Origin of the sequence: Pseudomonas sp. CF161, from assembly GCF_000416215.1 — a bacterium.
Classification (GTDB): Bacteria; Pseudomonadota; Gammaproteobacteria; order Pseudomonadales; family Pseudomonadaceae; genus Aquipseudomonas.
On the sequence record NZ_ATLP01000126.1, the window covers coordinates 1 to 112504 of the forward strand.

107 protein-coding genes and 2 tRNA genes (1 of these 109 cut by a window edge) are annotated in these 112504 nt (G+C 62.6%); 56 read left to right on the forward strand and 53 right to left on the reverse strand.

What is annotated here, in order from left to right; translation table 11 throughout:
- The 4 genes from CF161_RS32635 to CF161_RS30225 form a co-directional block, all read right to left on the reverse strand.
- A partial coding sequence (locus CF161_RS32635) for an FAD-dependent oxidoreductase (RefSeq protein WP_020300436.1) occupies positions 1-161 on the reverse strand: 161 nt, incomplete at its 3' end.
- Positions 158-391 (reverse strand): (2Fe-2S)-binding protein, encoded by a 234-nt coding sequence (locus CF161_RS30215; RefSeq protein WP_020300437.1) that lies wholly within the window; start codon positions 389-391, stop codon positions 158-160. The genes CF161_RS30215 and CF161_RS32635, both read right to left, overlap by 4 nt.
- Positions 388-1509: an FAD-binding oxidoreductase gene (locus tag CF161_RS30220; RefSeq protein ID WP_020300438.1), complete on the reverse strand. Its 1122-nt coding sequence runs from the start codon at positions 1507-1509 to the stop codon at positions 388-390. The genes CF161_RS30215 and CF161_RS30220 overlap by 4 nt, the downstream gene beginning before the upstream one ends.
- On the reverse strand, positions 1506-2438 hold the full coding sequence (locus CF161_RS30225) for a 4-hydroxyproline epimerase (protein ID WP_020300439.1): 933 nt from the start codon (positions 2436-2438) through the stop codon (positions 1506-1508). Before CF161_RS30225 ends, CF161_RS30220 begins: the two co-directional genes overlap by 4 nt.
- Before the next feature lie 299 nt (positions 2439-2737).
- On the opposite strand from CF161_RS30225, the gene CF161_RS30230 reads away from it, so the two are divergent.
- Entirely contained in the window at positions 2738-3751 is a 1014-nt protein-coding gene (locus CF161_RS30230) for an Ldh family oxidoreductase (RefSeq protein WP_020300440.1), read from the forward strand.
- A gap of 156 nt (positions 3752-3907) precedes the next feature.
- Here CF161_RS30230 and CF161_RS30235 read toward each other — a convergent pair whose 3' ends face one another.
- Complete coding sequence (locus CF161_RS30235; protein ID WP_020300441.1) at positions 3908-6076, reverse strand: TonB-dependent siderophore receptor; 2169 nt, start codon at positions 6074-6076, stop codon at positions 3908-3910.
- A 172-nt stretch (positions 6077-6248) separates the two neighbouring features.
- A complete protein-coding gene (locus CF161_RS30240; RefSeq protein WP_020300442.1) occupies positions 6249-6629 on the reverse strand; it encodes a flagellar biosynthesis repressor FlbT in 381 nt (126 codons plus the stop codon).
- 457 nt (positions 6630-7086) lie between these two features.
- On the opposite strand from CF161_RS30240, the gene CF161_RS30245 reads away from it, so the two are divergent.
- Positions 7087-7428, forward strand: a complete 342-nt coding sequence (locus CF161_RS30245; protein ID WP_020300443.1) for a YXWGXW repeat-containing protein — start codon at positions 7087-7089, stop codon at positions 7426-7428.
- 78 nt (positions 7429-7506) lie between these two features.
- Here CF161_RS30245 and CF161_RS30250 read toward each other — a convergent pair whose 3' ends face one another.
- On the reverse strand, positions 7507-8703 hold the full coding sequence (locus CF161_RS30250) for a DUF1501 domain-containing protein (protein WP_020300444.1): 1197 nt from the start codon (positions 8701-8703) through the stop codon (positions 7507-7509).
- A 33-nt stretch (positions 8704-8736) separates the two neighbouring features.
- A complete protein-coding gene (locus CF161_RS30255; protein ID WP_020300445.1) occupies positions 8737-10275 on the reverse strand; it encodes a DUF1800 domain-containing protein in 1539 nt (512 codons plus the stop codon).
- A gap of 491 nt (positions 10276-10766) precedes the next feature.
- On the opposite strand from CF161_RS30255, the gene CF161_RS30260 reads away from it, so the two are divergent.
- Complete coding sequence (locus tag CF161_RS30260) at positions 10767-12545, forward strand: sensor domain-containing phosphodiesterase (protein ID WP_020300446.1); 1779 nt, start codon at positions 10767-10769, stop codon at positions 12543-12545.
- A 17-nt stretch (positions 12546-12562) separates the two neighbouring features.
- Here the strand turns inward: CF161_RS30260 and CF161_RS30265 are convergent, their stop codons facing one another.
- From CF161_RS30265 to CF161_RS30305, 9 genes are all read right to left on the reverse strand, one after another.
- Positions 12563-13480 carry an SGNH/GDSL hydrolase family protein gene (locus tag CF161_RS30265; protein WP_020300447.1) on the reverse strand — a complete coding sequence of 306 codons (918 nt, stop codon included), beginning with the start codon at positions 13478-13480 and terminating at the stop codon, positions 12563-12565.
- A gap of 148 nt (positions 13481-13628) precedes the next feature.
- Positions 13629-14036 (reverse strand): type II toxin-antitoxin system HicB family antitoxin, encoded by a 408-nt coding sequence (locus CF161_RS30270; protein ID WP_020300448.1) that lies wholly within the window; start codon positions 14034-14036, stop codon positions 13629-13631.
- Between the two features lie 34 nt (positions 14037-14070).
- Positions 14071-14253: a type II toxin-antitoxin system HicA family toxin gene (locus tag CF161_RS30275; protein WP_020300449.1), complete on the reverse strand. Its 183-nt coding sequence runs from the start codon at positions 14251-14253 to the stop codon at positions 14071-14073.
- A 314-nt stretch (positions 14254-14567) separates the two neighbouring features.
- Positions 14568-15110, reverse strand: a complete 543-nt coding sequence (locus tag CF161_RS30280) for a hypothetical protein (protein WP_020300450.1) — start codon at positions 15108-15110, stop codon at positions 14568-14570.
- 495 nt (positions 15111-15605) lie between these two features.
- A tRNA-Gly gene (locus tag CF161_RS30285) sits at positions 15606-15679 on the reverse strand.
- 165 nt (positions 15680-15844) lie between these two features.
- Complete coding sequence (locus tag CF161_RS30290; RefSeq protein WP_020300451.1) at positions 15845-16729, reverse strand: alpha/beta fold hydrolase; 885 nt, start codon at positions 16727-16729, stop codon at positions 15845-15847.
- A 329-nt stretch (positions 16730-17058) separates the two neighbouring features.
- Positions 17059-17751 carry a pseudouridine synthase gene (locus CF161_RS30295; RefSeq protein WP_020300452.1) on the reverse strand — a complete coding sequence of 231 codons (693 nt, stop codon included), beginning with the start codon at positions 17749-17751 and terminating at the stop codon, positions 17059-17061.
- A gap of 32 nt (positions 17752-17783) precedes the next feature.
- Positions 17784-18002 carry a cysteine-rich CWC family protein gene (locus CF161_RS30300; protein WP_020300453.1) on the reverse strand — a complete coding sequence of 73 codons (219 nt, stop codon included), beginning with the start codon at positions 18000-18002 and terminating at the stop codon, positions 17784-17786.
- Positions 17995-19482 (reverse strand): sensor domain-containing diguanylate cyclase, encoded by a 1488-nt coding sequence (locus CF161_RS30305; RefSeq protein ID WP_020300454.1) that lies wholly within the window; start codon positions 19480-19482, stop codon positions 17995-17997. Before CF161_RS30305 ends, CF161_RS30300 begins: the two co-directional genes overlap by 8 nt.
- 236 nt (positions 19483-19718) lie before the next feature.
- Between CF161_RS30305 and CF161_RS30310 the strand changes: the two genes are divergently transcribed.
- Complete coding sequence (locus CF161_RS30310; protein ID WP_020300455.1) at positions 19719-19952, forward strand: hypothetical protein; 234 nt, start codon at positions 19719-19721, stop codon at positions 19950-19952.
- 259 nt (positions 19953-20211) lie between these two features.
- The gene (locus CF161_RS30315; RefSeq protein WP_043230951.1) at positions 20212-20634 is read left to right on the forward strand and encodes a hypothetical protein; all 423 of its coding nucleotides are present in this window, start codon (positions 20212-20214) and stop codon (positions 20632-20634) included.
- A 62-nt stretch (positions 20635-20696) separates the two neighbouring features.
- Here CF161_RS30315 and CF161_RS30320 read toward each other — a convergent pair whose 3' ends face one another.
- Entirely contained in the window at positions 20697-21809 is a 1113-nt protein-coding gene (locus CF161_RS30320; RefSeq protein ID WP_020300457.1) for an enoyl-CoA hydratase/isomerase family protein, read from the reverse strand.
- 133 nt (positions 21810-21942) lie between these two features.
- Between CF161_RS30320 and ung the strand changes: the two genes are divergently transcribed.
- Positions 21943-22635, forward strand: a complete 693-nt coding sequence (gene ung, locus CF161_RS30325) for a uracil-DNA glycosylase (RefSeq protein ID WP_020300458.1) — start codon at positions 21943-21945, stop codon at positions 22633-22635.
- A gap of 14 nt (positions 22636-22649) precedes the next feature.
- On the opposite strand, the gene CF161_RS30330 is transcribed toward ung, so the two are convergent.
- The 5 genes from CF161_RS30330 to CF161_RS30350 form a co-directional block, all read right to left on the reverse strand.
- Positions 22650-23687 (reverse strand): AbrB family transcriptional regulator, encoded by a 1038-nt coding sequence (locus CF161_RS30330; protein ID WP_020300459.1) that lies wholly within the window; start codon positions 23685-23687, stop codon positions 22650-22652.
- A complete protein-coding gene (locus CF161_RS30335; RefSeq protein WP_020300460.1) occupies positions 23680-25194 on the reverse strand; it encodes a tripartite tricarboxylate transporter permease in 1515 nt (504 codons plus the stop codon). Before CF161_RS30335 ends, CF161_RS30330 begins: the two co-directional genes overlap by 8 nt.
- A gap of 1 nt (position 25195) precedes the next feature.
- Entirely contained in the window at positions 25196-25654 is a 459-nt protein-coding gene (locus CF161_RS30340; RefSeq protein ID WP_020300461.1) for a tripartite tricarboxylate transporter TctB family protein, read from the reverse strand.
- Between the two features lie 58 nt (positions 25655-25712).
- Complete coding sequence (locus CF161_RS30345; RefSeq protein WP_020300462.1) at positions 25713-26699, reverse strand: tripartite tricarboxylate transporter substrate binding protein; 987 nt, start codon at positions 26697-26699, stop codon at positions 25713-25715.
- A gap of 75 nt (positions 26700-26774) precedes the next feature.
- A complete protein-coding gene (locus tag CF161_RS30350) occupies positions 26775-28067 on the reverse strand; it encodes an OprD family porin (protein ID WP_020300463.1) in 1293 nt (430 codons plus the stop codon).
- A 233-nt stretch (positions 28068-28300) separates the two neighbouring features.
- On the opposite strand from CF161_RS30350, the gene CF161_RS30355 reads away from it, so the two are divergent.
- Positions 28301-28972 carry a response regulator gene (locus tag CF161_RS30355; RefSeq protein ID WP_020300464.1) on the forward strand — a complete coding sequence of 224 codons (672 nt, stop codon included), beginning with the start codon at positions 28301-28303 and terminating at the stop codon, positions 28970-28972.
- Positions 28965-30350: a sensor histidine kinase gene (locus CF161_RS30360; RefSeq protein WP_020300465.1), complete on the forward strand. Its 1386-nt coding sequence runs from the start codon at positions 28965-28967 to the stop codon at positions 30348-30350. The genes CF161_RS30355 and CF161_RS30360 overlap by 8 nt, the downstream gene beginning before the upstream one ends.
- 36 nt (positions 30351-30386) lie before the next feature.
- Here the strand turns inward: CF161_RS30360 and CF161_RS30365 are convergent, their stop codons facing one another.
- Both CF161_RS30365 and CF161_RS30370 read right to left on the reverse strand, forming a co-directional pair.
- Entirely contained in the window at positions 30387-31208 is an 822-nt protein-coding gene (locus CF161_RS30365; protein WP_020300466.1) for an HDOD domain-containing protein, read from the reverse strand.
- Between the two features lie 37 nt (positions 31209-31245).
- The gene (locus tag CF161_RS30370; protein WP_020300467.1) at positions 31246-32187 is read right to left on the reverse strand and encodes a folate-binding protein YgfZ; all 942 of its coding nucleotides are present in this window, start codon (positions 32185-32187) and stop codon (positions 31246-31248) included.
- A gap of 150 nt (positions 32188-32337) precedes the next feature.
- Between CF161_RS30370 and CF161_RS30375 the strand changes: the two genes are divergently transcribed.
- The gene (locus CF161_RS30375) at positions 32338-32592 is read left to right on the forward strand and encodes a succinate dehydrogenase assembly factor 2 (protein WP_020300468.1); all 255 of its coding nucleotides are present in this window, start codon (positions 32338-32340) and stop codon (positions 32590-32592) included.
- Positions 32576-33028 (forward strand): protein YgfX, encoded by a 453-nt coding sequence (locus CF161_RS30380; RefSeq protein ID WP_043230954.1) that lies wholly within the window; start codon positions 32576-32578, stop codon positions 33026-33028. Before CF161_RS30375 ends, CF161_RS30380 begins: the two co-directional genes overlap by 17 nt.
- Here CF161_RS30380 and nadB read toward each other — a convergent pair.
- A complete protein-coding gene (gene nadB / locus CF161_RS30385; RefSeq protein WP_020300470.1) occupies positions 32997-34613 on the reverse strand; it encodes an L-aspartate oxidase in 1617 nt (538 codons plus the stop codon). The two genes, CF161_RS30380 and nadB, sit on opposite strands and share 32 nt — an antisense overlap.
- A 570-nt stretch (positions 34614-35183) precedes the next feature.
- Here nadB and rpoE point away from each other — a divergent pair.
- The 4 genes from rpoE (at position 35184) to CF161_RS30405 (ending at position 39027) form a co-directional block, all read left to right on the forward strand.
- A complete protein-coding gene (rpoE, locus tag CF161_RS30390) occupies positions 35184-35765 on the forward strand; it encodes an RNA polymerase sigma factor RpoE (protein ID WP_019692537.1) in 582 nt (193 codons plus the stop codon).
- A 31-nt stretch (positions 35766-35796) separates the two neighbouring features.
- Positions 35797-36384: an anti sigma-E factor RseA C-terminal domain-containing protein gene (locus tag CF161_RS30395; RefSeq protein WP_020300471.1), complete on the forward strand. Its 588-nt coding sequence runs from the start codon at positions 35797-35799 to the stop codon at positions 36382-36384.
- 8 nt (positions 36385-36392) lie between these two features.
- Positions 36393-37352 (forward strand): MucB/RseB C-terminal domain-containing protein, encoded by a 960-nt coding sequence (locus CF161_RS30400; RefSeq protein WP_043230957.1) that lies wholly within the window; start codon positions 36393-36395, stop codon positions 37350-37352.
- A 247-nt stretch (positions 37353-37599) separates the two neighbouring features.
- The gene (locus CF161_RS30405; RefSeq protein ID WP_043230965.1) at positions 37600-39027 is read left to right on the forward strand and encodes a DegQ family serine endoprotease; all 1428 of its coding nucleotides are present in this window, start codon (positions 37600-37602) and stop codon (positions 39025-39027) included.
- 76 nt (positions 39028-39103) lie between these two features.
- On the opposite strand, the gene CF161_RS30410 is transcribed toward CF161_RS30405, so the two are convergent.
- Positions 39104-40537 (reverse strand): M48 family metalloprotease, encoded by a 1434-nt coding sequence (locus CF161_RS30410; RefSeq protein ID WP_020300475.1) that lies wholly within the window; start codon positions 40535-40537, stop codon positions 39104-39106.
- A 97-nt stretch (positions 40538-40634) separates the two neighbouring features.
- On the opposite strand from CF161_RS30410, the gene CF161_RS30415 reads away from it, so the two are divergent.
- Both CF161_RS30415 and CF161_RS30420 read left to right on the forward strand, forming a co-directional pair.
- On the forward strand, positions 40635-40874 hold the full coding sequence (locus CF161_RS30415; RefSeq protein ID WP_020300476.1) for a sulfurtransferase TusA family protein: 240 nt from the start codon (positions 40635-40637) through the stop codon (positions 40872-40874).
- 41 nt (positions 40875-40915) lie between these two features.
- Entirely contained in the window at positions 40916-41986 is a 1071-nt protein-coding gene (locus CF161_RS30420) for an AI-2E family transporter (RefSeq protein WP_020300477.1), read from the forward strand.
- Positions 41987-42040: 54 nt separating this feature from the next.
- Here the strand turns inward: CF161_RS30420 and CF161_RS30425 are convergent, their stop codons facing one another.
- Positions 42041-42514: a peroxiredoxin gene (locus CF161_RS30425; RefSeq protein ID WP_020300478.1), complete on the reverse strand. Its 474-nt coding sequence runs from the start codon at positions 42512-42514 to the stop codon at positions 42041-42043.
- 10 nt (positions 42515-42524) lie between these two features.
- Entirely contained in the window at positions 42525-43085 is a 561-nt protein-coding gene (locus CF161_RS30430) for a glycine cleavage system protein R (RefSeq protein ID WP_020300479.1), read from the reverse strand.
- 327 nt (positions 43086-43412) lie between these two features.
- Between CF161_RS30430 and dapA the strand changes: the two genes are divergently transcribed.
- The 6 genes from dapA to CF161_RS30460 all read left to right on the forward strand — a co-directional run bounded on the left by dapA (position 43413) and on the right by CF161_RS30460 (position 48143).
- Entirely contained in the window at positions 43413-44291 is an 879-nt protein-coding gene (gene dapA / locus CF161_RS30435) for a 4-hydroxy-tetrahydrodipicolinate synthase (protein WP_020300480.1), read from the forward strand.
- Positions 44292-44308: 17 nt separating this feature from the next.
- Positions 44309-45424, forward strand: a complete 1116-nt coding sequence (gene bamC / locus CF161_RS30440) for an outer membrane protein assembly factor BamC (RefSeq protein ID WP_020300481.1) — start codon at positions 44309-44311, stop codon at positions 45422-45424.
- Positions 45425-45428: 4 nt separating this feature from the next.
- Complete coding sequence (locus CF161_RS30445) at positions 45429-46187, forward strand: MBL fold metallo-hydrolase (RefSeq protein ID WP_020300482.1); 759 nt, start codon at positions 45429-45431, stop codon at positions 46185-46187.
- A gap of 28 nt (positions 46188-46215) precedes the next feature.
- The gene (purC, locus tag CF161_RS30450) at positions 46216-46929 is read left to right on the forward strand and encodes a phosphoribosylaminoimidazolesuccinocarboxamide synthase (RefSeq protein ID WP_020300483.1); all 714 of its coding nucleotides are present in this window, start codon (positions 46216-46218) and stop codon (positions 46927-46929) included.
- A gap of 83 nt (positions 46930-47012) precedes the next feature.
- Positions 47013-47102, forward strand: a tRNA-Ser gene (locus CF161_RS30455).
- 144 nt (positions 47103-47246) lie between these two features.
- Complete coding sequence (locus CF161_RS30460; protein ID WP_043231030.1) at positions 47247-48143, forward strand: LysR family transcriptional regulator; 897 nt, start codon at positions 47247-47249, stop codon at positions 48141-48143.
- Here the strand turns inward: CF161_RS30460 and CF161_RS30465 are convergent.
- The gene (locus CF161_RS30465; RefSeq protein ID WP_020300485.1) at positions 48140-49555 is read right to left on the reverse strand and encodes an amino acid permease; all 1416 of its coding nucleotides are present in this window, start codon (positions 49553-49555) and stop codon (positions 48140-48142) included. The two genes, CF161_RS30460 and CF161_RS30465, sit on opposite strands and share 4 nt — an antisense overlap.
- Positions 49556-49802: 247 nt before the next feature.
- On the opposite strand from CF161_RS30465, the gene CF161_RS30470 reads away from it, so the two are divergent.
- A complete protein-coding gene (locus CF161_RS30470; RefSeq protein WP_020300486.1) occupies positions 49803-50606 on the forward strand; it encodes a phytanoyl-CoA dioxygenase family protein in 804 nt (267 codons plus the stop codon).
- Positions 50607-50651: 45 nt separating this feature from the next.
- Here CF161_RS30470 and CF161_RS30475 read toward each other — a convergent pair whose 3' ends face one another.
- The 3 genes from CF161_RS30475 to CF161_RS30485 form a co-directional block, all read right to left on the reverse strand.
- A complete protein-coding gene (locus CF161_RS30475; protein ID WP_020300487.1) occupies positions 50652-53126 on the reverse strand; it encodes a TonB-dependent receptor in 2475 nt (824 codons plus the stop codon).
- A gap of 133 nt (positions 53127-53259) precedes the next feature.
- The gene (locus CF161_RS30480) at positions 53260-54228 is read right to left on the reverse strand and encodes a FecR domain-containing protein (RefSeq protein WP_256206969.1); all 969 of its coding nucleotides are present in this window, start codon (positions 54226-54228) and stop codon (positions 53260-53262) included.
- A complete protein-coding gene (locus CF161_RS30485) occupies positions 54204-54716 on the reverse strand; it encodes a sigma-70 family RNA polymerase sigma factor (protein WP_020300489.1) in 513 nt (170 codons plus the stop codon). Before CF161_RS30485 ends, CF161_RS30480 begins: the two co-directional genes overlap by 25 nt.
- Positions 54717-55003: 287 nt before the next feature.
- Between CF161_RS30485 and CF161_RS30490 the strand changes: the two genes are divergently transcribed.
- The 8 genes from CF161_RS30490 to CF161_RS30520 all read left to right on the forward strand — a co-directional run bounded on the left by CF161_RS30490 (position 55004) and on the right by CF161_RS30520 (position 69827).
- Positions 55004-56650, forward strand: a complete 1647-nt coding sequence (locus CF161_RS30490; protein WP_043230970.1) for an ankyrin repeat domain-containing protein — start codon at positions 55004-55006, stop codon at positions 56648-56650.
- An 81-nt stretch (positions 56651-56731) separates the two neighbouring features.
- A complete protein-coding gene (locus tag CF161_RS30495; RefSeq protein ID WP_020300491.1) occupies positions 56732-57652 on the forward strand; it encodes a LysR substrate-binding domain-containing protein in 921 nt (306 codons plus the stop codon).
- Between the two features lie 82 nt (positions 57653-57734).
- Positions 57735-58925: a low temperature requirement protein A gene (locus CF161_RS30500; protein ID WP_020300492.1), complete on the forward strand. Its 1191-nt coding sequence runs from the start codon at positions 57735-57737 to the stop codon at positions 58923-58925.
- Positions 58926-59570: 645 nt separating this feature from the next.
- On the forward strand, positions 59571-60479 hold the full coding sequence (locus CF161_RS30505; RefSeq protein ID WP_256206970.1) for a hypothetical protein: 909 nt from the start codon (positions 59571-59573) through the stop codon (positions 60477-60479).
- Between the two features lie 727 nt (positions 60480-61206).
- Positions 61207-61431, forward strand: a complete 225-nt coding sequence (locus tag CF161_RS32990; RefSeq protein WP_156882758.1) for a hypothetical protein — start codon at positions 61207-61209, stop codon at positions 61429-61431.
- Between the two features lie 405 nt (positions 61432-61836).
- The gene (locus CF161_RS30510) at positions 61837-63480 is read left to right on the forward strand and encodes a ShlB/FhaC/HecB family hemolysin secretion/activation protein (RefSeq protein WP_020300494.1); all 1644 of its coding nucleotides are present in this window, start codon (positions 61837-61839) and stop codon (positions 63478-63480) included.
- 75 nt (positions 63481-63555) lie between these two features.
- Positions 63556-66597 (forward strand): GLUG motif-containing protein, encoded by a 3042-nt coding sequence (locus CF161_RS30515; protein ID WP_020300495.1) that lies wholly within the window; start codon positions 63556-63558, stop codon positions 66595-66597.
- 353 nt (positions 66598-66950) lie between these two features.
- Complete coding sequence (locus CF161_RS30520; protein ID WP_020300496.1) at positions 66951-69827, forward strand: GLUG motif-containing protein; 2877 nt, start codon at positions 66951-66953, stop codon at positions 69825-69827.
- 110 nt (positions 69828-69937) lie between these two features.
- Here the strand turns inward: CF161_RS30520 and CF161_RS30525 are convergent, their stop codons facing one another.
- The 4 genes from CF161_RS30525 to CF161_RS30540 form a co-directional block, all read right to left on the reverse strand.
- Positions 69938-70876, reverse strand: coding sequence for a LysR family transcriptional regulator (locus CF161_RS30525; protein WP_020300497.1), 939 nt, complete (start codon positions 70874-70876; stop codon positions 69938-69940).
- Positions 70877-71042: 166 nt separating this feature from the next.
- Entirely contained in the window at positions 71043-71954 is a 912-nt protein-coding gene (locus CF161_RS30530; protein ID WP_020300498.1) for a DMT family transporter, read from the reverse strand.
- 16 nt (positions 71955-71970) lie between these two features.
- Entirely contained in the window at positions 71971-73155 is a 1185-nt protein-coding gene (locus tag CF161_RS30535) for a cyanate transporter (RefSeq protein ID WP_020300499.1), read from the reverse strand.
- A 172-nt stretch (positions 73156-73327) separates the two neighbouring features.
- Entirely contained in the window at positions 73328-74104 is a 777-nt protein-coding gene (locus tag CF161_RS30540; protein WP_020300500.1) for a transporter substrate-binding domain-containing protein, read from the reverse strand.
- Between the two features lie 490 nt (positions 74105-74594).
- On the opposite strand from CF161_RS30540, the gene CF161_RS30545 reads away from it, so the two are divergent.
- From CF161_RS30545 to CF161_RS30565, 5 genes are all read left to right on the forward strand, one after another.
- A complete protein-coding gene (locus tag CF161_RS30545; protein WP_020300501.1) occupies positions 74595-75974 on the forward strand; it encodes a glutamine synthetase family protein in 1380 nt (459 codons plus the stop codon).
- 82 nt (positions 75975-76056) lie between these two features.
- Positions 76057-76737: a class I SAM-dependent methyltransferase gene (locus CF161_RS30550; RefSeq protein WP_020300502.1), complete on the forward strand. Its 681-nt coding sequence runs from the start codon at positions 76057-76059 to the stop codon at positions 76735-76737.
- Positions 76738-76859: 122 nt separating this feature from the next.
- A complete protein-coding gene (rnd, locus tag CF161_RS30555; RefSeq protein WP_020300503.1) occupies positions 76860-77993 on the forward strand; it encodes a ribonuclease D in 1134 nt (377 codons plus the stop codon).
- A complete protein-coding gene (locus CF161_RS30560) occupies positions 77990-78283 on the forward strand; it encodes a YcgL domain-containing protein (protein ID WP_020300504.1) in 294 nt (97 codons plus the stop codon). Before rnd ends, CF161_RS30560 begins: the two co-directional genes overlap by 4 nt.
- A gap of 126 nt (positions 78284-78409) precedes the next feature.
- Complete coding sequence (locus CF161_RS30565) at positions 78410-79342, forward strand: D-2-hydroxyacid dehydrogenase (protein WP_020300505.1); 933 nt, start codon at positions 78410-78412, stop codon at positions 79340-79342.
- 160 nt (positions 79343-79502) lie between these two features.
- Here CF161_RS30565 and CF161_RS30570 read toward each other — a convergent pair whose 3' ends face one another.
- The gene (locus CF161_RS30570; protein WP_020300506.1) at positions 79503-80096 is read right to left on the reverse strand and encodes a nitroreductase family protein; all 594 of its coding nucleotides are present in this window, start codon (positions 80094-80096) and stop codon (positions 79503-79505) included.
- Positions 80097-80373: 277 nt separating this feature from the next.
- Here CF161_RS30570 and CF161_RS30575 point away from each other — a divergent pair, with 277 nt between their 5' ends.
- On the forward strand, positions 80374-80823 hold the full coding sequence (locus CF161_RS30575; RefSeq protein WP_020300507.1) for a YcgN family cysteine cluster protein: 450 nt from the start codon (positions 80374-80376) through the stop codon (positions 80821-80823).
- Positions 80824-80877: 54 nt separating this feature from the next.
- Positions 80878-82116, forward strand: a complete 1239-nt coding sequence (locus CF161_RS30580; protein WP_020300508.1) for a hypothetical protein — start codon at positions 80878-80880, stop codon at positions 82114-82116.
- A 64-nt stretch (positions 82117-82180) separates the two neighbouring features.
- Here CF161_RS30580 and CF161_RS30585 read toward each other — a convergent pair whose 3' ends face one another.
- From CF161_RS30585 to CF161_RS30600, 4 genes are all read right to left on the reverse strand, one after another.
- The gene (locus tag CF161_RS30585; protein ID WP_020300509.1) at positions 82181-82558 is read right to left on the reverse strand and encodes a DUF2892 domain-containing protein; all 378 of its coding nucleotides are present in this window, start codon (positions 82556-82558) and stop codon (positions 82181-82183) included.
- An 82-nt stretch (positions 82559-82640) separates the two neighbouring features.
- The gene (locus tag CF161_RS30590) at positions 82641-83108 is read right to left on the reverse strand and encodes an RNA methyltransferase (protein ID WP_020300510.1); all 468 of its coding nucleotides are present in this window, start codon (positions 83106-83108) and stop codon (positions 82641-82643) included.
- Positions 83109-83352: 244 nt separating this feature from the next.
- The gene (locus CF161_RS30595; RefSeq protein ID WP_020300511.1) at positions 83353-83715 is read right to left on the reverse strand and encodes a YajD family HNH nuclease; all 363 of its coding nucleotides are present in this window, start codon (positions 83713-83715) and stop codon (positions 83353-83355) included.
- A 49-nt stretch (positions 83716-83764) separates the two neighbouring features.
- Positions 83765-84451, reverse strand: coding sequence for a spermidine synthase (locus CF161_RS30600; protein WP_020300512.1), 687 nt, complete (start codon positions 84449-84451; stop codon positions 83765-83767).
- Positions 84452-84527: 76 nt separating this feature from the next.
- Between CF161_RS30600 and CF161_RS30605 the strand changes: the two genes are divergently transcribed.
- Positions 84528-84833, forward strand: a complete 306-nt coding sequence (locus CF161_RS30605) for a hypothetical protein (protein ID WP_020300513.1) — start codon at positions 84528-84530, stop codon at positions 84831-84833.
- On the opposite strand, the gene CF161_RS30610 is transcribed toward CF161_RS30605, so the two are convergent.
- Both CF161_RS30610 and CF161_RS30615 read right to left on the reverse strand, forming a co-directional pair.
- Positions 84830-85303, reverse strand: coding sequence for a cyclic nucleotide-binding domain-containing protein (locus tag CF161_RS30610; RefSeq protein WP_020300514.1), 474 nt, complete (start codon positions 85301-85303; stop codon positions 84830-84832). The genes CF161_RS30605 and CF161_RS30610 overlap by 4 nt on opposite strands.
- Positions 85304-85405: 102 nt before the next feature.
- Positions 85406-87460, reverse strand: coding sequence for a S9 family peptidase (locus tag CF161_RS30615; RefSeq protein WP_020300515.1), 2055 nt, complete (start codon positions 87458-87460; stop codon positions 85406-85408).
- Between the two features lie 100 nt (positions 87461-87560).
- Between CF161_RS30615 and CF161_RS30620 the strand changes: the two genes are divergently transcribed.
- The 3 genes from CF161_RS30620 to CF161_RS30630 are packed head-to-tail and all read left to right on the forward strand — an operon-like array spanning position 87561 to position 89421.
- On the forward strand, positions 87561-88058 hold the full coding sequence (locus CF161_RS30620; protein WP_020300516.1) for a hypothetical protein: 498 nt from the start codon (positions 87561-87563) through the stop codon (positions 88056-88058).
- Positions 88059-88090: 32 nt separating this feature from the next.
- Complete coding sequence (locus tag CF161_RS30625; protein WP_020300517.1) at positions 88091-88867, forward strand: class II glutamine amidotransferase; 777 nt, start codon at positions 88091-88093, stop codon at positions 88865-88867.
- An 11-nt stretch (positions 88868-88878) separates the two neighbouring features.
- Positions 88879-89421, forward strand: coding sequence for a DUF2937 family protein (locus tag CF161_RS30630; protein WP_020300518.1), 543 nt, complete (start codon positions 88879-88881; stop codon positions 89419-89421).
- A 36-nt stretch (positions 89422-89457) separates the two neighbouring features.
- On the opposite strand, the gene CF161_RS30635 is transcribed toward CF161_RS30630, so the two are convergent.
- Positions 89458-90372: a LysR family transcriptional regulator gene (locus CF161_RS30635; RefSeq protein ID WP_020300519.1), complete on the reverse strand. Its 915-nt coding sequence runs from the start codon at positions 90370-90372 to the stop codon at positions 89458-89460.
- Positions 90369-90515 carry a hypothetical protein gene (locus CF161_RS30640; protein ID WP_156882760.1) on the reverse strand — a complete coding sequence of 49 codons (147 nt, stop codon included), beginning with the start codon at positions 90513-90515 and terminating at the stop codon, positions 90369-90371. The genes CF161_RS30635 and CF161_RS30640 overlap by 4 nt, the downstream gene beginning before the upstream one ends.
- Positions 90516-90658: 143 nt before the next feature.
- Here CF161_RS30640 and CF161_RS30645 point away from each other — a divergent pair, with 143 nt between their 5' ends.
- From CF161_RS30645 to CF161_RS30655, 3 genes are read left to right on the forward strand one after another with little or no spacing between them, the layout of a single operon-like run.
- Positions 90659-91411: a 5-oxoprolinase subunit PxpA gene (locus tag CF161_RS30645; protein ID WP_020300520.1), complete on the forward strand. Its 753-nt coding sequence runs from the start codon at positions 90659-90661 to the stop codon at positions 91409-91411.
- Entirely contained in the window at positions 91408-92112 is a 705-nt protein-coding gene (locus CF161_RS30650) for an allophanate hydrolase subunit 1 (protein WP_020300521.1), read from the forward strand. Before CF161_RS30645 ends, CF161_RS30650 begins: the two co-directional genes overlap by 4 nt.
- Positions 92109-93032 (forward strand): biotin-dependent carboxyltransferase family protein, encoded by a 924-nt coding sequence (locus CF161_RS30655; RefSeq protein ID WP_020300522.1) that lies wholly within the window; start codon positions 92109-92111, stop codon positions 93030-93032. The genes CF161_RS30650 and CF161_RS30655 overlap by 4 nt, the downstream gene beginning before the upstream one ends.
- 60 nt (positions 93033-93092) lie before the next feature.
- On the opposite strand, the gene CF161_RS30660 is transcribed toward CF161_RS30655, so the two are convergent.
- From CF161_RS30660 to CF161_RS30670, 3 genes are all read right to left on the reverse strand, one after another.
- Positions 93093-94271 carry a VWA domain-containing protein gene (locus tag CF161_RS30660; protein ID WP_020300523.1) on the reverse strand — a complete coding sequence of 393 codons (1179 nt, stop codon included), beginning with the start codon at positions 94269-94271 and terminating at the stop codon, positions 93093-93095.
- A 12-nt stretch (positions 94272-94283) separates the two neighbouring features.
- Positions 94284-95129: a MoxR family ATPase gene (locus tag CF161_RS30665; protein ID WP_020300524.1), complete on the reverse strand. Its 846-nt coding sequence runs from the start codon at positions 95127-95129 to the stop codon at positions 94284-94286.
- Between the two features lie 156 nt (positions 95130-95285).
- On the reverse strand, positions 95286-96362 hold the full coding sequence (locus CF161_RS30670) for a DUF748 domain-containing protein (protein WP_020300525.1): 1077 nt from the start codon (positions 96360-96362) through the stop codon (positions 95286-95288).
- A 147-nt stretch (positions 96363-96509) separates the two neighbouring features.
- Here CF161_RS30670 and CF161_RS30675 point away from each other — a divergent pair, with 147 nt between their 5' ends.
- The gene (locus CF161_RS30675; RefSeq protein WP_020300526.1) at positions 96510-97430 is read left to right on the forward strand and encodes a LysR family transcriptional regulator; all 921 of its coding nucleotides are present in this window, start codon (positions 96510-96512) and stop codon (positions 97428-97430) included.
- Here the strand turns inward: CF161_RS30675 and CF161_RS30680 are convergent, their stop codons facing one another.
- The 3 genes from CF161_RS30680 to CF161_RS30690 are packed head-to-tail and all read right to left on the reverse strand — an operon-like array spanning position 97431 to position 100624.
- Positions 97431-97739, reverse strand: a complete 309-nt coding sequence (locus tag CF161_RS30680; RefSeq protein ID WP_020300527.1) for a DUF485 domain-containing protein — start codon at positions 97737-97739, stop codon at positions 97431-97433.
- A gap of 27 nt (positions 97740-97766) precedes the next feature.
- Entirely contained in the window at positions 97767-99416 is a 1650-nt protein-coding gene (locus CF161_RS30685) for a cation/acetate symporter ActP (RefSeq protein ID WP_020300528.1), read from the reverse strand.
- Positions 99417-99466: 50 nt separating this feature from the next.
- A complete protein-coding gene (locus CF161_RS30690) occupies positions 99467-100624 on the reverse strand; it encodes a M20 aminoacylase family protein (protein ID WP_020300529.1) in 1158 nt (385 codons plus the stop codon).
- A gap of 222 nt (positions 100625-100846) precedes the next feature.
- Between CF161_RS30690 and cysK the strand changes: the two genes are divergently transcribed.
- The 4 genes from cysK (at position 100847) to CF161_RS30710 (ending at position 104777) form a co-directional block, all read left to right on the forward strand.
- The gene (gene cysK / locus CF161_RS30695; RefSeq protein ID WP_020300530.1) at positions 100847-101821 is read left to right on the forward strand and encodes a cysteine synthase A; all 975 of its coding nucleotides are present in this window, start codon (positions 100847-100849) and stop codon (positions 101819-101821) included.
- A 235-nt stretch (positions 101822-102056) separates the two neighbouring features.
- On the forward strand, positions 102057-102995 hold the full coding sequence (locus tag CF161_RS30700; protein WP_020300531.1) for an aspartyl/asparaginyl beta-hydroxylase domain-containing protein: 939 nt from the start codon (positions 102057-102059) through the stop codon (positions 102993-102995).
- A 346-nt stretch (positions 102996-103341) separates the two neighbouring features.
- Positions 103342-104205: a DMT family transporter gene (locus tag CF161_RS30705; RefSeq protein ID WP_020300532.1), complete on the forward strand. Its 864-nt coding sequence runs from the start codon at positions 103342-103344 to the stop codon at positions 104203-104205.
- 176 nt (positions 104206-104381) lie between these two features.
- The gene (locus CF161_RS30710) at positions 104382-104777 is read left to right on the forward strand and encodes a hypothetical protein (RefSeq protein ID WP_043230984.1); all 396 of its coding nucleotides are present in this window, start codon (positions 104382-104384) and stop codon (positions 104775-104777) included.
- A gap of 37 nt (positions 104778-104814) precedes the next feature.
- Here CF161_RS30710 and CF161_RS30715 read toward each other — a convergent pair whose 3' ends face one another.
- Positions 104815-105759, reverse strand: a complete 945-nt coding sequence (locus CF161_RS30715; protein ID WP_020300534.1) for a LysR family transcriptional regulator — start codon at positions 105757-105759, stop codon at positions 104815-104817.
- 364 nt (positions 105760-106123) lie between these two features.
- On the opposite strand from CF161_RS30715, the gene CF161_RS30720 reads away from it, so the two are divergent.
- The 6 genes from CF161_RS30720 to CF161_RS30745 form a co-directional block, all read left to right on the forward strand.
- Positions 106124-107128 (forward strand): 4-hydroxythreonine-4-phosphate dehydrogenase PdxA, encoded by a 1005-nt coding sequence (locus tag CF161_RS30720; protein WP_020300535.1) that lies wholly within the window; start codon positions 106124-106126, stop codon positions 107126-107128.
- 66 nt (positions 107129-107194) lie between these two features.
- A complete protein-coding gene (locus CF161_RS30725) occupies positions 107195-108478 on the forward strand; it encodes an MFS transporter (RefSeq protein ID WP_020300536.1) in 1284 nt (427 codons plus the stop codon).
- Between the two features lie 37 nt (positions 108479-108515).
- Positions 108516-109442, forward strand: a complete 927-nt coding sequence (locus CF161_RS30730) for a YncE family protein (protein ID WP_020300537.1) — start codon at positions 108516-108518, stop codon at positions 109440-109442.
- A 17-nt stretch (positions 109443-109459) separates the two neighbouring features.
- Positions 109460-110425: an amidohydrolase gene (locus CF161_RS30735; protein ID WP_020300538.1), complete on the forward strand. Its 966-nt coding sequence runs from the start codon at positions 109460-109462 to the stop codon at positions 110423-110425.
- 34 nt (positions 110426-110459) lie between these two features.
- On the forward strand, positions 110460-111977 hold the full coding sequence (locus tag CF161_RS30740) for a sugar ABC transporter ATP-binding protein (protein ID WP_020300539.1): 1518 nt from the start codon (positions 110460-110462) through the stop codon (positions 111975-111977).
- Positions 111978-112042: 65 nt separating this feature from the next.
- Positions 112043-112504 carry the 5' end (the start) of an ABC transporter permease gene (locus CF161_RS30745; protein ID WP_052027236.1) on the forward strand. The gene runs 558 nt beyond the window's last position, so the window shows 462 of its 1020 coding nt (coding positions 1-462); the start codon lies at positions 112043-112045; its stop codon lies off the right edge, out of view.

Genomic DNA, 112504 nt, shown 5'->3' on the forward strand with positions numbered 1-112504 from the left:
CGGGTGTCCGGGCCGTTGCGCCAGATCTGCCCGCCAGGGCGCGGGTTGTCATCGATCACCACCAGCGAGGCGCCACTGCGGCTGGCGGCCTGGGCGGCGGCGAGACCGGCCGGGCCGCTGCCGACGATCAGGATGTCGCAGTCCAGTCGTTGCTCGGTCATAGGCTGCGCTCCACGTGCATGCCTTCGCGGCACAGGGTCTGGCAGGCGAGCTGGCGCCGGCCGTCGATGGTCATGCGGCATTCCTGGCAAATGCCCATGCCGCAGAACGGCGCGCGCGGGGCACCGCTGCATGAGCGGCGAGTGCGCTCATCGCCGCTGAAGGCCAGGGCCGCGGCGACGGTCAGGCCATCGGGCACGGTAAGGGCCTGATGCTCGAGGTAGATGATCATCGCGGGTCTCCGGTCAGGGCGGCGAAGCGTTCGGGCAAATAGGGGCGAGGGTCGATGGGCGATGCCTCGCCAAGCATCAGCGCTGCCAGCACCCGCGCGCTGCCGGGGGCGGTGGTCACGCCCAGGCCTTCATGCCCGAGGGCCAGCCACAGGCCCGCTTGCCGGGGGTGCTGGCCCAGCAGTGGCAAGCCATCCGGGCTGGCGGCGCGAAAGCCGGTCCAGGCGCGAATGCCATTGAGCTCGGCCAGCGCCGGCAGGTAATCCACCGCCCGTTGCAGCATGGGCGCGAGTACGGCCGGTTCGACGGCCGGGTCCAGGGTGTCGAACTGACGCGACGAACCGATCAGCAATTGCCCGGTGGGGCGCGGCTGCACATTGAACGCCACCGAGGTGCCGTCGCTGGCGTGGGCGCTGGCGGCGTAGCCCAGTTCCACCAATTGGTGCGTGACCTGGCTGGGGTAGCGGTCGGTGATCAGCAGGTGGCCCTTTTTCGGTCGCAGTGGCAATTCGGGCAGCAGTTGCCGGGCGGCAAAGCCGTTGGCCAGCACCACGTACTCCGCGTGCAGCACGCGGCCATCGTCGAGCTCGACCCGATTGGCCGCGACCGCTGTCACCGTGGCGACCTGGCGACTGATGCCAGGGTGGTTGTGCAGCAACCAGCTGGCGGTGGCCGGTGCGTAGAGGATGCCGTCGCCGGGAATCTTCAGGGCGCCGCCCAGGCCCTTGCGCAGCATGGGTTCGAGCTCGGCCAACTGGTCGGCATCGAGCAGTTCGCCGGCCACGCCATGTTCGGCCAGGGTCCGTTGCTTGCTGCGCGCGAGGTCCATTTCCCCGGCATCGGCCGCCAGCCACAGGGTGCCGCAATTGCGGTAGGCGCAGGCGGCCGGCAGGTGCTCGCGCAGTTGGTTCCAGAGGCCGATGGAGTAATGACTGAGGGCCAGCTCGGCGGCGTTGTCGTCCATCGCCACCAGATGCCCCATGCCGGCGCCGGTGGCGCCACCGCTGGCGTTGTCCAGCACCTGCACCCGCAGGCCGCGCCGGGCGAACTCGTGGGCACAGGCGGCGCCGATGATCCCGGCGCCGATCACGATCACATCGGCCTGGGCCGCTTGGGTCACGGCAGGATGCCCCAGCCGAAGGGGTCGTCGGCCTGGATCAGCAGGGTGGCTTCGGCACTGATATGGGCGGTGCCGCGAATGGTCGGGATGATCTGTTCGCCGGCCTGCTCATAGTGGGCGCTGAACTGGCTGCCGATCACGCTGGCCTGGCGCCAGGTGGCACCGGGGGCAAGTTTGCCGTCGGCCGCCAGGCACGCCAGCTTGGCGCTGGTGCCGGTGCCGCAGGGCGAGCGGTCATAGGCCTTGCCGGGGCACAGCACAAAGTTGCGGCTGTCGGCCTCGGGGTCGTCGGCGAACAGTTCGATATGGTCGATCAGCCCGTCGTGGGCGCCACGAATTGCGGCGGCCTCCAGGGCCTCGCGCACGGCCCAGGTGTATTGGGTCAAGGCTTCGACGTTATCCAGGGCAATGCGCTGGCCGTGGTCGCTGATCAGGAAGAACCAATTGCCGCCCCAGGCAATATCGCCATGGATCCGCCCGTGGCCGGGCACGTCCAGCGCCACGGCCTGGCGATAGCGGTAGGCGGGGACGTTGCGCACGCTGACCGAGAGGTCGTCGTGCAGGGTGGCTTCGACGGTGCCCACCGGGGTTTCGATGCGGTGCACGCCGGGTTCGATGCGCCCCAGGTGATGCAGCGAGCGCATCAGGCCGATGGTGCCGTGGCCACACATGCCCAGGTAACCGCTGTTATTGAAAAAGATCACCCCGGCACAGGCGTCGGCCGCCTGCGGCTCGCACAACAGCGCGCCTACCAGCACGTCGCTGCCCCGAGGCTCCAGGGCGCAGGCGGTGCGCCAGTGGTCGTGCTCGCGTTGCAACAGCGCCAGGCGTTCGGCCATCGAGCCATTGCCCAGCTCGGGAAAGCCGTCGATAACCAGGCGAGTGGGTTCGCCCCCTGTGTGTGAATCGATGACGGTAATTCGTTTCATGGCATCACCTGGCAAGAAAGGCCTACAGAGTGAGCTGCGAGCGGGGGCGGTCGCTTGTGGGTTTTCCTCACGGGCGATGACGAAATCGGCATAGTTTCAGGCGCGGACCGAGACCCCGCCTTTGAGTCATGGGTTGTGCTGATTTCGTCACTGATAGGGGCGAAAAGGCTCAAGCCCGCTCTGGGGGAAACGGCGACCCTGTGTCTTTTGCTGCATTCGCCGGCTCAAGCGAGCCCCGCTCATCACGGCGCCCTGGCCCCTTGGCCAGGAGCACCGTTCCCAGGTCATGAGGCCCTGCCATGTCTGAACACGTCACCTTGTCACTGGATCAAGTCCACGCCCTGTCGCTGCAGGTGCTGACCCGCCACGGGCTGTCGGAGGCCCACGCGCAGGCGATTGCCGAGGTGGTGACCCAGGGCCAGCGCGATGAGTGCCACTCCCATGGCGTCTACCGCTTGCTCGGTTGCGTGCGTTCGGTGCGCGAAGGCAAGGTCGACCCCCGGGCCGAACCCAGCGTGCGCCACATCAGCGCCGGGGTGCTGGAGGTGGATGCGCATTACGGCTATTCGCTGCTGAGTTTCAAGACCGGCCTGCCGTTGCTCGCCGAAAAGGCCCGCAGCCAGGGCATCGCGGCTATGGTGATCAAGCGCTGTTTTCACTTTTCGGCCTTGTGGCCAGAAGTCGAGGCTGTTGCCGCCACCGGGCTGGTGGGCCTGGCGATGAACCCCAGCCACAGTTGGGTGGCCCCGGCGGGCGGCAAGCAGCCGGTGTTTGGCACCAACCCCCTGGCCTTCGCCTGGCCGCGACCGGGCGGCCATCCGTTTGTGTTCGACTTTGCCACCAGCGCCATCGCCCGCGGTGATATCGAACTCCACGCCCGCCAGGGCAAGCCCATCCCCGAGCACTGGGCCATAGACGCCCAGGGCCAGCCCACCACCGATGCCAAGGCGGCGCTGCAGGGCGCCATGCAGACGTTCGGCGGGCACAAGGGTTCGGCCCTGGCGGCGATGATCGAGTTGCTGGCCGGGGCGCTGATCGGCGACCTCACCAGCGCCGAGTCCATGGCGTTCGACGAAGGCGTCGGCGCCGCGCCTTGCCATGGCGAACTGATCCTGGCGTTCGATCCCAAGGTGTTTTTGGGGGCGGATTACGAGCAGGGCCTGGCCCGTGCCGAAGGGTTGTTCCAGGCGATCACCGGGCAAGGCGCGCGCCTGCCTTCGCAACGGCGCTTCCAGGCGCGGGAACGAAGCGAGCGGCACGGGGTGCAGATTCCGCAGGCGTTGTATCGGGATATTCAGGCGTTGCTGGGGTAGCGCTGAGATAGCCCCGCCGCTGCCGAGCAGCGCGAGGCTGCGCTGGCCCTAACAGACGCCGATAATCCGGAGGATTTATAGCGTTTATCAGGGCCAGCGTCCGAACGCGGCCCGAACCTGCGGCAGCCGCTACAGGTTGCGAGGCAACAGTGGGTTTCAGAAGCGCAGGTTAGCGGTCATTTCCGCCGAGCGACCGGGCGCCACGGTGGCGAAGATACCGACGTGGGAGGCGTCGTAGATGGTTTCGTTGGTCAGGTTCAACGCGTTGAGTTGCAGATCGAGGTTCTTGTTCACCCGGTACGCGACCATGGCGTCGTAGCGCCAGTAGGCATCCAGGCTCCTGAGGTTGGCGTCGTCTACATAACGCTTGTCCATGTAGGTGGCGCCGCCGCCGACCTTCCAGCGATCGGTGAGCATGTAGGTGTTCCACAGGCTGGCGCTGTTGGGGGCGATGAACTTGGAGCGTTTGCCGTCGAAGTTCGCCGTGGAGTCAGCGTATCGGGTGGTTTTCGCGTCGAGGTAGGTGTAGCCGGCCATCACTTCCCAGCGTTCGCTCAGGTGCCCGGTAGCGCCGACTTCAAAGCCTTGCACCTCGTTATTACCGGTCAGAGCCACTTCACCGCTGATTGGGTCGTAGGCGCGGGCGTTGGTTTTCTCGGTCTTGAACACGGCGGCGGTCAGCGACAGTTTTTCATCGAGCAAGTCCCACTTGGTTCCCAGTTCCAGGCTGCGGCTTTTTTCCGGGTCCAGGTTCAGGTTTCTCAATCCGCCCCCGGCAGGGCCGTCGGCGCCGCCGGATTGCCCGGCGGTTTCCCCGGACGGGTTGAACGAAGTGCCGTAGCTCAGGTAGATGCTGCCGTAGTGCACCGGCTTGAACACCAGGCCGGCCTGATAACTCCACAGGTTGTCGCGGTTACTCAGCTTGGCATCGCGGGCGTGATAGTTGTCGTAGCGCGCCCCCAGGCTCAGGTCCCACTGTTCATGCAGGGCCAGGGTGTCCATGGCGTAAAGGGCGCGGTTGTTGTGCTTGACCACGGCGTGGCTGCCATTGCCAGCCGGGATCGGGGTGAAGCGGGCGTGGGTGTCGGGGTCTGCCAGGTTGCCCTGGTCCGGGTTGCGCACCGAGCCGTAGCGCGCCTTGTTGTCGATGCGCTCGCGGGAAAACTCGACGCCGGTGCTGTAACTGTGGCCGATGGGGCCGGTGTTGAACTTGCCGAAGATATCGGTCTGGTTGATCAACGAGGTGTTGACCACGTTGCGCGCGCGGGAGGCGAGCATCACCTTGTTGCCTTGCTCCTGGGCGGCAGTGTCGACAAAGGGCCGAGTCATGATGTAGTCCTGCATGCCGCGCCCGCCGCGGGTGGTGTTGCGCAGGGTCAGGTGTTCATTGAAGTCGTGCTCCAGTTGCAGGCTGGCCTGGTCGCTGGAGGTCTTGCGGAAGTCGCGGCCGGTAAAACCGTAGAAGTTGTCGCGGTCGACCTTGACCGGCTTGTTGCGGGTTGGCGAAAACGGGTGGCCCAGGTCGGGTATGTCGTCGCTTTGCATGTGGTAGTAGCTGAGGGTGCCGCGGGTGTCGGTGTTCAAGCCAAAGGAGAAGGTGGGGGCGATGCCCCAGCGGCTGACTTCGACATGGTCGCGGCCCGGGATATCGGCTTCGTGCTTCATCGCGTTCAGGCGCAGCGCCATGTTCTGTTCGGGCAGGTATTGGTTGATGTCGATTGTGCTGCGGCGCAGTTGGTCGGTGCCGAGCTTGAGGCTGCCGGCGATGAAGTTTTCCTGCTGGGCGGTCTTGCTTACCAGGTTGATGCTGCCGCCGGTCGAGCCGCGCCCGGAGTAGGCCGAACCCGGGCCCTTGAGGATTTCGACCTGCTCGATATTGAAGACTTCATGGGTCATGCGGCCGACGTCGCGAATGCCGTCGATCATGATGTCGGTGCTGGCCTCATAACCGCGAATGAAGGGGCGGTCCCCCAGCGGCGTACCGCCTTCGCCGGCGCCGAAGGTAATGCCTGGCGTGGTGCGCAGGGCATCGGCCAGGGAGGTCACGGCGCGATCCTGCATCAGGGTTTCGGTAATGATGGTGATCGACTTGGGGGTTTCACGCAGTGGCGCGGTGAATTTCGGCGAGCTGGCGCTGTCGCGCTTGTAGCCCTCGCGGTGCTCGCCGACCACATCGGTCGCCTCCAGAGTGAGTGCCGGCGAGGAGCGTTTCTTGCCGGAGATCGATTCGTTGGCTTCGGCTGCGACACCGACCTGGCTGGCGGCCATCAGCCCCAACGACGTGGACCACAGGCGCCAGGTTTGCGAGCGGGTTTGCTTGGACATTCAGAGTGCCTCCATTTAATTGGAAGCGATTCTCATCTGCATTTACGGGTCAAACAATCAGACTAATCTGATCAGTGCCGGCCATAAATCTGTAAATTCTGCGCATTCTTGGCCCACCAGTGGCGCGCGGCCGGCGCTCGATGCAGGTCCATCAACGTGCCTGTGGCGGGGATCAAGGCACCAGGTAATGGCCCATGCGCCACAGCGCCAGCCAGGTCAGGCCGGCGATCACGGCCAGCAGTTGAAAGCTGGTGATCAGGTACTTGAGCCCCAGGGGAAAGCGTTTGTAGTCCTTGACGTTGAGGCCGCCGTTACGCAGGAAGGTGTGGGGCAGGGCGAACAGGCTGCCAATGCAGGTCAGCATGAAGTAACGGCTGAGGGGGTCGTTGCCCAGCAGCGGCTTGCGCACCAGCACCGCGCGGCAGCGGCTGAGGTGGGCAAGCATTTCGTCGAGCTTGAAGCAGGCCAGGTAAAACTGAATGGCCAGGGACAGCGACCCCGCCAGAAACACCAGGATCCATCCAGCGCTATAGATGTGTGCGGTACTGCTCATATTGATCGGATCACCTCATCAGTTCTCCTGCCTGGGAGGGCCCACCCGGCTTGTACCCCTGCGCCCTCGAAGTTGCTTCGAGCGGTTGGCAGGGGAGGGGCACTCGATCAGGCAGCGGTATCAGGTGGGCATCAAGCTGGCCGCACCTGGAAGGGCGTTCTCTCGGGCGAGAACGCCGGGGCTGAATTGCGATGGCGGACCATAGCAAAAATTATGCCAATTTTAAATGGCTGGAGTCGGCGAGTTCGTTACCAAGTGTCTGCGCGGGATTGTTTGGCCGCTGATCGGATGCACCTGCCTGTCGTCCCCACTTTCAGCGACCGAGGTGTCTGTCGGTATCAGGTTCAGCAATCAGACAGTTCGCAGCTGTTACAAGATTTATACCCGGCAGGAGCAGGGTGGAAACAAGGGGGCGTTGTTACACAGAAGTCTTGGCCATTGGCGCCGAGGAGGCAGCATGGTGTTACGTTACGCGGCTTTGCTGGCGGTGGTCGTGATGGCCTCCGGGTGTGTCCAGGAACGGGTGGTGCATGAGCGGCGGGTGGTCGAGCGTCCGCCGCCGACCCAGTACGTCGAGGTGGTGGCGCCACAGCCGCCGCCGGAGCGCATCGTCGAGGTCGAGCCCATGGGCCGCCCGGGTTACGTCTGGTCGCGTGGCTACTGGCATTGGGACGGTCGGCGTTACGTCGCGGTGCATGGTCACTGGGAACCGGTACGCGCCGGCTATCGCTATGTGCACCCGCATTGGGAGCAACGCAACGATGGCTGGCATCTGCGGATCGGGGCCTGGGTCAACTGAGCCCAGGTTGGGCGTGAGCAAAAAAGGCGATCCCGGGATCGCTTTTTTTGTGCCTGCGCGCGGGGCGACAGGCTCGCCTCAAACCAGTTGCAGGGCGTTGGCTCGGGCTCCCGGGAACACCGTTTGCACCTGGGCCGCAGACAGCCCCCAAGTCCCCGCCAGCACGCCGCCGAGCAGGTCGCGGTAGTTGTTGAGTACTGGGTAATCGCGGTTTTGCAGCAGGTTTTGCGGGTTGACCGCGACTTGCTCGCCGGCGATCCGCCCACCACGCACATGCCCGCCGAGCACCCAGTACACCGTGCCGTGCCCGTGATCGGTGCCCTTGGCGCCGTTTTCGCGAAAGGTGCGTCCGAACTCGGAAACCACCACCACCGTGGTCTGCTGCCAGAGCGGCCCGAGGGCGTCGGCAAAGGCCGCCAGGCCCTGGCCGAGGTTGGCCAGGTTGCTGGCCAGCGGCCCCCGGGTACTGCCCTGGTTGACGTGGGTGTCCCAGCCGCCGACATCGACGAAACCCAATCGGTACTGATCACGCATCAGGCTGGCCATGCGCCGGGTCTGGGTGGCGAAATCCTGGGCATTGGCCGCGCCGCGATTGGCCGCGAGCATCTCGGCCTGCAACTCCCGGGAGACTTTCTGCCGCAACTCCAGGCCATCGGCGGCGGAAGCGGCATAAGGCGTGTCTTTGTACATGGCTGAGAGAATCGCCGCCTGGCGATCGTCAAAGGCCGGCTTCGACACGCCGCGTAGCGACAGGTTGGGAATGTCCCTGGCGCCCTGGAAACTCAGGGGCATTGCATCGGTGAAGGCGATGGGCGCGCTGTCCGGCATCAGTCGCGCCAGGCGACCGAGAAAACCCGAGTCGTAGCCCCGGCGTTGCCGGGTCGGTTCGCCGGACTCGATGTTGTCCTGGGTTTCGAAATGGCTGCGGGACAGATCGTCGGTGCCGGCAAAGGGCACGAAGGCCAATTGCTTGCGCTGCCACAGCGGGTAGAGCGAGTCGCGCAGCACCGGGTTCAGGCCCCAGTGGCCGTCCAGGGCGATGGCGCTGTCGGGGTTGGCCGGGTCCGGGCGGGCAATCGCCAGGCTGGGGCGCGACTCGTAATAAAAGTCGCTGGTGTAAGGCACCAGCAGGTTGTTGCAGTCGTAGCCACCCCGGAGAAACACCACCAGCAGGCGCGGCGTGCTGGCGGGAGCGGCCAATAATCGGGCGGAAAACGACAGGCTTGGCAGGGTGGCGCTGGCGATAGCGGCCAGCAGCAGTTCTCGGCGGTTCATGGCGGCTCCTGATCAGGTCCGATTAGTTGGCAGTCAACGATTGTTGAAGTCGGGCGAGGACAGCAGGAAGGTGTTCCATTCCTGGGGCGAGACGGCCTTGTCCAGGGCATCCCGGGTGGCCCGGGAAAGGCGCGGCGCCATGGCCTCGTAGAACAGCGGGGTGGTGATCAGCGGGAAGCCGGGCCCGGCGACCGTACTGCCTTCGGCGGTGAACAACGTGTTGTCGCCTCGGCCGATGGCGCGGGCGATCTCGAAGCGCTTGGACATCTGCCCGGAACTCGACCAGGCGCTGGCCACCAGCGGCCAGCCATCGGGCGTGACCCGGCCGAACAGCGGTTGGCCCAACTGGTTGAGCCAGTTGATCAAAGGCCGGGCATTGGCCAGGGGCTTGCCGTCGTAGGCCAGGCGCACGGCGGAGATCACGAATTGCTGCGGATCCTTGAACTTGCCACCGGCGCTGTGCAGCAGTTCGGGGGCCTGAAACAGGGTGCGCATCACCTGGGCGATATCGCCGTCGCTGTCTTCGAAGGTCTTGGCCATGCGTGCCACCAGCGCGGGCGGTGGGTTGTCGGCGACGAAATATTCGGCCAGGCGCTGGGAGATAAAACGCGCACAGGCAGGCTGGCGTGTGATCAGGTCCACGGCCTGGGTGATCTCGTCGAAACCGCGGCCCTTGACCGGCTGTCCCAGCAGCAGTTTGTCGCTGAAGTCATGGCGGCGCGGGTTGAATTGAAACAGGCCTTGTTGCACCAGCAGGGCTTGCAGCCGTGGCGCGAAGTTCTGCGCCCGCCCGTCCAGCGGAGTCAGGCCGGCACCGGTAAGAATCAGCGCCAGTTGCTGGACGTCCTGCTGGCTGTAGCCTGCGCCGACGCCCAGGGTGTGCAGCTCCATCAGTTCCCGGGCGTAGTTTTCATTGACCTTGCCCTTGGCGTTTTGCGCGTTGTCGAGGTATTGCAGCATGGCCGGGTTTTTCAGGGTGGCCAGCAGCAAGTCTCGGAAGCGCCCCAGGGCGTGGGGGCGAATGGCGTTTTCGAGGTAATCGGCGCTGAGGATCCGCACCTGGCCCTTGCCCTGGAAGACGCTGAAGTGGTTGAGCCAAAACACCACCAACTGCTCCTTGAGCTGGTTGGGGCCATAGATCGCGTGCAGCAGCACGCCAGCGCGCGCCTGTTCGGCCAGGGTATTGGCCAGTTGCTGATCGGCCTTGCGGGCTGCGGTTTTGGCCTCGCCATCGGGCATGGCCTTGAGCTGCTCCTGACGCTCCTTGAAGCCTTGCAACAGCTGCGCCGCCGGGGTGGTCAACGCCGGGTAGCTGCGCAGCAGCTCATTGATCGGGGCCGGCAGCGGGTCGTTGATCCGGTCGGCCAACTGGGCCTCCAGCAGGCCCTGGCGCCCGAGGCTGTGCAAGCGCTTGAGGTTGGCGGCGTCGAGGTCGAAACCGTCGCGCCGCAGCCAGGCAATATCGTCCGCGCTCAGGGCCGCCGGCTGGCCGGCCAGGGCCAGGGTGGGGAGTATCAGCAGCAGGCAGGCGGTCCGGCTCAGGGCCTGCTTGATCAGTAATGGCACATGCATAGTAGGCCGTTCCCAGACTGGAGAAGACATCGACACCCGCCCGTTCAGTGTCTACCTCCCGGGCTGACGCGTTGCTGAAGATCGACTATTTATTTACGTCCGTACCGGGGCTTGAGTGACGCCTTGGCAAGGCGGGTGATCGGTTGCTCCATCAGTCTCAGACGCCAGGTTGAAATACTGCTTGCTTGATGCAGGGCACGGGTTTCAAGGCGTTGCTGGTTTTGGCGGTGTTGCGCCGAGGATTTTTCAGCCGGCTCGGGCGTTCGCGAAGGGTCTGGAACCTGTGTTTCAGACCGGTGCCCCAGGGGCAGAAAAAGACCGTCGGTCCGACGGACGGAATTGGCAAGTTTAGGTGACTGCGGCATCCTGTCGGCTAGTATCGCAATGCCATTACCGCAACACTATTGCTCCCCTTTCCCAGTGCCAACCTGGCACCCCTGCGAGATAGGTTTTTGTCGTGAAAATCCGCTTATCCCTGTCCAAGCGCTTGTATGCCCGATAAGGCTCTGGCCGAGGAGCAGCGTCTGGCTGCTCTCTATGCTCTGGAATTGCTGGACACTGCCCGTTGCGAGAATTTTGATCGGATCTGCCGTATGGCCGCCGAGTATTTCAAGGTGCCCATGGCCCTGATCACCCTGGTGGACCGTGACCGCCAGTGGTTCAAGTCGCGGGTGGGGTTCACGGTCGATGAGACCCCGATCGAACAGTCGTTCTGCGCTTACACGGTGAATGCGCGGGAGGTGTTCGAGGTGGAGAACGCCTACCGCGATGTGCGTTTTTTCAATAACCCACTGGTCACCGAGGAACCTGGCATTCGCTTCTATGCCGGCGCACCGTTGCTGACGTCTTCGGGGCATGCGATTGGCAGTTTATGCGTGATCGACAAGTCGCCGCAGCAGCTCAACGCTGCCGAGCGTCAGCAGCTGCGTGACCTGGCCTCGATGGTGATGGAGCAGATCGAGCTGCGCCAGCGCCTGCGCCGCCTTGACCCGGTGACCGGCCTGCCCAATCGCGAGCAGTTCCAGAGTGACCTGCTGGACCTGGTCGAGCAGCATCCCGGCGAAAAACGCGTGCTGGTGCTGGTCGATGCGGTGGAGATGGCCCTGGCCCATGAGTTGACCCTGGCGATGGGCATGTCGCCGTTCGAGACCATCGTTCGTTTCGTGGCGCAGCAGTTGCAGAACTACCTGGGGCGCCACGTGCGGATTTATCACGTGTCGGTCAAGCGCTTCGGTTTCCTGTTGCCGGCGGGCACCGCAAGCCTCGATCCGTTTCTCGATGCCTTGGTCAGCCGCCTGCGGCGGCGGCCGCCGAAGCTCGATCTGCCGATCGTGCCGGGCGTCTGTGCCGGCACGGTGGAGTTCGGCATCGACTCGCCATCGGTCCAGGATGCGTTGCGCAAGGCCATGTTCGCCCTGGAACTGGCGACCATGCGCCGCACGTGCTGGGCCCACTACGATGTGGTGCGCGACCAGGCGTATCGCCGGGCATTCAACCTGGCATCGGACATCAACGAGGCCCTGGAGACCGGCCAGATCTACCTGATGTTCCAGCCGCGCTTTGCCCTGCCCGATGGGGCGCAGGTCAGTGCCGAGGCGCTGATCCGCTGGGAGCATCCGCGCCTCGGCCTGATCTCGCCGGCCGAGTTCATTCCGGTGATGGAGCGCAACGCGCTGATCCACCGCGTCACCCATTGGGTGATCGATGCGGTGTTGAGCAAGTTGCAGTGCTGGAGCCTGACCCAGGTCAGCAAGTTGTCGATCAACCTGTCGCCCAAGGACTTTGAAGACCAGGACATCGCCGAAGTGCTCAGGCATGCCTGCGAACGCCACGGCATCGACCCGCAGCGGCTTGAGGTGGAAATCACCGAAGGCGCCTGGCTGCGCTCCAATCCGCGGGTGCTGGCGCAACTGACCAAGATTCGTGAATTGGGCATGGACGTGGCCATTGATGATTTCGGCTCCGGTTACAGCAACTTCGCCTATTTGCATCAGATCCCAGCCAATGTGGTGAAGCTCGACAAGTCCATGGTCACCGATATCGAAAGCAACGTGCAGCACCAGAAAATCACCCGCTCGGTGATCAGCCTGGCCCGCGAACTGGGTTATCGCACCGTGGCCGAAGGCATCGAAAGCTTCAAATGCCTGCAGATGTTGCGCTCATTTGGCTGTGACGAGGCCCAGGGCTATTTTCTTGCCCGGCCGATGCAGCAGGAGCGGTTCCTGGCCTGGAGCGGGGCTGATCGTTTCCCTCTGGGCCGGGGTTTTTAGGGCCGCTGCCGGGGCGCTTATTGGGCCTGGCCCAGGGCCTTGACCATGGCTTCGCCGGCCAGGGCATGGACCTTGCGGGTCGGGTGCCATTCATCCCAATAGAAGTAGGCGTCTGGCCGGGTGCACGCGGTTTGCACCTGCGGGTAGGTCGGCTGGCACGGTTGATCGAGCTGGCTCAGGCCTTCTGCCGCCGCGTTGCGGCGTAACTGGTCGCTGAAGGCGATGTGGTCGAAGTAGGTGATATCGACCCCCCAGTGCTTGCCATCGGCAACCAGCCGGCCGGGCAATTGTTGTTGCAACAACTGCTGATAGGTTCGGGCCTGCTCGGCCTGGCCGCCAGCGACCACCGCCGGGCCATGGCTCAGGTCGGTGCTGCCCACCACCAGAAAATGCCTGGCCCCGGCCTTGGCCAAGCGGCCGACGGCACTGCGGATATTGTCGATGCTGCTGGCGGCCAGATCGGCGATAGGTTCCTTGTGGGCGAAGTCGGCATATTCGAAGAAGTCGTTGGCGGAAATAAAGATGAAGTACAGCGCCTGGGGATCAGCCTTGCCGTCCTGGGCGCTGGCCAGGTAGGCATCGATCTGCCCGGAAACACCGGTGTCGCGGTAGGGCGTCATCCAGGCGTAGTAGTTGTTGTGGCCACTTTTTGCGCCGCCGACGGCGAAGTCGCTCAGGGCCAGATCAAGCTCCTGGGCCAGCACTTCCACGGCGGTCGGCCCATTGCTCCAGCGCCCCTTCCAGTACAGGTCACCGGGCAGCCGCTGGGCGTCCTTGACCTGCTGCGCCAGCATCTCCCGGGTCAACTGGTCGCTGGCACCGTTATCGGAATAGCTGTCACCGAAGGCGTACAGGTGATCGAACCGGGGGCTGGCCAGGCAACTGCCGGCGGCCAGCGAGAGGGCAAGCAAGGGGGCGAGCAGGGATGGGCGCATGGGCGAGGTCTACGGTGGGAGGCGAGGTTTTATCGTAGAAGGTTCTGCCCCCGCCCATGGGCTGGTTACGACCTGGGCGTAGTTGTGCTCGCCGGGAAGTATCCGCCGGCGACATGGGCCGGTGGCGGTCCGCCGGCGTGCCGAGTGCTCAAGCCTGCTGCAACACCTTGAGCGCGGCAGACGCCAGGAACCCCGAGCGGCTTTTTTCCTCGGGGTGATGCAATACATAGTCGTCGATGCGGTTCAGCAGGTAGCCGGGCAGGGTGATGTTGAGCTTCTGGGCCTTGCCCAGGTATTTGTGCACATCGATATCGATCAGCGCCCAGGTACAACCGGCGTACTGCGGGTTGCTGGCATGCAGGGTGACCTTGTTCGCCACCGGTATGGCGGCGCCGGTTTCGGCGAGGATCTCGAAGTGGCCTTCGATGGCTTCGCGGGCCATGGCCATGGCATCGTCCAGGTCATCGCCGGCCGAAAAACAGCCAGGGATATCCGGTACTTCCACGCCCCAGGCGTGTTGCTCATCACCGCTGGAAATCGCAATCGGGTACAGCATGAGTCAGGTCCTCCCTGGGCGCTGCTGGCTGGAATCACATCAGCAGCGCCTGTTTCAAAATACTGATGGCGGTCTTTTTCAGCAGGTCCTTTTTCGGATGAGGGATCGTCACCACCCCGGGTTTGCTCGGGTGCCTGAAGTGATGGTGGCTGCCTCGAATACGCACCAGGTACCAGCCATCCACAACGATCTGACCGATCAGATACCGACTGTTCACAACACCTCCTTGTGGTGTGAGTGGTGGTTACTATACCCACAAAATATTAATGATCAACACTATAACCACTGCGCCTTGCAGCGGGCAGTTCAAGGGTAGGCAACTTCCGGCGGTGGCGGCTGCTGGCTGTATTGCCGAATCCTTCATGGCGGGCGCCATGGACAGCGGCGTGGGTAAAGGCGGCTCAAGGCGCGAAGCGGCCGACCGGTTCAGGTGCGGCCGCTGGAGGAGGCGGGGAGTCGGGTCAGGTCAGCCAGACCGCGTTTTTCACTGCGCAGCGCTGGCTGACTCAAGGCCGGTGGCGGGTGCTGTTATCAGTTGGCTTCGCCGTCCAGCACGTATCTGAGCACCGGCTTCAGTGCGTCGAGGCTGGGGGCGGAGCGTGCCAGTTCTTCCGGGTTGCTCCAGGGGTAGTTGAGGTCCGACAACCAATCCAGGACGGCCGGCAGGTCGCTGGCGGGCAGGGTTTCCATGTGTTCGATGGTGATGGTCAAGTGCTCGACGCGTTTCGATTGCCCGTGGAAGCGCCACTGATACAGGCCGCAGCCAACCCGCACCTGCCCGGTGCTCTTGTCGGACATGCCCACCAGCCAGGTGCAGTCGAAGGTCTCGGCATCGGCCTGGGGCGGGCGGCCCAGGCAGAAGGTGTAGACGTTCTCGAACGTCTGGCCGAAGCGGCTGACCAGCACCTCGGCTATGCCCTCCAGGCCTTCGACGTGGGGCGGGAATGAAATCGAACCTGTGTTCACCACCATGTCCAGTACGGCCTGGGGCATAAAGGCCGAGTTGAGCAGGTACGGACGATTGCCATCCTTTGCCAGCACGTAGTTTTGAATGGAAAGACGAGCTGAGTTCATTGCATGTCCTGAGGTGGGGGGAATCAGACGGCTAGCGTGGTCGCTCTGCCGTTTTGGCGAGCGCTATTACAACGCGTGGATGGCAGGACAGCAATCGATCCAGGCACACAAAATGGTTGAAATCTGGCGGGTCGATCCAGGCCCCCCTGTGCATCAGCCTTCCACGTGCAGTCTGTGTTCTTGACGCGATGGATCCAGGCCTTGGGGGTTGCTGCTATGCGTCGCCCGTAAACGGCGCGCCCACGCCATAGCCCGGGCGTTGCCACCATCGGTGAAGCAATCAAGGAGATGAACATCCATGGGGGGAATTCAAATGCCCCGAGCCGTTTCAAGCGCGCAGTGCCAGACTCGCGACTGAGAGGCGAAAGACTCAGGTCGCGTTCGAACAGCAGTGGTGGTTGTGTTGCGTCACGTGGATGAACCCTGAGCAGGGCTGCGTGACGGTCTCGCTCTGTACCCGGCAGATTTCGGGGGAGCAGCGAGTTAGAAGAGAAGTGGAGCGGGTGAAGGGAATCGAACCCTCGTTATCAGCTTGGGAAGCTGGAGTAATGCCATTATACGACACCCGCTCGGAACGGCTGACTTTGTACCAGATGTGGCAACGGATTTGAAGTTTTTCTTTGCAGAACGTGCATTTGCGTGAAGCGCCAGCGAGCAGTCTATCGCGGGCAAGCCGGCTCCTGAGGCGATGGTGCACGGCTCAGGAGTGGGGGCTTGCCTGCGATGACGCTGTTTCAGATCGCCAGTGCATGGTGGTCCTGTACGTAGTGATAGCGTGCACGGCTTTCGTGCTGCAAAGGCTTGAGGAAGCCCATGAGTGCCTGGCGGCTGTCCCGGCAGGCAGCTTTATGCTCCATGTCGAGGAAGTGCCCGGTGGCCTGGATGGTGCTGAAGCTTGAGTGCTGCACGTGGTTGGCGAAGAGCTTGGCGTCACTGGCCGCGGTGTACTCATCCCACTCGCCGTTCATGAACAGCACCGGCACGTCGATGGCTTTTGCCGCCTTGAGGTAGCACAGGCGATCGCTGTTGAGCACGTGGCTGATATGAAAATGCATCTGCCCGTATTCGTGTTCGGCCAGGGTGCTGACGTGCCGGTAGTTGAAGCGCTTGAACAGCGATGGCAGGTGCTTGCCGATGGTGTCGTTGACCAGATGCCCGACCCGATGACCGTCGCGGCTGCCGAGGTAATCGACACCGCGTTCGAGGTAGTCGCGCATCGGTTCGTTGATCACCGGCGAGAACGAACTGATCACGGCCTTTTCGATGCGCCGCGGACGGTGCGCCAGGGCCACCAGGGTGGCGGCACCGCCCCAGGAAAAGGACATCACGTGCTCGGCGGCAAAGTGGTCGATCAGCTCCAGCAGGATCTGCCCTTCGGCTTCCTTGGTGAGCATTTTTTCATGGCGGTTGTGGGCCTTGGAGCGACCGGCATAGGGCTGGTCGTAGAGCACCACATTGAATTGCGGGTGCAGGTTTTTCACCGTCTGGGCAAACGACGCAGTAGTGGCCATCGAGCCGTTGACCAAAATGATGGTCTTTTCTGCGGCGTCTGCGCGATAGAACTCCGTGTAAACCCGATACTGACCCTGTATATCCAGCACAGCGATTTCTGGCCTCATGTCATAAGACTCCTGGCAAGCGGGTATGCGCGCAATAGAGCTTGCACGTGATTTGTGACAGGTAGGCATACGCCTGGGAATCTTGGGGGCCCATGTCGATCCGGTAAGGCAGGTCGACGGGTGTTGTTATAGGCGGGCATCTGCCGGTGGGAAGGCGGAGCCTGAGGGCTCGCTGCCGGCAAAAGGTTTCTTAGAAGTATGGTGGTGACTCATCGGTCACATTTCGGCCGACGGTCTGATTCAAGCAGGCTGAGGACGAACCCGCAAGTGCCGCTGGCAAATTGTTCGACATGTTCTGCCCAATGGTCATTCAGGCCCGGGAGCCGTGCTCAGACCTGGTTGATTTCAGCCTCGGTCAGCGCCCGGTACTGGCCGGGGGCAAGCGTGTCGTCCAGAACCAGCGGCCCCATGCGTTCGCGGTGCAGGCGCACGACTTTGTTATTGAAGTGGCCGAACATGCGCTTGACCTGGTGATAGCGCCCTTCGACGATCGCCAGCCGTGCACAGCGCGGGCCGAGGATCAGCAATTCGGCGGGCTGGGTGGTGAGGTCTTCGAAGGCGAAGTACAGGCCCTGGGCGAAGGTGCTGATGTACTCGGGGCCGAGGTCCTGTTCGGTCTCGACGTAGTAGACCTTTGGCAGTTTGGTCTGCGGCTGGGTCAGGCGGCGTGACCAGTTGCCGTCGTTGGTGATCAGCAACAACCCCGTGGTGTTGTAGTCCAGGCGCCCGGCGATGTGCAGGTGTTCCTTGTCCGGTTCATCCAGCAGGTCGAGCACGGTGCGGTGCTCCGGATCGCGGGTGGCGCTGACACAGCCCGGGGGTTTGTGCAGCATGAAATAGCGCGCTGGGGTCCCGGCCTGGAGCAGCTCGTCATCCAGCTCTACCCGGCTAAAGTCTCGCACCTGTGCATGGGGGTCGCTGACCGTCAGCCCATCGATCCTGATGCGTTTTTGCACCAGCAGCAGGCGTACCTGTTGGCGGTTGAAGCGCGGCAGGTTACTGAGGAATCGATCAAGGCGCATGGACAACTGCAGGTCGGCAAGGGGCGGGCATTTTACTCGATAGGCCGGGCGGCTGCTTGCAACTGGGCTTCGACCTGGGCGCAGCGCGGGCACAGGCAGGACAGGTTGCGCAGCTCCGGCGGCAGGGCCTGGAGCACCGCCGGGTCGATGCTGACGCCGTAGCACCAGCAGGCCTTGGTCGCGCTGCGTGGGTCGGCCAGGCTGCAGTCGTTGCGGGCGCCGCAGGCCGGGCAGAGTTCTGGTTTATTCATGGTTGGGGTGGGGCATTTCCATGCAGGTTCGGTTGCGGCCAGTGTGTTTGGCCCGGTACATCGCCTGGTCGGCGCGCGACAGCAGGCCATGCAGGGTGTCGTCGGCGTGCAGGGTGGTCAGGCCGATGCTGACCGTCAGCTGCAACTCATGGTGTTCATAGGTATAGCGCCGCTGTTCGATCAGCAGGCGGATCTTCTCGGCGATTTTCAGGGCGGTCTCGCTGTCGGTGTCCTTGAGCAACACGATGAACTCTTCGCCGCCCCAGCGGCAGATGATATCGGATTGACGCAGGCAGCTCTCCAGGTCCCGGGCGAAACCGCGCAGGACCTGATCGCCGGCCATGTGCCCGTAGTTGTCGTTGAGGTGCTTGAAACGGTCCAGGTCCAGCAGCAGCGCGCTCAGCGGCTTGGGCTCGCGCTGGGCTTCCTGGATGGCCTGGGCCGCCAGCAGGTCGAAGCCGCGCCGGTTCGGCAGGCCGGTCAGGCTGTCGAGGGTGGCCTGGGTTTCGATCCGCCGCTGGTAGCGCCCGACGACCCGGCTCAGCAGGGCCGCCACCACCAGGGTCACCAAAAGGCAGATCAGCAGGTTGAGGTACAGCGACTGGCGGATTTCGCTGAGGGCGCCGTCCTCGCGCTTGTCGACGAACAAGTACCAGTTCAGCTCGGGAATAAACCGCACATTGAGAAAGTGCCCCTGGCCCTGGGCCAGGTATTCGTAGCTGCCGCTGTGGGGCTTGGGCAGCTTGGCCTGCAGTTCTTGCATGCTTTCCAGTTCATGCAGCGACTGCCCGGCCCGGGCCCCTTGAGGGCCGCCGTCAGCCCCGGTCAGGACGATGCGGCCAAAGGTGTCGACGAAATACACACTGCGCTGATAGCGCTGCTGGTACTTGTCGATGAGCTTGATCACCGCGTCGACGGTCAGGCCGACGCCAGCCGCGCCGATGAAGTTGTCCTGGTAGTCGTGGACCTTGTAATTGATGAAGAAGGTCAGGCTGTCCTGGTTGGCCAGGTCCGGGTCGACGTTGATCTCGTACGGGGTCGTCATGTCGCGTACGCGAAAGTACCAGGCGTCGCGGGGTTCGTCGGCCTTGATCTTCTTCAGCACGCCCTTGGCCTGGTAGTAGGTCAGGGTGCTGTTGGACACGAAGAACGCGGTGTAGGCGCCGTAGTGGGTCATGACCTCGTTGAGGTAGCGGGTCATCTGCCCCGGGTCATGTTCGCCGGCCACCACCCAGTCCCGCATGAAGGTGTCGCGGGCCATCATCGACGAAATCAGGATCGGCCGTACCAGGTCTTTCTGGATCTCCGAGTACACGGTGTCGGAGGTCAGCGGCAGCTCGGTGTTGACGATGTTGTCGCGAATCGAGGCGCGCGAGGCGTAATAACTCAAGAAGGACGTGGCGAGGAAGCCGCACCCGAGCAGGACAATCAGCGTGATGATCAACGAGCGTTGTGAATACAGCGGCGAGCGGAGCGGCATGACGATTCCGTTGGCGATGACCGGTGCTCGCATTCTAGTGGCACCGCCCGGAAATAACTGCGTCATTTATTGGCGGGATTCGGGCCTTTATGCGCGGCGTAAATCCACTTGTCGGAGACCAGGGGGCACTGGGCACCGGGTCGACTTTCTGCGGTCTTAAACAGTGTCAGCCTTGCCGTTTCGACTGACGCCGCCCAGTGTCGCTGGTGTGGCTTCCCGCGGTCCAGGAGGCCGCCATGTTGCGTCGAATGCTGTTTGCCATTGTGCTCGGATCGAGCCTGTCTGCGTGCGTGCCGTACTACGTCGGGCCGGGCTATTACCGCACGGACGTGTACAGGGTGCCGGCGCCTTATTACTACGGTTACTCCCCGTATGACTACGGCGGCTATTACGGCCCACGCTATTACCACCCGTACTACGGGGGATACGGCCCGCACTATTACGGCGGATACCGCCGCGGGCACCATTAGGTCACAAGAATCTTCAGTGCGGTCATGGCCTGGCTGGACGCCGGTCGCGATCAGCCTGCCCCTTGCAAGTAGCGGCGTTGTGCTATTAGGCGCCGCTTTTTTATGGCCCGGTGCAACGCCAGGGTGACTTGTATCAATGTATTGCATGGGTCGCACCAGATACGGTTTTCGCGGTCAGATGCCTCGTCAGTCAGAACATTATTTGGCTGCCGCCGGCCAGCGTCGCTGGCATGGCTCTTTCGCGGTCCAGGAGGCCGCCATGTATCGTCGACTTCTACTCACTGCGTTCCTGGGTTTGACTCTTTCTGCGTGCGTTCCCTATTACGACGGAGGTTCCAGCTACTACAGTTCCGAGGTCTACAGCACGCCGGCGCCGGCCTACTACTCCGGGGGTGGCTACTACTCATCGGGCCGCAGCTATTCCGCGCCGCGTTACTACCAACCTGCGCCCAGGTACTACCAGGCGTCGCCGCGCTATTACCAGCCGGCCCCACGCTATTACCAGGCCCCGCCACGAGCGGCGTACCGGCCTTATCCGAACGGTGGCTGGGACGGCCATAACCGTCAGAACTGGGGCGATGGCGGCGGCCATGGCGGGCGCGACAACCACGGTGGGCGTGGCGATCATGACCGTGGAAACCATGATCGCGGCGACAACGGCCGAGGCGGTCACAACCGCTGAACCCACAATGAAAAAGCGGCGCATCAAGCGCCGCTTTTTTTTGCCTGCCGGCCGTGCCGGGGCTAGTAGTCCGACAGGTCCGCCAGCGGGTGCCGGCCCTCCCAGGCCTTGTGAAAATGCGCCTCGACCACGGCATCGGGCACCGTATTGATGTCCGGCCAATGCCAGTGCGGCTTCTGATCCTTGTCGATCAACCGTGCCCGCACCCCTTCGCTGAATTCCGGATGCCGGCAGCAGTTCAGGCTCAGGGTGTATTCCATCTGGAACACCTGGGCCAGGGACAGATGGCGCGCCCGCCGGATCTGTTCCCAGACCAGGTGCGCAGTCAGTGGGCAGCCCTCGCTCAGGGTCTTGGCCGCGCGGCTGAACAGGCTGTCACTGTGCTCGCGCAGTTGGCTGATGGCGCGCCAGGCGCAACGTACGTCGCTGACGTCCAGCCATTGGTCGATCTGCGGCCGGCGCGGCAACCACTGGGCCTCGGGCAACTGGGCCACGGCTTCCTGTTGCAGGGCCTTGAGCAGGCTGTTGAGCTGCATGGGCGTCTGCTCCTGCCAGTTCAATTGCAGCAGGCCTTCGACCAGCTCTTCTTGCTGCTCGTCCAGCAGGAAGCGGTCGGCGAGGTCAAGGTCGAGGGCATCCCGAGCGTTCATATGGGCGCCGGTCAGGCCCAGGAACAGGCCGAGCTTGCCCGGCAGCCGCGAGAGGAACCAACTGGCGCCCACGTCCGGGTACAGGCCGATGCTGATTTCCGGCATGGCCAGGCGGCTGCTCGGGGTGACGATGCGGATGCTGGCGCCCTGCAACAGGCCCATGCCGCCGCCCAGCACATAACCATGGCCCCAGCAGATCAGCGGCTTGGGGTAGGTGTGCAGGCGGTAGTCGAGGCGGTATTCCTCGGCAAAAAACTGCCCGGCCAGGGCGGGAACTTCGCCCGGGTGCGCCAGGCAGGCCTGGGCCAGGCTGCGCACTTCGCCGCCGGCGCAAAACGCCTTGGCGCCGTTGCCGCGCAGCAGCACACAGACGATTTGCGGGTCCTTGGCCCAGGCATCGAGGCGTTCGCCCAGGGCCTGGATCATCGGCAGGGACAGGGCATTCAGGGACTTTTCGGCATCCAGGCTGGCGATGCCAATGCGCGCGCCATCGGTGCCGGTCAGCTCTTCGAAGTGCAGATTCATCGTGACCTCGATCAGAAAATTGAAGGTTGAGTATGATCCCAGTCCTGAGAAAGTGCTGGTTCTGCGTCAGACCAATTGACAAGCCCGGACGGCTTTCCTAGGGTGCGCCCATTGTTTTTCTGCGGGTACCCCCATGACCTCCGACGACCGTATCAAACTCGAACCGAGCTGGAAGGAGGCGCTGCGTGCCGAATTCGAACAGCCGTACATGGCTCAGCTGCGCGAGTTCCTGCGCCAGGAACACGCCGCCGGCAAGGAAATCTACCCGCCGGGCCCGATGATTTTCAACGCGCTCAATTCCACCCCGCTGGACAAGGTCAAGGTGGTGATCCTCGGCCAGGACCCGTACCACGGCCCGGGCCAGGCCCACGGCCTGTGCTTCTCGGTGCAACCGGGGATCCCGGCGCCGCCGTCGCTGGTGAACATCTATAAAGAGCTCAAGCGCGACCTGAACATCGACATCCCCAACCACGGCTACCTGCAAAGCTGGGCCGAGCAGGGCGTGCTGATGCTCAACACCACCATGACCGTGGAGCGCGCCAACGCCAACGCCCATGCGGGCAAGGGCTGGCAGTTCTTTACCGATCGGATCATCGAAGTGGTCAGCGAGCACCAGCCGCACCTGGTGTTCCTGCTGTGGGGCGCCCATGCCCAGGGCAAGCAGAAGCTGATCGACGCCACCAAGCACCTGGTGCTGACCTCGGTGCACCCTTCACCGCTGTCGGCCTATCGCGGGTTTATCGGTTGCGGGCACTTCAGCCGTACCAACAAATACCTCGAGCAAAATGGCGAGACCCCCATCGAGTGGCGCCTGCCGCCCTTGTAAGCCAGGGTTGCCGGTCAGTTAAGGTCCGAGTCTTTGTTCCAGTGCCGGAACAAAGGCTCCGCCAGAAACAGCACAAACAGCAAGCGCATCACCTGCATCGCCGTCACCAAGGGCACCGACAGTTGCAGGGTCTCGGCCGTCAGGCTCATTTCCGCGATACCGCCGGGCATCATGCCCAATGTCAGCGAGCGCAGGTCCAGGTGAGTCAGGGCGCTCAGGCCCAATGCCGCGAGGCTGGCGATAAGCATGGTCAGTGCCGTGCCCAGCAGGGTGCGGCCCAGGAACGAGGGCGCGCGACGAAAGAACTGGCGATTGAAGTGACAGCCCAGGCCGCTGCCGATCAGCCATTGGCCCATCTGGCTGGCACCGTCGGGCAGGCCGATGTGCAGGTTCCAGCTGATACTCACGGTGGCCGCCACCAGCAGCGGGCCGAACAGCCAGGGGTTGGGCTGGCGCAGGCGCTGCCAGATCCAGGCGAGCAGGGCGCCCGCCGGAAACAGTAACGCCAGCCAGGGCCAATCGACCGTCGCCGGATGTGCCTGCGGCACACCCTCGCCAAGCAGGTACTTGAAGGCCGCCGGCACGCACAGCACCACCGCCAGTACCCGCAGGCTTTGCCCGGCCGCGACGCGACTGAGCACCGCGCCATTGCGCGCCCCCAGGTTGACCATCTCCCCGGAACCGCCCGGCATGCTGGAGAAGAACGCCGTGGCCCGGTCCTCCCCGGTACGCCGCATCAACCACACACCCACCACCGCCGACAGGCTGGTGACCAGCGCGCCGAAGAAGATCAGGCCGAAGTGGCTCATTACCTGCTCCATCACCACCGGGGTGAAGTGCAGGCCGATGCCGATGCCCACCACCCATTGCCCGCATTTGCGGCCGCCGGGGATTTCCGCCAGTTGCCAGGGCGTCAGGCAGCGCACCAGGATGATCGCCAGCAACGAGCCGACCATCCACGGCAGCGGCCAGCCGATCTGGCTGGCGAGGTAACCCCCCACCAGCCCGACCAGTGGGGTTCCCCACCACTGTTTGAAACTGACCTCAGACATCGGCCACGGCACGGCGCTGCACGGAACGCTTGCGCCAGATGCGCAGGATCGGCATCAGCAGCATCACGGCCGTGAGCATCCACACGCCCAGGGTGATCGGGCTCGACCAGAGGATCTCCAGCGCACCGTTGGAAATCGACAGCGCCCGGCGCAGGTTCTGCTCCATCAGGCCGCCGAGGATAAAGCCCAGCAGTACCGGCGACAGCGGGAAGTCCAGCTTGCGCAGGATGTAGCCGAAGATACCGATGCCCACCATCAGGAACAGGTCGAAGGTGGTGGCGTGCACCGCGTAGACGCCGATCCCGGTGATGATCGCGATCACCGGCACCAGTGCCCAGTTCGGCACGGCCAGGATGCGGGTGAAGATGCGGATCATCGGGATATTGAGGATCACCAGCATGATGTTGGCGATAAACAGCGAGGCGATCAGGCCCCAGACGATGTCCGGTTGCTGCTGGAACAACAGCGGGCCGGGGGTGATGTTGTACAGCGACAGCGCGCCAATCATCACCGCGGTGGTGCCCGAGCCCGGCACGCCGAGGGTCAGCATCGGCACCAGGGCGCCGCAGGCCGAGGCGCCGATGGCGGTTTCCGGTGCCGCCAGCCCGCGCATGTCGCCCTGGCCGAAGGTGCCTTTGGCGCCGGCGATGCGTTTTTCGGTCATGTAGGCCACGGCACTGGCCAGGGTCGCGCCGGCACCCGGCAGCACGCCCATGATGAAGCCCAGCAGGCCGCAGCGGATGTTGACCACGAACACCGCCGAGGCTTCCTTGAGGTTGAACATCATGCGCCCGGTGGCCTTGACCGCTTCCTGGCCTCGGTGGGTTTTTTCCAGCAGCAACAGAATCTCGCTGATGGAGAACAGGCCCAGCACCAGCACCACGAACTGAATGCCATCGGTGAGGTGGATATTGTCGCCGGTGAAGCGGTAGACGCCGCTGTTGGCATCGATGCCGACACTGGACAGGAACAGGCCGATCAGCGCGGCGACAAAGGTTTTCAGCGGCCGATCACCGGCCATGCCGCCCAGGCAGACAATCGCGAACACCATCAGCACGAAATATTCCGCCGGGCCGAAGGCGATCGCCCATTTCGCCAGCAGCGGGGCAAACAGCACCATGCCGCAGGTGGCAATAAAGGCGCCGATGAACGAGCTCCAGGCCGACAGTGACAAGGCCACGCCCGCCAGGCCCTTGCGGGCCATGGGGTAACCGTCGAGGGTGGTCATCACGGTGGAGGCTTCACCCGGGATGTTGAGCAGGATCGAGCTGATCCGGCCGCCGTACTCGCAGCCCAGGTACACCGCCGCCAGCAGAATCAGCGCCGACTCCGGTGGCAGGCCGAGGGCGAAGGCAATCGGGATCAGCAGCGCCACGCCGTTGATCGGGCCCAGCCCCGGCAGCAGGCCGACCACGGTGCCGATCAGCGTGCCGCACAGGGCGGTCACCAGGTTGTATGGGCTCAGCGCGACGCCGAAGCCCTGGCCCAAATAGCTGAAAGTGTCCATATCAGTTCTCCAGAACTTCAAGCAGGCCGAGGGGCAGCGGTACATCCATGGCTTTATCGAACAACAGATACAGACCCACGGCCATCAAGCTGACGATAACCACGCTGGGCAACCAGCGGCCGCCATACAGGCGTGCCATCGGGATGCCCACCAGCATGCTGCTGAGGATGAAACCCAGGGGTTCGAAGGTGCCGGCAAACACGATCAACAGCGCCACGCAGACGCCGATCTTGATCAGGGTTTCGCGGTCCAGTGCCGGTTCCTCTTCGGTGTGCTGGGTTGGCTGCGGGCGAAACAGCATGTACACCAGGCCCAGGCTCATCAGCCCCAGCATCAGCAGGGGAAAGGCCCGGGGCCCGACTGGTTCGTAGGAAAAAGCCGCCTGGTACGGCCAGGCCATCAGTGCCAGACCGGCACAGGCCAGCAGCAACACCGAGGCAAAAATGCGTTGTAAGAGCATGGGGAACTCCTGGGCCCGGCCCACGATGCGCGAGGGCCGGGCGGCTAGACCGGGGCGATCACTGGATCAGGCCGAACTCTTTGGCCAGGGTCTTGTAGTCGGCGACCTGTTTCTTGACGTAGGTGTCCAGCTCCAGGCCGGTCAGGGCGAACGGGAACAGCTCGCGCTGGTCACGCAGCTTGGCGAACTCTTCGGATGCCAGCAGCTTGTCGAAGGCGTCTTTCCACCAGGCGTAGTCTTCGTCGCTGACCTTTGGCCCCAGGTAGAAGCCGCGCACCACCGGCCAGACGATGTCGTAGCCCTGTTCCTTGGCGGTCGGGATGTCTTTCATTTCCGGCTCGTCCAGGCGCTGCTCGGAGAACACCGCCAGCAGCCGCATGTCGCCGGCGAGAATGTGCGGCATGGAGTCGGAGATGTCGGTACTGCCGACCTGGATGTGCCCGCCGAGCAGGGCGGTGGCGATTTCACCGCCGCCTTCCAGGGCCACGTAACGCAAGTCGCGCGGGTTGATCCCGGCGGCCTTGGCGATTAGCGCGGTCTGCATCCAGTCCTGGCTGCCGACGGTGCCGCCAGAGCCGATCACCACTTTGCTCGGGTCTTTTTTCAGGGCCTGGACCAGGTCGTCGAGGTTCTTGTAGGGCGAGTCGCTTTTGACCGCGATCGCACCGTAGCTGGTGCCGACGGCCGCCAACCAGCGCACCGCGCTTTCATCGAAGCGGCCGAACTTGCCCTGGGCCAGGTTCAGCAGCGAGCCGCTGGACCAGGCCACCAGGGTCCCGGCGTCGGCCGGGCGCTGGGCTACCACCGCGTTGTAGGCCACCGCGCCGACGCCGCCGGGCATGTAGGTCACGCGCATCGGCTTGGACAGCAGTTTTTCGTTGACCAGTGCGCTTTGCGCCAGCTTGCAGGTCAGGTCGAAACCGCCGCCGGGGGAGGCCGGGGCGATGCATTCCGGGCGCTTGGGTTCGGCGCCGGCGGCCAGCAGTTGGCCGGCGAACAGCAGGCAGCCGGCGGCGAGGGCGAGTTTACGCAGTGATAAGTCCATGATCGTCTCCACAGGAGTTGTTGTAGGTATGCCAGGGCCGTCCTCGACCCTGGTGTGTTAACTGCTGAAGGCCAGTTACCAGAGGGCCACGCTGTAGCTCACCAGCAGCCGCACTTCATCGGCGTCCCGTGCCGAATAGTTGGAGCGGTAGGTGGCATTGCGCAGGCGCACCGCGACGTCTTTCAGGGTGCCGCTTTGCACCACGTACTTGATCTCGGTGTTGCGTTCCCATTCCTTGCCGGTGTCGCCGTTTTTCAGGGCGATGTTGTCACCGCTGATGTAGCGGCTCATGAAGCTCAGGCCGGGGATCCCGAGTTTGGCGAAGTCGTAGTCGTAGCGTGCTTGCCAGGAACGCTCCTGGGCGCCGGCAAAATCGTTGATCTGCACGAAGTTGACCAGGTACGGATCGCTGCCATCGACGTAGGGAAAGGCGCTGTCGCCGGACATGTGCTGATAACCGGCGCTGAGTTTATGCCCGTTCAAGGCATAGCTCACCAGGCCGTTGAGGGATTTGTTGTCGATCTTGCCGCCACGGGCCTGGCCCTGGTCATCACTGATGGCCGCACGCAAGTCGGCGGCAAAGGTGCCGGGGCCCATGGGCCGCGACGCCACCAGGCCGAGGAAGTGCTGCTGGTAGACCTCGCCGAGCTGGGCGAAGTGGTAGCTGCCGGTGATCTTGTCGGTGAACTTGTAGTCCAGGCCGCCGAAATCGAAATGCTTGCCCTCGGCGGTGCTGCTGAAGCGGCTGTTCTTATTGTTGAGGGCGATGTTTTCGTAGTTGCTGTCGTCACGGTCCTTGGCCCGGGACAGGCGACCACCGGTGAAGGTCAGGTTCTTGATTTCCCTGGAAGTCAGCAGGCCGCCTTCGAAGGTCTGGGGCAGGATGCGTCCGTCGTTGGGCTTGAGGATCGGCAGTTCGGGGATCAGGCTGCCGACCTTCAGCTCGGTGGCCGAGATCTTCATCTTGCCGGTCAGGCCGAGCTTGGAGTATTCGTCGGCTGCGCGGCCGTCATCGTGGGTCGGCAGCAGGCCGGTGCCGGTGCGGTCGGGGCTGGAGTCGAGCTTGATGCCGAGCATGGCCAGGGCGTCCACGCCGAACCCGACGGTGCCCTCGGTGTAGCCCGATTGCAGGTTGAGCATGAACCCCTGGGCCCATTCGTCGCGTTTGGATTGCTGGGCGCTGGTGCCATCGCGAAAGTCGCGGTTGAAGTACATATTGCGGGTTTCGAGGGTGGCGCTGCTGTCTTCGAAGAACGCGGCCTGGCCAAGCGGCGAAAAGCCGGCGAGGGCGGCGGCACTGGCAAGGGTGGTCTGGCGCAGAAGGGAAAAACGAACAGGCGGGCAAGCCTGAGGCTGCATGGACAGCATCGTGTGGTACTCCGTTATTGTTCTTATTGGCGAAAACGCTTCGAGGCGTTTTTCGGGCAAGCGGCCGTGATGGCCACGGCAGTCGGGACTGTCCGTGGCAGGACTCTAATGGGCCAACCTTTCGCTAACCTTTCAGCGGACTTTCAATGTTTTCGGGCTTCACAGCGGCGGTTGCGGCTGTAAACTCCGCGCCAAAGAGTGGCGTCGACCCTCCCCGAATGAGGTAGCAATCCATGCGCGTTCTGCTTGTCGAAGACCATCTGCAGCTGGCGGAAAGTGTCGCCCAGGCGCTGAAAAGCATCGGCCTGACGGTGGATGTGCTGCACGATGGCGTGGCAGCGGACCTGGCCCTGGGCAGCGAGGAGTACGCGGTGGTCATCCTCGATGTCGGCCTGCCGCGCATGGACGGTTTCGAAGTCCTGGCGCGCCTGCGCAGCCGCGGCAAGAACCTGCCGGTGCTGATGCTGACCGCCCGCAGCGACGTCAAGGATCGGGTCCATGGCCTGAACCTCGGGGCCGACGATTACCTGGCCAAACCCTTCGAACTCACCGAGCTTGAAGCCCGGGTCAAGGCCCTGCTGCGGCGCAGCGTGCTCGGCGGCGAACGCCAGCAGCGCTGCGGGGTGCTGGTCTATGACCTGGACACCCGGCGCTTTACCCTGGGCGATGAGCTGCTGACCCTGACCTCCCGCGAGCAGGCGGTGCTCGAAGCCCTGATCGCCCGCCCGGGCCGGGTGATGAGTAAGGAACAACTGGCGGCCCAGGTGTTCGGCCTGGATGAAGAGGCCAGCCCCGACGCCATCGAAATCTACGTTCACCGCCTGCGCAAGAAACTCGATGGGCATGCGGTGGCCATCGTCACCTTCCGCGGCCTCGGCTACCTCCTGGAAAGCCGCGATGCATAAGCCCAGCAGCCTGCGTTGGCGGTTGTTGTGGAACCTCGCGCTGCTGTTGGTGGTGCTGATGCTGGCCAGCGGTTTGAGTGCCTACTGGAACGGGCGCGAGGCCGCCGATACGGCCTATGACCGAACCCTGCTGGCCTCGGCGCGGACCATCGCCGCCGGTTTGTCCCAGCGCGACGGCAGCCTGAGTGCCAATGTGCCTTATGTGGCCCTGGACACCTTCGCCTACGACAGCGCCGGACGTATCTACTACCAGGTCAACGACATTCACCAGCAGCTGATCTCCGGTTACGAAAACCTCCCCGGGCCGCCGCCGGGCACCCCGCGCACCGATGATTATCCGGCGTTGGCGCGGTTTTACGATGCCACCTACCTGGGACAGAACGTGCGTGTGGTCAGCCTGCTCAAGGCGGTCAGCGAGCCGAACATGAACGGCATGGCGGAAATTCGCGTGGCGGAGACCGACGAGGCCCGTGAAACCATGGCCCGCAGCCTGATGGCCGACACCTTGCTGCGCCTGGGGATGCTGGCGATTGGCGCGCTGGTGCTGGTGTGGTTTGCCGTGAGTGCCGCCCTGCGTCCGCTGGAGCGCCTGCGCAGCGCGGTCGAGGAGCGTCAGCCGGATGACCTGCGGCCCCTGCCGCTGGTGGAGGTGCAGCGCGAGTTGTGGCCGCTGGTGCGGGCGCTCAACCATTTCACCGAGCGCTTGCGCGGTCAGTTCGAGCGCCAGGCGCAATTTATCGCCGATGCCGCCCATGAGCTGCGCACGCCGCTGGCGGCGCTCAAGGCGCGGCTGGAACTGGGCCAGCGGGCCTCGGACCCGCAGACCTGGCGCGCCACCCTGGAAAGCGCGGCCCAGGGCACCGACCGCCTGACCCACCTGGCCAATCAACTGCTGTCCCTGGCACGCATTGAAAACGGCGCCCGGGCGATTGCCGAGGGCGGTGCGCAGTCCCTCGACCTCAGCCAACTGGCCCGCGAGCTGGGCATGGCCATGGCCCCCCTGGCCCACGCCCGCGGCGTGGCCTTGGCCCTGGAGGCCGACGAACCGGTGTGGCTGCGCGGCGAGCCGAGCCTGCTCAATGAGCTGTTGAGCAACCTGGTGGATAACGCCCTGGCCCACACCCCGCCAGGCGGCAATGTGATTTTGCGTGTGTCGCCGCCGGGGGTACTGGAAGTCGAGGACGACGGCCCGGGGATCCCCCTGGAAGAGCGGGACCGGGTGTTCGAACGCTTCTACCGGCGTAATCAGCAAGTGGCGGGGTCCGGGCTGGGCCTGGCGATCGTCGGCGAAATCTGCCGCGCGCACCTGGCGCAGATCAGCCTGCACGATGGCGCGCAACGGGGTTTGAAGGTGCGGGTGAGTTTTATTGCGAGCTAGCCAGTTGCGGTGAGCGTTGGCGGGGCGCCGGGCCGATCAGTACAGGAGCGAGCGCGACTCTTCCAGGTCGCGGCACATCGCTTCATCGTCCAGGTCGATCCCCAGCTTCTTGAACGCCGGCACCTCAGAGACGTCGACCCGCGCCAGGGGATGGTCGGTGCCTTTGTGGCAATACAGGGTGGCGACCTGGACCAGGTCGATGTAGTCGAGCTTGGTCGAGTCGCGTTGCAGGTTCAGGTATTGCCCGGGCACCAGGGCCAGTTTTTCCGGAAAATCCCAGACCTTGAGCAATTTATCCCCCAGCAGCGGGTGAATATGCTCGATCACGTGGTTCAGGCTGACCGGGTCGGCCAGCAGCTCGTAGTGGTCTTCGGCGTAGGTCAGGATCGGCAGCACGCCGATCTGGTGCACCAGGCCGCCCAGGGCCGCCTGATCCGGCTTGAGCTGGGAGTAACTGCGGCACAGGGCGTAGCTGATACCGGCGACCTCCAGGCTCTTGCGCCAGACATCGCGCATCTTTTTTTCGACCACTTCGGAGCGGGCGTGGAAAATCTGCTCCATGACCAGGCCGATGGCCAGGTTGCTGCTGTAGTTGACCCCCAGGCGAGTGATGGCCGTGTGCAGGTCGGTGACTTCCTGGGTCGCGCGCAACAAGGGGCTGTTGACCACTTTGATCAGGCGCGCCGAAAGCGCCGTATCGCGGCCAATCACTTTGCTCAGGGTGCTGACGCTGATCTCCGGATCTTCAGCGGCCCGGCGAATTTGCAGGGCCACCTCCGGTAGCGTTGGCAGAACCAGGTCATCGTTATCGATGGCCTCAACTAAATCCTGTTGGACCTTATCCGCCAGCTTGCTCATTTCTGTTCTCTAGGGTGTTGCCAAGGGGTGCTGACGATCAGCGCTGGATCTCGCGATCGCGGTCCAGTTGGTACGGTAAGTCGAGCAGTTGCAGGCCTGGCCCTTCAAGTGTCCCGAGGTGGATGTCACCCCCCTCAGCGGCTTCGGCTTGCAGCACCGCCAATAGTTCAATCTGTTGCTCGGCCCGTGCGGCGATCACCACTTCACCGATGGAACTGCCGTGGGTCGGGGAGAACAGCGGGGTGCCCGGTTCAGGCAGGTCGCCGGCCGGCAGGCAGAGGCGATACAGACGGCGCTTGAGCTTGCCCAGGTACTGCATGCGGGCGACGATTTCCTGGCCGGTGTAGCAGCCTTTCTTGAAGCTGACGCCGCCGATGGCCTGCAGATTGAGCATCTGCGGGATAAACAGCTCGCGAGTGGCAGGCATGACCTGGCCAATCCCGGCGCGGACCTGGCCCAGCAGCCACTGGTTGAGTTCGCCTTCAGGCAGTTGCGCCGCCAGTTGGCCGCGCAGGGTGTCGGCCTGATCGGCCGGGGCCCATAATTCGGCGCGCCCGGGGGAGACCCGCACCGCGATCAAATCGTTGTTGCGCACCAGGTTGCCGGCTTCTTCGCCAAGCTCAAGGCCCAGGCTGAGCAGGGCGGCGTCGGCATCGCCCAGGCCGAAACGCACCCATTGGGCGCTTTCATCGCTGAGTTTGGCTTTGGAAAACACTGCGTATTTCTTCAGGTCCGCCAGTTGCGGCTCCAGCAGCTCGTGGGCCATGGCCAGCAACACCCCGTCACCTTGCAGCAGGATGCGAAAGCTGGACTGCATGCGGCCTTTTTGCGTACAGCGCGCGCCCAGGCTGGACTGGGTGTCACTGAGGTAATTGAGGTTGCAGGTCAACTGACCCTGAAGGAACTTGCTGGCGTCAGGGCCGCGTACGGCGAGGATGCCTTCGTGGGACAGCGTGCAGAAAAAAGCGGAATCAGCCATGAGTCATCGCAGGGTAATAGGGTCTGGGGCACATCATAAGGGGGCGCCCCTGAAATGGGTAGTTCACAAAAGGTCGGTGGTGCCCGACCAAAGCCGACTGTTCTCGCCTCCTTCGGGCTGTATACTTGCGCTCTATTTGAGGAGCGCTCCATGGTCGAAGATGTTGAACTGAATCGCCTCTACTGGCACAGCCGTCGCGGCATGCTTGAACTAGACGTGTTGCTGGTGCCGTTCGTGAAGGAGGTGTATGCCCACCTCAATGATGTAGACCGCGAATGCTATCGCAAGCTGCTCGAATGCGAGGATCAGGACATGTTCGGCTGGTTCATGGAACGCAACGAGTCCGAAGACCCCGAATTGCAGCGCATGGTTCGCATGATCCTGGACCGTGTCCAGCCCAAGTAGCGCCTTCGAATGCCGCTGGCGTGCCTCTCGGCGCTTGCTGGCGGCTTATCTCCTGGCCCAGCTGGTTGCGTTGGGCTCGCTGCTGGTACTCGATATTCCCCTCTGGTCCCGCATTGCCGCACTGGCGGCTTGCCTGGCTCACGCCGGCTGGGTCGTGCCGCGGCAAATTCTCCTGAATCACCCCCACGCGTTTACCGGTTTGCGCCGCAATGCCGAAGGCTGGCAGCTATTCAATAACGCGCGAGGCTGGCAGCCGGTGCAATTGCGTCCGGACAGCCTGGCCTTGCCGATGATGGTCGTGCTGCGATTTCGCCTGCGGGGCGAGCGGCGCGTGCGTTCGCTCTGCGTGCCCCGTGATGCGCTGGCGCCGGCCATTCACCGGCGTTTGCGGGTACGGCTCAAGTTCAGTCGGCGTAGGTGGGCGGCAGCAGAATAGTGTCCAGCGCCTTGGGCAGCATCTGAGGGTAGTCGAGGGTGTAGTGCAGGCCGCGGCTTTCCTTGCGCGCCATGGCTGACAGAATCATCAGCTCGGCGACCTGGGCCAGGTTGCGCAGTTCGATCAGGTCGCGGCTGACTTTATAGTTGCTGTAGAACTCATCGATCTCGTCCAACAGCAGCCGTACCCGGTGCTGGGCCCGTGCCAGGCGCTTGTTGGTGCGCACGATACCCACGTAGTCCCACATGAAGCGCCGCAGCTCGTCCCAGTTATGCGCAATGATCACGTCTTCGTCGGAGTCCGTGACCTGGCTGGCATCCCACACGGGCAGGGCGGCGGGGACTGATATTTGCGGCAATTGCGCAAGAATGTCGGCCGCGGCCGAGCGGGCGTAGACAAAACACTCCAGCAGCGAGTTGCTGGCCATGCGGTTGGCACCGTGCAAACCGGTGAAGCTGGTTTCGCCGATGGCGTACAGGCCCGGGACATCGGTGCGGCCCTGTTGGTCGACCATCACCCCGCCGCAGGTGTAATGCGCCGCCGGAACCACCGGGATCGGCTGCTTGGTGATGTCGATGGAGAACTCCAGGCAACGCTCATACACCGTCGGGAAGTGGGTCTTGATGAACTCTTCCGGCTTGTGGCTGATGTCCAGGTACACGCAATCGATGCCCAGGCGCTTCATCTCATGGTCGATGGCGCGGGCCACGATGTCCCGTGGTGCCAGCTCGGCCCGTGGGTCGAAACGCTGCATGAAGCGTTCGCCATTGGGCAGCTTGAGGTGAGCACCTTCGCCACGCAGGGCTTCGGTGATCAGGAAACTCTTGGCTTGCGGGTGGTACAGGCACGTAGGGTGGAACTGGTTGAACTCCAGATTGGCCACCCGGCAGCCCGAACGCCAGGCCATGGCGATGCCGTCGCCGCACGCACCGTCCGGGTTACTGGTGTACAGATAGACCTTGGCTGCGCCGCCAGAGGCGAGGATCACAAAGCGTGCGCCGTAGGTGTCGACCTCACCGGTGCCGCGGTTGAGCACGTAGGCCCCCAGGCAACGATCGCCTTCCAGGCCGAGGCGTTTCTCGGTGATCAGGTCGATGGCCACCCGTTGTTCCTGCAACTCAATGTTCGGTCGCTGCCGCGCCTGGGCCAGCAGGGTCTTGAAAATGGCCGCGCCGGTGGCATCGGCGGCGTGGATGATGCGCCTATGGCTGTGGCCGCCCTCGCGAGTCAGATGGAACTCGAAACCGCCGTCTTCAGTGCCGGACTGCTCGTCACGGGTAAAGGGCACGCCCTGGTCGATCAGCCACTGGATGGCCTCGCGGCTGTGTTCGACGGTGAAGCGCACCGCGTCTTCATGGCACAGGCCGCCGCCGGCATTCAGGGTGTCTTCAACGTGGGACTCGACGGTGTCGGTGTCGTCCAGCACCGCCGCGACGCCGCCCTGGGCCCAGAATGTCGAACCATTGGCCAGGTTGCCTTTGCTCAGCACGGCAATGCGCAGATGGGCAGGGAGGGTCAGCGCAAGACTCAGGCCGGCAGCGCCGCTGCCAATCACCAGAACATCGTGTTGAAACTGTTGGCTCATTAGGAGTATTCCGCTCAAAGCGACCCAGATTGGAGATGGCACAGTGATGCCTGGTTCGGCAAATCAGGGCGGCCACACAGCCCACTAGTATATAGAGGGGTGGATCGGCACAATAGCTGAGCCTTCGTGGCATTGTGAGACTACGGTGACCAGAAGACGGGTATTTGCAGCTCATGTTCGCCAGGTCGTTTCACGGCCAATTTGCCGCTCTGGCGACTGTATCGAAGATGTAGCGCCCTTTTTCTCTTCACGGTTACACAATGTTCGTTCTGCACGGCTATAAAGATTGGGAACTTTTGCCAAGGGCCCAAACTCAATAGAAGGTTGCCTGAAAGAAGGGACAGCGTCGGCGACATGCAAGGCTTGAGTCACGGCCTTTGCCGCTGGAATCGACGACAGGATTATTCGCGCAGCCGGCCTTGCCCGCGCTGCGTTTTTCGTGCGTGCCAAATCAGAGCCCGCAGGAAACTTGCTTGGAGGGGGAGAACTTTTGCGAAAAGCCCGAGTCTATGTTTGCAAGCCTGATCGATTAGTGATGCAAGCTTCCTCCGAGCTTATCGAGGAGTGTTCATGCTAACCCAGGAAGAGGATCAGCAGCTGGTCGAACGCGTGCAACGCGGCGACAAGCGAGCGTTCGATCTGCTGGTGCTGAAATATCAGCACAAAATTCTCGGGTTGATCGTGCGATTCGTGCACGACACCCATGAAGCCCAGGATGTCGCACAAGAAGCCTTTATCAAGGCTTACCGTGCACTTGGTAATTTCCGCGGCGACAGTGCGTTTTATACGTGGCTGTACCGTATCGCCATCAACACGGCGAAAAACTATCTGGTTTCACGCGGCCGACGGCCGCCGGATAGCGATGTCAGTTCTGAAGATGCGGAGTTCTACGACGGCGATCATGGCCTCAAGGACCTTGAGTCTCCAGAGCGGGCGCTGCTGCGGGATGAGATCGAAGGCACTGTCCATCGAACCATCCAGCAACTTCCAGAAGATTTGCGTACAGCTTTAACTTTACGTGAATTCGATGGTCTGAGTTACGAGGACATTGCGAGCGTCATGCAATGTCCGGTGGGTACCGTGCGCTCCCGGATTTTCCGCGCTCGGGAAGCCATCGATAAAGCCCTGCAGCCGTTGTTGCAGGAATCCTGAGACAGCGGCGACAGCCAAGAGAGGAACCGCCATGAGTCGTGAAGCCCTGCAGGAATCGCTGTCCGCAGTGATGGATAACGAAGCGGACGAACTGGAATTGCGTCGGGTGTTGAATGCCGTCGACGAAGTTGAGACCCGTGAAACCTGGGCTCGTTATCAAATCGCTCGGGCAGCCATGCACAAGGAACTGCTGCTTCCACGTCTGGATATTGCTGCGGCCGTTTCTGCCGCACTGGCTGACGAAGCCGTGCCGGCCAAGGCCTCCCGCAGTCCATGGCGCAGCCTGGGCCGCCTGGCCGTTGCTGCCTCGGTAACGGTGGCGGTGCTGGCAGGTGTTCGCCTGTACAACCAGGACGAGATCGCTGGTGTTGAACTGGCACAGCAATCGGGTCAGCAGACCCTGGCTGTTCCACAAGTCAAGGGCCCTGCGGTCCTGGCTGGCTACAGCGAAAGTTCCGAAGCCACAGGTCCTATGGCCAACGGCGTGTTGCAAGGCCAGCAAGGCTGGCATGATCAGCGCCTGCCAAGCTACCTGCGTCAGCATGCGCAACAAGCTGCCCTCAAAGGCACTGAAAGCGCGCTGCCTTACGCTCGTGCAGCAAGCCTGGAAAACCGCTAAGGAGGATCATGCGCGCCATACCTCTACTTACGCTTCTGCTTAGTGGCTGGTTTGTAGTTCCAGCCCATGCCGATGAAGCCCAGGACTGGCTGCAACGTCTTGGGCAAGCGGAGCAGCAGCAAAGCTTTCAGGGCACCTTTGTTTACGAGCGTAACGGTAGTTTTTCTACCCATAACATCTGGCATCGTGTCCAGGATGGTAAGGTCCGCGAGCGGTTGGTTCAGCTCGATGGATCCGCTCAAGAGGTGGTGCGCATCGACGGACGTACCCAATGTGTCAGCGGCCAGTTGGTCGCAGGCCTTGGAGACGCTCCGGACTCTGCTGCTCGTGCCCTCGATCCGCAAAAGCTCAAGAATTGGTACGACCTTGCCGTCATCGGCAAGTCGCGCGTGGCTGGGCGTCAGGGGGTCATCGTCTCGCTGACTCCCCGTGATCAACACCGCTATGGTTTCGAATTGCACCTGGATCGCGAGACCGGGCTGCCGCTCAAATCGTTGCTGCTCAACGACAAGGGGCAGTTGCTCGAGCGTTTCCAGTTCACCCGCCTCGACACTGCCGATGTGCCGCAGGACAGCGAATTGCAGCCCAGTGCTGAATGCCGTCCGGTCGCCATCAACAGCGACAAGGCTTCAGCGGTGAAAGCGGCCCAGGTCTGGCACTCGGATTGGCTGCCGCCAGGGTTCGAGCTGACCAGCAGCACGGCGCGCAAAGACCCGGACACCAAGTCCATGGTCAACAGTCTGATGTATGACGATGGCCTAGCCCGTTTCTCGGTGTTTCTCGAGCCGCTCAATGGCGCGGTGGTCACTGACACCCGCACCCAGCTTGGCCCGACCGTTGCTGTGTCTCGGCGCCTGACCACTCCTGAAGGCGAGATGATGGTCACCGTGGTGGGCGAGATCCCTATTGGTACCGCTGAACGGATTGCGCTATCCATGCGCTCCGACACGGCCAACGCCAAGCAGTGACAGGCTGCCATGGCATTCACCAAACCCTTTATTGGTTGTGCAAGAGGTCAGCAATGCCCACTCCACAATTGAGAAGATGAAATGTTTGGTGAGCAATTTCATTTGCAAAACCCCGGTTTTTTTTCTATAGGTCAGAGCCCCTCGGTTCTGGCCTTGTTTGTCGTTCCCGGAACAAAAGTACCGGCGCTTGCCGCTCGCTACTTGTTGCTCCATATCGCTTAATCATGCTCGTTGTAACGGGAGCCGTATGTCGATACCACGCTTGAAGTCTTACCTCTCCATATTCGCCACCGTGCTTGTTCTCGGTCAGGCAGTTGCCGTGCAAGCGGCGGAACTGCCCGACTTCACACAGCTGGTCGAGCAGGCTTCCCCTGCCGTGGTCAATATCAGTACCACGCAGAAGCTTCCCGATCGCAAGGTGTCCAACCAGCAGATGCCCGATCTTGAAGGCCTGCCGCCGATGCTGCGGGAGTTCTTCGAGCGCGGTATGCCCCAGCAGCGCTCGCCCCGTGGTGATCGCCAGCGCGAGGCGCAGTCCCTGGGTTCGGGTTTCATCATCTCGTCTGATGGCTACATCCTGACCAACAACCACGTGATTGCCGATGCCGACGAAATCCTCGTGCGCCTGGCCGATCGCAGCGAACTCAAAGCCAAGTTGATCGGCACCGACCCTCGTTCCGATGTGGCCTTGCTGAAAATCGATGGCAAGGATCTGCCCGTACTGAAGCTCGGCAAATCCCAGGACCTGAAAGCCGGCCAGTGGGTGGTTGCCATCGGTTCGCCGTTCGGTTTCGACCACACCGTGACCCAGGGCATTGTCAGCGCCATCGGGCGCAGCCTGCCGAACGAAAACTACGTGCCGTTCATCCAGACCGACGTGCCGATCAACCCGGGCAACTCCGGCGGTCCGCTGTTCAACCTGGCAGGTGAAGTAGTGGGGATCAACTCGCAGATCTACACCCGCTCCGGCGGCTTCATGGGTGTGTCGTTCGCCATCCCGATCGATGTGGCGATGGACGTTTCCAACCAGCTGAAAAGCGGTGGCAAGGTCAGTCGTGGCTGGTTGGGCGTGGTGATCCAGGAAGTGAATAAAGACCTGGCTGAGTCGTTCGGCCTGGACAAACCGGCCGGTGCCCTGGTGGCACAGATTCAGGATGACGGTCCGGCAGCCAAGGGCGGCCTGCAAGTGGGCGACGTGATCCTCAGCATGAACGGCCAGCCGATCGTCATGTCGGCAGACCTGCCGCACCTGGTAGGCGCGCTCAAGGCCGGTGCCAAGGCCAACCTCGAGGTGATCCGCGAGGGCAAGCGCAAGAATGTCGAGCTGACCGTTGGCGCGATCCCTGAAGAGGACAAGGAGCTGGGCACCCTGGCCAAGTCCGGTGTCGAGCGCAGCAGCAACCGTCTGGGCGTTGCCGTGGCCGAGCTGACCGATGAGCAGAAGAAGACCTTCGACCTCAAGGGCGGCGTGGTGATCAAGGAAGTTCAGGACGGTCCTGCGGCTCTTATCGGCCTGCAGCCGGGCGATGTGATCACTCACCTGAACAATCAGGCGATCACTTCGACCAAGAACTTCACCGAGATTGCCCAGGCCTTGCCGAAGAATCGTTCGGTGTCGATGCGCGTCCTGCGTCAGGGCCGTGCCAGCTTCATCACCTTCAAACTGGCTGAATAACCTGCCCCGCAGGTTATCCGCCCCATGAAAAAGCCCGCCTTGAAAGAGGCGGGCTTTTTTGTGTGCGCTTGAAGGGTCAGCGCATCATGTCCTTGACCATTTGTTCCTGGTCCATCAACTCGCGCTGGCGGGCATCGATCCGCGAGGACAGCGGGAAGTTGCTGCCCGCGCGACGTTTGGCGAAGTCCAGTTGCTGGATGGCCTGACGGTAGTCACCGACCAGGGCGAAGTACTCGGCGCGGGCCTGGTGCAGGCCGATGGTATTGCCAGACAGACCGCGGGTTTCCGCCACCATGTACCATACGTCCGGATCGTCGGGGCGGCTCTTGAGCAGACCTTCGAGGGCTTTTTCGGCGTCGGCGGCGCGGTTCTGCTTGAGCAGCAGGTCGACCCGAACCTGATTCAGCGGATAGTTGTTCGGGTATTGGGTCAGCACTCGGTCAACCCGGGCTTGTGCATCGGGCAGGCGGTTGTTGGCGATGTCCAGCTCGATCTGTGCCAGGTTATAGGTGATGTCGTTGGGCGATTTGGCCAACAGCTGCTTGAGGTTCTCCCGCGCGTCGTTCCATTGGCTGCCCTTGATCTGGGCGATGGCCAGGCCATAGCGGGCCACGTCGTTTTTCGGATTTTCGTCGAGTTGGGCGCGAAAGCGTTTGGCGGCCAGGCCCGGCGAATCTTCATACGTGAGTTGCACCCGCGCGCGAATCAACTGATAGCGCATGCTGTCTTCGGTGCCGCCGGGCTTGGCCTGCTCGGCGCGGTTGCGGGTGTCGGCGATCCGCGATTCGGTGACCGGGTGAGTCAGGAGGAATTCCGGCGGCTTGGCATCGAAGCGGTACTGGCGCATCAGGCGTTCGAACATGCTCGGCATCGAGCGCGGGTCGTAGCCGGCCTTCTCCAGGTTGAGGATGCCGATGCGGTCGGCTTCCTGTTCGTTCTGCCGGGAGAAGCGTCGTTGCTCCTGGATGGCCGCAGCCTGGGTGCCGGCGATGGCGGCGATCCCGGCGTCGCCGGCACCGGCCGCAGCGATCACGATGCCGGCCAGCAAGGCTGCCATCATCGGCACTTGCATGCGTTGCTGGGCTTCGACGCCTCGGGCGAAGTGGCGTTGGGACAAGTGAGCCAATTCGTGGGCCAGTACCGAGGCATATTCGCCTTCGGTCTGAGCGTTGAGGAACAGCCCGCCGTTGACCCCGATGATCCCGCCGGGTGCGGCGAAGGCGTTGAGTTGCGGGCTGTCGATCAGAATGAACTCAAGGCGCCGGTCATTGACCTGGCTGGTTTCCACCAGTTTGTAGACGCTGGTTTCGACGTAGTCCTTGAGTTGCGGGTCGTTGAGTTGCGAAACCTGACTGCGCAGCAGGGCGAGCCAGGCGCGGCCCAGCTGGTATTCCTGTTGCGGCGAGACAATGGCAGAACTGGCGTCACCGAGTGATGGCAGGTCGTCGGCGAAGCCCGGTGAGGCGAGCAGGCAAGCGAGCGTCAGCAGGGTAGGGCGCAAAAAAGTCATGCACAAAGCCTTAGTCGACAAAGAGTCTACTGTAGCCGGACACTTGGCCTGCGACCAGATATTCTAGGCAACTCAAACACATGACCGGAGTGCCCCGATGACCGATGCTGTAGCCCATGACGCCGAGCTGGATGCCAGCGGTCTGAACTGCCCGTTGCCCTTGCTCAAGGCCAAGCTGGAACTCAATCGCCTGGCCAGCGGCGCGGTGCTCAAGGTCATTGCCACGGACGCCGGTTCGCAACGCGACTTTCGCACCTTTGCCCGTTTGGCCGGTCATACCCTGCTTCGTGAAGAAGACGAGGCCGGGGTATATCGCTACTGGTTGAAAAAGGCCTGAGAGCCTCTCGCAATGGCCGTGCTGCTATTTAAGGATCATTGATGTTCAAGGTGTTACGCGACTGGATTCAGCGCTACTTCTCCGATGAGGAGGCTGTGGTGCTGGCCGTGCTGTTGTTCCTGGCCTTTACCGCGGTGCTGACCCTGGGCGGCATGCTGGCGCCGGTGCTGGCAGGCATGGTCCTGGCTTACCTGATGCAGGGCCTGGTGGTGACCCTCGAGCGCCTGCGGCTGCCGGGTGGCGCGGCGGTGGGGCTGGTGTTTGCCTTGTTCATGGGGCTGTTGCTGGTGTTTATCGTGGTGGTGGTGCCCTTGCTCTGGCATCAGTTGATCACCCTGTTCAACGAGTTGCCGGGCATGCTCGGCAAGTGGCAGTCGCTGCTGCTGTTGCTGCCAGAGCGCTACCCACATCTGGTGTCCGACGAGCAGGTGCTGCAGGCCATCGAAGTGGCGCGGGGCGAGATCGGAAAGTTCGGCCAGTGGGCGCTGACCTTTTCCCTGTCCAGCTTGCCGCTGCTGGTCAACATCATGATCTACCTGGTGCTGGTGCCGATTCTGGTGTTCTTCTTCCTCAAGGACCGGGCAATGATCGGCCAATGGGTGCGCGGCTACCTGCCGCGCGAGCGCGCGCTGATCACGCGGGTGGCCCAGGAAATGAATCGTCAGATTGCCAACTACATCCGCGGCAAGGTGATCGAGATCGTGATCTGCGGCGGCGTGACCTACATCGCCTTTGTCGCCCTGGACCTCAATTACGCGGCGCTGCTGGCCCTGCTGGTAGGTGTTTCGGTGGTGGTGCCCTACGTCGGCGCCGTGGTGGTGACCGTGCCGGTGGCGCTGATTGCCCTGTTCCAGTGGGGGTGGAGCGATCAGTTCATCTACCTGATGGCGGTCTACGGCATCATCCAGACCCTGGATGGCAACGTGCTGGTGCCGCTGCTGTTCTCCGAGGCGGTGAACCTGCACCCGGTGGCAATCATCTGCGCGGTGCTGTTGTTTGGCGGGTTGTGGGGCTTCTGGGGGGTGTTCTTCGCGATCCCGCTGGCCACCCTGTTCAAGGCGGTGCTGGATGCGTGGCCACGGCAGGAGCCGGTGGTCGCGCCATTGCTTTGAAGTGATCGGGGTCAATGACGGGGCGGCGCCAATGGCCGCCCCGGTTGCTCAGGCTCAGGCCTTGTTCAGCGCCTGGGCGGCAGCCAGTACCGCATCGACATGGCCGGGCACTTTCACGCCACGCCATTCCTGGCGCAGTACACCGTCCTTGTCGATCAGGAAGGTGCTGCGATCCACGCCCAGATACTCTTTGCCATAGAGCTTCTTCAGCTTGATCACGTCGAACAGCTGGCACACGACCTCGTCCTTGTCGCTGATCAGTTCGAAGGGAAACTCCTGCTTGCACTTGAAGTTTTCATGGGACTTCAGGCTGTCGCGGGAGACACCGAAAATCTCGGTGTTGGCTGCCTTGAACGCGGCGTACTGGTCACGAAAGCCCTGGCCTTCGGTGGTGCAGCCCGGCGTGCTGTCCTTGGGGTAGAAGTAGATCACCACTTGCTTGCCCTTGAGTGCGGCAAGGCTGACGGTCTGCCCGCTGGTGGCTGGGGCTTCGAAATCGGCGATGGGCTGGTCGATAGCAACGGCCATGAAAGCTTCCTTACATTGGGTTCTGTGGGCGCCAAGGTTCAATCAGCGCATCGAGATTCATTGCGTCGGCGAAATCCAGGAACTGGTCGCGCAACCAGCTGATCTGGGTTCCGGCGGGCAAGGTCACGGTGAACGTGGCATTGAGCATGGTGCCGCCGGTCTGCGGGGCCTGGTAGGTGTCGCAGGTCAGGTTCTCCAGCTCGACCTGATGGTCGATGAAGAACTGGCACAGCTCGTTGACGATGTCCGAACGGTAGGCAGAACTGACATAGGCAACATAGGGCAGGGCCTGGGGGCGGTTCTCCAGGGCGGCGCTGCGCACCACGTTGACCGTGAAGGCATGCTTCTTGGCCAGCGAGGGCAGGCCGGTCTCGAGGCGCGCCAGGGCGTCCCAACTGCCGGAAATCTGCAGGACCAGCGCGCTGCACTCACCGTGGCGAGTCAGGCGCGAGGTCACCACGGCGCAGCGATTTTCATGGCTGGCGCGGCACAGGACGTTAGTCAGCTCCATGGGGTTGGCGCCGAGGGCACTGATGACAAGGAATTGTTCGCGAACTGTGGGGGTGGACATGCAGCATTCCTAAAGCGATGAGCGGTCGATACTTTCGTAGGCTCGCGTACTGGGCAAACGTCCGGATGCGTATTCAAAGTCCCGGAATCCGCAGGCTGCGACAAGCTCCACTAAAGAGGGAAGCGCTGGTCAGCCGCGCAGGACAGGGGCTTCGGATGCTGAAAAGGGAGGCAGGAACCCGGCGTACAAGCTTATCAGTACCGATCAAAGCCTGAAGGGTAGCGAAAACCATCGCCAAGGGGAATGGCGCAAGCACAGTACTTCGCTTGTGCAAGCATCTTGGCGCCAGTACCATTACCGCTCTCTTTTTCCGGCAGGAGCGGTTGCATGATTGCGGGCAGTATGGTGGCACTGGTCACACCCATGGATGCACAGGGTCGTCTCGACTGGGACAGCCTGAGCAAACTGGTGGACTTCCACCTGCAAGAGGGCACCAACGCCATTGTGGCGGTCGGCACCACTGGTGAGTCGGCCACCCTGGACGTGAACGAACACATTGAAGTGATTCGTCGCGTGGTAGCTCAAGTTGCAGGGCGTATTCCGGTGATCGCCGGCACAGGCGCCAACTCGACGCGTGAAGCGATCGAACTGACCACCAATGCGAAAACCGCCGGCGCCGATGCGTGCCTGCTGGTCACGCCTTATTACAACAAGCCGACGCAAGAAGGTTTGTATCAGCATTTCCGGACCATCGCCGAAGCTGTCGATATCCCGCAGATCCTCTACAACGTGCCAGGCCGCACCGCTTGCGACATGCAGGCCGAGACCGTGATCCGTCTGTCGACCGTGAAAAACATCATCGGGATCAAGGAAGCCACTGGCGACCTGCAGCGGGCCAAGGACATCCTGGCCGGCGTGAGCAGCGATTTCCTGGTGTATTCCGGTGATGACGCCACGGCCGTCGAACTGATCCTGCTGGGTGGCAAGGGCAATATCTCGGTGACCGCCAACGTCGCCCCGCGTGCCATGAGCGACCTGTGCGCCGCGGCCATGGCTGGCGATGCGGTCAAGGCCCGAGCGATCCACGAGACGCTGATGCCGCTCAATAAAACCCTGTTTATCGAATCCAACCCTATCCCCGTGAAATGGGCCCTGCACGAGATGGGCTTGATGCCGAACGGTATCCGTCTGCCGCTCACCTGGCTCAGTGCTGCCTGTCACGAACCGCTGCGGCAGGCCATGCGCCAGTCCGGCGTATTGGTTTAATTGAGGAAGTACTACGCATGAAGCGAATGGCCGGACTTTCCGCACTTGCCTTGATTATCTCCAGCACCAGCGGTTGTGGTTGGATTTGGGGCCCGGAAGGCTACTTCCGTGACCGTGGCAGCGACTACCTGGAAGCGCAACAGACTGCACCGATGCAATTGCCACCTGACGTCAAGACTGCCAAGCGCCTCGACCCGCTGTTGCCGATCCCGCGCAACGTGGCTGACGACAGCGTCAAGGGCGAGTACGTGGTTCCGCGTCCACAGCCGTTGTCGGCCGTGGCCGATGCCGGCGACTACACCTTGCAGAAAAGCGGCGACTCGCGTTGGGTCATGGCTCAGCATCCACCGGCTGAAGTCTGGCCCGTGGCAGTGCAGTTCTTCCAGGACAACGGTTTCCGCCTGGATCAGCAGCGTCCGCAGACTGGCGAGTTCAGCACCAGCTGGCAGCGTTCCGACGAGCTTTCGGCCTCCGTGGCCAAGCGCCTGAGCAGCGCCGGTGTCGGCGCCGACAGCGAAACCCGCGTGCGGGTCCGCATCGAGCCAGGCGTGCAACGCAATACCAGTGAAGTCTACGTGGTCAGCGCCGAGCGTCCTGCCGGCAGCACGGCCGACGTCGAGTTCACCAACCGCTCGGTCAATACCGGCCTGGATGCCGCGCTGGTCGACGACATGCTGGCCAGCATGAGCCGCATTTCCGAGAAGGGCGGTTCGGTGTCCCTGCTGGCTGCGCGTGATTTCGATACCCCAAGCCGTGTCAGCCTCAGCGAAGACGGCAGCGGCAACCCGGTGCTGAACCTGGGCGCAGACCTGGACCGTGCCTGGTCGAGCGTCGGCCGTGCCCTGGAGCAGGGCGAATGGCGGGTTGAAGACATCAACCGCAGCCTGGGCCTGTACTACATCAACCTCGCCGAAAAAGCCGAGAAGAAAAACGACGAGCCAGGCTTCTTCGGCAAGTTGTTCGGCAGCAAGCCGGCCAAGGAAGAAGTCGAAGCTCGCGCCGAGCGTTATCAGGTTCGCCTGAGCAAGGTGGGCGAGAGCGTTCAGGTCACCGTCGAGAAAAACATCAACACTGTGGCGCCGGCTGATGTGGCGCGCAAAGTATTGGGCGTGATTCAGGACAACCTGGGCTGATCAAATGCGTTTTGCCGTTCTCGGCAGTGGTAGCCAAGGGAATGGCACGCTGATAGTCAGCAATGACACCTATGTGCTGGTTGATTGCGGTTTCTCCTTGCGTGAAACCGAGCGGCGCCTGCTGCGCCTGGGGGTTCACCCCGCGCAGCTGAGCGCGATTCTGGTGACCCACGAACATGCCGACCACGTGCATGGCGTGGGTTTGCTGTCTCGGCGCTACAATCTACCGGTCTACCTTAGTCGCGGTACCTTGCGCGGGATGCGCAAGCCGGTTGAGGTCGCGGGCTTTTTGGCCGGTGGCGAGCAGTTGCAGATCGGTGCGTTGAGCATCGGCGTGATCGCCGTCGCCCACGACGCCCAGGAACCTACGCAATTTGTCTTCAGTGACGGTCAACGGCGCTTTGGCCTGTTGACCGACCTGGGGTCTTATTGCGCCGGCGTGCTGGAGGGCTACAGCGGCCTGGATGCCTTGATGATCGAGGCCAATCACTGCCGTGACCTGCTCGCGCGTGGGCATTACCCGACCTTTCTCAAGCAGCGGGTCGGTGGGCAAGAAGGACATCTGAACAACCACCAGGCCGCAAACCTGGTGGCCGAGTTGGGCTGGCAAGACCTGCAACACCTGGTCCTGGCTCATCTGAGCAGCAAGAACAACCTGCCGCAGCTGGCCCGGCAATGTTTTGTCGACACCCTCGGGTGCGACCCGGACTGGCTGCAATTGGCCGATCAAGATTCAGGGCTCGACTGGCGACACATCGCCTAGCCCACCTACCTAGCAAGCGGAGCCCATCATGGAAAAACGTGAAGAACTCTACCGCGGCAAAGCCAAGTCGGTTTACAAGACCGACGACGCCGACCGCTTGATCCTGCTGTTTCGCAACGACACCTCGGCGTTCGACGGCAAGCGCATCGAACAACTCGACCGCAAAGGCATGGTGAACAACAAGTTCAACGCCTTCATCATGCAAAAACTCGAAGCGGCCGGCGTGCCGACTCAGTTCGACAAGCTGCTGGGCGACAACGAGTGCCTGGTGAAGAAGCTCGACATGATCCCGGTCGAGTGTGTGGTGCGTAACTACGCCGCCGGTAGCCTGGTCAAGCGCCTGGGCGTGGAAGAGGGCCTGAAGCTCAACCCTTACACCTTCGAACTGTTCCTCAAGGACGACGCCAAGGGCGACCCGTTCATCAACGAATCCCACGTCGTGGCATTCGGTTGGGGCACGGCCGAGCAACTGGTACGCATGAAAGAACTGTCGCTCAAGGTCAACGAAGTCCTGAGCAAACTGTTCGACGATGCCGGCTTGCTGCTGGTCGACTTCAAACTTGAATTCGGCGTGTTCCGTGACGGCTCCATCGTCCTGGGCGACGAGTTCAGCCCCGACGGCTGCCGCCTGTGGGACAAGGACACCAAGAAGAAGATGGACAAGGACCGCTTCCGTCAGGGCCTCGGTGACGTCATCGAAGCCTACGAAGAAGTCGCCAACCGTCTTGGCGTACCGCTTTAACCGACGCAAGCATCTGATAGCACGGAAAAATTTCGCCTAGGGGGTTCGCTTCCGGCAAAAGTGTTGTTATGATGCGCGCCGTTGGAGAGATGCCAGAGTGGCCGAATGGGACGGATTCGAAATCCGTTGTACCTTCACCGGTACCTAGGGTTCGAATCCCTATCTCTCCGCCATACATAGAGAAGCCCCTGAAACCTTTGGTTTCAGGGGCTTTTTCGTTTCCGGATTCTGGTAAAACGCCCTGTCAGGAGTACCACCTTTGAGCGGACATGGCCTGGGGTATCATCGGGCAAAACGATAATAAGGATACCCGGCCGATGATTGGTTTTACCTTGCGCCAGCTCGAGTACTTTGTGGCTGCCGCGGAGCAGGGCAGCGTCAGCGCCGCAGCCCGGGCGATGCATATTTCCCAACCTTCGGTGTCCCTGGCCATCTCGCAGTTGGAAGCGACATTGGGTGAGAAGCTGTTTCATCGGCAGGCCAGCCGCGGCCTTGATTTGAGCCCGGCCGGGCGCAAGTTGCTGGAGCAGGCGCGGGAGATTTTGAGCAAGGCGGGGGCCATGGGCGGCGTTGAGGATGAGCAGGCCGGCTTGCGCGGAACGCTGAGCCTGATCTGCTTCCAGGACCTGGGACCGTACTTTGCTCCGCGCTTGCTGGCGGGGTTTCGCCAGTTGCACCCCGAGGTCAGCATCACCCTGTTTGAAACCGATCTGGCCGGGGTCAACCGCCGCCTGAGCGACGGCAAGGCCGAGCTGGCGCTGACCTATGAGGTCGGGCTCGACCCGCATATCGAGACCCGAGTGCTGGCGCGGCTGGCGCCCTATGCGTTGCTTCCGGCCGAGCACCCGTTGGCGCAGCAGGAGCAGGTGTCGTTGGTAGACCTGGCCGACGAGTGCCTGATTCTGGAAGACATCGCCCGGACCCGTGAGTATTTCCTGTCGTTGTTCTGGGCCTGCGATCTGCAGCCCAGGTCACAACAACTGACCCAGACTTTCGAAATGCAGCGCGGGCTGGTGGCCCACGGTTACGGAGTGGCGCTGTCCTGTACCCGCCCGGTGGGGGATTGCAGCTACGACGGTCGGCCCTTGGCCTGCCGCCCCCTGGTGGAGGCGGTCAGTCCGCAGTCGGTGGTGCTCGCCCAGTCCAGCGCGATGCCGGCGTCGCGGGTGGCGCAGGCGTTCCTGGATTGGGCGACCGAGCAGTTTCCCGCCTAGGGTTGCACGCGTGAGGCGCTGGCCTTGGGCGGTATGCCGAGCAGCTTGTCGTGGCGCGCCAGGCACAGCCAGTAGCCGACCGACAACAACGCCAGCCAGGCGATGCCGACGTAGAGCGCCATCCGGGTGTCCGGGAACCAGGCCAGCACGCCGAAGATAAACAGCATGAAGATGATCGCGCAGGCCGGGCCCAGGGGCCAGAACGGCACCGGGAATTGCAGTTCGGCGATGTCCTGGGGGCTCATGCGGCGGCGCATCACGACCTGGGACAGGAGGATCATCAGCCAGACCCAGACAATCGAAAACGTCACCACGGCGGCCAGCATCAGGAACAGGTTTTTCGGCGCCAGGTAGTTGAGCAGCACGCCCAGCAGCAACGCGGCAGACATCACCAGTACGGTCATCCATGGCACCCCGAAACGCGACAACCGGGCGAAGCTGGCCGGCGCCTGGCCATTGTTGGCCATGCCGTACATCATGCGCCCGGCGCTGAAAATATCGCTGTTGATGGCCGATACCGCTGCCGAGATCACCACGATATTCAGCAGGGTCGCGGCCGAACTGATCCCCAGGCCGCTGAAGATCTGCACAAAGGGGCTGCCCTCGCCGCCGATCTTCGGCCAGGGGTACAGCGACATCAGGACCAACAAGGTCAGCACGTAAAACAGCAGGATACGCAGCGGCACCGAGTTGATCGCCCGGGGAATCGCCCGCTGCGGGTCCTTGGCTTCGCCGGCGGTGATGCCGATCATTTCCACCCCGCCGAAGGCGAACATGACCACCGAGAACGACGCGATCATGCCGCTCAGACCATTGGGGAACAGGCCGCCGTAGCTCCACAGGTTGCTGATGGACGCGGTGTGTTCAGCGGCGTTCCCCAACTGGATGCCAAAAATCAGCACTGCGGCACCGGCGACGATCATCGAGATAATCGCGGTGACCTTCAGCAGCGAGAGCCAGAACTCCAACTCGCCAAATACCTTGACGCTGCACAGGTTCAGGGCGCCGATAAAAAACACGATGCCCAGGACCCAGATCCAGGCCGGGGTGTCGGGAAACCAGAACCCCATATAGACGCCGAACGCGGTGACGTCCGCCAGGCACACCACCAGCATCGAAAACGCATAACTCCAGCCGGTCAGAAAACCCGGGAAGCGTCCCAGGTATTGGCTGGTGTACTGGCCGAAGGAGCCGGATACCGGGTTGCGCACCGCCATTTCACCCAGGGCGCGCATCATCATGTAGATGGCGGCACCGCCGATCAGGTAGGCCAGCAATACCGAAGGCCCGGCCAGTTGAATGGCCGAGGCGGAGCCGTAGAACAGCCCGGTGCCGATGGCCGAACCCAGTGCCATGAAGCGAATGTGACGGGCATTCAAGCCCCGCCGCATTGCAGGTCTTTTGTCGTTCATCCCAAGTAACTCCTGATTGTTTTTATTATTGGGCGATTAACTGCGGGTGATGAAGCGTAGGGCGTGACCTGCACTTTATTGATCACAAGGCAATCGGCAGGTCATGGCTATTAACCGGTTAATGACTGGGCCTGACAACAAGCCGGCTATACAAAGTACCTATAGTGGCAAATAAGTAATTTATCGTTTACGGCAAAAGTTAAGCCCTCCAATACTGGGATTTATTACAACAAGAGAGGGCAGGCGGATGAACTCGGATATCGAACAGTTTCAACGTGACGGCGCCATCGTATTGCGCGGCGTATTCAGCGACTGGGTGGAACGCCTGCGCGACGGTTTCGAGCAGAACCTCGCCCAGCCCAGTGCCTTTGCCATCGAGAACGTGGGCAATGGTGAGCGCGGACGTTTTTTCGAGGACTACTGCAACTGGCAGCGCATCGCCCCGTTCAAGGACTTTGTCCTGAACTCTCCGGCCGCGGCGATTGCCGGCCAACTCATGCAGTCGCGGCAGGTGCAGGTGTTCCACGACCATATCCTGGTCAAGGAACCCGGCACCTCCAAAGCCACGCCCTGGCATCAGGACCTGCCCTATTACTGTGTCGATGGCCTGCAAACCGCCAGCTACTGGATCCCCCTGGACCCGGTGACCCGCCACAACACCTTGAGCGTGGTCTTGGGCTCCCATCGCTGGCCCAAGCCGGTGCGCCCGAAAAGCTGGGCCAGCAACCAGGACTTTTACGGCGCCACCGATGAGGTCTCCGGCGAAAGCCGGTTCATGGACATGCCGGATGTGGACAATGGCGACTACCAGATCCTGTCCCCTGAACTGATGCCTGGCGACGCCGTGGTCTTCGATTTTCGCACCGTGCACGGCGCCGCCGGCAACATCGGCAACGGTCGCCGCCGCGCGTTCTCGACCCGTTTCATGGGCGACGATGTGCGCTACGTCCAGCGCCCCGGGCGCACCTCGCCACCGTTCCCCGGCATCGACCTGAAAGACGGCGATCGCATGCGTGAGGACTGGTTTCCGGTGGTTTGGGAACAACGCTGACAGGCCCGCACCGGGACCGGGCTGATGCCGCTCCCGGTGTTTTTCTCAGAGTGACCAGCGCACCGTCAGCATGGCGTTACGTGGCTCGCCATACAGGTTCGAGCCGAAGCTGGTGTTGTTGCCGAGGCTCTGGTAGTACTTTTTGTCCATCAGGTTATTGACGTTCAGGCTGATATCCAGATTCTGCGAGGCTTTGTAACGGGTCATCAGGTCGACCAGGGTGTAAGCCTGCTGCTCGATGCGGTAATCGAGCTTGCTCCCGTAGTAATTGGTGCCGCTGTTGTAAATGGTGTTCTGCCGATATAGACCGCCACCGATGGTCCAGCGATTCCAGGGACCGGGTAACTGGTAGGTGGTGAACGCCTTGAACACATGCCGTGGAATATCGGTATCGAACAGGCGCCCAACATTGGCGGGGTCGGCATCCTTGATGTACTTGACCTCGGAAAAGGTGTAGCCGGCTCCCAGTTCCCAACCCTGCGCCAGCGTACCGTTGAGCTCCAGGTCGATACCTTCGCTACGCACCTCGCCCGCGGCTTCGTAGCAGGTGGTCCCGGGGCACAGGGCAAGGTTGAGTTGCTTTGCCCGATTCTCCTGGTCGATGCGGTACAGCGCAGCGCTGGCGTTCAAGCGCCCGTCGAAGTACTCGCCCTTGATCCCGACTTCATAGTTCTTTCCCTCAATGGGTTTTAGCGAGTTGTTTTGCGTATCCAGCTCGGTCTGTGGCCGGAAGATATCGGTGTAGCTGATATAGACCGAGTGATGCTGGTCGAGGTCGTACACCGCGCCGGCATAACGGGTCAGGTGACGGGGTACATGGTTTGGTCGGCTGGACGAGTAGGAAGTGCCCTCCCAACTGGTATCCACATCGAAGTAGTACCAGTCCAGGCGGCCGCCGAGGATCAGTTTCAGGGAGTCGGTCAGGTTGAAGCGGCTGGTGAGGTAAGTGCCTTTCTGCTTGGAGGTCCGGTGCTGTTTCCAGGGCTCCAGGCTCATGTACTGTTTGGGGTTGCTGACCGGATCCCAGAGGTTGGTGTCAGTGGGATCGGTTCGGTAGTTGCCTTTGCCGTTGAAGGTCAACTCCCTTTGGCTGGCGCCGACCACCAGCTCATGGCTGCGCCCAAGCAGAGAGAAGGGCCCGCTGACGTAGGCGTCATAGCTGTTTTGCTGATCCTTGTACTTGTATTGGCCCACGTACTGGCCGAACTCGTTTTCATTGCTGTCCATCCGCTCGGGCATGGAGCCCAGCATGTTCAGTTCGGACCAGGTTTTGCTGGCCGACAGCAGGAGTTTCCAGCTTTCGGCGAAACGGTATTCCAGGCGGCTGAAGACGGTGGTGTTGTCCTGGTCCCAGTACTCCCAGTCATTGCCCAGATAGGTCGAGCGCGAGAGGTGCAGGTCGCTGCCATCGACAGCCGTTGGCAAGCCGCCCCAGGAGGTATTGTTGTTGGCGTTTTGGTTCGAGGCGCCGACGGTCAGCAGGGTGTCCTCGTTGAGGTCGGCTTCGGTGATGGCATAGAACACCGAGCGCTCGGAGCTGCTGAAATCCTGAAAGCTGTTTTTGCTTTGATAGGCGGCGACCACCCGCCCGCGCAAGGTCGCGCTTTCATTCAGGGCGTTCGAGGCGTCGATTTCGGTGCGGTAGTCATCCCAGCTGCCGGCGCTGCCCGTGATGCTCAATTGCCCGGTGGCCGTTGGGCGTTTGCGGACCAGGTTGATACCCGCTGAGGGGTTGCCGGAGCCCTGCATCATCCCGGTGGCGCCACGAACCACTTCGACACGATCAAATATCGCCATATCGGGCGATGAGTTCATGTCCCGACTGAGGTAGTGGGACAGATCGTTGGGCAACCCATCGGTGGTCAGGTTTTCAACGGCGAAGCCCCTTGCGTAAAAGGTCGGACGCTGCGGGCCGTCCTTGGTCATTGAAATCCCCGGGGTACCCTTGAGCACGTCTTCCAGGGTTTTCATGTTCTGGTCGTCCATGCGCTGACGGGTAATGACCGTGACCGATTGCGGGGTCTCGCGGTTGGAAAGAGCGAGCTTGGTGGCTGTCTGCATGGTGCCTGTGGTGTATGAGCCACTCCCTTCAGTCGTCGCGCCCAGGCCGTTTGCAGAGATAGTGGTGGCGTCCAGCTCCATGACTTCGGCCTCCTGCTGCTTGACCAGGCTGTAACGCCTCACGCCCTCCTGGCGTACTTGCAAGCCACTGCTGGACAGCAGGTGTGCGAATCCACCCTCCAGCGAGTAGTTGCCTTTGAGGCCCTGGGTGGTCAGGCCGGCGGTCTGTTGCGAGCCGAACGACAGGGTCACGCCGCTGGCGGCAGCAAACTGGCTCAGGGCGGTGCCCAGCGGGCCTGCCGGTATGTCGTAGGCCGCCTGTTCGGCAACACTTTGCGCCCAGCCGTGGGGAACCATGGTCATGATCGACAGTGAGCCGCCGAGAGTCAGGTTCAATAGCGCGCGATTGAGGGACTGGCGTAGGCCGGCCTGTTTGAGAGGGGGGAGGGGGTGACTCATATAACGCTTCCTATGCCGTGGCAGTGAAGGCGGCTGATTGACCGCTCTACTCAAGAGCCGAACGTGAATTCAAATCGGCAAGGAGCAATGAGTATTTTTCTCATCTTGCTTGGCGGATCGGGCAGGGCAGGAATCAGGCCTCGATGCGGACCCAGTAGCGTGAAAAGGTGCGGACCTTGACCGGTAATGACGCCTGCAGGTTGGCCAGCAGCGCATCCGTGTCATCGAGCAGGAAGGCGCCGGAGATTCTCAGGTCGGCCACTTCGGGAGCGCAGCCCAGATAGCCAGGGCGATAGCGCGCCAGCTCATGGATGAAGTCGGCCAGGCGCCATTCGATGACGACCAGTTGGCCCCGGGTCCAGTGATTGATGTCCGGGTCGGCCGGACGCACGGCGGCGGCCTGGTTTGCCGCGAAGTTCAGGGTTTGCCCGGCTTCCACCCGGCTGACCTGCTGCGGGGCATGCTGGGGACGAACCTCCACCGCGTGGGTTTGGACGCTGACCTGGGTGAAATCCTGGTGCAGGCGCACGTCGAAACGCGTGCCCAAGGCCAGGATGCTGCCATGGGGTGTTTCCACCGAGAGCGGGCGAGAAGGGGCACGATCAAGGGCGGTGCTGATGAAAATTTCGCCATGGCGCAAGCGGATCAGGCGCTGATTGGTGTTGAAGTCGATGTCCACTTGGGTGTCGGTGTTCAGATTCAGCTGGCTGCCATCGGCCAGCACGACCTGGCGGCGCTGGCCGGTGCGGGTAGCAAAGTCCGCGCTGTAGGGGGACTGTCGATAACCGCCGAAGGTTGCAGCGCCGGCCGCCAGCAGCATCAGCAGTTTCAGGCCATGACGTCGCTGCACGCCCATTTTGCTCAGGACGGGCAGGGCGACATCCAGTGGCACACCGTGCAATTGCTGTTGCAGCTTCTCGATCCGAGACCAGGCGCTGGCGTGTTCGGGGCGAGCCGCCAGCCACTGCTGCCAGGCCTGGAGCTGCGTGGATTCGACGTCGCTGTCGTTGAGGATGAGGTACCACTGCACGGCCGCTTGCAGATGGCTCTTGTCGGGAGCAGCACCCTGGGCGCTGTTCATTCGTCCATCAACAGAATGCATTGCAGCAGCGCCTTGCCGAGGTGGTTTTTTACCGTGGTTACGGACAGGCCGGTCTGGCGCGCGACCTCTACATAGCTCAGGCCTTCAAGCTGCACCAGCAGGAAAATGTGCCGCGTCCTGGCCCCCAGGCCATGGAGCATGGCGTCGATAGCCATCAGGGACTCAATGATCAGGTGGTAGGTTTCGGGGGAGACGTCGACCGGTTCCGGGCGTGCGGCGAGAACCTCGAGGTAGGCGTGTTCCAATGCACGGCGCCGTGCCTTGTCAATCAACAGGCCGCGGGCAATGGTGACCAGGTAGTGGCGAGGCTCACGCAATGCGGGCAACTGGCGCGCGGTGAGCATGCGCATAAAGGTGTCCTGCGCCAGGTCGGCCGCATCGGCACAATTGCCGGTGCGGCCGCGCAGCCAGTTTTTCAGCCAGCCATGATGCTGTCCGTACAGGAGCTCGATATCGAGCGGTGCTGAAGCCTTGCCACTTGCGTCCATGATTTCAAGTCGTAAATGATAATGTATCCCATTGTTATCCATGTTCCCCTGACATGACAACGAGCACGCCCGATCTTCACCTGGCGGGCGAGGTGGTGAGTTGCCTGGGGAGGATCGCCGCGGAGACCGGCTCATAAAGGGCTTTTTTTTCCGCCGACAGGCCGTCACACTGCGCACCTGTCTGCGCACGCGTATGCACTGGCTTCAGCGGCTGTTCGACGCTTTCTGTACCTTGTCGCTCCCGCGCCACAGCGTTCGCCCGCGCTTAACGTTCAAAGGAAAAATGGATGTTCCGCCTCGCTTGTCGCTCCCGTTTCAGCTTCGCCATCAACTTCATCAGCCCGTCTGTTGCTCCGTTGTCCCGGCCGACCCCGGGTCGTAGAGGACTGCTCTGCGCCGTGCTGCTGGGGCAGGCGCTGGCGACCCAGGCGGCTGAAGCGGGCAGCGCCGGGCCGTCCCCCGACGTGCTGGCGCAGCTGTATGTCGAGGCCTTTATCAATGACGACCCGGCGAGCTTCGCCCGCTTGAGTTCGGCCCAGCACTACGCCGATGGGGCAAAGGTGCGCGCCACTATGCAGGCCCTGGCCGAACGTACCGCGTTGGGCGCCGCGCTGGAAAACCTGGGGAGCTTTACCCGCAGTGCCATCAACCGCGGCGCCGCGCTTTCGGCCGACCAGGAACAGCAGTTGCGGGCCCTGGCGCAAGCACAGGCCCTGGCGATTCGGCAGGTTCAATGCAAGGTCACTGAGAGTCAGGTCATGGCGACGTGCTCGGCGGGCGAGTCGCCCAAGGTCGAGGTGCACCTTGCCTGCCAGGTGCCGCAGATTCCGGCCTGGCCTGCGACTGCCGGTGGCCAGCAGGACCCAACGGCGCTGGCGCAGCCGTATTTTGCCGCGCTCTCCAGCGCCTGGCAGGGGCCGGCCAGCAAGGTCGTGCCGGTGAAGCTGCGTCTGGACAGGTCGCAGCAAGGGCAGGGCTGGGAGCTGGACGGGTCCCATGACACGCGCGGGGTGATTGCCGCGATCAGTCGCAGCCTGAGCCCGGATGCCGGGCCCGAGAGCAGGCGCACTTATATTCCCGGTGCGACCGACATGACCCTCAACCCCTGCATCTACACCAGCAGCTCGGACTTCAATAATTCGCTGATTCTGCTCAATGAGCGGTTCTGGGAGCACGCGACGCCAGCGGATGTGGAGCAGGTGCTGGCCAGGTTCGGTGAGGCCTTGCCGCTGGTGTACGACACCGGTGACGACACCACGGCCTTTCATGTGGCGCTCCAGGCCAAGGCCGCGCTGCCGGCCATGCAAACCTTGCGCAAGCACCTGGCCCATATGCCGGGGCTTGAGGGGTTTCGCACCTCGCTGCTGAACGAGGCGATCAAGGCCCATAACCCGCCGGCGACCATCAAGTGGCTGCTGGATGAGGGCGCCCCGGCCGACGAGTATCGAAACGACGGCTCCATGCGCCCGCTGATCTACGCGATAACGGAAGGGGCAGATGCGCAGACCATCGATCTGCTGGTGGCCGCCGGTGCTGATGTTTCCTACTACAACAACACCGAGCATCCCGATCTGGATGCCTTTCGCGCGGCACTGGATACCGATCATCCCATCGCCCGCCAGGCCATCGCCCGGCACCTGCCGCTGCCCGAGCATGGCAGCGAGTTGATGGAGTATGTACTGGACCGGCTGTTCGTTGGCGTCCAGTACCGGCCGGAACGCCCCGATGCGGCCGGGGATATCCTGCCCATCTTTATCGAGCGCGGCATGCGCCTGGATGAGACCTACTGCGACACCTCCACCACCCGTCGCTACTCCTGCACCCCGGAGCAGCGCAGCAACCTGCTGGACATGGCCCTTGAAATCGGCAACCCGGGGTTGATCGAGTTCTTCAGGAAAAAAGGCCTCAAACCCCATCCTTCCGAGGGCCAATAGCCACGCGCAACTGCGCGTAGACGCCGATCCCGCGACCTCCCTACACTGGCCCCTGTGTTTTTTGGGGCTGGGGGAGCGCTGATGAATCGCAATGAACTGCGTAAGGCGGACATCAATCTGATGGTGGTGTTCGAGACCCTGATGCTGGAGCGCAATGTCACGCGGGCGGCGGAGAAACTGTTTCTTGGCCAGCCGACCATCAGTTCGGCGCTCAACCGCCTGCGGGCCATGTTCAATGACCCGTTGTTTATCCGCGTTGGCCATCGCATGGAGCCCACGGCCCGCGCCGAAGAGCTGATTGCCCATTTGTCGCCGGCGCTGGACGCCTTGTCGTCGGCCCTGAGCCTGACCCGTGATTTCGACCCTGCCAGCAGCACCATGACCTTTCGCATCGGCCTGTCCGATGACGTCGAGTTCGGCTTGTTACCGCCGCTGCTGCGGGCCTTGCGCCAGGAAGCGCCGCTGGTGGTGTTTGTGGTGCAGCACGTGGATTACTGGCGCATCCCCGACCTCCTGGCTTCCGGTGATATCACCGTCGGCATCAGCCAGACCCGCGGCCTGCCGGCCAATGCCAAGCGCAAGCTGCTGCGGCATATCCAGCCCAGCGTGCTGCGCGCCGATGCCAGCAGCACCCCGCTGACCCTCGATGAATACTGCGCGCGGCCCCATGTGCTGGTATCGCACACGGCCAATGTCAGCGGCTACGCCGATGAGTGGCTGGCAGAGATTGGCCGCAAGCGGCATGTGGTGCTGTCGGTGCCGCAATACAGTTCGCTGCCGGCACTGCTGGCCGGAACCGACCTGCTGGCCAGCCTGCCGGACTACACCGCCGCCGCCATGGCTGCCTCCGGGCAGCTGTTCAATGAGCCGTTCCCGTTCAAGACCCCGACCCTGGACCTGTCCATGGTCTGGCTCAGCCATGTCGACACCGACCCGGCCGAGCGCTGGCTGCGCTCGCGCCTGGAAGCCTTCATGAGTGAGCGCAGCCTGCTGGCGCACTGATTCAGCCGCGGGCTTGCTGGCCCGGGGTGCGGCTGCTTTGCTGTGATGCAGGACCGGTGCATATTTTCTGGCGGAGATCCCCATGAGCAAACCCCGTTCGCTGTTGCGTGGCCGTGGCAGTCTCGACAGCGGCAAGGTCGGCATGGTCGAGTTGTTCTTCGACCTGGTGTTCGTCTTTGCCGTGACCCAACTCTCCCATTCGCTGCTGGCGCACCTGAGTATTGGCGGCGCGGTGCAGGTGGCGTTGCTGATGGTGGCGGTGTGGTGGGTGTGGATTTTCACCTCCTGGGTCACCAATTGGCTCGACCCGGAGCAACTGCCGATCCGCCTCGGCCTGTTCGGCCTGATGGTCGCCGGCCTGCTGCTGTCGTCTTCGATCCCTCAGGCCTTTGGCGAACGCGGGCTGCTGTTTGCCGGGGCCTATGTGTTTATGCAAGTCGGGCGTACCGCGTTTGCCATCTGGGCGGTGCGCGGCGAGGCGCTGAATATGACCCGCAATTTCCAGCGGATCCTGGCCTGGATGCTGTTGTCCGCGCTGTTCTGGATCGGCGGGGCGCTGCTCCAGGGGCATCAGCGCCTGTTGCTGTGGGCACTGGCGCTGCTGATCGAACTGGTCTCGCCCTCGTTGTATTTCTGGGTCCCGGGCCTGGGGCGCTCGACCCTCAAGGACTGGAACGTCGAAGGCAATCACATGGCCGAGCGTTGCGGGTTGTTTGTGATCATTGCCCTGGGCGAGTCATTGCTGGTGACCGGCGCGACCTTCGCCGAGCTGGCCTGGAGCGTTCAAGGGCTGCTGGCCTTCGTGGTGGCGGTGCTGGGCAGCATTGCCATGTGGTGGGTGTATTTCGACAGCGGCGCCGAGCGCGCCCACCATCGGATCGCCCACTCCGACGACCCCGGGCGCCAGGCGCGCATCGCCTACACCTACCTGCACGTGCTGATCGTCGCCGGGATTATTGTCAGCGCGGTGGCCGATGAACTGGTGCTGGTGCACCCGGACCAGGCCAGCGCTGCCGGGATCGTTGCCATCATCGGAGGGCCCTGGTTGTTCCTGCTCGGTTGTGCGCTGTTCAAGTGGGTCATGGCCGACCGGGTGCTGCCGCCACTGTCGCACCTGGTGGGGCTGGTGCTGTTGCTGGGGCTGTTGCCGCCGGCCCTCAATCATCTGTTTTCGGCCCTGGCCCTGGGCTCGCTGACCACGGCGGTGATGGTGCTGGTGGCGGCCTGGGAGAGCCGGGTACTGCGCGATGACAGGGCGGCCACGGAGCATTGAAGCGGCGCGTTGAACGTGCGCAGAAATATGCCGGCGTTGGCCGGTGTTGACGACCACCGCGGCCGCCTAGCGGTTGAGCTTCATGACCGTGTCAGACAGGCGCTCAGCACTGAGTGAGTCGACGTGTGGAGCATCCGGGATCGACTGTGTGCTTTGAAGGTGGCGTGCATGGGGCGACTACGACCCACTGCCCGATCCAGAACAAGGGCGGGCTGAGCCTGAAGCGCTGGTGCCGGGTGCTTTTTTTCATCGTCGGATACCCGTGTCGGGCTGCCGAGCGGCGTCTCTGGAAAGTCGCTCGTTATTGGCTATTAGCACGCTTCCCAAGCCCCTGCCATGAATGGCGTCATGTTAAAAAACGTCTGGAAATAGATAGAGGAAGTGTTGTGGCGTAATGTTGCGGGGATATTGCGTGGGTGTTTTTTTTATCTGTTTCAGGGGCTTTAAAGTTGAGACTTGGCTTATATCAAGGCGATCACGGAAGGATTAGCGTGTCACGTCCTGTTCGCTTGAGCCTGAGTATTTTTTATGAGGATCCTTCAGAGTGTATTAAGTTTTTTTTTGCTGTTTGGAGTGCTAGGGAATAGCCAGGCAGCGTCTGCTGCCCAATTTACCTGTAGCTCGTCAGGGAATTATCAAGAGCGTATGAGCGTTCCCGGCACTATAAATATACCCAATGAAGCGACGCAGGGAACCGTGCTCTGGCGCTCGCCCATAATAAAGGGGGAATTTATATGTAAAAATACCCCTAATGGCCAATCGCATGCGCTGGCGTACATACTCAATCCTAGCAAATATGCCGAGCCTCTCGGTCTCAATCTTGAACTGGGTGTCACCTACAATGGGCAGGATTATACGTGTCCCTCTTCTTGTAATATAGAATTGAAGGCCACCTTGCCCAGCTGTACCGAAAACTGTCCTAGTGTGAATGTTCCCTTCAATTACAGTTTATTTATCGTCAAAAAAACGCCGCCCGGAGATAATCAGGACGACGTCGTTACAGGAGTGGCTAGCCACAAAGTACTTCAGTTGAGTGGCATGGATATAAATATGGATGACCCTGTCAAAATGTGGGGGCTTACCCTCATAAATCTTCATCTAATAAAATATATAAAGTGTCCGATCACGATAGGGTTTTCAACCCAGAATATTGATTTTGGTACTATTTCGTCCGGCAGCGCCGACGTTGGTGGTGTGGCCAGTACTCGTGAAGTGACTCTTTTTGCCAATAAAGATACTTCAGGATTGTGCCGTGGTGATAAATCGGTGTTTAGCATAAGCGCCTTTATGAAGGCTGCCCCCTTAAGTGCCGTCAATGCTGGCGAGAACTTGCTGATTCCCTACGGGATTGACAATAAGCCCTTCGACTCGGTGGGCATTCAACTGCTCAGAAACAAGACCGTCATCCCCTTTAACCAAGAAACCACGATGTTCGACGCGAGCAGCGAGATCTCGCGCAGTCAAAAGCTCGACGTCAACGTGATCTGGCGCACTGATCGACCAGAAGCAGGGGGGTTCAGAGGCGGGGTCATCATGGAGTTTTACCATCGGTAGGGTGTTTTTTGCCCGGCCGGTGTTTGGGGGGGCAACCAGTCTGAACACTCCCGGCTCGGGTTTGCATTTCATGTTGCGTAACGGAACCGCAGGTTGCACTCGATAGCGATCAATGTGGTGGCGAAAGTGAGCTCTTATTATGAAGGTCGAGAGCGTACTTCCCAGTAATGCCTAACGGCCCTAAATATTTTGGTATTTGCCAATCCTGAAGTACCTGCCGTCGCGGGGCTCATCTTGAAAATTGTGGATGAATATTTACTTGTTGTTCAGTCAATCGACGGTGAATAAATAGGCTGGAGCGTGCGATGCATTGATTAGAGGGTGTTGTCATATTTTGTGGCGGCGACGACCATTCGAAGTGTTGTCCGGTTTTTGTTTTTGCTAGTTTAAGACGATCCTTATAGAAGGACCTGTTTTTAAGTTGTTTTAATGGCGCCCGTGGTCAGTGTTGAGGTTTTTGGATTTTTGAGGCCAATGGGTTAATTAAAAAACAGTAGCTTTATAAGTCCTGTTGGTTGGAGCGAGATCTCATGCTTTTTCGGAGTGTCAGGTTTCTCCGCGCTATGCCAAACATGAGTGTTGTGATTTGGGCTTATGTTGTGTGGCGTTGAAAAGTAAATCATAGAGAAGTAAATCATATGAGGTTCAGGCCTTTTAAGTCTTTGCGGTGACTTTCGGGGTTATTCACGTTGCATGGCGCTCCTATCTAGTTAAAACGGAAGGTGGCATGTTTCCCGTTGTCGTCGGTAGAGCGCTTGGTGTCTGGAAAGTTGAAGATGGCGTTCAATTAGGGGTGAAAAATTTCGGCGCTGTGGAAGGCGTGCAATTGGGGTGTTTTGTTGTTGTTTTTCAAGCAATAAGACTTTATCTGGATGGCCGTAAGGTCATTGTGCGTTCGCGCGTTGTTATGTCGTCTGTCCGTACCCTTTTAGTCTCGATTGATAAAAGCTAATGGTTCGGGGGGAAGAGTTTTTTACGTCCGCGGTACACCATTTTTTGTGAACTAAAGCTGCTTTGGTTTGTGCGGTTCTAGTGAGTCTTTTGTTTAACTTTTTGTGTTTCTTCAGTTGAATCTTGAACGTGTTGGGATCTGCTCATGTCGAGCGTTCAGTGCTGTCGGGCATCGCGCTGCGGGTGGCTTATCGCGTGCGCATCAAGCTGGGCTGGTTAGGTCCTGCCTGTAAAGCAACGGATGGCCCAGCTCAGTCGGCCGTTCATGAGCAAATTGCGATAGACAGTGGGGAGAGGACGAGTGGAAGTATGCGGGTGCAAGACTGAGGGTGGCAGGGACCAGCCATTTAATGGTCTGCGGGGCGGGCGTGTCGAAGGGCCCAGGCAACGCTGGTCTCGGGGCGGTTTGGGGCTGCTGCTGGTGTTGCCGTGGGCCGCATCGGGGGCGGTGTATGTACCCAACGCGGGGCAAGTGATGCGTGATATCGAAGCGACGCAGCCTTCGCTGCCACAAACCACGGAACCTGAGTTGGACCTGCCAACGGTCGATCAACCGAGCGCAACGGCCCCAGATACTTCCGGGTTTCGTTTGCAGGTCAACGATTTTGTCATTGTCGGTAACCGGCAGTTCAGCAGCGAGGTGCTGCAACCCCTGCTGGCGGACTTGAAAGGGCAGGAGCTGGACCTGAACCAGTTGCGTGCGGCTGCCGAGCGTTTAACCGACTATTACCAGGGCCAGGGTTACATGCTGGCCCGAGCCTTCCTGCCGGCCCAGGATATCGAAGACGGTGTCGTACGCATCGAGGTCCTGGAGGGCCGTTACGGCCGTATCGAAGTGCAGAATCAGTCTCGAGCGCTGGACTCGGTGATTCGCGGTCCATTGTCGTCGCTCAAAAGCGATGCCGCGGTCTACAGCGACGATCTTGAGCGCAGCCTGCTGTTGCTGAGCGACCTTCCCGGCGTGCGGGTCAAGGGCACCTTGAGCGCCGGTGCGCACCGCGGAACCACCGACCTGCTGATCGATGCCCAGCCCGGCCCCTGGGCCAGCGGTACCCTGGAGGCGGATAACTACGGCGGTTTCTACACGGGCGAGTATCGACTCGGGGGCAGCTTCAACCTCAACAACCCCTTGCGCCTGGGGGACCAGCTCAACCTGCGCGTGCTCGGCAGTGATGAGGATCAGCGCTACTACCGTGCCGCCTACAAACTTCCGGTAGGTCCCTGGTCGACGGGCCTGGGCATGGCTTACTCCCACATGAGCTATCAGTTGAGCAAGGACTTCGAGGTGCTGGAGGCCCATGGTCAAGCCAGTATCGGCAGCCTCTTTGTCACTCAGCCCCTGATCCGCAGCCGTACCTTCGACCTCAGCGCGCAGTTGCAGTACGAAGACAAGCGGCTGCGGGACGACATCGACCTGTTCGAGGCCAGCAGCAGCAAGCATGTCGAACTCTGGAGCCTGAGCCTCAATGGCAACCATCAGGACGGATGGCTTGGGGGCGGGCAGAACATTTTCTACCTCACTTATGGCAGTGGCCGTTTGAGTCTCGATGGACCACAAGACCAGTGGCGTGATCGCTTCACTGCCGGTACGGCCGGCGGGTTTCAGAAGATCAATCTCAACACCGCGCGGATGCAGTACCTGAGCACGCGCTTTCAGCTCTATACCCAGCTCAATGCGCAGTGGGCATCGTCCAACCTGGACAGCTCGGAAAAATTCGGCATTGGCGGTCCATTCGATGTGCGCGCTTATCCCCAAGGGACTGGCAGCGGTGACCAGGGCTGGCAGGCGAGCCAGGAGCTGCGTTACGCCCTGGCCCCCCGCTGGCAGCTCAAGGCGTTTGTCGACCACGGTGCGGTGCAAGTCAACAAACACCCCTGGACCCGCGAAGACAACCGTCGCCAGCTCTCGGGCGCGGGCCTGGGCGCCAGTTGGATCGGGCCCTCGCAGCAGATCAGCGTGACCAGCTCCTGGACGCTGGATAACAACAGTGAAGGCAGTGGCCCCGAGCGTACGCCTCGGATCTGGGCCGTTGCGACTCAGTATTTCTGAAGCCCTGTGTGCGCTTTGGAGACGGTGCCGTCTTGCAGGACTGCAGGACGTTAATTAGAAAAGACAGGAGTTAACGTGAATAAAGTGTATGCATTGGTCTGGAATCAGGCCCAGGGCTGCTGGAATGTGACCCACGAAGGCGCACGTCGCCGTCGGCGGGCAGGCAGTGGCAAAGGCCTGCTCGTGGCGCTGGCCAGTGTTCTGACAATCGGCGGGCTGCCCTCCGCGTTCGCTTTGCCGAGCGGAGAGACGGTGGTATCGGGAACTGCGAATATTCTGACGTACGACAATCAGCAGCAGATGTCTATCAATCAGCACTCTGACAAGCTGATCCTCAACTGGAGCGATTTCAGTGTGGGCGGCGGCCAGACGGTGACCTTCAACCAGCCGAACTCGACCTCTATTGCGTTGAACCGGGTCATAGGGGCTAACGGCAGTAATATCCAGGGGCGGATCAACGCCAACGGCCAGGTGTTCCTGATCAACCCTAACGGTGTGGTGTTCAGCAAGAGTGCTCAGGTCAATGTCGGTGGCCTGGTGGCCTCGACCCAGGACATGAAAAACGCCGATTTTACGGCGGGCAACTACAGGTTTGCCGGCACTTCGACGGGCAATATGGTCAACGAAGGATCCATCACCGCGGCGGATGGCGGTAGCGTGGCCCTGATCGGCAGAGTCGTTAACAACCAAGGCACCATCAAGGCGCAAAATGGGCGTGTAGCCTTGGGTGCGGGGGACGGATTCACCGTCAGCTTTGACAGCAACAATCTGTTGGACCTGAAAGTCGATGCTGCTGCGATCAATGCCCTGGTGAGCAATGGCGGGCTGCTCAAGGCCGATGGTGGGCAGGTGCTGATGACCGCCAGGAGTTCCGGCGAGATGTACAAGACTGTGGTCAATAACACGGGCGCCATCGAAGCCCTGACCTTGTCGAAGAAGGCCGGAAAAATCACCCTGGACGGTGGCGACGTAGGCGTGGTGGAGGTCGCGGGTTCATTGGACGCCAGCGCCCTGACCGCGAAAGGCGACGGTGGCCTGGTCGAAACCAAGGGCGCCATCACCAAGGTGCAACTGATTACCCGGGTCAATACCAAGGCAAGCAATGGCCAGACCGGCACCTGGAAAATCAGCTCTGCCGAGGTCAAGGTCAATCCAATCTCCACCCCCGGTAGCAACACCGTTTATGCCGACACCCTGGCGTATAACCTGGCCACCACCAATATCGAGTTGAGCAGCCAGGGAGATGCCACGGTGGGCGGCTCGGTTGCCTGGGCCAGCGGCAATAAGTTGAGTATTGCGGCCGATAAGAATATCCACATCAACAACAGTCTCAAGGGCAGCGGCGGCGCAACCCGGATCGAGCTCAATGCCGGGGAAAACATCACGCTCAACAGCACGCTGGAACTCTCCGGGACCAACAGCAGCCTCGGCCTGGATTACGGCGGCGCCTATGTCCAGGGCAAGGATGGCAAGGTCACGCTGTCCGGCAGCGGCGCGGCGTTCGACTCGCAGGGTCAGCTGTACAGCGTGATTCAGAACGCCGCTCAGTTGCAGGGGATCGGCAGCAGCCTTGGTGGCCGGTATGTACTGGGCAACGACATCCAAGGCAGTGGCGGCAGAATCAAGTCCATTGGTGGCAGCGCGGAGTTCAGCGGAACGTTCGATGGCCTGGGCAACACCATCAGCGGTTTCACTGTCAATACAGACGGCCCTTACGGTGGTCTGTTCGCCAGATCGTCCGGCAGCATCAGCAACCTCAATCTGGCGGGGATGACCATCTACGGCACGACCTCCAATGCCGGCTTCAGCTATGTTGGCGGGCTGGTGGGCATGAACCGCGGGATGATCAGCAACGTCAATGCCACTAATCAGCGGGTCTACGCCAACAGCAATCAGTACAACAACTTGGGCGGGCTGGTGGGCGTCAACTCGGGCGGTTCCATCGATCGCTCATCGGTGGCCGGTATTGTCAGCGGTAATGGCTTGACTCTCGCCGTCGGTGGCTTGGTGGGGGAAAACGGCAACAGTGCCAATCCGTTCGGCCGGGGCAGAATCTCCAATAGCCGCACCAACGTACAGGTTCTTGGGACCATGCAGATCAGTCCCATTGGCGGTATGGGGGGGCTGGTGGGGGTCAACAAGAATGGTCTGATTACCGACTCGTCAAGTGCTGGAACGGTCGGGACCGGTTTCACCACTTACAAGCAAGACCCGAACTTCGGCGGGTTGGTGGGGTACAACCAGGGTGGCGAAATTAGGAACTCTCACTCCTCGGTCAACGTAGTGGGTTATGTCGCCAGTGTTATTGGTGGCCTGGTGGGCCTCAATGAGGGCTACATCACTGACTCCAGCGCCTCGGGTACGGTCAGCGGCTTTGGAAGCGAGGCTGCAGGTGGCCTGGTGGGCATAAACAGCTACAGCACTCTGGTCAACGTCAAGGCTTCCGGCAAGGTGGTTGATTCCTCCGGCGCCAATGTCGGTGGCCTGGTAGGCAAGAGTGTTCGCGGCGTGATCCAAGTCGCTGAAGCCACCGGTGCTGTTGTGGGCGGTAACAGCGCCAATATCGGCGGGCTCATCGGGCACAACATTTGGGGCACAACCTCGGCGGCTCAGGCTTGGGGCAAGGTTGATGGCGGGGCTCTAAGCAGTGTGGGTGGGCTGGTGGGTTACAACGAGGGCGACCTGTTATCGGTTGAAGCCCACGGTAAGGTCAATGCGGGTAACAGCAGCGCTGTGGGCGGTTTGGTGGGGACCAATAGCAACAGATCCTCGACCATTTTTTCTGCAACGGCCAACGGTGACGTTGCTGGCGGGAGCCAGAGTTCTGTTGGCGGCCTGGTCGGGCAGAACAATGCGTGGATCAGCAACTCCTTGGCCACGGGCCAGGTGAGTGGCGGCAGTTATGCACGCATGGGGGGCTTGGCTGGCTTGAATTTGGGCTCCATTCGGGAGTCCGTAGCCTACGGCAAGATCAACGTCGTTCCGCGCAACTACCAGACCTACGGTGGCCTGGTTGGCGTCAACTACGGCCGTCTGGCCCAAAACACCGCATTGGGCTCAGCGGCCCAGGTGCCAGCGGTTGGTCTCAACCAGGGTGACTTCTTGACCGATGACTAGCACCCGTTAAAGCACAGCAACTGCAGCCCTTGGTACGCCTGGCAGGTGCTGGGCGCATCGAGTGTTGGTTGCTATCGGATGCTCTCTATCTCGTCCCTTGTTTTTCCTCGTCCCAGATGGCCAGAAGCAACTGGCCATCGCGCTGCAACCCGATGCGTTGGCGCAGAACGCGTGCCATCTCACGGAGGGCAGCGCAGTTCACTTTTACTTTTGTGTACTCACTGAGCGGTGTGCAGTCGGCGCAGTGTTTTGCCTGCTGGCCTGGTGTTGCGTGCGCCTGTATCGCTTTTTTGAAAGCCTCCGGGCCTCAGAGGGAGTGCCGCTCAGGGTGTTTTTTAATCAACGGAGTGGTTATGAACAAAATTTATGCGTTGGTCTGGAATCAGGCCCAGGGCTGCTGGAATGTGACCCACGAAGGCGCACGTCGCCGTCGGCGGGCAGGCAGTGGCAAAGGCCTGCTTGTGGCGCTGGCCAGTGTTCTGACAATCGGCGGGCTGCCCTCCGCGTTCGCCTTGCCGAGCGGAGAGACGCTGGTATCGGGAACCGCGGATATCCTGAGGTACAACGAGCAGCAGCAGATGTCCATCAATCAGCACACTGAGAAGCTGATCCTCAACTGGGACGATTTCAGTGTGGGCGGCGGTCAGACGGTGACCTTCAACCAGCCGAACTCGACCTCTATTGCGTTGAACCGGGTCATCGGTTCTAACGGCAGTAATATCCAGGGGCGGATCAACGCCAACGGCCAGGTGTTCCTGATCAACCCTAACGGTGTGGTGTTCAGCAAGAGTGCTCAGGTCAATGTCGGTGGCCTGGTGGCCTCGACCCAGGACATGAAAAACGCCGACTTCACGGCGGGCAACTACAGGTTTTCCGGCACTTCGACGGGCAATATGGTCAACGAAGGCTCCATCACTGCGGCGGATGGCGGCAGCGTGGCCCTGATCGGCAGAACCGTTGACAACCAAGGCACCATCACCGCGCAGAACGGGCGCGTGGCATTGGGCGCAGGCGATGGCTTCACGGTCAGCTTCGACAGCAACAACCTGTTGGACCTGAAGGTCGATGCCGCCGCGATCGATGCGCTGGTGAGCAATGGCGGGCTGCTCAAGGCCGATGGCGGGCAAGTCGTGATGACCGCCAAGAGCGCTGGCGCGATGCTCAATACCGTGGTCAATAACACGGGCGCCATTGAAGCCCTGACCTTGTCGAACAAGGCCGGGAAAATCACCCTGGACGGTGGCGACGTAGGCGTGGTGAAGGTCGCGGGTTCATTGGGCGCCAGCGCCCTGACCGCGAAAGGCGCCGGTGGCGTGGTCGAGACCAAGGGCGCTATCACTCAGGTGGAACGAGACACTCGGGTCAACACCACGGCAGCTTACGGCAAGAGCGGCACCTGGAAAATCAGCTCTGCCGAGGTCAAGGTTGATCCAACCTCCACGCCAGGGAGCAGTACCATCCATGTCGATACGCTGTCGCGCAACCTGGCGACGACCGAGATCGAACTGGCCAGTAGCAAGGGCGACGTGGTGGTAAACGACGCTCTCGTCTGGGACAACAGCAAACGACTGATCCTTTCGTCGGCCAAGGACATTCACCTTAATAAAAGCCTGAATGGCCGTGGGGACGCTACTCAGGTCCTGCTCAATGCCAAGGGCAGCATCAAGCTCAATAGCCATGTGCAGCTTTCCGGGATCTTCAGCAGTCTTGTGCTCAATTACGCTGGCAATTTTGTCTCGGGTGCGAACGGTCGGGTGACCCTCGCGGGCAGAGGTGCCATGTTTGCCGCCAACGGTGCCGAGTACACCGTCATTCAGAACGCCGCGCAACTGCAAGCGATCAATAACAACCTGCAGGGGCGTTATGTCCTGGGGCAGGCCATCCACGGCAACGGCACCCTCCAGTCCATTGGTGATGGAAAGCAGGCGTTCAGCGGAGTCTTCGAGGGGCTGGGCAACACCATCAGCGGCTTTACCATCGATACTGACGGCGCCTACGGCGGCCTGTTCGCCAGGTCGAGCGGCAGTATCAGTAACCTCCTGCTCGCCTCCATGCGTATCAACGGCGCAATGTATGCCCCCGGTGCCTTTGTCAGTGTTGTTGGCGGTTTGGTCGGGCTTAACAGTGGCAGTATCGCCAACGTCAGTGCCAGCGACTTTACGGTGGACGCCAACAGCCACCAGAAAAATATTGTCGGCGGGCTGGTAGGGATCAACTCCGGCGGCACCATCGATCATTCGTCCATGGCGGGGTCGGTGACTGGCAACCAATTCACCGTTGCAGCGGGCGGTCTGGCAGGGGAGAACGCCAATAGCCTCGCCGCTACCGGCTCCGTGACCAACAGTTGGACCCAGGTCGATGTCAGCGCGAGCCCAGGTGCTTATACCGTTGGAGCGGCGGGCGGTCTGGGCGGGCTGGTTGGTGTCAACAAGGGCGGGAGCATTGTCGATTCATCCAGCTTTGGCAGGGTTGGCCAGGATGCCAGTCGTGACCGTTACAGCGGCCTTAGCGTTGGTGGGCTGGTGGGTGTCAACCAGGGGGGCCGGATTGAGCGCTCCCGTTCATCCGCGGCGGTAATCGGCTTCGTCAACGGCATAGCAGGCGGTCTGGTCGGTTCCAATCATTCCGGCGTTATCAGGGATTCCGAGGCTCGCGGCGCGGTAGTGGGTTACGGCTCAGCAACGGTCGGGGGCCTGGTCGGGTTGAATCAGAACAGCGTGTTGTTCAAGGTCAAGGCCAGCGGTCCGGTTGTTGGGCAAAACGACTCGAATGTCGGTGGCCTGATTGGCCAAAACATAGAGAGCGATATCCAGCAGGCCGAGGCATCAGGCAACGTGACAGCTCGCCGGGGCGCGCGTGTTGGTGGGCTTATCGGCCATAACTCCGGTGGTACTGCGCAGAACGTCTTAGCCAGCGGTGATGTCCTGGCTGGCGACAATAGCGTTGTCGGCGGCCTGGTCGGACAGAACGAGGGCCGGATCATCAACGCAACGAGCAGTGGCCAGGTCCGTGGCGGCAGGTTTGCCTCGCTGGGTGGTCTAGCCGGCGTGAACCTGGGCCATATTGCTCAGTCTTCAGCCTTGGGCCGCGTTAACGTCCTCGCGAACGCGGGCCAGAACTACGGCAGCCTGGCCGGTATCAACCGCGGTTCTCTGACCGGTAACACGGTTTCGAGCGGGTTGGCCCAGCTGCCGCTGGCCGGCATCAACCAAGGGGTAATCAGTCACTGATGAGGAGCGCCCGCTGCTAGCGGGCTGGTAACGTCGGGTACGCCGTCGCCACAACCGGTGTGCCCGAACCCACCGTTCAACGCCGCCATTGGCCACTGAACGGGCCGGGACTAGAGCAACCCCTGCTCGGCACACACTTGCACCACCTGCTCTCGAAACCAGGTGTTGGCCCGGTCCTGATCGGTGATCGGGCTCCATTGCATATCCAGAGTGAACCCTGGCAAGCCGCTGGGGGGCGAGCAGTGGCTGAACAGCGTATCGCTGGCCAACAGTGCCTGGACGCGGCGCGGCAGGGTCAGGATGAAGTCGGTGCCGGTAATCAACTTCAGCGCGGCGCCATAGCTGTTGGCCCGGGCGACGATCTGCCGTTTTTGGGCCTGGCTCGCCAGCCAGCCATCGACCATGTTGCTGTCCGATGTCCAGGGCGTGGGGAACACATGACGCCGTTCGACAAACCCCTGCAGGCTGAAGCGCGGCTGCTGGGGCGCAGTGGCGCGTTTGTCGAACACGCACACCAGTTCGTCCTCCAGCAGCATCTGCGACTTGAAGTCGGCGTGGGTGCGGTGGAAGTTGGGCCCGAAGCAGATCACCAGGTCCAACTGGCCGCTGCGCAGTTCCTCGGCGGGGATGTCGGTTTCCAGCTTGTGCACATTGACCGTCACCGGCAGGTCGGCAACATCGAATTGCTTGAGCAGGCGCGGCAGAATCAGCAGCTCGAAATACTCTGGCGCGCAGATGTTGAAGGTCACGGCCTGACGGATCGGGTCGAAGGCCTGGGCCCCGGAATGGCAGAGGTTGATGCTTTCGAGGATCTTCAGCACATGGCTGTACATGGTGCTGGCTTTGTAGGTGGGACGCATGCCGGTGCGGGTGTTGATGAACAGTTCGTCCTCAAAGGCGTTGCGCAGTTTTTTCAGGCAATAGCTGACGGTCGACTGGCTGACGCACAGGCTTTCCGAGACCCCGGTGACGCTGCTCTGCTCGTACACGGCGATAAACACCATGAGGTCCTGCATATCGAGCTTTCTAAGCAAGTTGCTGTTGAGCATCAGATCCATCTCGTTGAGCTTGGCGCCGGGTGAACGCAAGGGCGTCTGATGCTAACGCAGCGATGGAGCTGATTAAATGCCTGCTTTGGGGCGGGCGGACAGCAGAGAGACAAAACCTTCCGTGAACACGACCTGCGCGGTTTTGCGTACGTCGCGCACGGCCGCTTCAGCCCAGGGCAGGCGTGCTGCGGCGGCTGAACAGGATCAGGGCGAGCATGCCCCCCGCCACCAGCAGGGCGCCGAGCAGCTCGGTCGGCAACGGCGACTGGCCGAGCCAGACCCAGTGGAACAGGGTCAGGAACAGGGTGCTGAGGTAGATGTAGGAAATCACCGTGGCCGGGGCGATCACGCCGATGGCCCGATGCAGCAGCCAGAAGGTGGCGAGGGTGGCGAACAGGGCCAGGTAGATCAGCCACAGCAGGTCGTTGCTCGTCAGCTGCCCGGCGCTGCGCCAGCCACCGCTGAACAGGCAGAAGACCAGCAGAAACAGCGCCCCGAACAGCATGTTCCAGAAGGTCATGGCCGCCGGGCTGCGGCCTTTGAGGTGGCCGGCCTTGAAGCGTTGGCTCAGGGGCGAGTACAGCGCCATGGCCAGGCAGCCCAGGCCATAGACCGTCATCGCGTACAGCGAAGGCATGGCGTTGGGCCCGCTGCCCTTGACGATCAGCAGCACCGCCCCGGCCGCTGCGATCAGCGTCGGCAGCACCCGCTGCCGAAGGCTGTTGCCCGGCAGCAGGACCCCCTCGAACAGCAGGGTCAGCAACGGCACCAGGGTGAACAGGGTCCCGGTATTGACCGCCGAGGTGTAGCGCAGGGCTTCGAACAGCGAGCCAAAATACAGCGCCAGCAGCAGCCCCAGCACCCCATGGTCACGCAGCCCGCCGCGGGTCATGGGGGTCGAGCCCTTGAGCAGCAGCAAGGGCAAAAACATCAGTGCGGAAAACAGCAGGCGCAGGCCGGTCAGCAGCACCGGGTCGATGCCCTGGCCGACCTGGGCGGCGGCGAAGAACGAGGCGGCGATCAGCACGGCCCAGAGCAGCATGCCGATATGGGCGCTGCTGAAGCTTGTGGGTTGCATGGGGGCGTCCTGTCGGTCAGTGAATGTGCCGGGCGTAATGCCGCGGGTCGAAGCGCAGCACCATCAGCAGCATCAGCGCCATGACCGCGGTCAGCGACCACCAGGCCCATTCGAAGCTGCCCAGATGATCGCGGATCATCCCCGCCAGCAGCGGCGAGAGGCCGGCGATCAAGTAACCGATGCCCTGCACGAAAGCGGTCAGGCCCCCGGCGCGGCGCGGGTTTTCCAGGTGATCGAGGGACACGATCAGGCTCATCGGAAACAGCCCGCCAATGCCCAGGCCCAGCAGGCAAGGCCACAACAGGCTCAGGTGTTGCGGGCTGAGGATCAGGCCGCAGAAGCCGGCGATGATCAGCAGCAACAGCACGCTGAGCACCAGGCGCCGGTCCTGGCTGCGGTTGGCAATGGCCGGGGTGATCAGCCCGGACACCACTTCCATGGCGGTGAGAAAGCCCAGCAGCAGACCGGCGTTCTGCTCGCTCCAGCCCTGCTCCACGTAATAGGGCGCAAGCCAGGCCAGCACGCAGGTGTAGGACGCCGTGCCGAGGCCGAAGAAAATCGCCAGCAGCCAGGCCCGGCGATTGCCGAAGAACGACTCATTGCCCGCCGCCGCTGCCGGCAACCGGGGCATGGCGGACCGCTGGGCGTACCAGAACAGCAGGGCCAGCACCGCCAGCCCGGCCCAGATCGCCAGGCCCAGGCGCCAACTGCCGCTGCGGCTCATCACCAGTGGGCCGAATGAGGCGGCGATGGCGGCGCCGCCCATGATCGAGGTGACGTACAGGCCCATGAACAGCGAGACGTTGTGAGTGAAGCGCGACTTGATCAGCGCCGGCATCAACGACTGGATCAGGGCAATGCCGACCCCGGCCAGCACCGCGCTGAGAATCAGCTCGGCGGCGGAATCGAGGAACAGCCGCGACACCGTGGCCAGGCCAATGATCAGCAGCGAAATGACCACGGTGCGCTGGTCGCCCAGGCGCTGGCTGATGCGCATGCCGAAGAACATCGCCAGGCCCATGGCCATGACCGGGAGCATGGTCAGCAGCGAAGCGGCGCTGAAACTCAGCGCAATATCGCCGCGTATTGCCGACAGCAATGGGCCGACGGCCGCCATCGACGGCCGCAGATTAAGGGCCACCAGCACCACACTGAGCATCAGCCAGACGGCGGGGCGGGTTGTCGCACGAACGTTTTCCATAACCAGACCTTGAGGGAACAGGGCCTGATTAGGCGGCGCCGGGCAAAAGAGGGCAAATCAGAAAGTCGGCCGGCTTATTTAAAAATTAAATAAGACCTCGAACCCGCTGCACGAACCCCAACGTCGAAATAGGGACTCGGCAGCGGTTACAGGTATGCGCTGTGTTTCCGGTTCAGGGCGCGGCCAACCACTGATTGACCACGCCGTCATAGAAACCGGTGGCCTTGCTCAGGTGCAGCCACTGGTCGACGTAGCTTTTCCAGGCCACATCGTCGCGGGGCAGGAGGAAGGCTTTCTCGCTGTATTGCAGGTAGCGCTCGGGGTTGACCGCACACAGGCCCGGCTTGAGCTTCTGCTGGAAGCGCGCCTCCGAGGCATCGGTGATCATCACGTCGGCCTTGTTCGCCAGCAGTTGCTCGAAGATCGTCACGTTGTCCGGGAACAGGGTCAGCGCGGCGTTGGGCAGATGGGCCCGGGCGAAGACCTCGTTGGTGCCGCCCGGTGGCTCGATCAGGCGCACCGAAGGCTGGTTGATCTGCTCCACCGTCTGGTAGCGCGCAACGTCGGCGCAGCGCACCAGGGGAATCTTGCCGTCGACCCCGAGGGTGTCGCTGAAGAACGCCTTTTTCTGTCGCTCCAGGGACACCGAAATACCGCCCACCGCGATGTCGCACGTGTTGGCCAGGAAGTCCGGCATCAGCGTCTTCCAACTGGTTTTCACCCACTTCACCTCCACGCCCAGGCTTTTTCCCAGGGACTGGGCCATGGCGATGTCGATGCCTTCGTAGCGGCCGTCGTCGCGCAGGTAGGTGTAGGGCTTGTAGTCGCCGGTGGTGCAAACGTTCAGCTGGCCGCGTTCGATGACCTGGTCCAGGTGCGAGACGCTGGGCTCGGCCAGGAGCGGGGTGCTGAGGGTGAGCAATGAGCAGAGTAAAAGACGTGGGTGCATGCGGTCCGATCCTTGAGTGCTGCCGGGGAAGAAGAGGGCGCGGGCATTATTTACATCGGCGTGCGGCGCGGGCAAGCCTCGATCCGCTCAGGGCCCGTGGCGGGTCCATTGTTTAGCCATTTTGCAACCAAGGTTCTTCAAGTGTGGATTTAACGGCTTATGGCGGCGTGTGAGTCTGCCCGGCATCTGTTGTCTGCGGTTTTTCCTATGGACGCTTGGCCCGCTGCGATCAAACCCGAGGTTGTGCCTGGTGCGCCTGCACCCTGCCGTCAGCCCCGTCCTCGCTGCACGCCCGCCACTGCGCCCAAACTCTGTGCTCTGCCTTCCGAACTGGCCTTCTGGGCGCTGTGGCATTGCCGCCATGCGCGCCCGCCGGATGCTCGTATTGCCTGTTGATTCCTCACACGGATAGCCGTTTGCCCGCTGCGGCGCGCGCTGTCTGCACGACGCCGCCTGCGCGCGGGTCCGACACGCCAATACGAGAATGACCATGCCTGCCAACACTCCTTTTGCCCCCTTGCAAGAAGCCGAGGATTTTCTTCAGCAGCACCCGGATATCGAGATGTTCGAATTGTTCATCCTCGACAACAACGGCGTCCCGCGTGGCAAGTTGCTGCACCGCGACGAACTGTTGGCGGTGTACCAGAGCGGCCGGCCACTGCCGAGCACCATCCTGGGCCTGACCATCAACGGCGACGACGTGGAAAACTCCGGCCTGGTCTGGGACGTGGGGGATATCGATTGCCGCGCCTACCCCCTGAGCGGCAGTTTGCAGCCCATGCCCTGGCGGCAGATTCCCACCGCCGCGGTCCAGGTCAGCATGCACCCGGAGCAAGGCTTGCCGGCCACCGTGGCCGACCCGCGGCAGTTGCTGGTCAAGGTCATCGATGGCCTCAAGGCCGACGGCTATTACCCGGTGATGGCGGCCGAGCTGGAGTTCTACCTGCTGGATCAGCAGCGTGACAGCAACGGCCGGCCGCAACCGGCACGGGATGCCGATGGTGGCCGGCCGCGAGCGACCCAGGTCTATGGCCTGCGCGAGCTGGAGCAGATCGAACCGTTCCTCGCCGACCTCTATAGCGCCTGCAAGCTGCAGGGCATTCCGGCGCGCACGGCGATTTCCGAGTACGCGCCGGGGCAGGTGGAGATCACCCTCGAACACCGCGCCGATGCCTTGCAGGCGATGGACGAGGCGGTGCGCTACAAGCGCCTGGTCAAGGGCGTGGCCCACAAGCACGGGATGCGCGCGTGCTTCATGGCCAAGCCGTTCGCCGACCTGGCCGGCACCGGGATGCACATGCACGTGAGCATTGCCGACCGGCACGGCAACAACCTGTTCGCCAGCGAGGCGAGCGATGGCACGCCACTGCTGCGCCACGCGGTGGGCGGCATGCTCGACACCTTGCTCGACTCACTGCTGCTGTTTTGCCCGAACGCCAACTCCTACCGGCGTTTCCAGAGCAACAGCTATGCGCCGCTGGCCGCCACCTGGGGCGTCGACAACCGCACCGTAAGCCTGCGGGTGCCGGGCGGGCCGGCGTTTTCCCGGCATATCGAGCACCGCATCTGCGGCGCCGACGCCAACCCCTATCTGGCGGCCGCCGCCATCCTGGCGGGCATTCACCGCGGCATCCGCGAGCAGAGCGACCCCGGCGCGCCGGTCGAGGGCAACGGTTATGCCCAGGCCACGCATGTGCTGCCCACCGACTGGCTGACCACCTTGCGCGCCCTCGAGGCTTCGGCCTGGGCCCGGGATGCCTTTGGCAGTGAGTTCCTCGGGGTCTACCTGGCAGTGAAGCGCGAGGAGTATCGGCAGTTCATGGGCGAGGTCGGCGAGCAGGACTGGCGCTGGTATTTGAACGAGGCCTGAGGGCGGACGCGGCTTTCGACCTTTTTTTCACGAACGCCTGGTTAATCTGCTACGACCCGCACCCACCAAGAGTTCGCGAGTCATGTCAGCGCAACCCCCATCGGCCATGGAACGTGAGTTCGCCCGGCGTTACGACCAGGAGCACGCGCGCGACTGCCTGCAACAGCGTCCGCTGAAAGCCGGGGCGCGCCTGGCGCTGTGGCGCAGCGAGCAGCTGGTGCGCCAGGCCCTGAAAATGGCCGGCGAACCGGGGTTGATCCTGGACGTGGCATGCGGGGCGGGGCGTTTCTGGCCGGTGTTGGCCGAGCATGGCAACCGGGTGATCCTGGCGGCCGACAACTCCCAGGACATGCTCGACCACGCCCAGACCCATCACCCGGCCAGCGTGCTCAAGCGGGTCAAACCCTTCCAGAGTTCGGCGTTCAACATCGGCTTGTCGGCCAATGCAGTGGATTGCATCTGCTGCCTGCAGTTGTTCCAGCACCTTGCCAGCGGTGAACATCGCCTGGCGCTGTTGCGCGAGTTTCACCGGGTCAGCCGCGACGCGGTGATCGTCGCAGCGCGGGTCGATAGCCGTTGCAGCGCCCTGCAACGGTTCCTCGAAAAGCCCCGCAGCCTGGTTCCGGACGGCGCGCCGCTGCTGGCCGGCAAAGTGCAACTGGAAACCGAATTCCAGCAGGCCGGTTTCGAGGTGTTGAGCCACCATGACTTCATTCCCGGCTGCGCCGCGTCACGGGTTTACGTGCTGCGCAAGCAAGAGTGAGCCGGTTATCTCAGACTATTCTTGAGCTCTGTAAGGCAATTTCGCACGTGCCTCGTCGAGTCAGTGCTCAGAAGTTGCCGGTGGCGATATATACTGCGCGCCATTCTTCAAGGGAGAGCCGTGTGGCCATCGATATTCACTGGATTCGCGACAACGATAGCCTCGGCCGCTTTTGCGCCGAGTGGCAGCAGCTGCCATTCGTCGCCCTCGACACCGAATTCATGCGGGTCGACACCTTCTACCCCATCGCCGGCCTGTTGCAGATTGGCGACGGCCAGCGTGCTTACCTGATCGACCCGTTGACCATCGACGACTGGCAGCCCCTCGCGGCGCTGCTGGAGAACCCGGCCGTGGTCAAGGTGGTGCATGCCTGCAGCGAGGACCTTGAAGTCCTGCTGCGCCTGACTGGCAGCCTGCCGGCGCCCTTGTTCGACACCCAACTGGCGGCGGCTTACCTGAACCTGGGCTTCTCCATGGGCTATTCGCGCCTGGTGCAGTCGGTCCTGGGGATTGAGCTGCCCAAGGGCGAGACCCGTTCCGACTGGCTGCAACGCCCGCTGTCGGAAACCCAGATCAGCTACGCCGCGGAAGACGCGGTGCACCTGGCCGAAGTCTATGTGCAACTGCAGCCCAAGTTGTCGGCCGATAAATACAGCTGGGTGCTCGAAGACGGCGCCGAGTTGGTGGCCAACCTGCGCCGCGAAGTGGACCCGTACGAGGTGTACCGCGACGCCAAGCTGGCCTGGAAACTGTCCCGGGCCCAACTCGCCGTGTTGCGCGAACTCTGCGCCTGGCGCGAGATCGAGGCCCGGGCTCGCGACCTGCCGCGCAACCGTATCGTGCGCGAGCATTCGCTCTGGCCCCTGGCCAAGAGCCAGCCGGACAACCTCGGCGCCTTGGCGAAAATCGAAGACATGCACCCGCGTACCGTGCGTCAGGACGGTGAGTTCCTGCTGGACCTGATCAAGCGTGCCGGCAGTGTCGGGCCTGATCAATGGCCGCCGGCGGTGCCGGAGCCCTTGCCGATCGAAGCCTCGGCCCTGCTCAAGCAGATGCGCGCCCTCGGCCAGGCCGAAGGCGAACGCCTGGACATCGCCCCGGAACTGATGCTGCGCAAGAAAACCCTGGAAAGCCTGCTCAAGAGCGGCTACCCCAACGGTCCTTACCAATTGCCCGATTCGTTGCGTGGCTGGCGCCGCGAATTGATGGGCCAGGCCTTGCTCGACTGCCTGGCCGCCGCCGGAGAACAGCCTTGAAACGTATCTGCTCCATCTACCGCAGCCCGCGCAAGAACGAGATGTACCTGTATGTGCTCAAGAGCGATGCCCTGGAGCGCGTGCCGGAAAACCTGCTGCTGGCCTTTGGCAAGCCGTTTCACGCCTTCGACCTGGTGCTGAGCCCCGAGCGCAAGCTGTCGCGCGAGGACATCCAGCAAGTGCTGGAGAACCTGGAGAAGCAGGGCTACCACCTGCAGATGCCGCCGGCCGAAGACGAATACATCGAGCATTTGCCCGAAGAGTTGCTGCGCCGTAATGACCCGATGTGATGGATGCCTGTAGATGCTCTGTCCAGGGCATCGAGAAATAATGGAATTGAATATCTGGCGGTGGCCGCGAGCGATGGAGCAAGACTCCGTCGGCGGTCACCCGCGCCTTTTTGATAGGTTTGAACCATGCGCGTTCTGATTGCCGAACACGATCACGCTATTTATGCCCGTTTGTTGAGCCAGGCCGTTCCCGAACTGCACGTGCTGACCAGCGGTGACTCCGCCGAACTGGCGACCCTGGCCGCCGATTGCCCGATCTGGCTCGGCCAGCCGGACCTGCTGGCCACCCTGTTGCGCCAGGGCCATCAGCCGCAGTGGCTGCAATCGACCTGGGCCGGAATCACCCCGTTGCTCGCCGACGGTTTGCCGCGTCATTACCGCCTGACCCGGGCGGTGGGGATTTTTGGCCAGGTCATGGCCGAATACGTACTCACCTACATGCTCGGTCACGAGCGTGAAGTGCTGGCGCGACTGGTCAGCCAGGTTGAGCGCAAGTGGGATAACCGCCTGGGCCAGAGCCTGGCCGGGCGCAAGGTGCTGATCGTCGGCACCGGTGATATTGGCCAGAGCGTGGCGCAGTTCCTAGTGCCGTTTGGCGTGGAGCTGTATGGCATCGCCAGTGAAGCCCGGGAGCAGGCGCCGTTCGTTGAAGTGGCGGCGCTCAAGGACCTGGGGCGTTTGGTGGGTGAGGTCGATTACGTGATCAACCTGCTGCCCAATACCCCGGAGACCCACGACCTGTATGACGCGGCGCTGTTCAAGCAGTTCAAGCCCAGCGGCCTGTTCATCAACGTTGGACGCGGCGTGGCGGTGGTCGATGCGGATCTGGTGGAGGCGCTCAAGGAGGGCCATCTGGCGGGGGCGGTGATCGATGTCTGCCGTCAGGAACCCTTGCCGCAGCGCCATCCATTCTGGACGGCCTGGGGCCTGTTGCTGACCGGCCACAGCTCGGCGCCGACTTCACCGGAGATGATGGTGCGGTTGTTCGTCGATAATCTGCGGGCCTACCAGAGCGAACAGGCGCTGCGCGGTGAAGTGGACTTCAACCGCGGTTACTGACCCGCCCCGGCAGCGGCGACTGTAGCCGCTGCCGCAGGCTGCGCTGGCCCGTTCAAATAACGCGCCAGTGCCTGACACCCCACGGTGTGCATGCCGGCCAGCGCGGCCTCGTGCCTCGGCAGCGGCTACACAACGTGTTCAGAAGGGTACTGGTGTCGATTTACAGGGTGAACTCACCCTCGGCCGCCAGTTCGCGCAATGGGCGGCGCGGGCTTGGCTCTTCGCGTGCTTGCAGGTACTCGGCGAGGGTCGCCTTGTCGCCCAGCTTGCCCACGGCCACGGCCGCGTGCAGGTCATACCCTTCGGGGATCTTCAGTTCCTTGCGGGTCAGTTCCTGGTCGAAACCGGCCATGCCGTGGGTGTGCCAGCCGCTGATGCTGGCTTGCAGCGCCAGGTGGCCCCAGGCCGAACCGGTGTCGAAGGTGTGCCACAGGGCTGGGGTTTCTTCGGTTGCGCCGGGCGCGGTGAAGGTGGTTTTCGAAATCACGATCACCAGGGCCGAGGCGTGTTGCGCCCAGCCACGGTTGAATTCGTTGAGCAGACCCAGGAAACGTTCCCAGTTCGGCGTGTCGCGACGGGCGTAGAGGAAGCGCCATGGCTGCGAGTTGTAGGCCGATGGCGCCCAGCGTGCGGCTTCGAAAAAGCTCAGCAGGGTTTCTTCGGGGATGGTTTCACCGGTGAAGGCGCGGGGCGACCAGCGATCGGTGAACTGAGGGTGGATGGCATATTCGGCGACGCGTGGGTTGGCGCTCATAAAACGACTCCTGACGGACTGTGATAATCGAATGTGGGGTAAACCGGCTGGCGCAGTTGAGCTGGGCGATGAGGTTTTCCTGGCCTTTTGCAACTCACCGGGTGCGACGCGTCGAGCGTTAATGGCACGCGGACATAGGCCGTTACGACGGGCAAAGCTACTGCGCGGCGTATCGCCTGACAAGTCTTGATCTACCGACAGTCGCCAGCGCTTGGCCCCAAGGCCCGCGGGCACTAGACTGGCGGCCTTTTCACTGCCTGATATTGATGCTTGAGCCATGGCCGCCAAAGTAGAACCCTTCTGGATACGCAAGACCCTCGACCAACTCGATCAGGAGGAGTGGGAGTCGCTGTGCGACGGCTGTGGCCTGTGCTGCCTGCAAAAGCTTGAGGATGAGGACGACAACAGCGTCTATTACACGCGTATCGCCTGCAAACTGCTGGACCTGAAAACCTGCCAGTGCACCGATTACCCCAACCGCCGCGACTCGGTGCCGGACTGCATCCAGCTCACCCCGGGCAAGGCCGACGAGTTCAAATGGTTGCCGCCGACCTGTGGTTATCGCCTGGTCAGTGAGGCCAAGGACCTGCCGCTGTGGCACCACCTGGTCTGCGGCGATCGCGATGCCGTGCACCATGAGCGCATTTCCCAATCCGGGCGCATGCTCGCCGAAGGCAGCGTGGCCGAGGACGATTGGGAAGATCATCTGATTTTTCGCGCCGGCTGATGCCCGGTGCCCAGGCCGCGATCGGCGGCCTGCATGAGCCACGAAGGAGTGTGTATGGCTGTTGGGGCAAGGCTGTCGCTGGCCGCGCTGGCGCTGGCGCTGAGCGCGCCGGTATGGGCGGCGAAGAAAGTCGATCTGGATTACCACGTGCGTTTCCTGCCGCAGAGCGATCAGGCCGAAGTGCGCCTGACCCTGGGCGATGGGGCGGCGGTGCGTAGCCTGGACTTCGATCTGGGCCGCAGCGGTGATTACAGCGACTTCCAGGCCGACGGCCAATGGCAGGGCACGGCGCCCCAGGCCGGGGCCGAGCAACGCGGGGTCTGGCGCCCGGCCAGTGGCAAGGCCAGTCTGAGCTATCGGGTACGCATCAGCCACAGCCCGAAAAAGGGCAGTTTCGACAGCCGCATGACCGCCAAGTGGGCGCTGTTGCGCGGTGAAAGCCTGGTGCCGGCGGCCAAGCTCGATCAGCAGGACGGCATCGAGCTGGTTTCGCGGCTGGAGTTTGAATTGCCCAGCGGCTGGAAAAGCGTCGAAACCGCCTGGCCACGCATCGGCAAGAACCGTTTTCGCATCGACAACCCCTCGCGCCTGTTCGATCGCCCCAGCGGCTGGATGCTGGCCGGCAACCTGGGCAGCCGCCGCACACGCCTGGGGGAAACCGAGGTCACGGTCACCTCGCCCCTGAGCCAGGGCATGCGCCGCATGGATGTCCTGACCCTGCTGACCTTTGTCTGGCCCCAGGTGCAGGCGCTGTTTCCACGGCATCCGGACAAACTGCTGATTGTCGGCGCCGCCGACCCCATGTGGCGCGGCAGCCTGGCCGGGCGCGATTCGATCTACCTGCACAGCCATCTGCCGCTGATCAGCGAAAGTGGCAACAGCCCGCTGTTGCGTGAGTTGGTGCAGGTGATTGCGCGAATCAACGACAGCGAGCGCAGCGACTGGATCAGCGAAGGCCTGGCCGAGTACTACTCGATCGAGCTGCTGCGCCGCGCCGGCGGGATCAGCGATGAGCGTTACCAGACCCTGGAGCGTGGGCTGGCCAAGCGCAGCCACGCCGTCAGCAGTTTGCGCGGGGAGCAGGTGAATGAGGCGACGGTGGCCAAGGCGGTGTTGCTGCTGCAGGAGCTGGACCGCGAGATCCGCCTCAAGACCCGCAACAAGCGCTCTCTGGATGATGTGCTGGGCGCGCTGATGCGCCTGGAAAGCGTCAGCACCCAGGAGTTCGTGCAGATCAGCGAAAGCGTGCTGGGAGAGTCGTCGACGGTGCTGGATAACGACCTGTTGCACTGACCTCGCCAAGCCTGAGCCCGGCGCCCACGCGGCAAGCGCGGGTGCCGGTGTCAAGCGTCAGGGTTTAAACCCCGGCTTTGGGGGACTTCAGCGATTCGTTGCCGGTGACTGTCGCGGTGCGGGTCGCCGCCTCGGCATTGGCCTTGAGGTTTTTCAGTTCTTCTCCTGCGCGTTCGATTTTCGCCCGCACGTTGTTCATGTCCTGGCGGCTTTTCTCCAGCAGGCTTTTCGCCGAGCTGTGGCCGGTAATGCCACGAGCCAGGGCGACCCCGCCGATGGCCACCTGAATCAGGCCGAACACGCCACCACGGCGCAGGCCCTTGCCCATCATCACCACGCCACCGGCCAGCGAGCCGATACGCTCCCAGCCCTGGACGTTCTGCTCAGGCAGGGTTTGAAACGGGGTGGAGTCGATGCGTTGAATCCGGTTGCTGTCGCTCATGATCTGTCTCCAGAGGGGGGAATGGATATAAAGCTGACTGCACAAGGGCGTCGCTTGTTCCATTCAATGTGCGGGCGGTGGCTCAGAATTTGGGGCCGGAGCGGGTGTTGTTGCCTTTGGCCAGGCGGTCGTAAAGCACCACGTTGACGGTGGCGGCGAGGTTCATGCAACCGGTGGTCGGGATGTACACCACGTCTTCGCACCAGTCACGGATGTCCTTGTCGAGGGAGCCGTCCTCCGGGCCGAAAATGTACAGCGCGCGGTCCGGGTGCGTGTATTCGGGCAGCGCGCGCGCGCCTTCCACCAACTCCACCGCCACCGGCACGCAGCCCAGAGGCAGGATCTTCTTCAGGTCGTCGATGCCGATCAGCGGGATGTCCTGATGCACCTTCTTGGTGTCGGTGACAAAGTCCCGGGCCCGTTCGTAGCGCTTGCCGGTGTAGAACACCGAGGCGACGCCATAGCAACCGGCGGCGCGCATCACCGAACCGACGTTCTCCGGCGACTTGGGGTTATACAAACCAATGCAGCTGTACCTTTTGTTTGCCACGAGCGGGGAGCCTTCGAGAAAAAGCGCGATTATACGGGGATTGCCCCAAGCCAGGGGGGCGGGATGGCGTGCTGTTTGTGGCGGGGGGGCTTGTTCCCGCCGAAGCCGAGCTGGCACTGCCGCGCGAAGCGGCCGCACACCAGTCGGCGGGATCTTCAATCAACCGTGCGGAGCCGGATTTGCCGCGGTCGCGCAATCGAGCGGGAGCAAGCGCCCTCGCCACCCAACGAATCTGCCGGGCGGCTTACTCGTCTTTCTTCATCAGCCCCGCCAGCGCGGCGAAGGGGTTGTGGGTGGCCTTGGCGATGGTCGGGGAGCTCAGGGAGCCGTCGCCGAAGTACTGCTGGTCGGTGTAGCGCGAGTGCTCGTTGTCGTGGCAGTACAGGCACAGCAGTTCCCAGTTGGAACCGTCCTGCGGGTTGTTGTCGTGGTTGTGGTCGCGGTGGTGCACGGTCAGTTCGCTCAGGCGCTTGCCGGCGAACTCGCGTGCGCAGCGCCCGCAGACGTGGGGGTACATCTTCAGGGCCTTGTCGCGGTAACCCATTTCCCGGTCGCGCTGGGCGTCGGCGAGGATACGGTCCAGTTTGGAGGTGTTGGTCGAACTCATGGGTTCACCTTTGTAGGAAGACTAATGACGGTAATGGACGAAGTTTAGCTCAGCCCTTGAGCTTCTCGGCAATCCAGATGGTGTGCCGGGTGCCCTTGTTGCCATGGGCGAAGACTTGCACTTCCTCGGCCTTGAAGCCGGCCTTGCGCAGCTTGTCGGAAAACTGTTTGTCGGCACTGGCCGACCACACCGCCAGCACGCCCTTGGGCCGCAGGGCCTTGGCGCAGGCCGCGAGGCCGCCGGCCGAATACAGCCAGCTGTTGGCTTTCTGGGTCAGGCCTTCGGGGCCGTTGTCGACGTCGAGCATGATGGCGTCGAAACCCTGGGGTTCGGCTTGCAGCACCTTGGCCACATCTTCCAGGCGGATCACGGTGCGGGGATCGAGCAGCGGGCGCCCGGATTTCTCTCCCAGGGGGCCGCGGTTCCATTCCACGACGCCCGGCACCAGCTCGGCCACCACCACTTCAGCGCTCTTGCCCAGGTGCTTGAGGGCCGAGGCCAGGGTGAAGCCCATGCCCAGGCCGCCAATCAGTACCCGTGAGCCCGGGCGTCCGGCGACCTTGCGGCAGGGGATCTCCGCCAGGGCGTCTTCGGAACCGTGCATGCGCGTGTTCATCAACTGGCCGCCGTCACCGCCCTGGATCTTGATCACGAAATCCTCGCCGTATTCGAACAGGCACAGGGCACCGCCGTTTTCAGGAATCGGGGTGGTGTCGAGCAGAACGAAACGTTTCATGAGGGTCTCATTAGAGGAAGGCAAATCGGCCCGGTTGGGAGTAGCCTGACGGCTGATAATTGCGATGGAGCCATTGATGAAGCGCACTATTCTAACGGTCATTGCCCGCGGCGCGCTCTTGCTAAGTGCGGCGCTGTCGATCAGCGGCCTGCAGGCCGAGGAGCTGCAAAGCGTCCCGGTGACCCCGACGCCGGCCATCGGCGCACCTGGCACTGCCACCCCGACCCCCTACCCGCAGGTCACCCCACCCAGCACGCCCAAGGCCGGGGCCCATGGCGGCGCGCCGTTGCTGCCGCCGATCGACATGCCCAAGCCGCCCAAGGACCAGACCTTGCCGGGCCTTGAGCAGAGCGAGAACAAGAGCAAGACCCCAGGCGGCTAGAACTGTTGCGAGAGCAATTGCCCGTCGGCCATGCGCAGGCGCCTGGACAGCGACACGGCGATGGCACGAATGATCTTGGCGGCGATTTTCGGCGCATCGTTGAGCATCTTCTCCAGGGAGTCCTTGCCCAGGTTCAACAGCTGACAATCGCTGGCGGCGACGCAACTGGCCGAGCGTCGCTCGCCGTCGAGTACCGCCATTTCACCGAACGCTCGGCCACTGCGCAGGGTGGCGATGGTCACGGGCTGGCCGTCGCTGGTGCGTTTTTGTACCGCCACCTGGCCGGAGTGGATGATGCACATGAAACTGCCGGCATCGCCCTCGTGAAAGATTTCTTCGCCCTGGGCGATGCTGCTGATGCTGAAGTAGCCGGCCGCCGCTACGAAGTCGGCGGGCAGGAGTTGATCGAACAGGCCGCAATCCATCAGCCAGTCGCGAATCTCGTTGTTCAATAAGGTCGGTTCAGACATATCGTCACGGTCTTTTTCTTGTGTCTGTAGCGGGTCCGGGCGCGCTTGATCGCGCGAGGAGCCGGCGGTGCAATGTAAGACACAGCCGCCGGCGGGAGTTCCTCAGGCCAGGCCCAGAATCTTCAAAACAAATGCATATTCGAGTGCTACGTCACGCAATCCCTGGTAACGCCCGCTCATGCCGCCATGGCCGGCACCCAATTCGGTCTTGAGCAGCAGCAGGTTGTCGTCGGTTTTGCTGGCGCGCAGCTTGGCCACCCATTTCGCGGCTTCCCAGTACTGCACGCGGCTGTCGTTGTAGCCGGCGATCACCAGGGTCGCCGGGTAGGCCTGGGCCCGGACGTTTTCATAGGGCGCGTAGGCCTTGATCCGATCAAAGACCTCGGGCTCCTCGGGGTTGCCCCATTCGTCGTATTCGGTGACGGTCAGCGGCAACTCGGGGTCGAGCATGGTGTTGAGCACATCGACGAACGGCACCTCGGCAATCGCCGCCTTGAACAGCTCGGGGCGTTGATTGAGCACGGCGCCGATCAGTAGGCCGCCGGCGCTGCCGCCGCTGATTACCAGCTGGGCCGGGCTGGTCAGGCCCTCGGCGATCAGGTGTTCGGCGCAGGCGATAAAGTCGCTGAAGGTGTTCTGCTTGTGTTCCTGCTTGCCGGCGCGGTACCAGGCCTCGCCCAGCTCACCGCCGCCGCGCACGTGGGCGATGGCAAAGGCCACGCCACGCTCGAGCAGGCTCAGGCGGGCGTGGGAGAACCAGGGGTCGAGGCTCTCGCCGTAGGCGCCGTAGCCATACAGGTACAGCGGCGTCGGCTGGCCCAGGGCTTCGCGCTTGACCACCAGGCTGATGGGCACCTGGGTGCCGTCCGCGGCGGTGGCCCACAGGCGCTGGCTGACATAGGCCTCGGGGTCGAACACGCCCAGTACCGGGGTCTCCTTGAGCACGCTCTGGGCGCCGCTGGCCAGTATCAGCTGGCGCACCTGTGCCGGACGGTTCAGGGCTTCGTAGCGCAGGCGGATGCGATCGCTGACGAACTCCAGGCTGTTCTGCACATGCAGGCTGTAGGCCGCATCCGGCAGTTGCACGCGGTAGGCGGGCAGGCCGTCGGGGTGCACCTCGATGATCGGCAGGCCGCCTTCGCGCAGGCTCAGGGTCATGGCGCCGGCGTTCAGGCTCAGGCCATCGAGCATCACCGTGTCGCTGTGGGGGATGAGTAGTTGCCAGTCGGCTTCTTCAGGCGCCTGGCCCAGGTCCGGGGCCTGGTACAGGGCGTAGTTGATGCCGTCGCGGTTGCTGCGGATAAACCAGGTCCACTGGCCGTCGAGCAGGCCGTGGTCGACATCGTATTCATGGTCCTCGACCCGTGGCGCCAGGCAGGCGAAGGCCTCTTGCGGCCGCGAGGCATCCAGGGCCCAGACTTCGCTGGTGGTCTTGCTGCCCAGGGACAGCAGCAACTGGCGCTCGGAACTCGAGCGGTAGCAGTGCAGGAAAAAGCGCCCGTCCGGCTCGTGGAACACCTCTTCGGCCGCGGTGCCGTCCAGGCGATAGCGGTACAGCTTGTGTGGGCGATGGGTGTCGTCCAGCTCGCCGAAAAACAGGGTCAGGCTGTCGTTGGCCCAGGTCATGCTGCCGTCGCAGTCCTCGAACGCCAGCTCGCTGAGCTTGCCGTTGGACAGCTCCTTGACGAACAGGGTGTAGACCTCTTCGCCGGTGGTATCGAGGCTGTAGGCCAGGCGCTGGTGGTCGGGGCTGATGCTGAAGGCGCCCAGGGAAAAGAACCCGCCGCCGGCCAGTTCATTGGGGTCGAGCAGCAGTTGTTCGGCGCTTTCGTCGACGCTCAGGCTGTCGTCGGCCGGGCGCGGGCAGCGGTAGTGCCGCGCGTACTCGTCGCCGGCGGTGGTGCGGGTGTAATACAGGTAGGGGCCCCAAGGCGAGGGCAGGGACAAGTCGGTTTCGAGGATCCGGCCCTTGATCTCCTGGAACAGGGTCTCGCGCAGCGCGGCCTGGTCGGCCAATGCGCTTTCCTGGTAGCTGTTTTCAGCCTTGAGGTAGTCGAGCACCGCGTCGGTGTCGCGTTCCTGCAGCCAGGCGTACGGGTCAGAACCTTCGGCCTTGTGGGCGATCGGGGCGCTGGTGGCGTTGGCGGATAGGGGCATGAATGGCTCTCGGGGGATGACAAATGAGGGCTTGGCAGACGGCGTTGCAGCCTGACATGCGAAAAGCCGTTATCATAAGCGCCTCTTTGCCTGCCTTGCCATGGACACCATGACCGAGAACGACTATCTGATCGCCTGGGGCCTCTACGCCTTTGCCGCCTTGGGCTGCCTGCTGGTGTGCATGCGCATGACCAGTTGGATGTGGCGCTGGCTGCGTGAACCGCTACGGGTGCTGGTGGCGGTGCTGCTGTTCAGCCCGACCATCATTGACCCGGTCAAGGAAAAGTACGCTCCGGCCGTGGCCATCACCGCCCTGGACCTGGCGTTCAAGGTCGGCAACAACGCCTGGCGCGCGGTTTCCGACCTGTTGATGTACGGCATGATCGCCTTTGGCCTGTACCTGGTCTTTGTGCTGATCCGCTGGCCGATCGAACGTGCATCCGCTGCACGCAAGGAACGCAACGAAGCCGCCAAGGCCGCTGCCCAGGCCGCCGAGCGTGATGATGATCAACCCTTTGGCGGCGCCGGCGACGATCGTTATGGTCGCCCTCCGGTTTCCGGCAGTCCCCAGCGGTCGCGCGTCGAACCGCGTTTGTAAGCCTGTACCGGCATTGAAGCGAGAGTCCGAGCATGTGTGAGTTATTGGGCATGAGCGCCAATGTCCCGACCGATATCGTGTTCAGCTTTACCGGGCTGATGCAGCGCGGCGGCCGTACCGGTCCGCACCGTGATGGTTGGGGCATCGCTTTCTACGAGGGCCGCGGTCTGCGCCTGTTCCAGGATCCGGCGGCCAGCTGCGAGTCGGAAGTGGCCAACCTGGTGCAACGCTATCCGATCAAGAGCGAAGTGGTGATCGGCCATATTCGCCAAGCCAACGTCGGCAAGGTCTGCCTGTCCAACACCCATCCCTTTGTCCGCGAGCTGTGGGGGCGCAACTGGTGTTTCGCCCATAACGGCCAGTTGGCCGACTTCCAGCCGGCGCCGAGTTTCTACCGCCCGGTGGGCGATACCGACAGCGAAGCGGCGTTCTGTGACCTGCTCAACCGCGTGCGTGCCGCGTTCCCAGAGCCGGTGGAGGTCGAGGAACTGCTGCCGTCGCTGGTGGCGGCCTGCGCCGAATACCGCAGCAAGGGCGTGTTCAACTGCCTGCTCAGCGACGGGGACTGGCTGTTCTGCTATTGCTCGACCAAGCTTGCGCAGATTACCCGGCGCGCGCCTTTCGGCCCGGCGCGCTTGAAGGATGTCGATGTGATCGTCGACTTCCAGGCCGAGACCACGCCCAATGACGTGGTCACGGTGATCGCCACCGAACCTCTGACCGAAAACGAAACCTGGACCCGTTACGAACCGGGCCAATGGAGCCTGTGGCGGCGCGGCGAATGCGTCAGCCACGGCCAGACCGAATAAGGACATCCCCTATGTTGCTCAGTTATCTGCGGCTGGTGTTGTTTGCAGCGGGCCTGTTGATTGGCGTGCAAGTGCCGGGTTTTATCAGCGATTACGCCAAGCGCGTCGAAGCCCACCTGATCGAGGCGCAAACCGGCCTGCAAGGCTTCCAGGGCACAGCCCAGCAGTTTTTCAAGGGCGACCTGCAAGCCCTGGTGGCGCATTACCGCGCCAGTGACGACCCGGTGTTCCGCAGCGATGCCGACAGCCTGAGCGCGATGCTCAACCGCCAGTTGGCGCTGGACAAGCAGTTCCAGGCGATGCAGGGCCCGTGGTACATCCGCGTGCTGCAGGTGGCGCTGGCGGCCGATCCGGATATCCGCCAGGAAACCTGGAACGGCTACAGCTATCAGATCCTGCTGACCCCGGAGGCGATGATCTGGGGCATGAGCGGCGCCTTGCTGCTGTCGTTCGGCATCGAGTGCCTGTTCCGCCTGATCGACTGGGTGGTGCTCGGTGGCAAGCGCCTGCGCCAGAGCCGGCCGATCGAAGAGCGTGACTTGCGCGGTCTGTAAACCTGCGCAGCCGGGCGTCGCCTCCGCGGCGCCGGTTCACTCGGCCAGGACCATATGCTCCGGGCCCACCTGCCGGGCGTAGCGCTGCACCACCTGCTGGCACAGTTCGACCACGCTTTCGGCCAGCTCCACCCCGATCCGCCACGACACCACCACCTGCAAGTTCGGCGGCCGCTGCTCGATCGGCAGCAGGGTCAGCTCGCCGCGGGCCAGTTCTTCGCTGACCAGCACCGGCGGCAACGCGCCGATACCGAAGCCATCACGCAGCAGGCGGGTGATCGCCGACACCGAGTTCACGCAGTTGAGCCGTGGCGTCAGCACGCCATTGGCCTGCATCAGGCTCAGCACATCCTGGTGCGGCAGGGAGTTTTTCGAGTAAGTGATGATCCGTTCCCGGGCCAGTTCGGCGACGCTGGCGTACTCGCGGTTGTAGATTGAATGGCTGGCGACGATCCAGCCCACCGGGTGGCTGGCCAGCTCCAGGCTGCGGATGCTTTCCTGGCGCAGCAGGTCGGTTTGCAGGGCCAGGTCGAGAAAGCCTTTTTGCAGTTGATCGCAGAGGTTCAGCGAGGTATCGGCCACCAGTTCGATTTCCACCAGCGGATAACCGTCCATGATTTCCGCCACCAGGGGGCTGAGCCAGGTGTGGATCACGGTGTCCATGACCCCGATGCGGATCCGCCCGACCTTGCTCGACGGCGCCTCGATCGACTGCTTGAGCGACTGCATGGTGTCGAGCATCTGTTCGGCGTAGTCCAGCACCTTCAAGCCGTCGGGCGTCAGGCTCACCCCACGCGAATCGCGCAGGAACAGCTTGACCCCCAGTTCGCCTTCGAGCACGGCGATACGGCTGGAGATCGAAGCCTGGGTGGTGAACAGTTTGTCTGCGGTCAGGCGAAAGCTTTTCAGCCGTGCGACCCAGACAAAGGTTTCGAGAAACTTGAGGTTCATGCGATCAACTTTTTCTTATGCCATGAGGCGGTTTTTATTAGTTGGACGGGTAGGGCGCCTGCGTCGAAGAATGCGTCCAGCCCACGATAGGCGTCGTTGTGGCGCACAACAATACCAATAAAATCGACAGGGAGATTTGCCATGAGTGCTTCCGACACGCCCGTCGCCAGCCAATGTTGGCACCGCGCCATTGCGCCCCCGCAAGCCACGCCAGGCTGCTAACTGATAATCTGCGGAGCGCCGTACCCCGCAGTCAAAAGAATAAAACCCCACAGGAGCACCGACCGTGAGCCGCCTGTTATTGAATTGCGACATCGGCGAAAGCTTTGGCAACTGGACCCTGGGTCTGGACGCCGAAGTCATGCCGTTTATCGATTGCGCCAACATTGCCTGCGGCTTCCATGCCGGGGACCCGAGCATCATGCGCAAGACCGTGAGCCTGGCCCTGGCCCATGGCGTGCAGATCGGCGCCCACCCGGCGTACCAGGACCTGGCCGGTTTCGGCCGGCGCTCCATGGCCTACAGCCCGCAGGAAATCCGCGACCTGCTGCACTACCAGATCGGTGCCCTGGATGGCATCTGCCGGGCCCAGGGCAGCCGCGTGAGTTACGTCAAACCCCATGGCGCGATGTACAACGACATGATGGCCAACCCGGCCCAGCTGCGGGCAGTGATCGAGGCGGTAGCGGCCTACAACCCGGAGCTGCCGCTGATGCTCATGGCCACCCGCGACAACAGCGCGGCCCAGGCCCTGGGCGATGAATATGGCCTGACCCTGTGGTTCGAAGCCTTCGCCGACCGCGCCTACGACCACGCCGGGCACCTGGTGTCGCGGCAATTGCCGGGGGCGGTGCACCATGACGCGCAAACCATCATCCAGCAGGCACTGACCATCGCCCGGGGCGACGAGCTGCAGGCCAGTGATGGCAGTGCCTTGCTGTTGCGCGCCAATACCCTGTGCGTGCACGGCGACAACGCCAGTTCGGTGGCGGCGGTGCAGCGCATCCGCGAGGCCTTGAACCAGCAGAGCCCGGCATGAAGGCGCGGGTCGAAGTGGTGGCCATCGATTGCCTGATGGTGCGGTTGTTCGACGTGATCGCCGAACCCAACATGCCGTGGATGCTGGCTGCCAGCCAGCGTCTGCGGGCCAGTTTTGCCGGGCACCTGATCGATCTGGTGCCGTCCTACACCACCCTGATGGTGCATTACGATCTGCGCGCCTTGAGCCCCTCCCAGGCCCGCGAGCTGATCGACACCGCGTTGACCGATCTGCAACCCGATGCCCAGGCGGGCGGGCAGTGCCATGTGCTGCCGGTGTGGTACGACCTGAGCGTCGGGCCGGAGCTGAGCCTGTTGGCCCAGCGCAGTGGCTTGTCGGTGGCCGAGGTGATTGCTCGGCACAGCGGGCGTGAGTACCAGGTGTTCGCCCTGGGTTTTGCGCCCGGGTTTGCCTTTATGGGGCTGGTCGACGAAGTGCTGGCGGCGCCGCGCTTGAACACGCCACGCAAGCGCGTGGCCATGGGCAGCGTGGGCATTGCCGAACGCCAGACCGCGGCGTACCCGGTGGTGTCCCCCGGTGGCTGGAACCTGATCGGCCGTACCCCAAGCAAATTGTTCGACCGCGAGCGTGACGGCTACAGCCTGATGCAGCCTGGCGACAGTGTGCGTTTCGAAGCCGTCGAACACGCCGAGTTCATTCGCCTCGGCGGGGATGATCGGCCCCTGGAGGTGTCGCCATGAGCCGCCTGACGATCGAGGCCAGCACCCCGTTGTGCCTGTTGCAGGACGCCGGGCGTTTTGGCGTGCGCCACCTGGGGGTGACCCAGGGCGGGGCGCTGGATTGGGTCTCGATGTCCTGGGCCAACTGGCTGCTGGGCAATGCCCTGGATGCGCCGGTGATCGAGGTGACCCTGGGCGGTTTCAGCCTGCTGGCCGAGGACTACTGCGTTCTGGCATTGGCCGGCGCGGACCTGACGGCCAGCATCGATGAGCGGCCGATCAGCCCGGGCCGCAGTTTTATTCTGCAAAAAGGCCAACGCCTGCACCTGACCCAGCCGGTGCTGGGGGCTCGGGCCTATCTGGCGGCGCCCGGGGGCTTTGCTGCGGCGCAGGTGCTGGGCAGTTGCGCCAGTGTGGTTCGTGAGGAGCTGGGCGGGCTGGACGGCTTTGGCCGGCCATTGGCGGCAGGCGCGAGCCTCGGCTATTCGGGGAGCGCGACCCGCTTGCGGGAGCTGACTGCCGAGCAACTGCCGGACCTGCAATCGGCAGCGCCGCTGCAGGTGATCCTGGGGGCGCAGATCGGCGAGTTCAGCGGGCAGAGCCTGTTCGATGTCTTCAATCTTCCCTGGACCCTCGACAGCCGTGCCGACCGCATGGGCATGCGCCTGCTGGGGACGCCGTTGCAGTACCAGGGGCGGCCGATGATCTCCGAGGGCATCCCCCTGGGCGCGATCCAGGTGCCGCCGGACGGTCAGCCGATCGTCTTGCTCAATGACCGGCAGACCATCGGCGGCTACCCGCGCCTGGGGGCGTTGACCCCGCTGGCCCTGGCGCGCCTGGCGCAATGCCTGCCCGGCCACCAAGTGCGCCTGGCCCCGGTGGTGCAGGAGACGGCGTATCGGCAGCAGGTGGCGTACCTGCGCAAACTTGAGGGGCAGTGACACGCGGTGACAGGTCGCCTGTAGCCGCAGCCTGCGGCAGTGGCTACAGGCTCCTCGGCTCTACTTGGAAAGAAACCGCATGCCTTCTTCCAGACCGCGCAGGGTCAGGGGGAACATCCGGTCTTCGATCAGGTCGCGCACGATGTTGGTCGAGGCGGTGTAACCCCAGGTGTCCTTGGGGTAGGGGTTGATCCAGATGAGTTTCTTGTACTTCTCCATGAAGCGCTGCATCCACACATAGCCGGCTTCTTCGTTCCAATGCTCGACGCTGCCGCCGGCCTGGGTGATTTCGTAGGGGGCCATGGCGGCGTCGCCGATAAAGATCACCTTGTAGTCGGCGCCGTATTTGTGCAGCAGGTCCATGGTCGAGGTGCGTTCCGAGCCGCGACGCAGGTTGTTCTTCCACACCGATTCATAAATGAAGTTGTGGAAATAGAAGTACTCCAGGTGCTTGAACTCGGTCTTGCAGGCCGAGAACAGCTCCTCGCAGATCTTCACGTGGGCGTCCATCGAGCCGCCGATGTCGAACAGCAGCAACAGCTTGATGGTGTTGCGCCGTTCCGGGCGCATCTGGATATTCAGCAGCCCGGCATCGCGGGCGGTGTGGTCGATGGTGCCATCGATGTCCAGCTCGTCTGCCGCACCCTGGCGGGCAAACTTGCGCAGGCGGCGCAGGGCCACCTTGATGTTGCGCGTGCCCAGTTCCACCGAGTCATCGAGGTTCTTGTAGTCGCGCTGGTCCCAGACTTTCACCGCCTTGCCCTGGCGCTTGCCGGCATCGCCGACGCGGATGCCTTCCGGGTTGAAGCCGCCGGAGCCGAAGGGGCTGGTGCCGCCGGTGCCGATCCACTTGTTGCCGCCGGCGTGGCGTTCCTTCTGTTCTTCCAGGCGCTTCTTGAACTCTTCGATCAGCTTGTCGAGGCCGCCCAGGGACTGGATCTGCGCCCGTTCTTCATCGCTCAGGGAGCGTTCGAACTCCTTGCGCAGCCAGTCTTCGGGGATCAGCGCCTGCAAGTGGTCGTCGAGCTTTTCCAGGCCATTGAAGTAGGCCCCGAAGGCACGGTCGAACTTGTCGTAGTGGCGTTCGTCCTTCACCAGGATCGCCCGGGCGAGGTAATAAAACTCGTCCATGTCGGCGAAGGTCACGCGCTGCTTGAGCGCGTTGATCAGGTCGAGCAGCTCGCGCACCGACACCGGGACCTTGGCGGCGCGCATTTCATTGAACAGGTTGAGCAACATGGCAGCAGCCTCTTAGCGGGTGCCGCGACGGCTCATGAACGCCAGGCGCTCCAGCAACTGCACGTCCTGCTCGTTTTTCACCAGGGCGCCGGCCAGGGGCGGAATGGCTTTGGTCGGATCGCGCTCGCGCAGCACCGCTTCGCCGATGTTGTCGGCCATCAGCAGTTTCAGCCAGTCCACCAGTTCCGAGGTCGAAGGTTTTTTCTTCAGGCCGGGTACCTTGCGTACGTCGAAAAACACGTCCAGGGCTTCGCTGACCAGGTCTTTCTTGATGTCCGGGTAGTGCACGTCGACGATTTTCTGCAGGGTGGCGCGGTCGGGGAAGGCGATGTAGTGGAAGAAGCAGCGGCGCAGGAAGGCGTCCGGCAATTCCTTCTCGTTGTTGGAGGTAATGATGATGATCGGCCTCTGCTTGGCCTTGATGGTCTCGTCGATCTCGTAAACGTAGAACTCCATCTTGTCGAGTTCTTGCAGCAGGTCGTTGGGGAACTCGATGTCGGCCTTGTCGATTTCATCGATCAGCAGGATCACCCGCTCTTCGGATTCGAAGGCTTCCCACAGCTTGCCCTTCTTCAGGTAGTTGCGGATGTCATGGACCTTGTCCACCCCCAGTTGCGAGTCGCGCAGGCGGCTGACCGCGTCGTACTCATACAGGCCCTGGTGGGCCTTGGTGGTGGATTTGATGTGCCAGGTGATCAGGCGTGCGCCGAAGGACTCGGCCAGTTGTTCGGCGAGCATGGTCTTGCCGGTGCCCGGTTCGCCCTTGACCAGCAGCGGCCGCTCCAGGGTGATGGCGGCGTTGACCGCCAGCTTCAGGTCATCGGTGGCGACGTATGCACGGGTGCCTTCGAACTTCATCTGCAATTCCTCGAACGGTAACGCCGGGCTGCCACAGGCAGGCCGGAACAATAAACGGGATGGCCGACTATAGCGCGGCGCCCGGTCGACTGTGAACGCAGACGCCCCATTCAGTCTCTGAATGGGGCGTCACTTGATGACTCGGTCAGGGCAGGCTCAGTCTGCCGACGGCTTGGGTTGCTCGTAGCGGGCGTTGAACGCCTGGACAAAGCCATTGCGCAGGATCTGCAAAAACGCCTGGAACGCGCTGATGTCCTGCTGGTGCACGTTGCCGCTGAGCTCGACCCGGGTGGCGAACTGGTTTTTGCTCTGGTTCTTCAGCACGGTCTCGCTGGCGCCCACCAGGGCCTCCCAGACCGAGCGGAAGATGCTTTTGTTCTTGTTCTCCACATCCTGTTGCCAATTGAACACTTCGACGTCGCGCAGCAGCGGCTTGATATAGCCCTTGAGCTGGCCCTTGGTGGCTTCGGCCTCGATCACCACATCGCCGTGACCGGCATTGAAGTCGAACTTGCCGTAGGCCGAGGCGAAGTCGTTGAGGCGCTTGAGTTCGATGTCCTTGGCCCGCAGGCGGAACTCGAAGTCTTCGAAGTTGCTCAAGGGGTCGAAGGTGGCGCTGCTTTCCAGGGGCGCGTGGCCCAGCAGCAGGGCCTTGCCTTCAAAACTGGCATCGCGCCGGCCTTTGACGTCGACCACGTTGGTCAGGTTGTACAGGCTGGCATTGACCTGGGTCGCGTTCATGTTGACCGGTGGCTTGGAGTTGAAATTGCGAAAGCTGATCTTGCCGTCGTCGATCCGCACTTCGTCGAGGGTGATCGGCAGCAGCTTGCTCAATTGCGCGCGCCAGTCGGTGCCCTGACCGGTCTGCGACGCCTGTTTGTTGGGGCCGCCGTCGACGAAGTTCAGCTCGGGATTGACGAACTGCACCTTGGCCACCACGGCATGGTCGTACCACAGCGAATGCCAGCTCACCGCCAGGTCGATCAACGGCGCATCGACGAACGGCACCGGCACCTTGCCGTCGACCTTGACGATCTTCAGCCCGTTGATCCGATACGCGCCGCGCCACAGCGCCAGGTCGACGTCGGTGACCTGGCCCCGGTAGTCGCCCATGTCCGCCAGCTTGTCGTTCAGGTAGTCGCGTACCAAGTAGGGCAGGGCGATGTGCAGGGCCACCAGCAGCACCACCACTGCGGCCAGGGTCCATAGCGGCCAACTGTAACGACGTTTCATGAGCGTGAATCTCCATCTGTCATTAAAGGGATTGACTGCCACGGCTCGCAGTCGTTCGAAGCAACTGTCGAGGCATGGACGCCGGCCGGCTTTTGTACGATGGTCGGCAGCGCTGTCGGGCCTTGTCTTTCGCCAAAGAAGGTAATTATGGATACCAGGAAGCTGCGTCATGTTCTGGGGCTGGTGGAGCACCTGACCTTCAGTCGAGCCAGTATCGAGGTCAACCTCAGCCAGCCGGCGCTGTCGCGCAGTATTGCCTCGATCGAGGCCGAGCTTGGGGTGCAGTTGTTCGATCGCAGCCCGGCGGGGGTCGAGCTGACGCCCTACGGCCGGGTGTTCACCGAGCGTGCGCGCAAGGTGCTGGCCGAACTCAACGAACTGCGGCGCGACATCGAGTGGGTGCGGCGCGGCGAGTATGGCGAGATCGCCCTGGGCTTCGGGCCGACGGCGGCGGCGCTGCTCAAGGCGCCGCTGCTCGAACATTTCGCGCGCACGGCACCGCGGCTGCGGCTGACGGTCAAGGGCGGCACCTACGAGGAGCTGTTGCGGCTGTTGCTGGAGGAGCGGATCGATATCTTCTTTGGCGATGTGGCGCTGCTTTCTTATCGCCATGACCTGCAGGTCGATCCCTTGCCGTGCTGGCGCAGCGGGTTTTTCTGCCGTGCCGGGCACCCCTTGTTGCAGGGCGAGCCGGTGTCGCGGGCACAGCTGCTGGCGTATCCCCTGGGCAGCATCCAGTTATCGGCCTGGGCCATGGCGGATCTGGAGGCGTATTTCGAGTGTTCGATCGAGACGGCCCTGCGCTTTCAAACCGACCTGCTGAGTGATCTGGAGGCCTTGGCCCTGGCCGGCAACAGCGTGGTGTTCGGCAGCCGGCCGGCGTTCTGGCAGGCGCTGGGCAGTGGCCGCTTGTGCGAAGTGCCGCTGGACCCGCCCTTGCAACGCAGCGCGCGCTTCGGCTCGGTGAGCCTGGCGGGGCGCACCCTGGCGCCGTCGGTGGAAAGCGCCAAGGCCGAGGCGCAGAAGATCTTTGCCGGCTATGCGAGCCAGTTGGCGCTGCCGGTTTGATCAGTCTTGGGCGGCGGCCAAGCGCTGCAACTCCTGGAGCAGTGGGTCGATGTAGCGGTTGGCGTGCCAGGTGTAAAAGCCGGTGACCACGACGCAGAACCCGTACAGGCCGACCCCGACCAGGATTCCGCTGGTCACGCGTGACTCGCCGGACAGCGGCAGGGTCAGCCAGTGCGGGACAAACGCCACCAGCAGGATAAAACCGAAGTAGGCGCCCAGGGTCAGCAGGCTCAGGCCCAGGCTGAACCGTGCGCGCAGTTTTTTCAGGCGACGCAGCAGGTGATCGGAGTGGCGGGCGGTGCTGGACATGGCAGTTTCCTCGTTGGCAGTCAGGGTTCAGTGGGCCACGGCGGCATGGGTGTTGATGCCGGTCAGGGAGCGGTAGTGCTGGGCGTCGAAGCGCGCACGCTCGGCCGCGCCCGAGGGGCTGTGATCGGTGACCGAAGCCACCCAGGCGGCAAGGAAGGCCAGGCTCATGGAGAACAGGGCGGGGTTGGAGTAGGGGAAGACCGGCGCCGCATGCCCCAGCACCCCGACCCAGATCGCCGGCCCGAGTATCAGCAGGCCCACGGAGCTGGCGAGCCCGCAGAGGCAGGCGGCGACCACCCCGCGCGTGGTCAGCCAGCGCCAGAAGATCGACAGGATCAGCATCGGGAAGTTGGTGCTGGCGGCAATCGCGAACACCAGCCCGGCGAGGAAGCTGATGTTCAGGTGCTGCACCCATTGCGACAGCAGCAGGGCGACGACAATCAGCGTGACACTGGCGATCCGGGAGATCTTCAGCTCGCGCTCGGGGTTGCTGGTGGGCTGACGGAACAGGTGGGTGTAGATATCGTGGCCGACCGCCGAGGCGCCGGAGATGGTCAGCCCGGCCACCACCGCGAGGATGGTGGCAAAGGCCACGGCCGACATCAGGCCGAGGAACAACTGGCCGCCAAAGAAGCTGCCCAGGTGCATGGCTGCCATGTTGTTGCCGCCGATCAGGTCCTGGCTGCCGGCTTCGACAAACGCCGGGTTGCCGAGGACGAAGATCGCCGCCCCGGCGCCGATCACCAGCAGCAGGGTATAGAAGTAGGCAATGATGCAGGTCGCGTAGAACGCCGATTGGCGGGCGGCGGCGCCATCCTTGACGGTAAAGAAGCGGATCAGGATATGGGGCAGGCCGACCATGCCGAAAATCAGCGACACGCCGAGGGAAATGGCGTCCACCGGGTCGGCGATCAGCTTGCTCGGGGCCAGCACCGACAGGCCCTGGGGATGGGCCTGGATCACCCGGTCGAGCAACTGGTTGGCGCTGAACCCCACGCTGCGCAAGACCATGAAACACAGGAAACTGCCGATCGCCAGGATCAGCAGCGCCTTGATGATCTGCACCCAGGTGGTGGCCAGCATGCCGCCGATCAGCACGTACAGCAGCACCAGGACCCCGACCATGGCCACCGACGCCAGGTACGGCGTGCCGAACAGCAGCTGGATCAACTTGCCGGCGCCGACCATCTGCACCACCAGGTAGAACAGCACGATGACCAGGGAGTTGGCGGCGGTCAGCAGATGCACCGGGCGTTTTTGCAGGCGGAACGAGACCACGTCCGACAGCGTGTAATGCCCCAGGTTGCGCAAGGGCTCGGCCACCAGAAACAGCAGGATCGGCCAGCCGACCAGGGTCCCGACCCCGTAGATCAGGCTGTCATAGCCATACATCGCCTGCATCGCCACCGCGCCAAGAAAGGTCGAGGCCGACATGTAGTCGCCGGCCAGGGCCAGGCCGTTCTGCCAGGGCTTGATACCGCCGCCGGCGTTGTAGAAGTCTCCAGTGCCGCGGCTGCGGCGACCGGCCCAGCGGGTGACGGCCAGGGTCAGGCTCACCAGCAGCAGGAAGGGCACCAGGGTGTGCCAGTTGGCGGCATAACTGGTGCCGGAAGCCGCCTGGGCGGAGGGTGCCAGTAACAGCAGGGGCAGGCAGGCGAACAGGGTTCTGGGGTTCATGGCGGCTTCCGGGCTGGCGCGTTGTTGTTGTTGTTGTTGTTGTTGTTGTGTCAGGCCGCGAGGCGCAGGCGTACCAGTTGCTCGAACATGGCGACGCCAATGCCGGCCACCTCGTCGTTGAAGTCATAGTGCGGGTGATGGCACATGGGGCCGTCCTGCCCCAGCAGGAAATGGCAGCCGGGACGGGCCTGGAGAAACACCGACACATCGTCCCCGGCCATGATCGGCGCCACGTTTTCAATCAGGTTTTCCGGGCCCACCACCTGCTGCGCCGCCTGCACCACGTAGCGGGTCGGCTGCGGGCTGTTGACCACTGGCGGGGTGCTGTTGGCCAGGCTCATGTCGATCTGGCAGCCATGGGCCAGGGCCAGCCCCTGGCAGACCTGCCCGATGTGTTCGACCACCTGCTGCCGAACGGCGGTGGACAAGGTGCGAATGGTGCCGTCGAGCACAGCGAATTCGGGGATCACGTTGTTGGTTTCCCCGGCCTGGAAGCGGCAGACGCTGATCACCGCGTTTTCCAGCGGGTCGATGGTGCGGCTGACGATCCCTTGCAGGGCGCCGACCAGGGCCGCGCCGATCACGATCGGGTCGACACTCAAATGCGGCATGCCGCCGTGGCTGCCAACCCCGGTGATACGGATCGAAAAGAAGTCGACCGACGCCAACTGGGCACCGACCCGCACGCCGATGGTGCCGGCCGCCAGGGTCGGGTGGTTGTGCAGGGAATACACCTCGTCGAAGGGGAAGCGCTGCAACAAACCGTCTTCGAGCATGGCCAGGCTGCCCTGGATGATCTCTTCGGCGGGCTGGAAGATCAGCACCACCTGGCCGCGGAACTGGCGCTGCCGGGCCAGCAGGCAGGCGGTGCCCAGCAGGATGCTGGTGTGCCCGTCGTGGCCGCAGCCATGGAACACCCCGTGATGCTGCGAGCGATAGGCGGGCTGGCCCTCCTCGACGATGGGCAGGGCGTCCATGTCGGCGCGAAAGGCAATGCTCGGGCCGGGGCCAAGGGCACCCTGAATCACCCCCACGACCCCGGTCTGGCCGATGCCGGTATGGGTTTCGATGCCCCAGGAGCGCAGCAGGGTGGCGACCAAGTGGGCGGTCTGGTGTTCGTTGAAGGCGATTTCCGGCTGGCTGTGGATCTGCTGGCGCCAGGCGCGCATATCGTCGGCCAGGGACTGGATTTCAGGGGCAATAGCCATCTGCATGATTCCTTTGACGGGGCGGGTAGGGGAGCTGGCCAACTCTTGGGCGGCATCATGGCCCAGACCCGATTGGCCCGACCAATGCGAACTTCAGTCCTGGCTATGCGTCTCTTGCATAGCCCCGGCCCGGGTTTTGCGCGGCCTGTGGCTACGACTGGACGCTCATGGGCCCGAGGCATACCCTTGAGCACTTCTTCAATGCTGCATAAGGACCCAGCCATGAGCCGCATTTTTGCTGACAACGCCCATTCCATCGGTAATACGCCCTTGGTGCAGATCAACCGCATCGCGCCCCGTGGCGTGACCATTCTGGCCAAGATCGAAGGGCGCAACCCGGGCTACTCGGTGAAGTGCCGGATCGGCGCGAACATGATCTGGGACGCCGAAAGCTCGGGCAAACTCAAGCCGGGCATGACCATTGTCGAGCCGACGTCGGGCAACACCGGTATCGGCCTGGCGTTTGTCGCGGCGGCGCGAGGCTACAAGCTGATGCTGACCATGCCGGCCTCCATGAGCGTCGAGCGGCGCAAGGTGCTCAAGGCCCTGGGCGCCGAACTGGTGCTGACCGAGCCGGCCAAGGGCATGAAAGGCGCGATCGACAAGGCGGCGGAGATTCTTGCCAGCGACCCGGCCAAGTACTTCATGCCCCAGCAGTTCGATAACCCGGCCAACCCGGCGATCCACGAGAAAACCACCGGACCGGAAATCTGGAACGACACCGACGGCGCAGTGGATGTGCTGGTGGCCGGCGTGGGCACGGGCGGCACCATCAGCGGGGTGTCCCGTTACATCAAGAAGACCCAGGGCAAGCCGATCATCTCGGTGGCGGTGGAGCCGGCAGGTTCGCCGGTGATTACCCAGAAGCTCGCCGGTGAAGAAATCAAGCCCAGCCCCCACAAAATCCAGGGCATCGGTGCCGGTTTCGTGCCGGGCAACCTCGATCTGTCGATGGTCGACCGGGTCGAGCTGGTGACTGACGAAGAGTCCAAGGCCATGGCCCTGCGCCTGATGCAGGAAGAAGGGATCTTGTGCGGCATTTCCTGCGGTGCGGCGATGGCGGTGGCGGTGCGCATGGCTGAAACCCCGGAAATGCAGGGCAAGACCATCGTCGTGATCCTGCCGGACTCGGGCGAGCGCTACCTGTCGAGCATGCTGTTCAGTGACCTGTTCACCGACCAGGAAAACCAGCAGTAACTCCGTCCTTCCCGGGGGCGGGCCCGCCGCGAACCGGCCAGCCGCCATGCCAATGTGCTGATCCACATCAGCCGAGGTTTGGCGGCCTTATGCTAATTAACGCTTTGTTGCGCGACCGTTAACGCTGATTGTTCGGTTGCGCGGGTTTTTCCAGGGCCCAGGAGTGTTTATCATGGCCGGCTGCCAGGTCGGGTGAACGCAACCCCGCAGGTGCCTATTTTCAAGGAGTTGTTGCATGAGCTTTTCCTTCGCTGCCAAGTTCGGGGTGCTGCTGGTGTTTATCGGCAGCACCCTCTACGTGCATTTGCGCGGCAAGGCGCGTCTGCCGGTGTTGCGCCAGTTCGTCAACCATTCGGCGCTGTTCGCCCCTTACAACGCCTTGATGTATCTGTTTTCCGGCGTGCCTTCCAAGCCGTACCTGGACCGCAGCAAGTTCCCGGAGCTGGACGTGCTCAAGGACAACTGGCAGGTGATCCGCGACGAAGCCATGCACCTGTTCGACGAGGGCTATATTCGCGCCGCCGAAAAGAACAACGACGCCGGCTTCGGTTCGTTCTTCAAGAAGGGCTGGAAGCGTTTCTACCTCAAGTGGTACGACAAACCCCTGCCCTCGGCCGAAGCGCTGTGCCCGAAGACCGTGGAGCTGGTCAGCCGCATTCCCAACGTCAAGGGCGCGATGTTCGCGCTGTTGCCCGGCGGCAGCCACCTCAACCCGCACCGTGACCCGTTTGCCGGCTCCCTGCGTTATCACCTGGGCCTGTCCACGCCGAACTCCGACGCCTGCCGGATTTTCGTCGATGGCCAGGAATATGCCTGGCGCGATGGCGAAGACGTGATGTTCGATGAAACCTACGTGCACTGGGTGAAGAACGAGACCGAGCAGACCCGGGTGATCCTGTTCTGCGACATCGAGCGTCCGCTGAGCAACCGCCTGATGACCCGCGTCAACCGTTGGGTCAGTGGCCTGTTGGGGCGCGCCACCGCGCCGCAGAACCTCGACGACGAGCGCGTCGGCGGGATCAACCAGGCCTATGCCTGGAGCAAGAACTTCAGCGATCGCTTCAGTGGCGTGGTCAAGCAATGGAAGCGCCGCAATCCCAAGCTGTACCGGATCATGCGTCCGGTGCTGGCGGTGGTAGTGCTGGCAGCCCTGGGTTACTGGTTGTTTGGATAAAGCGTTGCAAAGGCTATCGAGCGCTGGTTATAGTCGGCGCTCGGTGCATCAGACGATTCACCATCCCTCTTAAGAAAGATCTGCACATGCCCCTTTCCCCGATCAATGCGGTAGTCGATTCAGCGGTCAACGCTGGCGTCGTGCCGTGCGGGAATCAGCAGCCTGCGCAGATCAGTCACTACCCCCCACCTGTCAGTAGCACGCCGGTGTACGCCGTCGTATCACCGCCGGGCGTTGTTGTCCGGGGCTGATCAGCACTTACTGCTGCGCCCTGTACCCGCCAGAAAAAACTACTGAATTTCAGCCTCGGCTGAGTTGGCTTTTTGCCTGATTACAGGTGGTCACCATGTTTGTCATTTCGAAAAAGTCCGCGCTTGCGGCGGCCTCCACGAGCCTGTTCGTCCTGCTTTGGAGCAGTGGCGCGATCTTCTCCAAATGGGGCCTGGCCCATGCCTCGCCCTTTGCCTTCCTGCTGCTGCGTTTCGCCATCGCCCTGTGCGGGCTGGTGCTGTTGATTCCATTGCTCAAGCTCAGGCTGCCCCGTGGGCGGCAGTCGATGCTGTACGCGGCAGCCACCGGGCTGGTGCTATTGGGGGCCTATCAGATCTTTTACCTGCTGGCGCTGGACTTGAAGGTCACCCCCGGGGTCATGGCGACCATCATGGGGGTGCAACCGATCCTCACCGTGGTGCTGATGGAGCGCCAGCGCTCCTGGAGCCTGATGTTCGGCCTGGCACTGGGGCTGGCCGGCCTGATCATGGTGGTGTACCAGGGCATCGGCCTGGCGGGGATGTCCCTGGCCGGGATGCTGTTCGGCCTGCTGGCGCTGGCGAGCATGACCCTGGGTTCGATCATGCAGAAGCGCATCACCGACAACCCCCTCGGCACCCTGCCGGTGCAGTACCTGGCCGGCTTGCTGTTGTGCGGGGTGTTCGTGCCATTTCAACCCTTCCACTTCGAGCACTCGACGGGCTTTTTCGTGCCGGTGCTGTGGATGGGCCTGGTGGTTTCGGTGCTGGCGACCCTGTTGCTGTATCGCCTGATCGCCCGCGGCAACCTGGTCAATGTCACCAGCCTGTTTTACCTGGTGCCGGCGGTGACGGCGGTCATGGATTACCTGATCTTCGGCAATCGCCTGGCCAGCCTGAGCATCCTCGGCATGCTGCTGATCATTGTCGGGCTGGTGTTCGTCTTCCGTAAAAGCGCCTGATCCCAGGCGATGACGCTCCTTGCCTGCAACGGGCAAGGAGCGTCGTGGATTGGCACAGGGTCTGCTCGGAAAACATTATCGGTTTCATCGTTTCGATGAAATTAAATAAGACAAACCTGAAAGTTAAAGTGTCCGCCTAAGCTGACGACATAGTAGCTACACACGGAGGGCACAGCATGAACGCAAACCACCTATCGGCAGCCGTCGGGTTATTTTTCGGAATCATTGGCCCGACCTTCGCTGCAACGTCCTCGTCTCAAGGGGTGATCCACTTCTACGGCAGTATCGTTGAATCCCCTTGCTCACCCGATACCCATTCAGTCCATAACGATAACGGTGCCACCTTCAGCCTGAGCAAGTGCCCGCAGTCCGCACGCGCAGGTTCGCTCGGCGTGCGCAGCGTGCAACCCGTTGCCACGGTGGCGGCGCTGTCGCCCTCGGCGGTCAAGGTCAAATTGGTAGCCGACAGCGGCCAGTCCGGGCGCTACTACAACCAGCAATACGCCCTGGTCGATACCGCAGGAAAGGCCGTCAACAGCGGCGCTTACATCATCACCATGACGTTGCCCTGAACCCTGCCGATGCTGAGCCGGAGGTCTTCGCCAAGCCCTAGGGCCGCGCTCCGGCTTGCTCGACCCGCACCGAGTGCATGAACGCCTGCATGGCCGATGACTGGATGCGATGGCGCCGGGTAATCAGGCCAAAGGGCGGCAGGCGCGCTTCGAAGCTGATCGGCAGCACCGCCAGCAGATCACGCCCCGGGTAGTCCTCGACCACCGAGACCGGGGTCACGCCAATCATGTCGGTCTGCTGCACCAGTGACAGCAGGGTCATGATCGAGGTGGTCTCGACGATGCTGCTGGGGATGTCGACCCGGGCATTGTGAAACACCTGGTTGATGATCGAGCGCATGGGGCTGGGGTGCTGTTGCAGGACCCAGGTCTCGTGTTGCAGCTCGGCCCAGCTCAAACGGGTGCTTTGCGCCAGCGGGTTTTGTGCGCCCGCGATCACACACAACGCCTCTTCGCCCAGGCTGTCGAACAGCAGCTCTTCGGCCCGCGCGCCCGCCGGAATCCGCCCCAGCACAATGTCCAGTTGATCCTGCAGCAAGGCCTGCACCAGCACGTCGCTGGTGTCGACCTGGATGCTCATGGACAACCGTGGGTGGCTTTTTTTCAGCGTGGCAATAGTGCGCGTCAGCAAGCCTGAGGCCAGCGCCGGAATGGCGCCGATCGTCACCCGCCCAAGGTTCCCCGACTCCAGCGACACCAGTTCTTCGCGCATGCCAGAGAGTTCGGCAAACACCATGCGCGCGTAGTAAATCACCGTCTCGCCAAAGGGCGTCGCACGCATCCCCCGCGACAAGCGCTCGAACAATTCGACCCCGAGCAAGTTCTCTGTTTCGTGGAGCATCTTGGTGGCCGCCGGCTGGGTCATGCCAATTTCCTGGGCTGCACGCCGCAACGAGCCGAACTCATCCAGGGCCAGCATCAGGCGTAATTGCCGCAGGCGCAGGCGACTGTGGATCAGGTGGGCATCGGGAATGCGGCTCATCGAAAACGCTCAGGGCTGGCGAAGGAGGGCTAAGGCTTACAAGAAACACCGGGCTTGCCAAGGGGCATCGGTGAAATGAACGGTGCCTGGCAAATGGGCCTTGGCAGGCGGCTAAGGCTGCTGGGGCGGGCGGGGCTGTGGCTGCCTTGGCCAACCGAGCGATAACCTCAGCGAATAGCCCTATCAGCATCTTTGATTAGACGGTTATCGCTCCTTCCTCGATAGTTCGCCTCACCAGAGATTCGCCATCGTTGATCGGACGAACACTGATAAAAAGAACAATAACCGAGGTACCTGTCATGGCGCGTTCAATTGCCTCCAGCTGTCAGTTCCCCGCACCAAACCCTGTAAAGAGGACCCCCGCATGAGCCTGCCTCGTATCGCTATTGTCTTGGGTGACCCCGCCGGTATCGGCCCTGAGCTGATCGCTCGTCTGCTGTCTGACCCGGCAGCGCGAGCCCAGGCCAGGATCGTGCTGATCGCCGACGAGGCCCTGATGCTGCGCGGCATGCACATCGCTGGAAGCCGCTTTCCCTATCGCACCATCGCCAGCCTGGACCGGTTGGATTTCAGCGATGACACGCCGCTGTTTTTCCCTTTTCGTGGGGCCACCGACGGTGATTTCGCCAGCGCCCAGGCCACCGATAAAGGCGGGCGTTACAGCCTCGATACCCTGGAGCAGGCGGTCCGCCTGACCCACCAGGGCGCCACCGATGCCTTGCTGTTCGGGCCGCTGAACAAGACCTCGTTGCACATGGCCGGAATGAACCACAGCGATGAGCTGCACTGGTTTGCCGAGTTGCTGGCGTTTGACGGGCCCTTCTGCGAGTTCAACACCCTGGGCAACCTGTGGACCTCTCGCGTGACCTCCCATGTGGCCCTGGCCGATGTGCCAAGACTGCTCAGCCACGACAAAGTGGTGCAAGCCATCGAACTGATCGACACCGCGCTCAAGCGCAGTGGGCTTGAACAACCGCGCATCGGTGTGTGTGGCCTCAACCCGCACAACGGCGACAACGGCAGTTTTGGGCGCGAAGAGATCGACATCATCGGCCCGGCAGTGCAGACCGCGCAGAAAATGGGCATGAATGCCCAGGGACCCTTTCCCGCCGACACCATCTTTCTCAAGGTTCAGGGCGACGCCAAGGCCTTCGATGCGGTGGTGACCATGTACCACGACCAGGGGCAGATCGCGATCAAGCTGATGGGCTTCTCCCGCGGGGTGACGGTGCAGGGGGGCTTGCCGATTCCCATCACCACGCCGGCCCATGGCACGGCCTTCGATATTGCCGGCCAGGGCAAGGCCGACCCGGGCGCCATTGGCCAGGCGTTTGCGATTGCCTGCCGCATGGGGCTGCGGCGTCACTAGTCATTCCCGGTGTTGAGGTTTCACCCGTAGCGTTTCCATAAAAAAAATAACAAGTGGGATCAGATCATGAAGAGCAGCACATTAACGATCGCCAATTCCCCGGCGATCCTGGATCAGCGGTGGCTGAGGGTTATTCCACCGATCCTGATCACCTGCATCATTTCCTATATGGACCGGATCAACATCGCCTTCGCCATGCCCGGTGGCATGGCGGCCGAACTCGGCTCGTCGGCGAGCATGATCGGCCTGGCCGGCGGGATCTTTTTCATCGGCTACCTGTTTTTGCAAGTGCCCGGCGGCAAGCTGGCGGTGCATGGCAGCGGTAAAAAATTCATCGGCTGGTCGTTGCTCGCCTGGGCGCTGATTTCCATCTTGACCGGGCTTGTCACCAACCAGTACCAGCTGCTGTTTCTGCGCTTCGCCCTGGGGGTGGCCGAGGGCGGCATGCTGCCGGTGGTGCTGACGATGATCAGCAACTGGTTCCCGGAGAAGGAGCGTGGCCGGGCCAACGCCATGGTCATCATGTTCGTGCCCCTGGCCGGGATCATCACCGCGCCGTTGTCCGGTTGGATCATTGCCATTCTTGACTGGCGCATGCTGTTCATCATCGAAGGGCTGCTGTCGGCGGTGGTGATGGGCTTGTGGTTGCTGACCGTGAGTGACCGTCCGCAGGAAGCCAAGTGGATTTCCGAGCGAGAGCGCGACTACCTGATCAACACACTGCGTGCCGAACAGGAAGCGATCCGTGGCACGCAGGTGGCCAATGCCTCGCTGAAAACCGTACTGCGTGACCGCACGATGTGGCACTTGATCGGGCTGAATTTCTTCTACCAGGCCGGCATCTATGGCTACACCCTCTGGTTGCCGACCATCCTCAAAGACCTGACCCACAGTGGCATGGGCAAAGTGGGCATGCTCGCGGTCCTGCCGTACCTGGGGGCGATGTTTGGCATGCTGCTGTTCTCCAACCTTTCCGATCGCAGTGGCAAGCGCAAGCTGTTCATCGCACTGCCCCTGAGCTGTTTTGCCCTGTGCCTGATGCTGTCGGTGATGCTGCGCGAGAACATCTGGCTGTCGTTTGCCGCGCTGGTGGGGTGTGGGGTGTTCCTGCAATCGGCAGCCGGAGTGTTTTGGACCATTCCGGCCAAGCTATTCAGCGCCGAAGTGGCCGGTGGTGCCCGTGGGGTGATCAATGCCCTGGGTAACCTGGGGGGCTTTTGCGGACCTTACATCGTCGGTGTGCTGATCACTCAGTTCGACCAGAACATCGGCGTCTACAGCCTTGCCCTGTCGGTGGCGATCGCCGCGCTGCTGGCGATGATCCTGCCTGGCAAATGTGACCGGGCCTGAGCCTGGGGCAAACCAACGAACAATGAGGAGTCAAACCATGAGTCAGGAAATTCTCTTGCTGGTGCAAAAGTGCGCCCACACCTTCAGCTTCTACGACGTCGCCACCGGTGAAGCGATCAGGCACATCCGCCTGCCGGACTTCCCCCACGAGTTCGTGGTGGATTCGCAGAACCGCTACGCCTACGTCGGCCACTACGGTATCGAAACCTCCAGCCATCAGGGCGAGGGCGGTTGCTCGGTGTTTGTCATCGACCTGGAGCGGGGCGAGCATGTGCGCACCCTGAGCATCTGGCCGTATCGGCGTCCACACGGCCTGGCAATGGACCAGCAGGACCGCCTCTATGTGCTCAGCGAAGGTGATTCCACGCTGCTGATTTTCGATGAGCCGCACCTGCGCGACGTACCAGACCGTGCCGTGCCTTCAGGTGGCTACAAGAGCCACCTGGTGGCCCTCACCCGTGACGGTGAAACCGCCTTTGCCTTGAACCTGTTGAGCAACACCGTGACCCGCCTCAAGCCCCAGGACCCAACGGTTGCGCCGCTGCCTCTACAGCCGGGCAGCCAGCCTGAAGGCAACTGTTTCAGCCGCGACGAACGCATCTTGTATGTGACCACCCGTGGCGATAACAGCATCGTCGCGGTGGATGTCGAGACCCTGCAAGTGATTCATCGCGGCCGCACCGGGGCCGACCCGACGCGCATCTACCGCGACCGCCAGGACCGGCTCTACGTGACCAACTATGCCGAGCATTCGATCTCGGTGTTCAACAGCGACTTGCAGGAGTTGCGCCGGGTCGAGCTGGACAGCAACGCGATTGCCATGAGCCTGCACCCGACCCGTGACCTGGCATTCGTCACCCTCAAGGATCAGCGCGTGGGCATGCTCGACCTCAACACCTGGACCTTCGAGCGTTACTTCGAAACCCTGCTCGAGCCGGATGTGTCCCAAGTCATCGTGCGCTGAGTCGCCGGGAGAGCCGCATGATCGCCAGCCTTCGTGAGCGTCAGGGCCTTGGGAACGAGGCCCAGGGCCCTGCGCCGATCACCTTGATCGACGCGCACCATCACCTCTGGGACCTGGACCGCCACCGTTACCCCTGGCTTGAGGAACCTGGGCACGCGGACTTTTTTCTGGGCGACTACGCCAGCCTGCGGCGCAGCTACCTGCCGCCGGACTACCTGGCCGACAGTGCCCGGCATCGCGTGCTGGCGACCGTGCATTGCGAGGCCGAGCACGACCGCAGCGACCAGGTGGCCGAAACCCGTTGGGTGCATGAACAACATGCGCGTTACGGCTTTCCGAATGCGGTGGTGGCGCATGTGTGGTTCCACGGCGCCGAGTGCGAGGAGGTACTGGGGCGCCACCTCGAGTACCCACTGCTGCGCGGTATTCGCAGCAAACCTGTGACCGCGCCAGACCCGGCCTCGCTGCAGAGTGTGCGTGGCCTGCCGGGCAGCATGCAGGACGAGGCCTGGCTACGCGGCTTCAGCCTGCTGGCCGAGCATGGGTTGTCCTGGGATTTACGCGTGCCGTATTGGCACCTGGAGGAGGCCGCCGAAGTGGCGGCGATGTTCCCTCAGGTGCCGATCGTGCTCAACCACCTGGGGTTCCCCTGGGACCGCAGTGCCGCCGGCCTCGCCGGTTGGCAGCGGGGTATGCAGGCCCTGGCGGCGCAGCCGAACGTTTCGGTCAAGGTCTCCGAGCTCGGGCTGCGCGATACGCCCTGGACGCTGGCCGGCAACCGCGGCGTGATCGAGCAAACCCTGGCGCTGTTCGGTATCGAGCGTTGCCTGTTTGCCAGCAACTATCCGGTGTCACGCCTGCGCATCGGTTATGACGATTGGGTCCAGGCCATGGACCAACTGCTGGACGGTTACGACGCCGGTCAACGCGAGGCGTTTTTTTGGCGTAACGCGATGCGTTTTTACCGCATTGAACTGCCGTGACACACACCTCCCACACTTAAGTGAAGGGTTGAATATGAACGCACTCACTGAGCGCTTGCAGCCGGCGTCTGTCCCGCTGCTGCACTTCGAAAATGTCTGCAAACGGTTTGGCGGCACCCAGGCGGTCAATCAGGTCGACCTGCAAGTCGAGGCCGGCAGTGTTTTGGCCTTGCTGGGGGAGAATGGGGCCGGCAAGTCGACGCTGATCAAGCTGCTGGCGGGCGTCCACAGCCTGGACAGCGGCCGCATTCTGTTCAACGGGCGCCCGGTGGAAAACGAGGCCGACCGTCGAGGCATCGCCTTTATTCACCAGGACCTGGGGTTGATCGACTCCCTCAGCGCCGCGGAAAACATTGCGTTCAGTTGCGGCTTTGCGCGGCGCTTCGGCCTGATCGACTGGGCCAGCGTGCGGCGCAAGGCGTGCCAGGCGCTGGCCCTGGTCGACGACAGCATCGACCCGCAAACACCGGTCGGGGAGCTTGAACGTACGCAAAAATCCCTGGTGGCGATTGCCCGGGCATTGGCCATGGACGCCCGCTTGCTGGTGCTCGACGAGCCCACCGCTAGCTTGCCGGCCGACGATGCCGAGCGTCTGTTCACGGTGCTCAAGCGCCTGCAGGCCAACGGCGTGGGCATGATCTATGTCTCGCACCGTTTGGACGAAATTTTCCGTGTGGCCGACCAGGTGGCGGTGATGCGCGATGGGCGTCTGGTGTGCCGCAAGGCGATCGCCGACACCGACCCGCAAGACGTGGTCCGCCAGATCGTCGGCCGCGAGCCCGAGCAGTTGTACCGCGCGGCGCCCGCCAGCCACGGGCGCTTGATGTTGTCGGTTACGGGGTTGCGCTCCGGGTCCTTGCAAGGCTTGTCCTTTGAGCTGCATGCCGGGGAGATCCTCGCCTTGGCCGGTTTGCGCGGCGCCGGGCAGGAGCAGGTGGGGCGGGCCTTGTTCGGTTTACAAGCGATTGAAGGGGGTGAGGTGTTGCTTGAAGGCACTGAGCTGCGTACCACTTCGCCAGCGGCGGCGATGCAGCGCGGGCTGGGCCTGGTGGCCGGAGACCGCTGCGCCGAGTCGCTGCCGATGTCGATGTCGGTGCGCGAAAACCTCTTCCTCAACCCACTGGCCAGCGGCCTGGGCCTGTTTGGCTGGATCTCCCCGGAGCGCGAGCGCCAGCAGGCCGATGAGCTGGTGCGACGTTTCGACGTGCGCCCCTGTGCCACCGAATGTGCGATTGAAACCCTCAGCGGCGGTAATCAGCAAAAGGTCGTGATGGCGCGCTGGCTGGAAATCACCGAGCGGGTGCTGATTCTCGAAGAGCCCACCGCCGGGGTCGACGTGGGGGCCAAGGCCGACATTTACCGGCTGGTGCAGCGCGCGCTGGAAAAAGGCCTGGCGGTGCTGTTGATCTCCACCGACTTCGAGGAGGTGGCGAACATCGCCCACCGCGCCCTGGTGTTCAGCCGCTCCCAGGTGGTGGCGGACTTGCCCCAGGCTCAGCTCTCGGTCAACAGCCTGTTGCAACACGCGTCGGCCGGCGAACCGCTGGGCTGATCCCAGGGCTGGCTGCCTGTCGGCAGCGCGCTGTGCATGTGTCAATAACGATAATAAGGAATGCCATGAACGCCGATAATTCTGCCCCGGTCGTCAGCCCTAGGGCGCTGTCCAGAGACTTCTCACGTGTGCTGCCGATCTACGGCATGCCGGTCTTGTTGTTGCTGCTGATCGGGTTTTTTTCGCTGCTGCTACCAGACACCTTCGCCACCTTGCTCAACCTCAACTCGATCCTTGGCGACAAGGTGATCATCGCGATTCTGGCCTTGGCGGCCATGGTGCCGATGCTGACCAATAAAATCGATCTGACGGTGGGCTACGGCATCGTCTTGTGGCACATCCTGGTGATCAGCCTGCAGACCCGCTACGGCTTTTCCTGGCAAGCCTCGGTGCTGCTGGTGTTGGCGGCGGGCCTGGTGTTTGGCTTTCTCAACGGCTTGCTGGTGGAGATGGCCAAGATCGATTCGTTTATCGCCACCCTCGGCACCGGCACCGTGGTGTATGCCGTGGCGCTGTGGCACAGCGGT

Coding starts and splice junctions, on each gene's coding strand:
- CF161_RS30215 (WP_020300437.1), bottom strand. CDS start 391: ATGATCATCTACCTCGAGCATCAGGCCCTTACCGTGCCCGATGGCCTG.
- CF161_RS30225 (WP_020300439.1), bottom strand. CDS start 2,438: ATGAAACGAATTACCGTCATCGATTCACACACAGGGGGCGAACCCACT.
- CF161_RS30230 (WP_020300440.1), top strand. CDS start 2,738: ATGTCTGAACACGTCACCTTGTCACTGGATCAAGTCCACGCCCTGTCG.
- CF161_RS30235 (WP_020300441.1), bottom strand. CDS start 6,076: ATGTCCAAGCAAACCCGCTCGCAAACCTGGCGCCTGTGGTCCACGTCG.
- CF161_RS30240 (WP_020300442.1), bottom strand. CDS start 6,629: ATGAGCAGTACCGCACACATCTATAGCGCTGGATGGATCCTGGTGTTT.
- CF161_RS30245 (WP_020300443.1), top strand. CDS start 7,087: ATGGTGTTACGTTACGCGGCTTTGCTGGCGGTGGTCGTGATGGCCTCC.
- CF161_RS30250 (WP_020300444.1), bottom strand. CDS start 8,703: ATGAACCGCCGAGAACTGCTGCTGGCCGCTATCGCCAGCGCCACCCTG.
- CF161_RS30255 (WP_020300445.1), bottom strand. CDS start 10,275: ATGCATGTGCCATTACTGATCAAGCAGGCCCTGAGCCGGACCGCCTGC.
- CF161_RS30260 (WP_020300446.1), top strand. CDS start 10,767: ATGCCCGATAAGGCTCTGGCCGAGGAGCAGCGTCTGGCTGCTCTCTAT.
- CF161_RS30265 (WP_020300447.1), bottom strand. CDS start 13,480: ATGCGCCCATCCCTGCTCGCCCCCTTGCTTGCCCTCTCGCTGGCCGCC.
- CF161_RS30270 (WP_020300448.1), bottom strand. CDS start 14,036: ATGCTGTACCCGATTGCGATTTCCAGCGGTGATGAGCAACACGCCTGG.
- CF161_RS30280 (WP_020300450.1), bottom strand. CDS start 15,110: ATGAACTCAGCTCGTCTTTCCATTCAAAACTACGTGCTGGCAAAGGAT.
- CF161_RS30290 (WP_020300451.1), bottom strand. CDS start 16,729: ATGAGGCCAGAAATCGCTGTGCTGGATATACAGGGTCAGTATCGGGTT.
- CF161_RS30295 (WP_020300452.1), bottom strand. CDS start 17,751: ATGCGCCTTGATCGATTCCTCAGTAACCTGCCGCGCTTCAACCGCCAA.
- CF161_RS30300 (WP_020300453.1), bottom strand. CDS start 18,002: ATGAATAAACCAGAACTCTGCCCGGCCTGCGGCGCCCGCAACGACTGC.
- CF161_RS30305 (WP_020300454.1), bottom strand. CDS start 19,482: ATGCCGCTCCGCTCGCCGCTGTATTCACAACGCTCGTTGATCATCACG.
- CF161_RS30310 (WP_020300455.1), top strand. CDS start 19,719: ATGTTGCGTCGAATGCTGTTTGCCATTGTGCTCGGATCGAGCCTGTCT.
- CF161_RS30315 (WP_043230951.1), top strand. CDS start 20,212: ATGTATCGTCGACTTCTACTCACTGCGTTCCTGGGTTTGACTCTTTCT.
- CF161_RS30320 (WP_020300457.1), bottom strand. CDS start 21,809: ATGAATCTGCACTTCGAAGAGCTGACCGGCACCGATGGCGCGCGCATT.
- ung (WP_020300458.1), top strand. CDS start 21,943: ATGACCTCCGACGACCGTATCAAACTCGAACCGAGCTGGAAGGAGGCG.
- CF161_RS30330 (WP_020300459.1), bottom strand. CDS start 23,687: ATGTCTGAGGTCAGTTTCAAACAGTGGTGGGGAACCCCACTGGTCGGG.
- CF161_RS30335 (WP_020300460.1), bottom strand. CDS start 25,194: ATGGACACTTTCAGCTATTTGGGCCAGGGCTTCGGCGTCGCGCTGAGC.
- CF161_RS30340 (WP_020300461.1), bottom strand. CDS start 25,654: ATGCTCTTACAACGCATTTTTGCCTCGGTGTTGCTGCTGGCCTGTGCC.
- CF161_RS30345 (WP_020300462.1), bottom strand. CDS start 26,699: ATGGACTTATCACTGCGTAAACTCGCCCTCGCCGCCGGCTGCCTGCTG.
- CF161_RS30350 (WP_020300463.1), bottom strand. CDS start 28,067: ATGCTGTCCATGCAGCCTCAGGCTTGCCCGCCTGTTCGTTTTTCCCTT.
- CF161_RS30355 (WP_020300464.1), top strand. CDS start 28,301: ATGCGCGTTCTGCTTGTCGAAGACCATCTGCAGCTGGCGGAAAGTGTC.
- CF161_RS30360 (WP_020300465.1), top strand. CDS start 28,965: ATGCATAAGCCCAGCAGCCTGCGTTGGCGGTTGTTGTGGAACCTCGCG.
- CF161_RS30365 (WP_020300466.1), bottom strand. CDS start 31,208: ATGAGCAAGCTGGCGGATAAGGTCCAACAGGATTTAGTTGAGGCCATC.
- CF161_RS30370 (WP_020300467.1), bottom strand. CDS start 32,187: ATGGCTGATTCCGCTTTTTTCTGCACGCTGTCCCACGAAGGCATCCTC.
- CF161_RS30375 (WP_020300468.1), top strand. CDS start 32,338: ATGGTCGAAGATGTTGAACTGAATCGCCTCTACTGGCACAGCCGTCGC.
- nadB (WP_020300470.1), bottom strand. CDS start 34,613: ATGAGCCAACAGTTTCAACACGATGTTCTGGTGATTGGCAGCGGCGCT.
- rpoE (WP_019692537.1), top strand. CDS start 35,184: ATGCTAACCCAGGAAGAGGATCAGCAGCTGGTCGAACGCGTGCAACGC.
- CF161_RS30395 (WP_020300471.1), top strand. CDS start 35,797: ATGAGTCGTGAAGCCCTGCAGGAATCGCTGTCCGCAGTGATGGATAAC.
- CF161_RS30400 (WP_043230957.1), top strand. CDS start 36,393: ATGCGCGCCATACCTCTACTTACGCTTCTGCTTAGTGGCTGGTTTGTA.
- CF161_RS30405 (WP_043230965.1), top strand. CDS start 37,600: ATGTCGATACCACGCTTGAAGTCTTACCTCTCCATATTCGCCACCGTG.
- CF161_RS30410 (WP_020300475.1), bottom strand. CDS start 40,537: ATGACTTTTTTGCGCCCTACCCTGCTGACGCTCGCTTGCCTGCTCGCC.
- CF161_RS30415 (WP_020300476.1), top strand. CDS start 40,635: ATGACCGATGCTGTAGCCCATGACGCCGAGCTGGATGCCAGCGGTCTG.
- CF161_RS30420 (WP_020300477.1), top strand. CDS start 40,916: ATGTTCAAGGTGTTACGCGACTGGATTCAGCGCTACTTCTCCGATGAG.
- CF161_RS30425 (WP_020300478.1), bottom strand. CDS start 42,514: ATGGCCGTTGCTATCGACCAGCCCATCGCCGATTTCGAAGCCCCAGCC.
- CF161_RS30430 (WP_020300479.1), bottom strand. CDS start 43,085: ATGTCCACCCCCACAGTTCGCGAACAATTCCTTGTCATCAGTGCCCTC.
- dapA (WP_020300480.1), top strand. CDS start 43,413: ATGATTGCGGGCAGTATGGTGGCACTGGTCACACCCATGGATGCACAG.
- bamC (WP_020300481.1), top strand. CDS start 44,309: ATGAAGCGAATGGCCGGACTTTCCGCACTTGCCTTGATTATCTCCAGC.
- CF161_RS30445 (WP_020300482.1), top strand. CDS start 45,429: ATGCGTTTTGCCGTTCTCGGCAGTGGTAGCCAAGGGAATGGCACGCTG.
- purC (WP_020300483.1), top strand. CDS start 46,216: ATGGAAAAACGTGAAGAACTCTACCGCGGCAAAGCCAAGTCGGTTTAC.
- CF161_RS30460 (WP_043231030.1), top strand. CDS start 47,247: ATGATTGGTTTTACCTTGCGCCAGCTCGAGTACTTTGTGGCTGCCGCG.
- CF161_RS30465 (WP_020300485.1), bottom strand. CDS start 49,555: ATGAACGACAAAAGACCTGCAATGCGGCGGGGCTTGAATGCCCGTCAC.
- CF161_RS30470 (WP_020300486.1), top strand. CDS start 49,803: ATGAACTCGGATATCGAACAGTTTCAACGTGACGGCGCCATCGTATTG.
- CF161_RS30475 (WP_020300487.1), bottom strand. CDS start 53,126: ATGAGTCACCCCCTCCCCCCTCTCAAACAGGCCGGCCTACGCCAGTCC.
- CF161_RS30480 (WP_256206969.1), bottom strand. CDS start 54,228: ATGCATTCTGTTGATGGACGAATGAACAGCGCCCAGGGTGCTGCTCCC.
- CF161_RS30485 (WP_020300489.1), bottom strand. CDS start 54,716: ATGGACGCAAGTGGCAAGGCTTCAGCACCGCTCGATATCGAGCTCCTG.
- CF161_RS30490 (WP_043230970.1), top strand. CDS start 55,004: ATGTTCCGCCTCGCTTGTCGCTCCCGTTTCAGCTTCGCCATCAACTTC.
- CF161_RS30495 (WP_020300491.1), top strand. CDS start 56,732: ATGAATCGCAATGAACTGCGTAAGGCGGACATCAATCTGATGGTGGTG.
- CF161_RS30500 (WP_020300492.1), top strand. CDS start 57,735: ATGAGCAAACCCCGTTCGCTGTTGCGTGGCCGTGGCAGTCTCGACAGC.
- CF161_RS30505 (WP_256206970.1), top strand. CDS start 59,571: ATGAGCGTTCCCGGCACTATAAATATACCCAATGAAGCGACGCAGGGA.
- CF161_RS32990 (WP_156882758.1), top strand. CDS start 61,207: ATGTTTCCCGTTGTCGTCGGTAGAGCGCTTGGTGTCTGGAAAGTTGAA.
- CF161_RS30520 (WP_020300496.1), top strand. CDS start 66,951: ATGAACAAAATTTATGCGTTGGTCTGGAATCAGGCCCAGGGCTGCTGG.
- CF161_RS30525 (WP_020300497.1), bottom strand. CDS start 70,876: ATGCTCAACAGCAACTTGCTTAGAAAGCTCGATATGCAGGACCTCATG.
- CF161_RS30530 (WP_020300498.1), bottom strand. CDS start 71,954: ATGCAACCCACAAGCTTCAGCAGCGCCCATATCGGCATGCTGCTCTGG.
- CF161_RS30535 (WP_020300499.1), bottom strand. CDS start 73,155: ATGGAAAACGTTCGTGCGACAACCCGCCCCGCCGTCTGGCTGATGCTC.
- CF161_RS30540 (WP_020300500.1), bottom strand. CDS start 74,104: ATGCACCCACGTCTTTTACTCTGCTCATTGCTCACCCTCAGCACCCCG.
- CF161_RS30545 (WP_020300501.1), top strand. CDS start 74,595: ATGCCTGCCAACACTCCTTTTGCCCCCTTGCAAGAAGCCGAGGATTTT.
- CF161_RS30550 (WP_020300502.1), top strand. CDS start 76,057: ATGTCAGCGCAACCCCCATCGGCCATGGAACGTGAGTTCGCCCGGCGT.
- CF161_RS30565 (WP_020300505.1), top strand. CDS start 78,410: ATGCGCGTTCTGATTGCCGAACACGATCACGCTATTTATGCCCGTTTG.
- CF161_RS30570 (WP_020300506.1), bottom strand. CDS start 80,096: ATGAGCGCCAACCCACGCGTCGCCGAATATGCCATCCACCCTCAGTTC.
- CF161_RS30575 (WP_020300507.1), top strand. CDS start 80,374: ATGGCCGCCAAAGTAGAACCCTTCTGGATACGCAAGACCCTCGACCAA.
- CF161_RS30580 (WP_020300508.1), top strand. CDS start 80,878: ATGGCTGTTGGGGCAAGGCTGTCGCTGGCCGCGCTGGCGCTGGCGCTG.
- CF161_RS30585 (WP_020300509.1), bottom strand. CDS start 82,558: ATGAGCGACAGCAACCGGATTCAACGCATCGACTCCACCCCGTTTCAA.
- CF161_RS30595 (WP_020300511.1), bottom strand. CDS start 83,715: ATGAGTTCGACCAACACCTCCAAACTGGACCGTATCCTCGCCGACGCC.
- CF161_RS30600 (WP_020300512.1), bottom strand. CDS start 84,451: ATGAAACGTTTCGTTCTGCTCGACACCACCCCGATTCCTGAAAACGGC.
- CF161_RS30605 (WP_020300513.1), top strand. CDS start 84,528: ATGAAGCGCACTATTCTAACGGTCATTGCCCGCGGCGCGCTCTTGCTA.
- CF161_RS30610 (WP_020300514.1), bottom strand. CDS start 85,303: ATGTCTGAACCGACCTTATTGAACAACGAGATTCGCGACTGGCTGATG.
- CF161_RS30615 (WP_020300515.1), bottom strand. CDS start 87,460: ATGCCCCTATCCGCCAACGCCACCAGCGCCCCGATCGCCCACAAGGCC.
- CF161_RS30620 (WP_020300516.1), top strand. CDS start 87,561: ATGGACACCATGACCGAGAACGACTATCTGATCGCCTGGGGCCTCTAC.
- CF161_RS30625 (WP_020300517.1), top strand. CDS start 88,091: ATGTGTGAGTTATTGGGCATGAGCGCCAATGTCCCGACCGATATCGTG.
- CF161_RS30630 (WP_020300518.1), top strand. CDS start 88,879: ATGTTGCTCAGTTATCTGCGGCTGGTGTTGTTTGCAGCGGGCCTGTTG.
- CF161_RS30635 (WP_020300519.1), bottom strand. CDS start 90,372: ATGAACCTCAAGTTTCTCGAAACCTTTGTCTGGGTCGCACGGCTGAAA.
- CF161_RS30640 (WP_156882760.1), bottom strand. CDS start 90,515: ATGGCAAATCTCCCTGTCGATTTTATTGGTATTGTTGTGCGCCACAAC.
- CF161_RS30650 (WP_020300521.1), top strand. CDS start 91,408: ATGAAGGCGCGGGTCGAAGTGGTGGCCATCGATTGCCTGATGGTGCGG.
- CF161_RS30655 (WP_020300522.1), top strand. CDS start 92,109: ATGAGCCGCCTGACGATCGAGGCCAGCACCCCGTTGTGCCTGTTGCAG.
- CF161_RS30660 (WP_020300523.1), bottom strand. CDS start 94,271: ATGTTGCTCAACCTGTTCAATGAAATGCGCGCCGCCAAGGTCCCGGTG.
- CF161_RS30665 (WP_020300524.1), bottom strand. CDS start 95,129: ATGAAGTTCGAAGGCACCCGTGCATACGTCGCCACCGATGACCTGAAG.
- CF161_RS30670 (WP_020300525.1), bottom strand. CDS start 96,362: ATGAAACGTCGTTACAGTTGGCCGCTATGGACCCTGGCCGCAGTGGTG.
- CF161_RS30675 (WP_020300526.1), top strand. CDS start 96,510: ATGGATACCAGGAAGCTGCGTCATGTTCTGGGGCTGGTGGAGCACCTG.
- CF161_RS30680 (WP_020300527.1), bottom strand. CDS start 97,739: ATGTCCAGCACCGCCCGCCACTCCGATCACCTGCTGCGTCGCCTGAAA.
- CF161_RS30685 (WP_020300528.1), bottom strand. CDS start 99,416: ATGAACCCCAGAACCCTGTTCGCCTGCCTGCCCCTGCTGTTACTGGCA.
- CF161_RS30690 (WP_020300529.1), bottom strand. CDS start 100,624: ATGGCTATTGCCCCTGAAATCCAGTCCCTGGCCGACGATATGCGCGCC.
- cysK (WP_020300530.1), top strand. CDS start 100,847: ATGAGCCGCATTTTTGCTGACAACGCCCATTCCATCGGTAATACGCCC.
- CF161_RS30700 (WP_020300531.1), top strand. CDS start 102,057: ATGAGCTTTTCCTTCGCTGCCAAGTTCGGGGTGCTGCTGGTGTTTATC.
- CF161_RS30705 (WP_020300532.1), top strand. CDS start 103,342: ATGTTTGTCATTTCGAAAAAGTCCGCGCTTGCGGCGGCCTCCACGAGC.
- CF161_RS30710 (WP_043230984.1), top strand. CDS start 104,382: ATGAACGCAAACCACCTATCGGCAGCCGTCGGGTTATTTTTCGGAATC.
- CF161_RS30715 (WP_020300534.1), bottom strand. CDS start 105,759: ATGAGCCGCATTCCCGATGCCCACCTGATCCACAGTCGCCTGCGCCTG.
- CF161_RS30720 (WP_020300535.1), top strand. CDS start 106,124: ATGAGCCTGCCTCGTATCGCTATTGTCTTGGGTGACCCCGCCGGTATC.
- CF161_RS30725 (WP_020300536.1), top strand. CDS start 107,195: ATGAAGAGCAGCACATTAACGATCGCCAATTCCCCGGCGATCCTGGAT.
- CF161_RS30730 (WP_020300537.1), top strand. CDS start 108,516: ATGAGTCAGGAAATTCTCTTGCTGGTGCAAAAGTGCGCCCACACCTTC.
- CF161_RS30735 (WP_020300538.1), top strand. CDS start 109,460: ATGATCGCCAGCCTTCGTGAGCGTCAGGGCCTTGGGAACGAGGCCCAG.
- CF161_RS30740 (WP_020300539.1), top strand. CDS start 110,460: ATGAACGCACTCACTGAGCGCTTGCAGCCGGCGTCTGTCCCGCTGCTG.